The following is a 115,343-nucleotide window of genomic DNA, read 5'->3' on the forward strand; positions in this document are numbered from 1 at the left end:
GGGCGGACTCGGCGAACTGGTATTGGCTGGTGAGTGCCTGCGCCTGGCGGGTGAGCATGGCGACGGCGCTGTCTCCGGTGGAGGCGGCGGCGAGCGCGGCGGCGTGGGCGTTGCGCGCTTCATCGAGGGCGGTGGTTTGTCCGGCGATGAGGGAGGTTTGTTTCGCGACGGTGGCCTGGAAGGCGTCGACCTGGTCGCGGAGAGCGGCGTTTTCCGCAGCGACGCGGGTGAGCTGGGCGGCGGTGGCGGTGCCCTTGCCGGCGAGGCGGGCGGTTTCCGTGGCAAGGGTGCGGGCGCGATCGGTGGCGGTGGCGAGATCGCGGGCGAGGAGGTCATTGGCGGCGTGGAGACCGGCGGCGGAATCGGCGGCGCGCTGGAGGCCGGGCCGGATGGCATCGACGGCGGGAACGACGGGAGCGGCCTGCGGGAGTGGCAGCAGCGGGAGCGGCTTCACCTGCGGGGCACAGGAGAAAAGGCCGGCGCAGAGCGGGAGCAGGAGAATGGCGCGGTGCATGGCGGCACGGTGCGAGCGTGACGCCGGAAGCGCGATGGGATCGGGCGGACTAGGGGGAAGTGCAGGGTGATCAGTCAGCAGAATGGGCGCGCAGCGGCAATGTAGTCGAAAGCTCCGCTTTCGATATGGGGGGCGGCCGGGTGGTGGAGTGGGAGCCGGAGGATAAGTGACGTCCAGTCCGCGAAGAGGGAAAGCTGGAGCTTCCCCCTACATTGTAGTCGAAAGCGCCGCTTTCGATCCGAGGGGCGGCCGGATGATGAAGTGGAGCCACACGAGGAGGCCCACCGCGGACCAGAGGCAGGCGCGGGCGAGGCGGAGCCGGAAACGGAATCCAACCGGATCAGTTTCCACGGGGTTCATAGTAGATGGCAGGCGTGGGTTTCCAACCGGGGAGAATGAGGAGGCCGAGCGCGGTGGCGATGGAGGCCAGGAGCATGCGGAGGAATCCGTGATGGACTTCACCCTCCATGTGTATCCGGAGGAGTGCGTGGAAAAACGAGCCGCACGCGGCCAGCGCGATGAGCCGGACGATCCAGCGCAGGAGGGCATGGCGGACCATCACGCCCGCGAACCAGGGGACGACGAGCGTGATGACGGCGGAGGCTAGGAAGACCGGGTTGTCTCCAGGCTCGGAGCAATGGTCGGTGATCCTGAACCCCGCGATTTCCCCGTACACCACCAGCATCCTCCTCCAGCAGATGTCCCACACGATCCACAGCGGCGGATGGCCGCCCCGGACAAACTGCGTGCCGACGACCAGGAACAGGCCGAACCACAGCAGGGTGCGTGCGGTGAAAAGCCGGACGCGGAAAAGCAGCGGATCAGTGGCTACCGGGTTCATCGTAGTTGGCGGCTGGTGTTTCCTTATCCGCGCCAGGCAGGATGCAGGGCGCGGCGGCTTTCCATCCGGACAGCAGGCAGAGGCCGGCGGCATTGGTGAGAGCAGCGAGTACGAACAGCACACCGCCGGAGTAGATTCCCTCCACATCGTCATACCGACCGATGGACGGCCACGGAACGGCCAGGAAGACGACAAGCGCCGCGACCGCCAGCGCCCGGCAGATCCACCGCAGCGGGGCGTTTCCGGCGAGCACCCGCGCGAACCACGGGCAGACGGCGGAGAGAAAGAGGATCGTCCCGAGGGAGGCGAGGAACGCGGTGTAGAGGTTCGGCCCCAGGATGTATCCGCCCGGATGATGGCCGAGGCGGAAGCCGACCATGGTTTCACGAGGAATGTCGAAAAACATCCACCGCACGGAATATCCGTGCGTCCAATCCAAAGGCAATGCCGCGAGGAGGAGGGCCGGTGCGAGCCAGAGGAGGATGCGGGCGAGGCGGCGGCGGCGCGGGGATTCCGGCATGATGTGGAGGATCACGGGTGGCCGGGGTATTGGCAAGGATGCCATGAGCTACATTCTTCCCCACACCGGGAGTCATCATTTGGCAGCCAGCTTCAGGCGGAGCTTGGTCCATTCATCGTCCGAGCAACCGGCCTCGGTGGCGGCGGAGGCGAACTTGGTTTCCACTTCCTGTGAGGACATCTTCATGTCGGCAAGCGTGCTTCGGTAGCCTTCAAAGGCGTCGATGGATACCTGATCGACACGTCCATGCAAATGAATCGATTTCAGCGATATTACCAGGCACCGGTGAAAAAATGCTCCAGCCTCCGCAGGACGGCCCGTGGCCCGCAAAAACTGTGCAAAGTTGGCAAGCCCACTGGTCAAATCCGCTTGATTCGGAAAGGACGCCTTCTCTTGCACCGCCACGGCACGCCGGTAAAAAATTTCTGCTTCTTCCAGACGATTAGTGGCCTGCAACACACAGGCGAGGTTATAATATGAAATCGCCACGTACGAGTGATTCAGCCCCAAGGATTTCTCATAGATTGCGGCTGCACGCCTCAAAAGAGGCTCGGCATCACCCCAGCGGCTCAACTTCATCAAAAGCCTGGCGAGATTATTGGCAGATGTGGCAATTTTCGTGTAACCGGAGCCCGGGGATCCCTCATTGATCGCCAGCGCCCGCCGATACAGCGGTTCCGCTTCCGCGAGTCGGTCGGCACCGACCAGGAAGTGCGCAAGCCTATCGAGAGAAACCGTGATGGCAGGATCCCCCGTCCCCCAGACTTTCTCACGAATCGCCAGCGAGCGACGGAAAAGAGGTTCGGCTTCTTTCGACCGGCCCGTAACTTCAAAGAGCTGGCCGATATTGTCGAGCACGGCAGCTACTTTCGAATGATCCGGGCCAAGGGATTCTTCCAGAATCGCCAACTGGCGGCGATAAAGGCCCTCGGCCTCTTCCAAACTGCCCTTGTCGACCAAAACATTCCCCAGATTGCCCGAAGTGGTTGCGACATCCGGGTGATCCGGGCCGCAAACACGCTCGCGAATATCCAGAGCACGGCGCAAAAGGGACTCCGCGTCCGCAAGGCGGTCCGTGGAGTGGCAAAGTTGGCCGAGATTGTCCAGGACCATCCCCACCGACGGGTGGTTGGAACCGTGAGCTTTCTCCAAAATCACCAAAGCCCGCCGGAAAAGGGGTTCCGCTTCCGTGAAGCGGTTCGCCTCGTTGAGAAGTCCGGCGAGAGAATTAAGAACCAAGCCGACATTAGGGTGATCCGGCCCCAGCGTTTTTTCGTTGATCGAAAGCGCGCGTTTCAACAGGGGCTCCGCCGCGGCGAAGCGGTTTGTGGTCATCAGGAGAACAGCCAGATTGCCGAGCGAGGTAGCAATGCAGGGATGATCGGCAGGCAGGCACTTCTCATGAATCGCCAACGCACGGCGGAGAAGGCCTTCGGCTTCTCCATAGCGGTCTGTGGACTGGCAGAACAAAGCGAGATTGTTTAGTGAAGCAGCTAGGGCGGGATGATCGGATCCGAGAGATTTTTCAGAGATTGCAACCGCGTTGCGAAACAGCGACTCCGCTTCGGAGCGTCGGTTGGTCTCCTGGAGCAGACGAGCCAGATTGTTGGTGGACGTGACATACTGCCATGAATCCAGATCGTGGAATCTCTCATGAATTTGGAGGGAGCCTCGGAGAGCCGCCTCCGCCTCGACCAGGCGGTTTTCATCCCGCAGAAAATGCGAGTAATTGTTGAGGCAGTTTACAAGATCCGACATCTCCACTCCTGGTGACTTCGACCAGATCTCCAACCCCTGGCGAAAAATAGGCTCCGCCTCCTTGGGCCGGTTCGTCGCAATCAGTATCCCTGCCAGATTGCAAAGACTTCTTGCCACGGCATCCGACCGGCCACCCTCCCGCCTTTCCGCCGATGCCAGCAATGACCGGAACAACAACTCGGCCTCCTCATTCCGGGCCAATGTAAACAACGCGCAAGCCAGACGGTTGTTCACCTCGGTCCACATCTCCGCATCCACATCCTCCGAAACCCATGCCGCCGCACGGCGACAGGACGCCAAAGAGGCTTCAAAATCCGGCTTCAACATGAGGGCATCACTCTGCTTCAGAAGAGAATCCACCATACACTGGCGCTCTCTCTTCCGTTCGTCCGCCACCCGCTCATGCCATGCTTCCGCCGCAGCATACTGGGCGTCCAGATGTTTCATGCGGACTTCACCGGAGTCCGTATCCTCCTCCATCAGCGCCGCTGCCTCGCCGAACCTCCCCTTCGCCATGAGAACATAATACTTTTGTTTCGCCTCCGCTCCGGGGTTCTCCTCCACCTGCCGAACGTAAAGATCCAGTTTTCTCCGCAATTCTCCAACGGATACTTTCATCTCCACCGCTACCTGCTGCCATGCTAGATCCATTCGTTGTCCTGGCGTCAGCTCCTCTTTCTCCCTCCTATCAGCAGCGGCCAATTTGATAGCCCGGTCAACAGCAGCTTCCATGACAGCAGCGTTCTCCTTCGCTTCCACGCGGTTCAATTCTTTCGCCTCCAGGTGATTCCGCTGCTGCTGATGCAAGAATGTCGCACCTCCAGCCACCACTAGCGCCACCAATAAACATACCGCGATCAAACCATGACGCCGCGTGCGGACCACCTCGCGGCGCACCTGGTGCTCCTCGATCCGGAGGGAGATGAGGACTTCGCGCAGGGCCATGACGCGGGTGCGCAGTTGATGGAGGTCCGCCGGGCGCTCGTGGAAGCCGGGCGCCTCCTGCAGCCGCCGGCGGTGGGCGATCTGCCACTCCCGCTTTTCCCCGTCCTCGAGCGGAAGGTCCTCATCGTAGGGAAAGTCTTCCGGACAGATGAAGGTATAGACGCGGAAGGACCCGATCCCGCGTTCATCCTGGAGGCGGCGGCCGATGTCATGCTCGATCTGGGTGTAGCTGCGCCGCGGCATGCCGGCAGGCAGCGTGGCGGGGTCCGGCTCGCCGCTGTAGCGCATGCCGGCGATGTGGATGAGCGCCTGGCATTCGGAGATACGTCGTTCCAACATTCCCGTCACGGTGCCCGCATCCGGAGGAAAATTCGTCGTTTCCTCCACCGGATGGCAGCCGATGGCGAGCAGCGCGTCCCTCACCACAAGCCTCGCTCCGCGGAGATCTCCATTGGTGGCGGAAATGAATATCTTCGGGATGGGGGGCATGTTTCATTCCATAGGGGAATCGCGGGATCGGCGCAAGATTCCATATATCATGATGGCGTGGGAGTCGGAGGACAGGTGATTCCAATGTAGTCGAAAGCTCCGCTTTCGATATGGGGGGCGGGTGGATGATGGATGGAGGTCGGAAGGCGGGTGATGTCCGATACCAAAGAGGGAAAGCTGGAGCTTCCCCCTACATCGGGAAAGCGGAGCGGCAATGTAGTCGAAAGCTCCGCTTTCGATCCCGGGGGCGGCCGGGTGGCGGACGTGGACGGGACCTTTCTACTGGATACGCAGTAGTTTGATGCCGGACCGCGGGCGGGATCATTTGCGGGCGCGGTCCGCGGCCTCGAAATAGGACGGACGGACGGACAACTGCTGGCGGAAGAGCCATGGCAGGAGATCGGGGTGGAAGAAGCTCCATTGCCAGGCGGCATGACCGGCCCTTTTGTCGGCGACCGTCAGCCGGATATCGGAGCCCCAGCGGGCCATCGCGTCCGGCAGGGTTTTCGCGTTGTCGAGGATGGGCTGGCTCTCGCCATCATTGATGAAGAACCAGACCGGAGAGGGTTTCCTGCGGCGCTCCGCGATCATGTACGGCGATCCGTGGGTATTGCTGATGGCGACTCCGGCCGCGAAGACATCCGGATAAAGCGTGACGGCATCGATCACGCCGCCAGCCCCCGAACTGAGTCCGACGATGTAGATCCGCGAGAGATCGACGGGGAACTTCACGCGCAACTGGTCGATCAAGGCCACGAGCATGCGCAGTTGGAAGCGCGGCTGCTCCACCACCGGTCCGCCCCAGCTCTCGCCCCTGGCATGCTGGGGTGCCAGCACATAGGCGGGGCAGGCGCGCTGGATGGCGGGCTGCGCGAAGACGAGGAACTCATCGTGCTTGAACTGGGCCGTATTGTCGGCTCCGGCTTCACCCAGTCCGTGGAGAAAGACCACCAGCGGGCACCGGACATTGCCCGTGACGGTGGGTGCGAAAAGCCGCCAGCGCATTTCATTCCCATCCGCCTGCAGGGTACCGGCCCAGGCAAACGCATCCATGCCCACGGTGAACCCGGCCTGCTTTTCATCGCGCTGGCTGAAGGAGCCCGCCTTTGAGACCTTCGCCCTCGTGCTCCCCATGGGCAGGGTCGGTGCCTTCCGCGCGGCATCCGGGAGATACCCCAGCCCATCCAGGGTGGAATTCATTTCCACGGGCGCGGCACCGGCCCGGGAGAGGGCAAGCAGGAGGATGCAGGAGAGGAGCGTTTTCATGATGGGCATGGAGAGGTGGAGATGCGGAGGGAGGATTGATGGAGGAGGGCCAGCGCGGTACACAGCAGCAGCCCGAAGGACAGCCGGTAGCAGGACTCGGTATGATAGGAGGCGGTGGCATCCACCCCTCCATAGCTGGAGAAGAAAAAGAGGCAGGGCAGCAGGAGGAAGACAGCCAGCCCCAGGGTGGAAAGCGCCGCCTTTCCCGCCATCCCCCGCCCTGCCGCCAGCAGGCACAGCAGCACGGCCACGGCGAACCCTCCGGGATAGGCGGCGGGAATGAACAGCGCCGCCATTTTCCGCAAGGCCGCCCGATAGATGACCGCGCTGCCGGAGGCATCGAAAGCCGGTCCGCCTGCAAAGGAGAAATCCCAGCCGTGCAGTCCGCCGAGCCGGGCGATGAGCACCCAGGTGAAGGCACCGGCGGCACAGAGCGCGGTCTTGCGTGAGATGCGCCGCTCCGCGATCGAGAAGGCACCCGCAAGGTAGAATGCGAGCAGGGCTCCCTCCCGCTTGCACAGCGCGATCAGGATCGCATGGACGAGCACCTCCGGCCATGACGCGCGGCTCCACCGCACCGCCAGATGAAGGCACAGCGTCCACAGCAGCAGATCCGGCAGGCCATGGCGCACGCACTCCAGCACGATGGGCGAAGTGAAAAGCACGCAGGCGAGACCGATGGGAAACGCGGTGCCGCGCCAGACCCCGCCGAAGAGCCTGGCACCGAGGATCACCGCCAGCGGCCACACCGCCAGACAGGCGAACCGGCAGACCCGCCAATCGAACTCCTGCTGGACCCGCGCGAGCGCCCCGCACAGGAGCGGATAGAGCGGAGGATAATCGCCTGAGAACAGCCACGCCTGCCGCGAATAGATCCAGTCGAAGGAGGACGCCGGTCCGGCGGTGGAGAAAATCCGCGCCGAGGCCGCCCACAATCCGAAGCCCGCATTGCCCAGGTCACCATCCGTCCAACAGATGACCAGCAGCACGGCAAAGCACGCGGAGGGCAGCAGCAGCGCGAAGTTTCCCACGCCCACCCCGCGCCACGCAACCAGCGCGCCGCCGAGCGCCAGCAGGCACGCGGCGATGGCGAGCCGCCACGGAGGATGGACCACTGCCGGAGCCATCGGCGCTTCTCCGGTTCCTCCCGCCAGCGCTATGCCGGGCGCGGCCCAGAGTTCAAAAGCCTGTCCACCGCTGCCACGCGTGGCGAGGCACTGCCATCCCGCCAGCCTCGCCCCGGCCTCGTCCCGCCACAGGGACACCTCCGGAGCGCGGATGATGAAGATGCCATTCCGCCATGCGTCCTCCCCATGCGGAGCGAGCAGCGCCCGCGGATAGCCCCATGGGGCGACGGTGCGTGCCGCGGACATCGCATTGTACGGACGCTCCGGGACACAGTCCCACAGGGCGGCGGAGGCATCCGCAGGCAGCAGCCGCAACAGCTCCGCGGCGCCCTCCATCTTCCGCTGGTGAAAACGGAGTGGATCGGCGTGCAGCGAGAAGTCATGCCATCCGCTGCTGGCGCGGAACAGTGAAACGAAACTCCATGCCACGGCCAGCAGGCACAGGACCGGTCCGATCCACGCGAGGGCTCGCTGCGAGGCTGGCACGGTGGTTAGCTACCGTGGTGGTTTCCCGGCGGCGTCCTTGAGGTAGGCATCATAGACTTCCTTGAGGCTGACCTTCATCGTTTCGACGAGTTTTTTCACCGGCTCCGGCGGGATCTGGTTTTGAATCACGAGCGTCAGCTTTCCGCCCGGATCGCCGCGGCTGATCTGCAGGGCGAACTTCGGCTTGGCGGGAGGAGCGGAGTCCACCGCCGCCAGATCATAAAGAGTGACCTCCTTCTTTTTCAGATCCACCACGGTGACGAGCATGCCTGTCCGCGCATCCTTCTCGCGGTAGAAGATGGCGGTATTGTTGTCCAGCCAGCCGGCGGTGTGGAAGCCGGGCCCGCCCAGAGGATCCTTGCGCGTCGCTCCGGTCATGTCACGGCGGGCTTCCAGCACCCATTCGTCGAACTTCGCCTTCTCCTCATCGGTGGTGGCGTACTTCTCCTTCATCTCATCCAGCTCCAGCTCGTCCTTCTCATCCACGTCCTTCTTCAGGTCCGACTTCAGCTTTCCCTCCAGAGTGGCATGAATCCGCTCATCCACGATCCATTGTGCCAAGGGCTGCCCGCTTTCACGGGAGATCGCCAGGCCGAAGAGCGGCGCTTCATCGGGATTCGCGATCTTTTTGGCGACATCGAAAAAGCACATGTCGCCACGCGCGTACACCTTGCCATCCGGAGAAATCTGCTGCGGGAGACAGACGTAACCCAGGGCATCCTTCAGCTTTTTGGAAAGCTCCAGCCTGTCCCCCTGGGCGAGGACGGCGGGCATCGAACAGTAAACGGCAAGGGGGACGATCAGGGCGATCTTCATAAGGAAATTCCTGGTAAAGGCTCAGGGAGGAACGGCGATGAATCCGTAGGGAATGGTATGTTCCACGTTGCTACCGTCAGGCTCCAGAGCTTGGACGCGCATGATCCAGCATGCCCCCGCCGCGTTATATCCGGACGGCCAGCTCTTGTCAAAAATAGCATCATGAACCAGATCCGCATGCGCCTCATAGGCGACACCCTCCACGCCCATCCCCGCATGATAGCCGGCGCGCCGGGACATGTAGATGAAGGGCTTGGCAGTGAGGGCCGTGAAGCCGGCGTTTCCGGGAGTACCCGCGGTCTTGCACTCGGTGTATTCGGTGATGCCGCTCCACGTGGCGTTCGCGAAATAGCCGTCGTTGACCTGACTGAGCGTCTTGTTGGTCTCCGTGACGTAATATATCTTCCAGCCGCGCTTGATCCGCAGCCAGTTCATGTGGCCCACCACGTCCCCCTCGGTTGACTGGCTCTTGTAGGGGGAAAAACCGATGGGAGATGAGTTGATCCAGAACTTGTGAGCGTGCCGCAAGGCGTGCAGGGTGAATCCCACGCAGGAGATCCACGCGTTCGGCGGCGGATTCTGCGGGAAATACAGGACATCCTCATTCCCCGCCTGTCCGGAGTCGGAGCCCACGTCATAGTCGTGCTGGCCTTCCTCGAAGATTTTCTTCGTCACGGTGTTGATCGCCTCGCTGAGGGTATCGATGCGGTTGACCGGAATGTTGATCGTGGAGGTGAGCACCTCCTCATTGCCCTGGGGCGTGGCGCTCTTATACTCGAATTTGACGGTGATCGCGTTCGGGTTCGTCTTCGCGGCGATGGTGGTCGCGTCGAACTTGAGCGTGCTGTTGTCGAAGACCTTGCCAAAGGCCGGGGATGGCTGCGGGATCTTCTGGTTCTGCGCGTTCTTCACGGACACTTCCAGGATCTTCACCGTGGCCGGCGGAGTCACCTTCAGGCGCGCCGTCATCTCCTTGCCCTTCTGGACGTGGATGACCTTCTTATACGAGAGGTCCGACTCCGCGACCGTGACCGCCTCCAGCGTCCAGACCATCTTGTTGTTCGGCGCGCCTCCGTTCGGGCCGCCCAGATCGATGGTCTGCTGGTTGGTCGTGAATCCGATCTTCTTCTTGAGCGGATGCTTGTCGCCTTCCGGAGCCTCCGCGGCCATCGCGGACAGTGGAATCCATCCAGCCATCACAAACATGACGATCGTGACAAGCGACCTGCGCCGGGGGAACATGTCATTCATACGCGGCGAGCGATACATCTCACCCAAAAACCCGTCAACACATATTCATTCACAACATCCTCACAAAATAAACATATGACACCCGACAGTGACGCAACTAGCGTGACACACTCTCCGGACGACGGAAGGACGGGTGATCCCAATGTAGTCGAAAGCTCCGCTTTCGAGCTGGGGGCGGCTGGGATGACAGGATGAAAGCCGAAAGGACGAGTGATATCCGATCCCGAAAGAGGGAAAGCTGGAGCTTCCCCCTACATTATCTCCACGCGCTGCGGAGTTCGTGGACTTGGAGGGCATGGAAGATTGCGTCACCGCCATCGGATTCCACGGAGATCTCCGAGGGCTGCGGATCACTCCCGATGTTCACGGGCACGGGCATGTAGCACTGGCCGTCGCTGGCGAAGATTTCGATGCCCGTGCGATCGCAATAGATCGTGAGGCGCTGCCTGCCAGCGATCAACGGCGCGTTCGCACGCTGGCCGTGGACGATGAACTGCCGCGCCTTCACATCGTAGGTGATGGTGGACCCGCCGATGCGGAGGATGACGTTCCCCGCGGTGGTCGGCTCGAATTCCACACGGACTTCATGCAGACCGCCCGCCTCCACCCTGGTGACGAGGGGGACCCGGGGCCGCGCCCCGTAGGGCTGGTCCGGGCGGATCACGTCCCTCCTTTCGCCGCGCAGCTTCTCCAGTTCCTTCACCGGCGTGAAGGTGAGGCGCGGGCCATCGGCGGTGGTGACAAGACCGAGCTCCAGCGGCAGGCTCATGGATTGGTTGAACGGCATGCCCTTCGTCTCCGTCTGCCACCAGCCGATGAAGATGCGGCGGCCGTCCGGGACATCGCTGAAGGATTGCGCGGCGTAGAAGCCCTTGCCGCGATGGCCGGGGAGCTTCGGCGTTTCCGGCGTGAAGGTCTTCCCATCGAAGCCGCCGATCTGATACTCGCTGCTGGCGGCGGTGAGGATCCATTTCTTTTTCGCGGGATCGCCATCCACGGGCAGCTCGAAGAGATCCGGGCACTCGAAGAAGCCGTCCGTCTTGCTCGCATAGGTCCACGTCTTGAGATCCGGAGAGGTGTAGAAGTGGATCGTGTGGACGCCCTTCAGCTCCACATACACGGCCATCACCCATTGCTTCGTGGGCTCATGCCAGATGACCTTCGGATCGCGGTTGCCGTGGGTGACTTGCCTGAGGATGGGATTCTCCGCATACTTGGTGAAGGTGCGGCCGTCCGTGCTCCAGGCCATGCACTGGGTGTATTCATCGCCCGCGGCGGTGTAGAAGAGGATGAGCGGCGGCTTTCCATCCCTGCCGAGGCCGCTGGTGTTCTTCCAATCGACCACGGCGCTGCCGCTGTACATCATGCCGGACTCATCGGGGAAAAGCGCGTCGCCGAGTTCCCGCCAATGCACGAGGTCCGTGCTGACGGCGTGGCCCCAGTGCATGTTCCCCCAGGTGATGCCATAGGGATTGTGCTGGTAGAAGAGGTGGTATTCGCCGTTGTGGAAGACGCAGCCGTTCGGATCGTTCAGCCAGCCGCGGGCGGAGGAGAAATGATACTGCGCGCGTAGTGGTTCATCGTAGCCGCCGCGGCCCGTCCCGCTCCCGGCGTTCGCCCTGGCAGGATCGAAAATGGGGGTGCGCATCATGAAACTCGGCTTCATGCGGTCCAGGTGGATGCTGAGGGCCGCGCCCACCTTCTTGAAGGGAGCGATGTTCATGACCGCGTCCCAATCGGCCTTGGCGAGATCATCGGCCAGCTCGACCTCATTGCGCATGAGGACGCTGTCCCCGTCCATGAGAGTGAGGACGCGCTTGGGCGCGCCATTGCGGATGGGGATGAAAATCCCACTGCCGCGGGGATCGAGGGATTGGGCGATGTCGTGGACGAGGCAGGTGGGCTGCCTGGGCGGATCATTGAGGCCGGGCACGGGTGCCAGCGTGATGCCGGAAGGGTCCTTGTCCGTTGCCACGATGTGATCGACATTGAGGTGGCCCCAGCCGCCCTTCGCCTGATCGATGATGCGGACGGTGGCGGTCCTGCCCTCGAGATCCCCGATGCTCCAGTAGCCCTGTTCCAATGCCTCGGTGCCGCCGGGCTTGTCCTGCGAACCGAAGGCGCGGCGGACGACCTGACCATCGATGACGAGCTGGAGCTCGAGCTTGCCCGGCCTCCTGCCGCCGCCGATGAGGAAGGAGATGTAGGTGCGCGAGAGGGTGAAGGCCGGCGAGGCGAGCGTGCCGGTGGAGTCGTCGCCTCCGTGGAAGGAATTCGCGAGCCTCTTTCCCTGGAAGCCGGTGATGGGCATCTGGGTGGCGAGATTTCCGCGCGCGGGCTCATCGCCGAAGGCATCGCCGGTGGAGGTCCAGAGATCATACGACTCGCCCTCGAAATCTCCGACGACGAGATCGCGCTCGCCGTTCCAGATTTCCGCACGAACGGGCAGACTGGATAGACCGATGAGGATCGTGGAAAGAATGGCTCGGTGCATGGGTGCGATGCAATGCGATGATCGAGCCTGTATTACGTGGAAGAGGTCTGTTGGATTTCAGTTTCCGTAGGCAGAGACGCACCACCGGGGCGTCCGGGCGGTTCAGGTGGATTCGCGGAGGATACGTTCCAAGCGTTCCCGGTTGGCGGGAGGAGTGCGCACGGATCTGACAAACGCCCGCACACCCTCGCGCTCATCGGGATCGAGCTTGCTGAGGCATCCGGCGAGGTAGGTGTCCTGTTCCGTCTCGTCCATGTCGGTGATCTCCCGGAACGCCAGAGGACTCTTCGGGAGTATCAGCCAACCGGGCTCCCTCCTCACGAGGTGATTCCAGCATCTCGCCCTTATCGAAGCCATCGCCCACACCTTGATGTCATCCTCCCTGAGAGCGGCCAGCTCTTCGTCATCCGGCTCATGCTCCACCCATTTTTCCGGCAGGTGGAAGTCATTCGATGCAGTGAGCACCGGCAGATCCACGTGGGAATTGCCCTGCTTGATGAGCCTCTGCAGTTCTGTGCCCGCAAAGGGCATCAAGCATACATCCGTGCTGAAGATCTTCCAAACGTCCCGGTCCTTCGGGAACTCACGCGGCCTCGGCATGCTGCCCTGCACCAGAATCAAACCGACCTGCTCGCCGCCCTCATGAGAGAGCGCATGATACCATCCATACATATCGAATATTCCCTTCTATCTTTTTCAGGCAACCGGCCACACGAATTCAACGGGCATCCATCCCGCCTCCATAGACAGACCTCATTTAATACCGCCCGATCGCCTGGTGCGTCCGCGGCTCTGCCAACAGTCACTCCGGAAATTCATCTTCCCGGATGTCGGGAACCTAAAAAGCAGAGGTGAAAACGCAAGGCTCAAATCGTCGCGCGCGGCAATCCGGAGGTGATCCATATGCATGATGGCGCACAAGCCCCCTCCCCTCACCCGGCGGAGGGCGAGGTGACGAGGAGGCGGAAGAGGCGCTTTTCCCTGCCAGCCATGGCCACCTTCAGCGTGACGGTCTGGTCTCCGGTGGCCGGATCGGTGGTGGTGGTGACGAGGTCCGGCGCGAGCACGCTCCAGGAGTCCGCCTGCGTGCCGCCGAGCACCTGGAGATTCGCGGTGATGTCCGTGGCGATGCCACTGCGCCGGTAGGTGAGCGTGAAGTACGAGACTCCTCCTACTTTCTCCACGCGCGGCACCGGCAGCGCGGCGCGGTCCGCGGCGGTCATGGGCGCGGCGGGCGAGATGTTCAGGAAGAATTTCACCAGATTCGGCACGCCATCATTGAAAGGCGTCGCATTCGGGCCGCTGAAGGCCGGGTTGGCGTTCTGCTGGGGCGTGAGGTGGTAACTACGCCACGCGGCGTAGCTGGCGGGGCGGAAGAGCGCGGTGAAGACGCTGTCATCCGCGGGCACGGCCACGGTGCGGCTGCGGGTGGTGGTGCCATCGCTCCAGCGGATGAATTCCCAGCCGCTGGCGGGCGTGGCGGTGATGGGACGCGGCGAGCCGATGGTGAAGGTGCCGCCGCCGGAGACGCTGCCGCCCGCGGGCGGGTCCGCGGCGACATTGAGCGAGTCCGTGAGATCATAGACATAGGCCGCGCCCTTGAAGTCCGCGATGGTGCGGTCCTGGTAGGCCCCGGCAATGAACAGATCCCCTTCCAGCGCGATGGAGTTCGTGAAGCTGTCCTGCTCCTGGGGCGTGGGGTTCTTCAGCAGGCGGATGGGCGTGGCCGGAGTGGCGGATGCGAGCGAGTAGAGGTAGCCGCGGCCGGCACCGGAGGCCTCAGCGGAATTCTGCGGCGCACCCACCGCCAGCAGTTCGCCGGAAAGGGCGAGCCGCCCGCCGAAACTGGTGCCGGGTCCCGGATTCGGGATCGTGAGCACGGGCGTGCCGGGAGTGGCCCCGGCAAGGTCGAACACATAGACCCGGCCGGTGATTCCACCGGCGGAATAGTTGGACGCGCCGACAGCGAGGCGCGTGCCCTTCAGCGCGAGCCCGCCTCCGAAGAGGCTGTTCGACGTGGGAAAGGGATTCGCATAGGTGGCGGTGGCATACGCGCGCTCCGCCTCGGGCGCGCCCATGTTGTAGCGATGAATGACGCCCGTCCCGCTCCCCAGCGAGCTGATCGCCACGGTATCCCCGTCCATGGCCAGCACCTGTCCGAAGAAGTCCCCGCTCGAGGGCGTGGGATTGACCAGCGTGGCCCACGGCGTGGTGCCGGACCAGGAGAGGTCGTAAACTACGGCACCTCCCGTATTTCCATTCGGGTAGTGGACTCCGGCGATCAGGCGGTTCCCGCCCGAGGGCATGGCGAGGGTGGCGCCGAAGCTGGACATGGCGGAGGGCTGCGGATTCTGGATCACGGCCAGCGGGCTGGTCTTGTTACCGGCGGTATTGTAAATGTACACCCTGCCGACGGAGTAGCCCGCCTCCACGTATTGGCCATAGACGGCGATGCGGTTCCCGGCCATGGCCACGGCATCGCCGAAGGAGGTGGTCTTGGCCAGATCCCCCGGAGGCACCGTGATGGTCCATGCGGCGGTGGTGCCGGTGCGGCTGTAGACGCGCACGGAGCCCTTGTTCGCCCCGGCGGTGGGATCGCCGGGAGAGCCGATGGCGATGACATCGCCCGCGGTGGCCACGGACTTCCCGAAGCGGTCGCCGGAGGTGGGTGACACGGCCTTGAAGGTGCGGCTCACCGCCGTGCCGCCCACGGCGAAGGTGTAGGCGATCCCCGCGTCCGTGACCTCCGTGTCATCCCACGGCACGCCGGACATGACGGTGCCGCCATACACGGCCACGCTGGTGCCCAGCTTTCCGCCCTGCGGATTCACGGCGGGATTGGCAAACGCGGCCAGATAGGGTGTGCCGCTTGCCAGATTGTAGGTGTAGACGACCCCGCTGTTCGAGTTCGCGGTCCCCGTATGATACTCGGCGGGCGCGCCCACGGCGAGGTAGTTCCCATAAATCGCCACGGTGGCGCCGAAGTCACCGGCATACGCGGCGGCGGGTGCCCTCGGGTCCGTGAGCACCACCGGCACGGTCGGGCTGCTGCCGGCGAGATTGTAGGCATACACCGCTCCGGTACTATTCCCACCGTAGATGGAGCCGATGACGACCCGGTTCCCGGAGATGCCGGTGGAGTAGCCGAAGAGGTCGTTCGCGACCACCGCGGGGGCGGGATTCGCATTGCTGAGCGTGAGCATGGGCTGGCCGGGCGTGGCGGAGTCCAGGTTGAAAACGAAGGCCTGGCCCACGTTCGCATTGGTGCCGACGGCCACGTAGGGCGCGCCGACGACGATCTTCCGCCCGTCGATGGCCACGGAGAAACCGAACTTCTCGCCGCTCTTCGGCGTGGACTTGGTGAAGGTGTGCAGGAGCACGGGCGCCGCCGCATCCGTGATGTCATAGACCAGCACGGACCCGGCGTTCGACACGCCGCCCACGCGGCTCTGCGGCAGGCCCACCACCAGGATGTTCCCGCTGATGGCGATGCTGTCTCCGAAATTCTGCGCCGCCGTGGGAGCAGGCGGGCTGATCACGAGGCGCGGCGCGGCGGGTGCGGTGACATCATAGATGTAGACCTTTCCCGCGCCGCTCTGGTTGTCCACCGTTTTTCCCGGAGCACCCACGGCCACCAGGTTCCCGCTGGCGGCGAGACGCGCGCCGAAGCGGTCGTTGATGGCCACGTCCGGGCGCTGGAGATGATAGAGGAAGTTCGCATTGGAGTCATAGACCTTCACGGACCCGGCATTGCCGCCGCCCACGGCATCCGCCGGGCAGCCGGTGAGGCGGTAGGCGCCGCTGGTCCCGGCGATGGCGACGGCGCTGCCTTGGAGAATGCCCGCCTGCTTCCCGGTGGGCGGCGGATAGATGGTGTGGTCCGGCACGGCCAGCTCCTGGGCGTGCGCGGCGGGGAGCAGCGGAAGGGCGAACGGGGAAAGCAGAACCGCGGCAAGGCGGAGGGCGGAAAGCCCGCGCTGTGATGCGGGCACGGAGGTACGCGATGGGTTCGTAAACATGGGGCGGAGAGGTGGGGGTGCTTCATCAGGAGATCCGGGGGGGGGATCCCTGACAAACGGCTCCGGAATGCCAGCGGACTCCAGCGGAGCCCTCTTCCAACTGTTGGACTCTTCGGCGTGCCCTCCGGACTTTTCCACCTCTATTTCCGGAAAGTTATGTGACAAATCCGGCATTACGTAACTCCCGTATTTCCGATGAGAAGCGGTCTGGGAAATCACTCATGCCGCCATTTTGGCGAGCATGCGCCGCGGTAGAAACTCGAATCCCTTTGCCCTGTCGCTGCGCTTGACGATAGGCAACCGGGCAACCTCGCCTTCCAACGCACCGGCATAGCCACCGTCGGCCCGGATCTTCTTCAACCAACCGTAACGTGCCGCCAGCGGTTCCACCGCCAGCAGATTGCCCATCGGGTCTACCAGGACGTGTCTCTTCCGGCCTGTCATTTTCTTACCCGCATCATCGCCACGTAGTCCGGATTGGCTGGCTGTGCGAACACTCTGGCTGTCGAGGATCCCAGCAGCCGGGGCTTTTTGCCATGTTTGAGGCGGACGCGGTCGCGAAGTGCATCATGAATGCGCTCCCGGTGACCTTGTTTGGCCCACAGCCTGAAATAGTGGTGCAAGTCTTCCAGTGAGGGAGATCAGCGCCAGGCTCCACCGGTGCGAAGGATGTGGAAGATGCCGTTGAGCAGATCGCGACGGGAGTACTCACGCGGCCTGCCACACAGCCCCATCGGAGCATCCGGGAAGCATCGGGCGGATGGTCCGTCAGTGAAGCTGCTCGGATACGCTGGCATCGGAAGGTTCTCCGAAACCCACGCTGCCCAGTACCACCCGATTCCTCAACCTCGGTTATTTTTCAGACCGCCTCTTAGAATTCCAAATATTGGATGAGATTGTTTCTACCGGTTTCGTTTATTTGAATCCACCCGGTCCTTACTTCTTTTTCGGTTCCATCGGAAGGAAGATTGACTCGAATACGGAACCTGAGTCCTTCGGCATCAATGGCTGCCATCGATTCATCACTTTTAAGGGCCGGCTTAAGTCGTGATATTAAATCAATAAGAGACACTTTAATGTCTGGTGGTTTTACTGCCTGCGCAGTTGAATCAAGTCCAAAAGGGAGCATGCTGATTCTCGATTCATCCCTATTATAAAAAACACCAGCATAAGCATCATCAACAAGCGTCAGGTATTTGCCGTCTCCTCCGACCATTTCGATTCCTATGAACTCTCCACACGTATCAGATTTAAGCATTTTCTGATAGAAATACAAATCCTTGTCATTCAAGGGAACCAGGCAGTTTTTGTTTGCCGGCCTAATACTTATCGACATGTCCTCGTTGCTGAAATCAATGGAAATTTCCGACTCTGGATTTTCTCCAATGTAGAAATTCTTCTTTTTTTCATGAACCGCGACCTCAACCGGAATTTTTTGGTCCGGGGATTTTGCGGATGGCCTTGCTTTGCTTTGCTGCGTTGCGCGGGCTTTCTCCCCTGTTGTTAATTGATGTTCTGGATTGGATTGGTAGTGATTGCGGAAAAAGATCACTGCCAAAACACCCAATAACATAATTGCCCCCAAGATGACACAAATGACCTTAGTTGTTTTCATCGAATGTGAAAAGATGGGCGTAAATTGCCGGCACGTTCGATCCGATGTATCGGCTCGAGCCCTTCCTTGAATCTTGAGAATCTCCTATCTTGATATCCAAAACCGACTCCTCGTTGTCGCTTTTAAAGGAGAATTCAACTTTTGATTCTCCAAAATTTCCCATTCGGGAATAGATTTCCGCCGCGCCATATGCCATCAGGCGTTGATAGGCAGCTCCACCTATGGAATCTCTGACTTTTTTAATAAATTCATCCTTCAATATTCTTCCGTCGCTGTTTAGTGGGGGAATCATGAATTTTGATCCATTGGAACCTTCGATTTCGACCAATCGTTCCAATTGAAGATGTTTCATCTTCGCTTCATATTCCTGCATGATGCCATCCACTTTCTCTTTTTCGAATGAAGTCAAGCCAACGGCATTCGAGAATTTAATTCCAAGACCACCCTCGTTTTTATCAATGACATCGAGATCAAGGCTTTTGCCCGGATCATTTGTGATGGAATTGAATTTATCCGGCACCACTTCCGCTATCGCCGGGGGAATGTCAGGCTGGATTGCTCTTTGTGAACGATGAATCTCGCTATTTCGATTTGTCACCTGGGGTTGTTTTGCTTCATTTTGAGAACCGCGCACACCAAGCCCCAACACAAACCCCAAGACGGGCCCAACTCCGTATTTCAAGAATGCCAATATATGTTTTTTATATTTTGCCATAGTTGGATGATACGGAAGCAGGGCCATGTTCGTATTTTTACACTCCTGATCCACAGGTTGTAACACAATCGGAAAACGATTCTTTCACTTCTCCCAATACTCTTTCACAGCGCCATAATTTGTGCCTCCTACAGGGATCGGGCCGACAGGGCCAGTGGTGACGTCGTTATCCTTATGGGTGATTTCCTTTACTTTTCCGGCATTGTAGGAGGATACCTTTGCGGAGTGAGTAACGGTTCCCCATGTAACGATTTTTGCCTGATCGTTTTGATCGGTTGTTTTTTTGTATCCCTCTCCCTTGATGATGGTCTCAATGCTTTGGACGGCCCAACCTGCGCTACCATCGTTAATCCAACCGTTGACTCCCAGTGTGTATCCGTGACAATTCTGCGCGTAATACGCTGCGACACTGGCCTTCTCAGCCGCTGTCATTGCGGTCGTCGGGGCAACGGGAGTAATGACAGGCGTAGTCCAGACGATGGCTGGTGTGCTACCATCGGCGCATGTTGCGTCGTGGCCGGTAAATGAAATCTTATAATGATATGTGGTTCCGCCAACAGTTTTGGCATAAGAGCCTGTGGTGGGGACCTGTGGCGTCGTTCCCAGTGACGCGGGATTCACGGTCATGAGGCCATATGCATCCACTTCCGACAATGGATCTCCATTTACGTATGCATAGGAATTTTCCCCATCTGGAAAACCCAATGGATCTCTGGACGTCCATCTCAATGTTGTTGCCGAGTAATTTCGATGAAGAAATACATAACTTCCCAATTCCTTGACGAAGGGTTTTCCTGTAAATCTTCCATTTTCCAAACCCTCTCCGAAGGCGGTGCTTGAAAATACACTTTCACCACTAATCAAAGTATTTCCGAGGTAATCAGAGACAACGATTTGATCGATCCCCGCTAGAATAGGAACCCCGCCCGAACTTTGCCGTTCATTTGCAAACGTTGAGTTGCCTTCAGCGGCAAGAACATCTCCATCCCAAGCATAAGAAGACATTTCTCCTCCCAGGCACTTTCCTACCAGCCGACCTTCCGCGTTGTAGAAAAACCCAGCTTCTCCCTGATTGGAAATTGTCGCAATCACCTTGTCTGCGTAACCATACTCCGTTTGCCTGATCTTATTGCCGGAAGCGTCGGTGACTGCGAGCATGCGACCGGCGTTGTCATAGAGAATCCGTTCTTGATTCTTGGACACAAGTTGGTTGGACGCATCGTAGCAAAATTGAGTGGTTTGGTTGCCAATCGATTTTTCGATCACGTTGCCTGCGGCGTCATACTTGTATTTTTCAACCGATGCGGCGGATGCAAGACCGGGTAGGCCGATAGCGCAAACCATGGTCGGCACGATTTTTTTTCTGTTTCCAGGCTTCATTTTTTATTTTGGGTTCGTCCGCAAAATCACGGATGAGTCTTTGGGGTGTTCATTGCATGTATGAAATTCATCCTCCAGCAGGAATTGAGGATGTGCCGAGGTTGTTGAGGGGCGTTTCCCTCCGCATTCCCGGCCTTCCGGTGCGGCATGGGTTTGAAGTTGAGGGACTTTGTATTCGCTGACGGGATCTTCAGCGCGGAACCCATGCTCGAGATAAATCGGAAAGGCAAATTCGGGCGAGCCGACGAGTGTCCCGGGTTCGAATCGCTGGCGGTGGCCTCCATTCGCATCAAGCGAGCCGGATGACAGGACTGTTTCTTCCCATAGCGGTCCGGCAGGGGCGAGGGGGGAAACCAGCAGAGCTGCAATCAGAACAAGACGACAGGATGAGAAGGGCCTCCGTGCCGAGCGGCATTGCAAAATGCAACTGGCGATTATGGAGATCAAGCTCATTCAGCAAAATGATTCGGAACATTTTGCATCCTCAAAATAGTGAATCCTTTGGCAAGGATATTCGTCATCTTCGTGAGTGCCAAAGGCACGTTGCTCCATGTCACTTCTTTTGATCTTTGATGGCCGATTTTGAGATCTCTCTTGGGATGTCTAGCCGGGCCCCTTCGATTGCCGATCCAAATCTTGGAGGTCGCATTTCTCTTCGGTTCAAGAAGAGGCCCCGGGAGTCGGCCGCACATCGGCCATTTGGGGTGATGGACGGTTTCGTTATAAAATCGCCTTGCTCTGCCGGGAGCGATGGGTCCCTGAAGATGAGGCAAGCGGGGTCACGCGCTCCCATTGATGCTTGCCGCATGGCGGTGGCATCCTTGCTGGGTTTCTTGGTATTCCTGCTATATTCCGGGAGTCCGGCGATGAACTCCAGGGGTTGCCGCACCATCTGCGGCTCTCCCACTCCCGCCGACCCGATCGAGACGGCCAGCGGAATGCCTTGTGCATCCGTGGCCATCTGGATTTTCGTGCCCTTCCCCTTGCGGGTCAGCCCGACGGTCTGACCTCCGCCTTTGGCAGCGGCGAAGGTGGCGTCGATGAACCCCTTGTCGAGGTCGAGACAGCCCAGTTCGAACATCCGGTTGAGCAAACCGTCGAACAACCGGCGGAAACAATGCTACTTCTTCCGCCGCTTCTGGTAGGCGGCGACGTTCGGGAGGCGGGTGCCGGGGGAGAAGGTGACGCCGCACTTGGTGGCGAAGGAGAGGCATTTGTCCCGCACCCACTTCGCCATCTCGACCTGATGGTCCGGGTGGACGGGGAGCGGACAGCCGCCGAGCGATTCCTTCACGCGCTCGGCGACGAGCTTCGGGCCGCGGTCGATGCTGGCGCGGACGCACCAGACGCCATTGACTTCCTGAAGGTGGTGCAGGTCCGGGTCCGGCGCGATGATGCGGCCGGCGACACGGATGCGGAGGTAGAGGGGGTGGAGCGGGAGGTAGAGCTGGGATTTCATGATGGCGAATGATGGATAGATGGGAGAAGAGTGGAGGTGCGTGCGCGGGAGTTCGTAGTTCCTCCTTCAGGAGGGCGTCTCGCGCGTCGCAGCTCCACCCCGCCCTCCTGAAGGAGGAACTACGCACGAAGACGGATACTAAGATCGTAGTAGCAGCGTGTGGTGGGCGAGGCGGCGGGTGATGGCCTGGGCCTGGGGCATGTCACCCTCGTTCTGGCGGTGGATCTTGGCGCGGAGGGCGGGGAGATCGGTCTGGCAGGTCCAGAAGGTGGGGAGGCCGGCGGAGACGCGGGACTCGAGGAGGCCGAAGAGGGCGGAGGACCAGCTTTCGGTCATCTTTCCCTGGCTGATGTCATCGAGGATGAGGATGGGCACGCTGCCACCGTGTTCCCAGCGGCGGCGGGCACCGGGGCGATCGCGGTCCGCGGTGACGGATTCGAGGTGGGCATCGCGGGCCCCGGTGCCGCTCCACCAGAGGAAGGGCATGCGCAGGGCGCGCAGGAGGCAGGCGATGGCGCAGCTTTTGCCGAGGCCGCTGCGGCCGATGAGGCCGATGCCGCCGGGATGCGCGCCGGTGGGGGTCCAGTGAAGGGCGGCGGCGTAGGCGGCGGGGACGCGCTCCGGGAAGGCGGTGCGGTAGCCGGCGGGCATGCGGGTGTGGAGGAGCGTGGTCCAGGCGGCGGCGGCTTGCCCGATGGCGAGGGCTTCATTGAGCCGCGCGGCGCAGGGATCGCAGGCGGGGGTGATGTTTTGCAGGAAGGGGCTGGCGGGAAGATCCAGCGCGGTGTGGCAGTGGGGGCAGAAGTGACCAGTGGAAGAAGGGGCGGATGGGTGTGGATGATGTACTGGATTCATGGTAGATGATGGCAACGATTGGGTGTTGATGCGGAAAGTGAGGATTCTTCTCTGATCACTGCTCACTGATGACCCGGCACTTTCTCCCATTCCATGGGTTCGAGGATGGTGGCGGGTGCGGGGTGGCGGATGCGGGGATCTCCCCTGCCCTGTGGCTTTGGCGGGGATTGTTGTTCGCGCTGGTTCCAGACGGAGAGGTAGCGGCGGAAGGCGGCGCGCCAGTCGCGGATGGGGTGGCCGTGCTTCGAGGTCCAGCCGGTGGCCAGCATGGTATCGTGGAAGGCGGTGGCGGCTTCCGGTGGGAAGGCCATGGGCAGGCTGCGGCCGTAGCGGAGGATGTCCGCGGGAGCGGGCGGTGATGGTTCCGGACTACGGGAGGTCCCGTAGGTGACGGGATCGCCCTGGGGCGGTTCGTCGCTGCCGCCGCTGCCGCAGTCTTCTTCTCTTCTCTTCTCTTCTCTGGTGACGGTTTTAGTGACGCATTTTCCGTCACATCGGCGTCACTATTGTACCGGACAGCGCGCAGCTTGGTCATGCGGCGGTTGGTTTCCGCACGGGCCTTGGCGGTGGTGCCGTTGTGGCGGCGGAAGTTGGGGAAAGTGAGGCCGTGTTCCTCATCGTGGTGCAGCCAGCCGACGGCGATCATGGCGCGGGTGAAGCCGGGGCAGTGCGTGAGGCGGTCGAGGAAGGCGGGGGTGATGTCGACGGCGTGGCCGTCGATGCAGTTGGCGTCCGCCCAGGCCCAGATGCGCAGGAGCTTGCCGGTGACGGCGTCCTGGTCGATGCCGAGGAGGGCGGCGATTTTCACGACCTCGGGTTTGTCCGGGGTGGTGGTTTCGATTTTCATCCAGTCTCCTGCCATGGGATTTCGGGGGTGTGGATTGCGGAATCTGAAATTCGGAATTTGAGATCTCAGATTTGAGATTTGGAACTTGAGCCGTGGCCCGCGTTCACGCGGCTACGGTGGATGCCGTAGTTTCGGCGAGGTCGCGCTCGATGGATTCGCGGTAGAGGTCGCGGGCGGTGTCGCCGCAGGCGATCTGGTGGAGCTCCAGGAAGCCCTCGGCGCGGTCGTAGGCGGCGTCGTAGTCGCCGTTTGCGATGGAGTCGCGGAGCTCCGAAATGACATCGAGGGCGGAGGAGAGTTCCGGCAGGATGCGGCGGAGCTCGGCGGCACGGGCGCGGGCGAGCAGCGCGTGCTGGGGCCGCCCGGCGGTGGCGAGATCCGTGGCGAGCGTTTCCAGGCTGCGGAGCTGCTCGCGGAGGGAGCGGAGGGTGAGCGTGGTCATGGGCGTGCGGGATTCGAGGCAGGGGCGGATGGTTCCACGGCGGGCGTGGCAGCCGCCCCGTCCGCGGGGCGCGGGGCGGCGAGGTAGCCGGCGAGGGCCTCGCGGACGATGGAGGAGACGGAGCGGCCGCCCTGGGCACGGGCAAGCTCGCGGAGGGCCTGCTCCATGCCGGTGGGGACGGTCATGGTGACGGTTTTCATTGGGGAGGAAGTGGGAAGTGATCGGTGATCGGTGATCAGAGGAGAGAAGAGGGGTTGGTGGCGGAGAGGTGCGGCTTCATTTCAAGCCGGGGTCCGCTTTCGAACGCGAATGTCAAGGGTGGTTTCCGCGCCGGGTGTCTGACACCTTTCTTCGCACGGGTGTCAGACACCGTCAACAAACAAATTGCTTATTCCGTGTGCGGGTGTATGACACCTGCATGCCCGGCCAACGCAGGAAAGGAATCGAACGGATCTCAGTGACCCTGGACGAGGAGTTGCTGGCCCAGGTGGAGGCCCGCGCGGTGGCGGAGGGCCGGGACCGGCTGGCGCTCTTCAGGGAAGCGCTGGCGGAGTATCTGGCGAAGCAGAAGCCGGCGCAGAAACCGAAGGCCGCGGCACCGAAACCGGCTGCAAAGCCCGCCGGGAAAGCCGCCGCGAAATCGAAGGAATCTCCGGCCCCGGCCCCCAGGTCAGGGAAGCGTGGAGGGAAGTAAGGGCGGTGCCATCCGGCAGGCCGCGGAGATTGGTCGAAAGCTCTGCTTTCGATACGCGGGGCGGTTGGATGGAGGGAGCGGGAGCCGGAGGACAAACGACGTCCGATCCCGAAGAGGGAAAGCTGGAGCTTCCCCCTACATTGGGGAAGCGAAGCAATGTAGTCGAAAGCTCTGCTTTCGATACGGGGGAGGGTTGGATGGAAGAAGCGGGAGCCGGAGGACAAACGACGTCCGACCCGGAAGAGGGAAAGCTGGAGCTTCCCCCCACATTGGGGAAGCGAAGCAATGTAGTCGAAAGCTCTGCTTTCGATACAGGGGGCGGTTCGATGGAAGAAGCGGGAGCCGGAGGACAAACGACGTCCGATCCCGAAGAGGGAAAGCTGGAGCTTCCCCCTACATGGGGAAGCGGAGTTGCGGAGGAGAAACGGGGCGCTGCGGGGACAAGTTCGGCTGGTGAGGACATGTGTTTATCTGAACATCCCGGCCGGGGCCGCGCCATCCTTTTCGGGTAGTACGAACGTGAATAATCCTCGTACTACTGAAGGTGATACGGGCGGAAATCCGCAGCGGCGCGGGAAGGCCGTCCAACAGGATTTTTCGTGAAAAACGTCTGTTCGCGGGCAGGCGCGCGGGATGCCGGCACGCCGGGCTTTGGCGATCGTGGATCACGGGCTTGGTTTGCCCTTTACGCGGCTGCGGCCCGGATGGGATGAATGGATCATGAATGACGGAGATGTGGCGGGGCATATCAAGGCCTTCGAGAAAAAGCGGCCGGTGATGGCAGCCTTCTGCGACTCGCTCAGGGGATTGATCCGCCAGTTGCTGGAGACCTCCGGCGTGGAGTTCGTGACCATCGAGGGACGGGTGAAGACGGTGGAGAGCTTCACGGAAAAAATCCAGCGACAGGGCAAGGACTACCACGATCCCCTCTCCGATCTCACGGACCTGGTGGGCCTTCGCATCATCACGTATCAGCTCTCCGCCATCGACCGGATCTCGGAGATCATCCGGGAAAACTTCCTGATCGACGAGGCGAACTCGGTGGACAAGGGAAAGCTGCTGGACACGGACCAGTTCGGCTATCAATCGGTGCATTTCATCGCGGAGCTGAACACGGACCGGAAATCGCTGCCGGAGTACCGCGCCTTCGGCGGCATCAAGTGCGAGATCCAGGTCCGGACCGCGCTGCAACACGCGTGGGCCGCCATCAACCACAAGCTGCTCTACAAGGCGGAGATCGAGGTGCCGAAGGATCTGCGCCGCCACTTCAATCGAATCAGCGCGCTGCTGGAGACCGCGGACGCGGACTTCGAGGTGCTGACGGAGAAGATCGTGGAGAAGACGCGGGAGTACAGGGAGAAGGTGAAGGCCAGCGACTACGATCTGCCGCTGGATCGTGATTCACTCGCGATCTATTTGAACAAGGATCCGAAGGCGGCTTCCATCTTGCAGAAAGTGGAAGTGTCGAAGCTATCGTTCCTTTCCAAGACTGTTTTCGGAATTCAGCTGGGTTGGATGTCGGCGGAATATGACCTTCTGCTGAAATGCTTCACAGCGCTCGGAGATTCCACCATCCGGGAGGTGGACCATCGGTTCGAAAAGACCGCCGCGATCGCAGACAAGGCACTACCGTCTTTGGCGAAGCGTATCAATGATCCCAATTCCATAACCCGCCTGCATTTCGCCACCACAACCCATGCCTTGTTCATCCTCATAGTCCTGACCTTGACTAGGGACGAAATATCGCGGTTGACTCAGGTCTTTGCTGGCAGTTGGCGGATGAGTCAGGCGGTCGCAGCGGTCTATGAAGAACTCCATCCCGGCGGCTCCTCGAAAGCCTGAGAGGGTGGACGGAAACGGCCGCCCGGAGACGCGGAAGGCGTAGTAGCACGAGGCTCCCGCCTCGCGTGCTTCCGGCGAAGCTTTTCAGACCAAGGGATGGCATCGCCTGCACAGCCGTCTTCACAGCACGCCGGGGAGAGTTGGAAGGCGAATGGCGTCCGATACCGAAGAGGGAAAGCTGGAGCTTCCCCCTACATGGGCGGATGATCCGGCTGGTCATCGGCGGGGAGGAGGCTAGAAGGCGCTGCCGCCATGCTCCGACCGATCCTGCTTTCCTCCCTGGCCAGCATTTCCACCCTCACGGCCGTCCATGCCTCCCCTCCCCGCTGGGAGGTGCCGGTGAGCGACTCGGGATATTCGACGTGGGGATTCACGCAGTTCCGCGGGCGGATGGGGGCAGCTGGGATGTTCACGCTGGATACGGGGAATGGGCCGGAGATTCATGTCTCCGCCACGCTGGAGACGAATGGCACGGCCCCGGATGCAGCGAACCTGGGGCAGTTCTGGTATGTGATGGGTTGGGACCCGGAGACGCACCAGTTGGAGACGCGCCATGTGACCACGCCGTCCGCCGCGGAGGGAGGAGCGGTGCCGCCGTATGCAGCGGGTCCGTATGAACATTTCACCGGCTTTCAGGCGGCGCAGGTCGCGGGGGATGAGACTCCGGAGGTCCTGACGTGCTCGCTGCATGGCACGGTGACGGTTTATGATGCGAGGACGCGCGTGATTGTGAGGACATACGCGCTTCACCCGCAGGGGCCGGTCGCCTGCTTCCGTGCGGTGGATCTCACGGGCGATGGCGTGCCGGAGTTCATTACCTCCAGCACGGGCCTGCTGACGGTGCATGATGTGGCGGGGACGCTGCTGTGGAGCACGGCGGATGTTTCCGGCGGCACCTTCGTGGTGGGCCAGGTGGATGATGATGCGGCACCGGAGATCATCATGCCCTCCGGGCAGGTGGTGGATACGGTGACGCACCAGACGACGGCGGTGGTGCAGCCGGGCCACTGGGATCTGGTCGCGGTGGTGGATCTGAATGGCGATGGGATCGATGAACTGGTGGGGCCGGTGCATGGCACGACGGCACTGGAGGCGCTGGACGCGCGCCATCCCTCCTCCCCGCTGTGGAGCCAAAACATGCCGGGCGGCACGATGACGAAGCTGCTGGTGGAAAACATCGATGACGATCCGGCCCGGGAACTGGTGGTCACGAGCAGCACCGGGCCGGGGCTGTCCGTCTATCGCGTGGATGCCACGGGGTGCGAGGTGAAGTGGCGGTATCCATTGACCACGGGTGCCGACATTTCCGGTCTGGCGGTGGTGCCGACGGACGCGGGCGATGGCAGCAGGGCGCTGCTGTGGAGTTCGCTGCATCCCACGGCGGAGTCGGGGACTTCCAAGAGCTTCATGTGCGTGCGGACGGACACGCTGGAGGAGATCGGCACGGGCAGCGCGGGGAATTTCCAATTGGACGGGCCGTTCCTGCCGCCGGTGATCGGGGATGTGACGGGCGACGGCTTTGCGGATATCGTGACGGCGTCCACGCTGGGCAAGGCTGGAAAGCAGGGCGGCTCGATCGTGGTGATTGATGGACTCACGCGCCATCCGATCGCGGTGAGCGAGCAGATCTGGACGCGCATCGAGGACGTAAAGCTGCGGGATGTGGACGGTGATGGCAGGCTGGAGATCATCGTCACAAGCTCGGACACAGAGGTGATTTCGGCCATCCGGGTTTACAAGTTCAACGCTTCCGACAAGAGCTTCACCTTTGTCTATGGGAGCGAATCGCCTGTGGATGGGAACCTCTACACCCGCACGGAAATGGCGGACGTGGATGGAGACGGCGTGGAGGAGTTCATCTCCGTGAACCGCAGCCTGGAGGGCGATTTCCCGGTTGATCCCCATTACCCGAAGCCGAGCGGCCAGCCGGAAGGCTGCTACCTGACGATCACGAAGGCACCGGGCAAATTGAAGTGGCGGAGCGCCAAGCTGGCGACGGCCAAGAGCGGCTTCACCTGCCTGGCGGTGGCGGATGTGGATGGGGATGGGAATCTGGAAGCGGTCTTCGGCGGCGGGGAGACGGGGCTTTTCGTGGTGGATCTGAGGACGCAGGTGGTGGAGCTGGCCGATCCGTCCGTGGCGGCGCGCGCGGTGGTAGCGGATGCGGCGCACCGTGGATTCCTGGTGGGCACGGCGGCGGGAAAGGTGGCGCGCTATACGTCATCCGCCCCGGACACTTACGTGGCGGGTACGATGTTCACCGTATCCGACCAGCCGGTGACGGGGCTGGTGGTGGATTCTCCGGGCGGGATGTGGATCACATCCGGAGGACGCTTCCAGTACTGGGCGGATAGTAGTTCGCCCGCATGGTCCGCGGAGACGCGCCTGTCCCATGTGGATGGTCCGCCGGCGCTGGTGTGGAATGGCAGGAGCCTGGAGGCGTATCTGGGCTACGGGTATGGCATCTCCGCCTTCGAGGTGGACGCGGACGCGACCGACATCCGGCCGCACGTGGCGATCTCCCTGGCGGGGGCCTTGGCGGAGGGCGGCGCGGAGGGCGCGGTGCTGAAGGTGGAGCTGGATTTTCCGACCGCGGAGCCACTGGCGGTGCCCTTCCATCTGAACGGCACGGCCGGGTATTCCGATGTGTTTCTCGCGGGAGTGGCGGCTCCGGTGACAGGGCCGCGGTCCCTGGTGATTCCCGCCGGGCAGTTGTCCGCGTATGCCACCGTGCTGGCGCAGGAGGATGCGCTGGGCGAGGGCACGGAGACCTTTGGCGTGATGCTGGAGGGTTCCGACATCTATGGAGTCGTGCCGCCGGGCAAGGCGTCCCTGCCGATCGCGGACAATGATCCGGTGGTGACGATCTCCCCCCTTCTGCCCACGGTGCTGGAGACCTGGGCCCGGGATGCCGCTCCGGCGGGCTGGGTGCTGACGCGCACGGGCGATCTGACAAAGCCGCAGAAGGTGATGGTGGAGATCGGCGGCACGGCCACGAGTGGCAAGGACTATCGGAAGCTGGCGACCCTTCACACGATCCCGGCGCGCAAGAGCAGCCTGACGATTCCTTTCAATCCGCTCGGCGATGCGATCGTGGAACTGCCGGAGACGGTGACGATGACGGTGCTGCCCGGCGTGGGCTTCGGCGTGCCGCCGGCGCAGGGCATCGGAACGATCCAACTACTGGATGTCTCGTCGTTCGTCTCGCTGGATGCGCCGCGCACGGTGCCCTCCGGCGTGGAGGTGACCTTCCGCCGCTACAGCGGGGTGATCAAGCCGCTGACGGTGGCTTTCATCGAAACGAAGGTGACGAACGGCCGCCCGGTGCAATCGCGCCGCCGCGTGACCTTCCGCGAGGACAGGGACACGGTGGTGTACAGCGTGCGCGCGGGGACGAAGCCGTTCAGCGGCGGGATCACACTGGTGCCGGACGCGTCCTATACCAGCGGCGGGACGACGAGCGTGGTGTTTGAGGTGGGGAGGTGAGGTGTACGGGTGGTGTCCGATCCCGAAGAGGGCAATGTGGTCGAAAGCTCTGCTTTCGATTTGGGGGGCGGGTGGGATGGTGGAGCGATGGTCGGAGGACGGGTGATGTCCGATACCGAAGAGGAAAGCTGGAGCTTCCCCTACATTGGCGGAGCTGCAATGTGGTCGAAAGCTCTGCTTTCGATTGGGGGGCGGATGGGATGGTGGGGAGAGTTGGAAGGCGGGTGGTGTCCGATACCGGAAGAGGGAAAGCTGGAGCTTCCCCCTACATTCAGAGCGGGCGGAAGCGGTAGCCGACGCCGCGGACGGTTTCGATGAGAGGGCGGGCGGGGTCGGTCTCGATGCGCTTGCGGAGCTTGGCGATGTGCTGGTCGAGCGTGCGGGACTCGGGGAAGTAGTCGAGGCCCCAGCATTTGTTGAGGAGGGTGTCGCGGTCGACGACCTGCCCGGCGTGCTCGTGGAGCACGGCGAGGATGGAGGCCTCGCGCGGGGAGAGATCCATGGAGACGCCGCCACGCTCGCCGCGGAGCTCGGCGGGCCAGACGGTGAGGTCGTCCATGGTGAAGCTGGCGGAGCGGCCGGCGACGGCCTGCCCGCGCCGGAGGACGGCGCGGATGCGGGCGATGAGCTCGTGCTTGCCGAAGGGCTTGCGCACGAAGTCATCCGCACCGAGCTGGAGGCCGACGACGACATCGATCTCCTCGCTCTTCGCGGAGAGGAAGAGGATGGGCACCTTCGGGTCGATGGCGCGGACGCGGCGGCAGACTTCATAGCCGTCCAGCTTTGGCATCATGATGTCCAGGCAGAGGAGGTCGGGGCGGTGGCGTTCCCAGAGGGCGTAGGCTTCCTCGCCATCGGCGGCGATGAGGATGTCGAAGCCCTCGGTGACGACGCAGAGGCGGAGGGTGTCGAGCATGACGGGATCGTCATCGGCGAGGAGGATTTTCATGCGGGCGGTGCGATGGAGGACGCGGAGGCTGGAGACGGAGCGGGCGGCGCGGGGACGCGGAGTTCGAAACAGGAGCCGCGGCCGGTGGCGGTGGGCAGGAGGGCGAGGGTGCCGCCGAGACGGGTGGCGAGGTCACGGGCGATGGCGAGGCCGAGGCCGGTGCCGGTGGCGCCTTCATGGATGTGGGAGTGGATGCGCTCGAAGGGATGGAAGATGCGCTCCGCAGCCTCGCGCGGGATGCCGGGCCCTTCATCGGTGACGCGGATGGAAAGCTCTCCTCCGGCGTGGGTGGTGGCGATGGAGACGGTGCCGTGCGGCGCGTATTTCTCCACATTGGAGAGGAGATTGCCGAGGATCTGGGCGAGGGCGTCCGGATCGCAGAGGCAGGGCGCGGCGGTGTTTTCATCCGTGCGCGCGATGGTGAGTCCGCCGCGCTGGAAGCCGGGGAGGAATTGCTCGATGACGGCGGTGACGATGTCCGCGGGGACGCAGGCGGTGGTGGTGATGCGGGCCTCGGTCCTGCCATCCTCGGCGCGGGAGAAGGTGAGGACGTTCTCGATGAGGCGGCCGAGACGGCGGGCCTCGAGGCGGACGAGATCGAGGCGGCGGGTGGATTCCTGCGGGTCGTCCTCGGCGAGTTCCGTGGCGAGGTCGATGTTGAGGAGGATGTTGGTGAGCGGGGTGCGCAGTTCGTGCGAGACGCGGTTGACGAAGGAGACGCGCGCGGCGGCGATGGCGTGGGCGCGGCGCTGGGCGAGGAAGACGATGAAGCCGAGCACGCCGATGACGATGGCGAGGGTGGCGGTGACGGCGAGGGCGGCGGGATGATAGCGGACGAGGGTCCTGCGGAGATCCCAGGAGGCGAGATCGTAGGAGCCGAAGCGGCTGCGCAGGGGCATGAGCAGATCGGGCGGGTCCGCGGCGGCCGCCTCCCCCGCCCCGGCGAGCACGCGGCCCTCCGCGCGGAGCTGGTCCGGGCCGCCGGTGACGCGCACGGGCGCGAAGGATTTCTCCGCCCACGCGCGCAGCCAGCCGGTGATGGAGTCCGCGACGAGGGAACGCGAGACGGCGATGACGGCGACCTCGCTGGACGAGCGCCGGACGTGGAAGAGGAGCGGCTTTCCCGGTTCATCGACCCAGCCGCTGTCCCGGTTGAAGAGGCGGGATTCATCCAGGAGGACGAGGGAGCCGGAGGTGAGGCCGGGGGCGGTGGCAAAGGCGGGCAGCGGCACCGGCCCGTCCGGAGAGGCATTGACGGGAATGTGGGTGTCCTGGACGCCGCTGGTGGTGGGATGGAGCAGGGAGATCTGGAGGATGCCGGTGATCTCATCCGCCATGCGCCCGGCCCGCTGCGGGTCCGGGACGACCTCGCGGCCGAGGCGGACGAGGTGGTCCTGATAGAGATCCTCCAGCCGCTGGAGCTGGCCCTGGGCGGTGGTGGCGAATGCCCGCAGCGGCGTGCGGTCCCGCTCGGTGCGGACCTGCCGCTCCTGGCGGGCGAGCAGGAGGCCGCCCGCGAGGACCACGGCCGCGATTCCCCAGAGCAGCAGCAGCGTCTTGGCGGGGCTGGGGGCGCGCATCTGGGGAGGCGGAGCGGTGGAGCGAGCCGGAGGTGGTTTAGCGGGAGATGAGCACGGCGCCGCTCTCGACGGTGTATCTGGTGCCCGTGGTGCGGCCGAGGTGCGTGAGGACATCGGCGGCGGAGAGGTTCCTGAGCACGAGGCTCTTGACCGTGAGCTGGGGTTGCTCATCGGACGCACCGGAGCTGAAGGGATCGCTGTTCATGTTTCCGATCACGAAGTTCACGCCCTTCTTGGCCGGGTCCTTTTCCGTGCCATCCAGCTCGGCGCACTTCAGGCGGAGGAACTCCACGGCCTCTTCCAGCGAGGTGTCCTGGAAATTGATGGCGGGGATGATGATGCTGCGGAGCTTCTTTTCGATGGGGCCGCCATCGACGGGCTTGCCCTGGTAGCGGGCGAGGTTCTCGGTGCATTTGGCGAGGGTGAGCCTCGCCTTCTCGACGGCCCGGTACTGGAGCTCGATGGCACTCTCGGTTTCATTCCGGGCGAAGAGGATGCGCGCCTGGGCATCGAGCTGCTCGGCGGAGGGGTCCGCAGTGGCGGAGCGGACCTCCGAGGGGGAGGAGCCCCTGGTGAAGGGATCGGACAGTTCGATCTCGACGGGAGCGCGCGGGGCGGGAGGAGAGGTAGGAACGGGAATAACCGTTGGCGCCGGCGGCTCCGGTGTTGGCACCGGTAGCGATACCACCGGCTCCGGTGTCGTCGGCACCGGTTCCGGCTGCTGGGCCCGGGTGGTGGCGCTGGTGCCGAGCGTGAGGGAGAAGAGGGCCAGGAGGGCCGGAAGCTGGATGGAGGTAACTGTTTTCATGACGGACTCAGCCTGACACGGCCTCCGCCCGGATGGGTGAACGCCACGCAACAGCTTCGTAAAAATCCTGTAAAAAGGGAAGGCCGTGGTTTTTTGAGGCGGATGGCCCTGAGCCTCACACACATCCTTTTGAGCGCCCGGGCGGTTTGCTTTCCTTGCCCCGGCAGGGGCATGGGATGTCAGGTCGAATCGACATTCATTTTGCTTTGGATGGGAAGCATCCAAAGGGCGCTCTGGATTTGGAGTGCGGCGAGGCATCGCCGCTTTGAGCGGAGGCGGGATATCGCCGGAAAGGTCCCCCGGGTCCAAGGATCGGCTCCAGCGTTCCAGAATCACCTCCCCATTGGTTCAAGCATTTTCCACGCGGCTGTGCCGCAGTATCCGTCGATTTCTCTCCTGTGCCGAAAGCGGCGATGCCTCGCCGCACTCCACATCAGAGGCCATCGGCATCCCGCTTCATCCGATTGCGATCAGGAGCGTTTTGCAATCCGCTGTTGATGAGAAGAGTTGGTACTTCCTCCACCGGTCATTCATCTCCATATCCGGCGCGCGCACCCCGCGATCACCCGCCCATGTTCCGCCCGTTCCTTTTCCTCCTCGCCGCGACCGCCACGACGGCGCTCCACGCCGCGCCGGTTTTCCAGAAGCTCCGTGAATTCACCGCCCGCCCGTCCGCGCCGGACGGTGCGCTGGTGCTGGCGGCGGATGGGAATTTCTACGGCATCTCTCGTAGCGGCGGGGACCACGGCTACGGCACGGTCTTCCGCATGACTCCGGCCGGGGTGATGAGCGTGGTGGGGAGCTGCGGGGACATCCGGGAGGAGATCTCGCCGATGAACCCGGACGCCCGTGCCTTCCTCGCGCCGGATGGCACGATCTACGGGACCTCCTACTACACGATGGGCAGCAGCGATGGCGTGCTCTTCCGCTACAGCCTCCAGGACGGCTTCTCCCCCGCCACCGCCGTTTTCCACCGCAGTGCGTCCGCCCCGGGTGCCCCGAATGGCAGGCTGGTGGCGGATGCTTCCGGAAACCTCTATGGAAAGGCGTACTCGGGTGGCAATGGCAGCACAGTCAGCTTGCCCGGCTTCGGCGGGATCTACCGCATCGCTCCCGGCGGTGCGCCGGAGATGATCCATTCCTTCGATGCGGAGCAGTACGGCCAGTATCAGACCGGACTGGTGGCGGGACCGGATGGCGCTTTCTACGGCTTCTGCCTGACCGCCGGTTCGCCGGCCCGGCACACGTTCTTCCGGATCACCACGGACGGGACCTTCACCCCCCTCGCCTATCTGGAGGCGGCGCTGTCCGGCGGACCGGTGCCGACGGTGACGCCCACGCTGGGCCCGGACGGTGCCTTCTACGCCATCAGCGGCCCGGATAACTACGATGGGGCGCTGATCCGCCTGACGACGGGCGGCGAGGTGAGCGTGATCGCCGCCTTCGCGGGCACGGGCCAGGGCGCGCGCTCCGAGCTGCTGCTGGCACCGGACGGGAACTTCTACGGCACGACTGCTGGCACCGGCTACCCCGGCAGCGCGGGCACGGTCTTCCGCTTCTCCCCCACCGGCACCTACACGCTGCTCCACACCTTCCAGCCGGACGATGGCCGGGGCTACCAGCCCAGCAACGGGCTGGCCCTGGGACCGGATGGCCAGCTCTATGGCACCACCTGGGCGACGATGGAGGACCCCTACGCCACGCATGAAACCTTCATGCCGCTGGCCTACAAGATCTCGACGGCGGGCACGTTCACTGTGCTGCGCTCCTTCGGAGCAGACTTCCCCGGGCGGGCGGCCAATCCGCTGCTGATGGAGAAGGACGGCCGCTTTGTCACCGCGGTGGATGCCGGTGGCACGGGCGGGACCGGCGGCGTGCTGCGCCTCCAGCCGGACGGCGGCGCGTCGTTCATCGCCAGCTACGATGCGCGTAGTGGCAGCCAGAGCGCGGGCAATGTCACGCTGGGCCGGGATGGGAACTACTATGGGACTACGAGCTACCGGGGAGGACAGGTTCCCTTCGTCCCGGGCACGTTTCCCTCGGGCACGTTCTACCGGGTGACTCCGGATGGCACGCTCACGGCGCTGGCGGCTTTTTCCCAGAAGAGCTATTACGGGGCCTTCGCCCCGGTGCAGGGCGCGGATGGGAATTTCTATGCGGCCGGATACGGCTACAACTCCCAGCCCTACGGAGACAATCCCGTCATTCTCAAGCTGAGTCCGCGCGGGGGGATCTCGTTGGTTCCCAACTCATGGCTCCAGGAAACCTACAACACCCACCTCACGCCGCTGCGGGACGGCTCGCTGCTGGTGGGCGGCTACGGCTGGCTCAGCTGGTATACGGAGGATCCGGGCAGCATCATGCGGGTGGGCCGCAACGGTGCCACGACCACCTTCGCGACCTTCCCCTACAGCCTCACCGGGCCCTCGATGAGACGCATCAACGAGTTCACGCCCGGTCCGCGCGGCAGCTACTACACCTACGCGCGCAATGTCTCCGGAAACAGCAGTCTCTACCGGCTGGAGGCAAAGGGCGCGCTGGTGCCGATCCTCGATCCCTTCCCGGACGACTACGCCCCGGCGGGCAGCCCGCTGATGGCGGCGGATGGGAATTTCTACGGGGTGGGCACGCGCGCTTCCGACTATTCCTGCGTGCTCTTCCGGATCACGCCGGACGGCGGTTGGAGCGTGCTGGATGAGTTCACGGACGCGGACCGGACGTTTTCCAGCGGTCTGCTGCAGGGCACGGACGGCCATCTCTACGGGCTGCGCACGGTGACGGACGGGCTGCCGGGTTCCACGGGGGATTTCTTCCGCTATCGCCTGGGTGCGTCCGCCACGATCGGTGACGCCACCGGCATCGTGTGGAACGGAGCCACGCTGCATGGCACGGTCGATCCCGCGGGCACGGATACGACCGTGGGCTTCCAGTTGAGTCTCGATCCTGAGTTCCGTCGTCCGGTGACGGTGAAGGCCGGCGTGGTGACGGCGGGCCAGGGGGAAAGCGCGATCGCCGCCACGGCCACGCGCTTGCTGCCGGGACGCACGTACTGGGTGCGCGTGGTGACGGTGAATGCGGAGAATCCGGTGCCGCAGGTGAGCGAGGCACGCACGTTCACAACGCCGCCGCGGCCATCGCTGAGGGAGATTTTCGGGAGGTGAGGTGATGGGGCGAATGTAGTCGAAAGCTCTGCTTTCGATTTGGGAGGAGGTGGAGTGGTGGGTGGAGCCGGAGGACGGGTGACCCCAATGTAGTCGAAAGCTCCGCTTTCGATATGGGGGCGGGTGGAGTGGTGGGCGAAGCCGGAGGGCGGGTGGCGTCCATCCCCGGAAGAGGGAAAGCTGGAGCTTCCCCCTACATTGGAATGCGGAGCGCAATGTAGTCGAAAGCTCTGCTTTCGATTGGGGGGAGGTTGAGTGGTGGATGGAAGTTGGAAGGCGGGTGGCGTCCATCCCCGGAAGAGGGAAAGCAGAGCTTCCCCCTACATTGTACTTGCGGACATTCCACCGGGACGGGCATCTAACAGCATGCTGCGCTTCCGTCCCCTGGACCCGGAAAGGAACGTGGAAAGGACCCACGGGGCGCTGCCGCACTGGAGCCAGGAAGGTGCGGTCCACTTCGTCACCTTCCGCTTGCACGACTCGATTCCCGCCGCGGCTCTGGAACGCTGGCACCGCGAACGCGCGGAATGGCTCGCGGTGCGCGGCGAGGCTCCGGATCGCGATGGCTGGTTCGAGCGCCTTTCCCCGGATCACCGGCGCGAATATTCACGCCGCTTCGGGCGGGCCGTGGAGGATGAGATGGACCGCGGCATGGGGTCCTGCGTGCTCCGCCAGCCGGAGCATGCGAGGATCGTGGCCGATGCGCTGGAGCATTTCCATGGGGAGCGGTACGTCCTCGGCGACTATGTGATCATGCCGAACCATGTGCATCTGCTCGTGATGCCCGGAGCGGAGCAACGGATCGGCGCGATTCTCCAGTCGTGGAAGAGTTTCACGGCCCGTGCGATCAATGAGCGAGCCGGCAGACGCGGCGCGCTGTGGCAGCGGGAGAGCTTCGATCACATCGTGCGGAACCGCCGGCAGTTGGATCGGTTGGCCGGTTACATTGCGGAGAATCCCATCAAGGCGAAGCTGCCGGCAGGAGAGTACCTGCACCGGCCCGTGGAGTGGGAGCCGATGTAGTGTGGCAATGTAGTCGAAAGCTCCGCTTTCGATCGAGGAGGCGGCTCGATGATGGGGGATCGTCAGAGGACAAGCGATGTCCATCCTCGGAAGAGGGAAAGCTGGAGCTTCCCCCTACATTAGAACACCATGAGCTTCGGCAGCTTCGGGGCTTCGACGAAGGCGTCGATCGTCATGGACGCGGGGGAGGCGGTGCCGCGCGGGGTGGCATTGGCGGCGCGCCAGGCGGTGTCGATCGTCGCGGTCTTGGTGCCGGCCTTGTAGAGGTGGCTGAACTCGGCGAAGGTGATGGTGCCGCTGGTGTCCGCGTCCAACTGACCGGCGACGCCGCGGCGCTGGACACGCATGGTACCAGCCTGATCGTAGGTGGTGAAGCTGGGCAGCGTCTGCGCCCACAGCCAGTCCCAGAAGTCCATGCCATCCCCACCCTGCGCGCGGGTCCAGTAGGCATCGATGGTTTTGGCGGCGGTGCCGGGCTTCCACATGAAGGCGATCTCGGCGCGGCTGACGATGTTGTCGTAGCTGGTGTCCACTTCCATGAAGACGGCGGTGCGGTTCACGGCGGTGGAGATGGTGCGGGAGGCGGTGCGGTTGGTGGCTCCGGCGGTGAACTCGGCGAGGGTGAGGAAGCCATCGCGGTTGGAGTCGATCACGTCGAAGATGGTCTCCTTCTTCGGCAGCTTGGCGTAGATGCCCAGCCACTCGGCGCGGGCGAGCTTGTCATCGCGGTTGCTGTCGAGCGCGGCGAAGAGGAAGGCCTCGGGGCTGTCGCTGGGATCGATGCCGGTCTCCGGCCAGTAGCTGAGCACGATGTCATTGCCATCCCCGCCCTGGTAGCTGAGGAGGAAGCGGTAGTTGTTGCCACCGTAGGCGATGGTGACGAGCGAGCCTTCCGGCAGGCCGTTGAAGGTGCCTTCCACGGCGGCGCTGCCGGGATTGCTGACGAGGACATACTCGGTGCCGCGGTGCGGCGGCGCGGTGAGGGTGGTGCCGGAAAGGGTGATGCCGGTGGCGATGAAGCCGTCCCACTCGACCGGCGCGGGATTGGCGGGATCGATGACGGGGCTGAGCATGTCCCCGCCCCAGGCGCGGAGGTGGAGGGTGAAGGGATTCTCGTCCGCGTCATCACTGGCGATGGTGATGGTGGCGGTGGAGCCGCCCAAGGCGACGGGAGAGAAGCGAACTACGAGAGTAGTCGTACTTCCAAAGGCGACGCTGGCGGCGGGCTGCTGGACGATGGTGAAGGGGCTGTCCTGCTCCGTGATGGAGGCGGAGAGGCCGGACAGCGTGCTGGTGGCGACGCTGGTGCGGACGGTGATCTCGAAATCACGGGTCTGGCCCACGGCGGTGTTCGCGAGGACGAGAGCCGCGCCGTCCGAGGCGAGATTGGTTTGTCCGCCGGCATCCACGGCGATGTCCGGCGGTGCTGCCAGCGTGGTGAAGGACTGGATGTCGCCCCTCACCTTCGTCACGCCGTCCGCCAGGGTGGTGAGGGCGCGGTAGTAGTAGGTGGTGAGCGGCGCGAGCGGGCTGGCCACGCCCATGAAGCCATTTCCGGAGCCGCCGGGGATGTTCGCGGCGAGGGCGGTGGAGGTGGCGAGGGTGGAGTCCGTGCCGTATTCGAAGGACACGACGGCGCTTTGCTCGATGGGGGTGGCGGTGCCGTGAAGCAGCGCGGAATTGAAGGAAACGGGATCGGCGATGCCGGTGAGGACATCCGGATAGACGCGGAGGCGGAAGATCTGGCCGCCGCCGCCGGACTGCCCGTCCGCGGAGAGTCCGCCGCTGCTGGTGGTGCCGTAGAGGTAGCCGCCGGGTGCGGAGATGAGGCGGCTCCACGGGTAGCTGCCATTGGTGCCATCAAAGCTCACCACGGTGGTGAGCACGCCCTCCGGGGTGATGCGGTAGAGGGTGCCGAGATCGTAGGTGCCGCCCTTTTCCGTGGTGCCGTAGAAATTGCCATCCGCTCCAAAGGCGAGGCCCGCCTGCGGGGTGCTGCCATTCGCGCCGGTGAAGCTGGCGAGGGTGGTGAGCGCGCCGGCGGGAGTCATCTTGAAGACGGTGCCCTTGTCCGCGGTGCCGCCGGTACGGGTGACACCGTAGAAGGTGCCGGTGAGGATATTGCCCTGGAGCAGGAGCTCGCCCACGGGGGTGCCGCCATTGGTGCCATCGAAGTTCACCAGCGTTTCGAGCGTGCCGCTGGTGCCGTTGATCTTGAAGATGGTGCCCTTCCCGCCGGTGCCGCCCGCGGAATTGGAGGCGTAGAAGGTGGTGCCACCCACGGAGGTGGGTCCGCCGAGCGGGGTGTTTCCAGTGGAACTGCTGAAATTCGCGAGCGTGGTGATGGTGCCGCCGGACGACCGGTAGAAGGTGCCGAGGCCGCCGCTGCCACCCATGGAAGTCATGCCGTAAGAGGTGCTGCTGAGAGCAACGACGGGGCCGACGGTCTGCGCGCCGATGGCGAAGGTGGCGCCGACATTGAGCGCGCCGTCGAGGGTGACCGCATTGGTGGCGGGGTTGATCTTGACCACGGAGCCATTGGACCCCGCGGAGAACGGCCCGTAGGTGGTGGTGCTGAAAAGGAAGGGGATGATGGGGGAGGAGCTTGCGGTGAGCGCGGCCTTCGGGAAGGCACCGAAGGAGGGGGTGCCGGGGTAGTAGCCGCAGCTCGCCACCGTGCTGAGGACGCCCTGGGGAGTCATGCGGAAGAACGCGCCGTAGCCATAGCCACCGCCCTCCGAGGCAGAGCCGTAGAAGTTCCCGTCCGAGGCGAGGACGAGGCCCGCCATGGGGGTCTTCCCGGCGAAGTCGGTGAAGGTGGCGAGCGTCGTGAGATTCCCCGCCAGATCCATGCGGAAAAAGACGCCGTTGGTCGAATAGTTGTCACCCGGGGGGTGTCCGCCATTACTAGTGATGCCGTAGAAGAGGCCGTCCGATGCGAGAACCACGCCGCCCATGGGATTTCCGCCATTGCCGGGGCCGGCGGTGCCGAAGGTGGCCATGCGGGTGATGCCACCGGCCGGAGCCACGCGGAAGATGGTGCCGCCATTGATAAGACCCCCGCTGCCATCCCGGTAGGAGGTGCCGTAGTAGTTTCCGTCTTCTCCCAGGGTGAGCTCACAGGCCGGGCCGCGGCCGTTGCTCCCATCGAAGCTGCCCAGCACCGTGATCGCACCGGCCGGGGTGAGACGGTAAACGCAGCCGATGCCGGATTGGCCGCCCTCCCAGGTGGTGCCGAGGAAATTGCCCGCGCCATCCGGGATCAGTCCGCTCTTCGGCTTCATGCCGTTCCCGACATTGAATTTGACCAGCAGGTTCAGCGTGCCGGTGGTGGTGACGGTGTAGATGGAGCCGTAGTCGTCCATGAACGCGTCCGAGCCCGTGCAGACGCCGTAGAGGAGGCCGTTCGCATCCGCCACCATCCTGCCGGTGGGGTTGGTGCTGCCCTTCGTGCTATCGAAGGAGGCGATGGTGGTGAGCGTGCCGCCGGGCGTCAGTTGGAAAATGGTGCCCCGGTTCGCAGTGCCGCCGGTGGAGGTATTGCCGTAGAAATTCCCGTCCGAGGCGAGGGTGACTCCGCCATTCGGCGCGCTGCCATTCACGCCGCCGGAGAAGCTGGCGAGGGTGGTGAGCACGCCCGCGGTGCTGACGCGGAAGACGGTCCCCTTCCCGTTCGCGCCGCCGGACTCGGTGGTGCCGTAGAGCTCGCCATTCGTGCCGAGGGTCAGTTCGCCCTTTGGCGCGGCGCCATTGGTGCCGTTGAAATTGACGAGCACGGTGAGGGTGCCGGTCTTCGTCAGCTTGTAGAAGGTGCCGAGATCGTACGCGCCTCCGAGCGGGCTGGTGCCGTAGAACTCGCCGCCGATCTCCACGAGCTTCATGCGCACGTCCTTCGGGCTCAGCGGCAGCGCCTGCACGCGCTCCAGCACGGGAGGAGTGGTGGCGGCCATCGCCGCACCGGAAACCGCCCATGCGAGGGAGGAGACAAACGCGGCACGGCAGATGCGGCGGAAGATCGGGGACTTCATATGATCGGAATCAAGGGGAGAAATGACGCGCTTACATCCGTGGATGAATCGCCCCGGTCAAGCGGAATGGGCGGATAAGGAAAGACATGCAGGGCCATCGTGCGGAATGCATGAACTGTGTGTGAAGATGGGGTGAATCCGGGAGAGGAGACGGAGGTCTGGCGAACGAACCTGCCAGCCCCGGACCCACCGGCGAATGAACGCCACACGGAGTCTCCAGCCATCACGACACCCACGCCGACCCGAAAGATAAATCATTCATCAACAGCATTTAATGAAACAAAAATGACATGATCATTTTGTTCATTTTTCATATCCGCAGGACCGAAAAGCTGTAGGGAATATCTCCGTGAAAACAATCCTGATCCTCATCATCGGCGTGGTTTCCCTATCCCTTGACGCGCCTCCGGCCAAGGCCGCCATCGTCACCACCGGGGATTGGGAGCATGGTGTGGCGGAAGGTGACACGCCCCTGCCGGAACTGACCTTCACCGCCGACATCAGCTTCCAGATCCAGCAGGCCAGCGAGATCCGCTTCCTGGTTTTTGACGATTGGCTGCCGGGTGATCCGGGAGGAACGGCCACGACACAGTTGTTTCCTCCCGATGGAATTTATTATCAAATCAACGGGGGCACCATCCAGTTGTCCAATGTTGTCGGTTTCTTCTACAGTTGGGGGCCATCCGGAGACATGATGCCGAGGGACGGAGGTTTCGCATTCATTGAAGCGATCCCCATTTCCGAGGGAGACGTATTCACCATCGTGGCCCATACCTACAGGCTCGGCTCCCTGATCTCTTTCGGATCGGGCGACCTATCCCTCACCCCGACCCTGTTCGAAGGACCGGCCTTTGTCAGCAACAGCCAGGGAACCAGTCTCGGCAGGATCGCCAATGTTCCCGAGCCCTCGGTTCCCATCCTGGGAATGGTCGCCGGGCTGGCCCTGCTACGCCGCCGCGTCCGGCGCGGAGCAAACGGACATCCAGCAGGAGGTGGATGAATCCGGACCAGCGCGGAAGCACGGCGCACAGGATGCAAATTGACAAAAACCGCTGCAATGTCGTTCCATCGAATTTCTAACAATTTTCATACCAATTCCCCCCATCCGATGAGATCACGCCACCTGCCCTTGATTTTGGGATTTGTCTCTTGCGCCATGCTGAGCGAGCCGGCCGCCGCGGACGCCTACTTCTATCACCCCGGCATGAAGATCGAGCTGGGCAAGAGCTTTGACAAGGCGCGGCCATTCGAGGACATCACCAGCAACGGCTTCTTCGAGTTCAAGGAAACGCCGAAGGGTTCGCCCGCGGGAACCATCCGCTTCAGCTTCCAGTTCGCGGATGACTACAGCCAGTTCTACTCCTCATCCCGGCAGAATTACAGCGCCTCCGCAAAGTGGAAGCTGTTCAAGGGAAAGGCATCGGCCGGCATCTCGAAGAGCGGCGGATTCTCCAAGCGTAACGTGGTGTGCGTGATCAGCGCGGAGAAAACCTACGTAACGGAGTCCGTGGGCGGAGACTTGAAATTGTCCGCACAAGGGCTGGAGTATCTCCAGCAGGCTGTGACCGCGGACAATGCGGAGGCCTTCTACGAGACGGCAGGCACGGAGGTGGTGACAGGCCTCACACGCTCGGCGAAAGTGATCGTGGTGATCAATTTCCAGACCTCCAGCGAATCCCAGGCATCCTCGCTGAAAACCGCGCTGGAGGCGAGCTACGGGCCGGTGTCCGGCGCGGCGGACTTTGCCAAAAGCATGGCGAGCCAGAAGATCCGCTACAGCTATGACATCCAGACCTACGAGGATGGCATCCAAGGCAACAAGTCGATCACGGCGAAGCTGGGGACGGTCGATCCGGCGGACTTCTATGCGATCCGCGCGGTCGTGTCCACCGCGTTCTCCGAGACCGTGCCCGCGGATTGCCCGATCAGTGAGTTCCAGACCCAGCGGATCGTGACCCTGCCGCAGATCGCGTTCAGCAAGGTGGCGAAGTATCTGAAGCAGCAGCGGGCACTGGAGGAGGAACGGGATATCCACCTGGAGCGCTACTATCAGGCATGGCTGGCGTGGAACCAGCGGATGGATGAGGTTTCCCGGTTCGAGAAGATCCCGGAATCGTGGTTCTCGGACAACGGGGCGTTTTTCCTGAAGACGAAGCGGAAGGAATCCCAGGAAAAGATGGATGAAGCCCGCTCAAGGGCGAGAAGGACGGAGCTGGCCTCGCTGGATGAACTCGCCGCCATGAGGACGGACGATCTGGAGCTGCCGCCACTGGACCTCATGTCCTATGTGAAAAAGCCAGCGGCGCGGCTGAGGGCCTACAAGGAGAGCGCGCTGGGGGAAAGCACGGCGGGAGCCGCCAACTACGAGCACACCCATTTCCACAAGGAATACTATCCGGAGGTGCAGTTCCCCACGGCGGTGGTGCTCCAGCAGGTGAACCGCATCATTCTCAAGAACAACGATAAGCGTGTGATCGAACTCAGCGCGGCCGAAGTGCTGGAGGGGCTGGGCGATGAATGCTCCTTTTCCTTCCAGGAGATCCTGGGACGCAGCGGGCTGGAGGATTTCGTTTCCTTCAAAAGCAGGTTTGGCGGCGGCGCCCACCTGCAGGACATGGTGGACCGCTACAACATCAGGAACGTGTATTCGTGGGGAGGCCACAAGGCAGCCCACGCTCCAAACATGACGGCCACGCGCAATGGAGTGAACGCGGCCTTCGCCGCCGAGGAGAGAAATCGGAACTACTCGCTGGAGATCCACTTCAACAACAGCACCATGCAAGCGCTGAAGATCGGCAACTACTACACGCGGCCGTGACAGGTGGCGGGAACACCGCGCCCGATAGCAGTTGGATAGGAAAGCAGCACCATGGGCCCCGCCCATTGGGAAGGCCCTCCTCGTCTCAAGGCTCAACTCTCTGATGAAGGCGGAGGCTTGGAGGCATTCTACTCCTTTGCTTTCTTCTCCTGCGCCCAGAGCTTGTCGCCTTCCTCCCAGCCCTTGTCACGGGCGGCTTCGATTTCCCCGCCGGGGATTCCGGCCATGGATGCATCCAGGCAGAGACTGGCGAGATCGCTGCCAGCGGGACCTGGCATGTCCCTGGCCTCACGCAGTGTTTCCAATCGTGCCTTGACCGCAGCGGCGCGGATCTTCTCCAACGTTTCCTGCCTTGCGGGCAGCTTGATACCGCTGGCGGAATCGACCTTGCCATCTTGATCAGGAGCGGGCGCAGGGCGGAGGAAATGCCAGGCGAGTCCCGCCGTGGCGAGGACTCCTGCGAGGATGAGGACGGGGAGAAGCTTCATGATATCACGGATGGATGAGGCTCCACAGGATGGGATACCACGATGGTGAAAGTCGAGCGCTTGTGACGAGCGGAGCAGACCGAGGGGGATGGGACGGAACCGCGAGGGCCGGTGGCTACCACAGCCGGATCTCGCGGACAGTGAAGGGTGCGGCATCATTCGCGCGCTGGAAGGTCTCCGGCGGCCAATGGTCCCACTTCAGAGTGAGGCCGGTGCCGCACTCCTCATACATGCCGCCATCGTGGCCGGCGCGGAGGAAGCGTCCATCGCGCAGGAGGTGGATGAATCCGGACCAGTGCGGATGGACGGCGTGCAGGACGCGGGTGGTTTCCGGGAGGGCGGAAACGGCGGCGGGAATGTCCAGCGGCGCGTTTGGATCGCGGGCGCTTTGCTCATAGTCGGAGCGCCTACGATTCATATAGTAGCAATCGCGGACTTCCTCCGGGTGCCACTGGTGGAGAATGGCATCGGTGGCCTCGCGGCGGACGGGGGCGAGGCTGGAGACGCGCTGGTGGAAGAGATTGTCCTCCCCTCCCCAACTGTGAAACTCCGGCACGCCGCCCGCCGCACGGAAAAGACCGCGCGTGACGAAGGCGATGCCGTAGCCGTCCACGCCAGCGGCGGCCATCGAGCCATCCGCGGCAAGATGCCGGATGACCGGGAACGAGGCGGCGCCCTTCGCAAGCGCGCGCAAGCCTTCCTCGATCGCGGCGGGCGTGACGAGCAGGTCGGCATCGCAGAGGAAGAGTGACTCGCTGCTGGCGTGGGAGGCCGCGAGATTGAGGCCGCGCCCACGGGAGAACGGACCATCGGCGTGGATGAGCCGGATGTGCAGTCCCCTGCCCGCTTCGCCGATCCATTGCCCGAGCGGGTGATCGTCCGAGCCGAAGTCCGCGACGACGAGCTCGATGGGGCCGAGCGTTTCCGCCACCCGCGCGAGCGAGGCGACGCAGCGCGGGAAGAGATCGAGCGAGCCGCCAGCGTGCGGGACTCGCGAGCGGTTCTTCACGCTCACGCACACGGACAGCAGCGGCTCTCCGGGACGCGGGGTGAGCGGCGCGCGCTCCTCCGCGATGTGTGCGGCGATGATGCGGTCATAGGGCAACGACCACTCCGCGGTGATGGCTTTCATGCCCGGCTGCACCGTCTCCGCGACATGGGCGGCGCATTCGTCCCAGCCGCGGCCGTAGCCGTAGCCGGAGACGTGATAGGTGCGGACGTGGTTCATGCGGTAGATGTAGAAGGCCTCATCGCGATCGAGGGCGGCGCTGTCCCACAGGCCGAGGCGTTTCACGCAGTGGTCGAATCCCTGGTCCTCTCCGGCATCGATCAAGGGATAGCCGCCGCAGGCATCGAAAAGGGTGCGGCTGTAGCCGGCCATGGCGTGGGCCATCGCGCCTTGGTGGAATTCCGCGCCGTGGCCGGTCCACCACCACAGGTCGGTGGGCTTGAAGTAATGGCGGTTCCGCATGCGCGCGATGGTCACGGAGATCCGGTGCGGGAGGCAGATGTCATCATCGTCCCACGGCAGGAAGACATCGCCGGTGGCGAGCGCGGCGAGCTGGTTGCGCTTCCCGCCGAGCGAGCCGCAGCGTTCTGTCAGATTCACGAGGGTGACGCCGGGCCATTCACCGGAGAGCGGCATCTCCGGGTGATCGTTCAGGACGATGAGCTCCTTTTCACCGGGATAATCCTGGCGCAGGAAGGACCCGATGGCCTCGCCGATCAGATGCGGGCGGCCGTAGGTGGGGCAGAGGCAGGAGACCTTCGGCGGGCGTCCGTCCCAGTGGCGGAAGTCGTAGGCGGGCGTGCTCATCATTCCGGAAGTTCCGCGAGTTCCTCGAAGACCGCCTGCCAGCTCGCCTTGGATGCCTCCAGGCCGCCGAGCTCCAGCCCGCGCAGGCGCGCCGCCTCCGCCATCTCCGCGCGCAGCCGCGGCTCATACGCCATACGGCTCGCGTAGTAGATGAAGTCACGCTCATGGTCGCACAGCCAGCCGGTCTTCCCGTGCTCCACGATCTGCTGCCAGCCGCCGCGGTTGTCCACGATCAGCACGCTGCCGCTGGCCATGGCCTCGAAGCCGATGCGCGGCCAGTTTTCCGTGGTGTCCGTGGGCTGGAGGATGATGCCGCAGTGCTTGTAGAAGTCCTGCTGCGGGACCACGTGGTGATCGTGCGCGGTGCGGATCCAGTCGTACGGCTTGCCGATTTTTTCCTCGCTGCGGCGGTCGAAGCCGAGGAACAGGCCGCGCTTCGGCACGGGGGAGACGAAGGTTTCGTAGATGTGCAGCGTGTTGGCCGCGAACTTGTCCGCATCCTGCCGCGAGATCCGGCCGCAGCCGAAGGTGCCGCTGTCACGCTCCGCGATGAAGGGAAAGCGCGATTGGTCGAAGTAGGCCTTGAAGGTGCGGAAGCGGATGTCCGGATCACTATTGAGCGCGCGCAGCTCCGGCATGTGCTTCTGCCGCACGGCCTCGTTCTGATAGAGGAACATCGCGATCCGGCCGTCCGCCATCGCCTCCTTCTCCTTGTCGAAGAGCCACGTCATGCAGTTGGCGAAGACGGTGCGGCGCGTGTGCCTGCGGATCTCCGGCAGGGCCTCCAGGAATTCCCCGCTGCAGAAGTTCAGCAGCGGATCGCCGGGCCGCAGCGCGGTGAAATCGTTCGGCCCGTGAATGACCACGCCCTTTTCCCGCATCTCGGGCAGCAGCGGCTCATGCGCGGGGTGCCACATGGGGATGAGGTGGACCTCCAGCCCCATCTCCAGCCAGATGAGGATCTGGTGGTGGAGCTCGGTACTAGCCCCGCCGTAGAGACCCGGGAAGCCGTGGACGAAGACGCGTGAGATTGGTTTGTTGCTCATGGTTTGGATTGCAGCGCCTTCCTGCCTCCGCCTTCCACCCGCGGCGAGCGGCCCGGGCGGACTAGCGGCGCGCGCCGCAGGCATAGTAGCGCGAAGGTCCTCCTTCGCGTGTTTCTGGCGGGGCTTCGCGGGCAAGGGTTGCATCACCCGCAAAGCCATCTTCCCCGCACGCAAGGCGGGAGCCTCGCGCTACTAGTCCGCCCGATGCGGATGACGCCGCCCGTCATCGGGTGTCGGCTATCCCCCGTCGCAAGCGACAACAAACCAAACAACACACAAACCACACCACCACTATGCCTCCAAGCAGCTCCTCCAGCTCATCCTCCAGCAGCGCCCCCGCCTTCATCCAGTTCCTCGATGCCCTCGTCGAACTGAACAACCCCCACGCCGATGACTATGGCGTGCTTGAGGTGGACTACCAAAACACCTTCACCACGCCAATCGTCTCCGTGGAGCAGACCACGAGCCTGCCGATCACCATCGTCTCCACGACCCCGACCTCGATCACCATCAAGGCGAACCCATCGTTGGTGACGGCGGCTGGTCAGGCGGATGCGACAGCCTCGTTCCAGTTCAAGGACGCCTTTAACAACCCGGTCGGTACCGCCAGCCTCGGTGTCGGCTTCAAGAAGACGTTCAAGTCCGGCCTGGCCGAAGACATCGGCGGCTTCAATTTCTCCGGGCTGATCACCCCGGCGGTCTCCGCGGCCTACACCTCTCCGGTGATCGACGGCAATTTCGACAATCCGAACGCCTCGGTTGCAGTGGGACTCACCATCGGCGCGATCGCAGAGCGGGACGGTCTCAACGTCCAGTTCCAGACCGGCCTCACTGCCACGATTCCCGACATCAACATGAATCCCTCGATCAAGTTCGACGCGGTCGCCAAGATCACGCTTGTGGACTCCACGATCGTGCCGGACATGTTCACGATGCTCGGCCTGCAAGCCAAGCAAACCTGGGGCCCCGGCTCCTTTGACGATGGCACGACCACGTTCAATCTGAACTTCGGACTGCTGAATGAGAATCCAACTGGAAAAGCCGTCGATTTCCAAGCTAACGGCTTGCAGTTCTACCTCGAAAGCGTATTGGGATCGAGCTCCTCGCACTCCAACAGCAATGATGTGGGTGTGACGTATCGGGCGACATTCGATTGAGGCACATACATTCCGTCATGCATCTTTTCATCCGATCCATACTGGCCGTATGGCTTGGCGTTGTTGGAATCAGCTTCGCCGAGTCCAATTTCACGGAAAGCCGGTTTCTCTATGAGAACCGGATTCCCGATGGACCGGCGGTGTTGTTCGGTGAAATCAGCATCGACGGAAAAGCCCATCCGCTCATGGTCGATGTTGGAGCGGAAGCGGTTTTGATAGCGGACTCTTCCATCGCAGCCCAATACGGCGCGCCGATGGAAGAGACCCGCATCAAGTATAGCAACTTCAAGGGGTGGAAGTATTCCATCCCTGCGGCCACCGTGGGCGGTTTGAAATTCCCTGCCTCGGTATTTCCGGCGTATGATCTCACTTCCATCAGAAACTCGCTGGGCACCGGTCCCTTTTGTATCCTGGGATGGGAGGCATTGAAGGGAAAGAGTCTCGAGCTCGATCACGATGCGGGACGTTTCCGTATCTTCGAAGGCCCGGGCGATCCTCCCGCCGGGTGGATCACGCTGCCGATGACTTTCGAGCATAATTTGCCGAATATCCATGCCACGCTCGCTGGAAAGGAAGAGTCCTGGCAAATCGATACCGGCTTCAATGACACCATCATGGTTTCGCAGGCAAATTTCGAGCGGCTCGTTGCGGACGGGTTCATTCGGGAGAGAAATCCGGGGGCGGTCACGAGAATCGGGGAAACGCGTACGATGCGAACCGGTTACTTCAATAAAGGGAAACTCCTGGGAGTGGATCTGGCTGGCTTGAGTGTCACCACCGAACCACGGGACTATGACGTTCTTGGCATGACGTTTTTCCGGAAAATGAACCTGCTCATTTCCATCGAGCCCTCGCGCTTCAGCTACACTCTTCGGAAAAACCCCGTGCCGCCGATCTCCGAGACGATCATGATGGGGATCATCTTCACCTATGACAAAGGCCAGGGCGTGATCGAACGCATCCGGCCTGGATCGAATGCGGAGAAGCTGGGATTGAAGCCCGGAGACCGGGTGGAGCGGATCGACGAATTGGGAGACGTGCCGCTGGATGCCTTCAAGATGTTCGATCTGTGCCGGAAATATGCGGAGAAGCCGGTGACCCTCCGCATCAAGCGCGATGGCCAACCGCTCACGGTCCCGCTGCCGCTGACCGCACTGGTGGATTCATGGAACCGGTCGCCGGTTCCAGCGAAGTGAAGTGAGTATGATCGGCCAATCGACATCCAAACGAAAAGCACTTCGTCTGCGCTTGCCGTTGCTTGGCTTGATCGCGCAAACGGCCTTCGCTGCGGACAAAACCACGGAAAGCCGGGTGCTCTATGAGAACCGGATTCCCGATGGCCCGGCGATTCTAGTGGGTGAAATCGGGGTGGCGGGAAAGAACTATCCGCTGATCATCGACACCGGCGCGGAGGCTACCCTGCTGGCCGATCTGGCGGCAGCGAAGCCATTCAAGGAAGCCCCCGGGGAAGCGCAGGTCAAACGAACCGAATTCAAGGGACGGAATTACTTCATCCCGGAGGCGACGGTAGGCAAACTCAAGATTCCAGCGGCCGTCACTCCCGCCTATGATTTCAGCAACCTGAGAGGCCCGATGGGCGTGGACTTCTTCGGATACCTGGGGTGGAAGGCCCTTCAAGGGCGCACCCTGCAACTCGATCACGATGCAGGAAAATTGCGCATCCTGAATGGAGCGGTGCCTCTCCCCGGCGCGCAAGCCACACTTCCGGTAACGATCGAACACAATACGCCAAGCTTCCGCGCTCCGCTGAACGGCAAGGATCATGCGTGGCTCATTGATACCGGCTTCAACGACACTTTCATCATTTCCTCATCGCACTTTGGTGATCTCGTGGAGGCAGGTTTCGTCCGCAGGACATCAGGAGGAAGGGTGGCGAGGATTGAAGGAGAATATCAGACAGAGACCGGCTACTTTCTCAAAGGTTCACTGCTGGGCGTCGATCTCACCGGCCTCAGCGTCACGACCGATCCCCACGGTTACGACGTGGTCGGCATGCTGTTTCTCAAAAAACTCAACGTCGCGCTATCGCTGGAACCTTCACGCTTCAGTTACTCCATCCGGAAAAATCCCCCACACCCGATCTCCGAACAGCTCATGCTCGGGATCATCTTCATCTACGATCATGGCCAAGGCGTGGTTGCCCGCATCAAGCCCGAATCCAATGCGGAGAAGGCGGGATTCAAACCCGGAGACCGCGTCGAAAAGATTGACGAACTGGGCGACGGTCCGTTGGACTGCTTCAAGCTATACGATCTGTGCCTAAAGCATGCTGGCAAACCGGTGACCCTCCGCGTCAGGCGCGATGGCCAGCCGCTCACGATCCAGCTTCCTCTCACTGCCGCGGTGGACGCCTGGAACTTCGACGCACCCCAATCCAAGTGATGATCACCGGCCACGCGGCGTTCTTCCGGAGAGCTCATGACTTGTGCCTGCCGTTGCTGGGCTTGATCGCGCAAGCGGGTTTCGCCGCGCTGCTTGCAGTTTGGGGCCATGGTGCGTTCATCGCACAAGCGGCAACGGACGCGACAGCGACAGCGGAGAAGGACAAACAGGAGCTATACCGAAGCTCCCTCTCTCCCGATCCCTGTCATTTCTTCGTGAAGGCGAAGCTGCGGGACGAAGATGTGGCACTCATTGTGGATACCGGTGCCCGGCGGGCTCTGACCTTCGAGGAAAGTGTAGCCAAGACGTTGGGGCCGGCTCTCAATCCCGTTCAGGTTAATCGCGAGGTCCAGGGGGCCGTTTACAAGATACCGGAGGTCAGGATCGGCCATCTGGTCCTCCCTGAAAGCGAGAGATCGGCGATCGATCTCAGTAGCATGCGGTTTGTCACGGGCATGCCGGTGCTGGGAGTTGTCGGCTGGGAAAGCCTCAAGGGCAGGACGCTCGTCATCGACAATGATGCGCATTCGTTGGAGATCCGCGAGGGCAAGGCGGGACTTTCACATCCGCAACTGTCCCTCCCGGTGGAGGTGGAGGAACCACTGGGCCTCCCCCAAGTCCGGGCAAAGGTGGGCGATAGTGAGATTCCATTCGTGATCGATACCGGCGACAACGGATGCGTGGGCCTGTCGAAGGCGGAGTTCGAACGACTGGAGGCGGAAGGCTATATTCAGACCTTCAACGAGGGGGAGAAACAGGTATCGGTGGGCGGCATCCGATCCGCGAAGAGCGGCATGTTCACCCGGGGGACGATCTGGGGCGTGGATCTCAAGGGACTGCCGGTGGCATCCAATGCCAGTGATGTCTGCGCCGTGGGATTGGTTTTTCTGCTCAAGTTGAACTATTCCATCTCGAACAGCCCTTCGGTATTTTCATGCAGCGTGAGAGCCAATCCCGAGCCACCCGTCCAATTGCCGAGGATGGCCGGAGCGTTCATCGTCTATCGCGATGGCCATGCCGTGATTGCGAAGATCAAAAAAGGCGGTCCGGCGGACAATGCAGGACTGGCGGAGCGGGATGAGATCAAGTCCATCGATGAATTCGGGGACAAGCCTCTCAACCTCTCCAATCTTTATGAAGTATGCCGGAAGCAAGCCGGGAAATCGCTGACGCTCCACCTTTCAAACCAGGGCTCTCCGAAAGTTGTGCGGTTGGAACTGCCCGCAGCACCTTCGGCCTGGGAAGGAAAAGCGCCGGAATAGCGGCGTGATCGGCATCGCCGGAAAGACCTATCCGCCAAGCGGTTTTGATAGCGTACTCTTCCATCGCAGCCCAATACGGCGCGCCGGAGGGAGAGACCCGCATCAATTACAGCGACGTCGAGGGGCTGAGGTAAGCCATTCCCGCGGGATCCATCCGGAGATTTCTCAGGCTGCGCCTGTTGCCACCGATTCCGCTTCACCTCACACGAGCGGCCTTCGTTTCGGCCAATCCTTCAAAGAGCCGTGTTCTCCATGAGAACAAGATCCCGGAATAACGAATCGCATTCCCCACCGAAACGGGGATCATCGGAGTTCATGATGCGTTTCCACCTGCGGTTGCTGCCAGCGGTTTGCGTTGGAGTTGTTTGGACGGCGTCGTGGTTGCCGGCACTCCATGCGAAGGCGTCCGATCGCGCGGAAGAGGAAGCGGCGGATGAGAGAATCCTTTGCGAGGGACTCGTTCCTCCGGGACCGGTCAAGCCGCTGGTGCAGGCGGAGATCGCCGGGAAGGATCACCTGTTCATCTTCGATACGGGCAGCAGATATCCGCTGTTGATCGACAGGGAGATCGGGCCGGCGCTTGGTGAGATGATCCGGGAAGCAGGGAGCAAGGAGCACGCGCAGGGCAGCTATGCCTTGCCGGAGGTCAGGCTCGGCGAACTGTCACTGCCGCCTGCTGAACGCCCGGGCGTGGAGATCGGGATGATGAAAGGAACATTCGGAATCCAACTGGATGGAATCATCGGCTGGCCGGTCTTGGCCGGAAACACCTTGTATCTGGATCATGACCACAACCGGTTCGGGATCATCCGGGGGGATTGGCGGCTCTCTCCGGATGCCACCAGCATTCCGATCCTGGAGGAAGACAACCGGCCCTATTTGAAATTGGAGATGGGAGGTTCGGTCGTGAAATTCCTCGTCGATACCGGAGCCGATTCCGTCGTGAGCTTCAACGACGGGGAATACGACCGGCTGGTGGAGGAAGGCTTCATCCAAGCCATCGGAAACAACCAGAAGACCTTGAACAGCGACGGGGTGCATCCGGTCCGGAATGGAGTTTTCCTGAAGGGCACCCTGCTGGGAATCGACCTGAAGGGACTCCGCGTCACCACGAATCCCAGGGTCGAAAACATTCTCGGGGAGTTGCTCTTGATGAAGCTGAACGTGGCGATGTCCCGCAGCGCGCTGAGATTCGCCTACGAGGCCCGGAAGAATCCGGAGGCGCCGGTTTCAACCGATCTGATGCTGGGAATCATCTTCGCCTATCAAGGCGGGCATCCCACCGTTTTGAGATTGAAAGGCGGAGGCACCGGAGAGGCGGCGGGCCTGGAGATCGGGGATGTGGTTTCTTCGATCGCGGAAATGGGAGAGCGTCCGATCCATGCGATCACACTGAACGAGCTGTGCCGGGAGAAGGCGGGTCAGACAATCCATCTCAAGATCACCAGGAACGGAGCGCCCTTGGAGAAGGAGATGAAATTGCCCGCGGCGATTTCCGCGTGGAATTGAAGATCGCGGCCACCGCTGAACAGGAGGTGATGTGGTCGAAAGCTCTGCTTTCGATTGGGGGGCGGCTCGATGGTGAGGGAGGGCCGGAGGACGGCTGGAGTCCATCCACGAAGAGGGAAAGCGGAGCTTCCCCCTACATCGCTTACTTCGCGCGCGGGGATGCGCTGCCCTCGTCTTCGTCCGGTGGGACGATGTGGTCGAAAGCTCTGCTTTCGATTGGGGGGCGGCTTGATGGTAAGGGAGGGCCGGAGGACGGGTGGCGTCCATCCCCGAAGAGGGAAAGCGGAGCTTCCCCCTACATCGCTTACTTCGCGCGCTTGGCGGGCGGGAATGCGCTGCCATCGTCTTCGTCCGGTGGGACGATGTGGTCGAAAGCTCTGCTTTCGATTGGGGGGCGGCTTGATGGTGAGGGAGGGCCGGAGGACGGCTGGAGTCCATCCCCGAAGAGGGAAAGCGGAGCTTCCCCCTACATCGCTTACTTCGCGCGCTTGGCGGGCGGGGATGCGCTGCCCTCGTCTTCGTCCTCATCCTCGGCGACAGAGGTCGGGGCGGCGGGGCGATGGGTGGGCGCGGGGCCGTAGAGGCACTCGGTGGAGGCCACGGGGGCGTCCTCCTCGTCCTCCATGAAGAGTTCCTCGGGGACGGCGCGGATCTGCGGGGCGTAGGTCCAGGTGGCGTCCGGATTGATCTTCAGCACGGCATCGAAGACCTCATAGGCCTCGCCGCTGCCGCCGAAGGTGACGCTCCCCTGCCCCATGCGGCGGAAGGTGGTGAGCACGCGGGCGAGCTCGTCCTTCTTCAGCGTGGTGCCGGGGCGGTCGAAGATGATGAAGTCCGGGTTCGCGGCGATGGCGCGGACGCAGGAGATGAGCTGCTGCTCCTCCAGGGAGAGGACCTCGCCCCACTCGCGGACGACATCGAGCCCGCCGACGCGGGTGATGGTGCCGCTGAGGCCGAGCTGGCGGATGGCCTGGCTGGTGCGGAGGTCATTGATGCGGAAGTCTCCACCCTCCACGTGCAGGATCTGGCGCAGCGTGCCGGTGGGCAGATAGGGGCGCTCCGGCAGGAGCATCAGGTGGTTCTCCTCCGGCATGACCACGGCGCCCTCGCCGCGCTCCCAATCTCCGGCGAGGAGGTGGAAGAGCGCATGGCGGGCGGGGCCGTTGGTGCCATTCACGAGCATGTTCGCACGCTCCGGAACGATGAGCTCCAGCCCGCGCACGAGCGGCAGGCCGGTGTCCGGCGCGAGGAGATCGAGCGCCTCGAAGCGGAGGCGGCGCGGCTCGCGGCGGATCTCGATGGCGGCGTTCTTCGGACGCTCCGCGGCATTCTCAATGGAGGTGGCTAGCTCGCTGAGGCGGGTGATGACGGCGGCGAAGGTGGAGATGGATTGGAACTGGGTGACGATGAGCGAGAAGGCGCCGAGCAGCGTGGTGAAGGCCATGGCGGACTGGGTGATGACGCCGAACTCGACCTTTCCGGCGAAGAACAGCGGCGCGACGATGAGCGCGGGCAGGATCTGGATGCCGTAGTTGTAGCCGGTGGTGAAGAAGGAGAGGTTCCGGTTCACCGCGATGATGCGGCGCGCGTTCGCGGCCCAGTCGCCGATGCGCTGGGAGAGGCGGTTTTCAAAGAGCGGCTCGTTGTGGGTGATGGCCACCTCATCCGCATGCTCGCGGAGGTGGACGAGCTCGGAGCGGAAGTTCGCCTCCTTGTCGGACTGGCGGAAGTTCAGCCCGATCAGCGGCCGGCCGAGACGGATGGCCATGAAGGTGCCCACGCTTGCATAAAGCACGGCGACGAAGAACAGCAGCGCGCTGATGGACCACAGCACGCTGGAGAAGGCGATGACGGTGAAGGTGCCATTCAGGATCAGCAGCACGAAGCTGAGCGAGGTGGTGGTGAAGGACTTCACGTCCTCCGCGATGCGCTGGTCCGGATTCGCGACCTTTTCCATGCCGTGGCTGCGCAGCGAGTGCTTCAGGTAGGCGCGGGTGAGCGTGCGGGTGAGGGACTCGCGCCAGAGCAGGCCGAGGCGTTCCTCGCAGAAGCGGAACCACACGGCGGCCACGGTGGTGACGGCGAAGACGAGGACGTAGAGGATGGCCTGCTGGGTGAACTCCGCGGCCTGCCGCTGCTCGATGGCGGACATGAAATTCCGGCCCACGTAGCTGTTCAGCACGTTCAGGCCGCCGATGACGACCATGAGGGTGAGCAGGAGGATGAACAGGCGCTGGCCCTTCCCCCCGGTATCGGAGGCCCGGAAGGCGCGCACCACCTGCATGAAGCGCTTCCGGGTGAGTCGATCGATTCTGACCTTTTCCAGACCCATGGTAGTATCTGTTATGGACCGGTGAAATCCCTCTGCCAAGCCATTTGGAGCGGATGTCGTTAATTTTTCCTTACGTCCTTTCAGACGAGGTTCTTTCAGTTGGAGGACGGGGGTTTTTACGGGGGCGGCAGGTGGCTCCACTGACAGAAGACACCCGTCCTGCCTAACATACCATACACGCGATGAGGGGTGGGTGAATATCCGTACGCGCCCGCCACCTCGGGAACCGGAGAGCCTGCGGATTTGCCGGTGTCCGGTTTTCAGGTGATATTGGGGAAGCCTGCGCTCATTCGTGATCGGAGCTGGAAGACGCGCGCAGGGTGGAGAGCAGGGCCATCGCCTCCCCTTTTCATGGTTCCTCGAAAGGAGCCGATCCCGGTCATGGATGACCGGGTCGGCATCCGAATCACTCTTCCTCTTCCTTCAGTCCTGCCGAGGCCTTCTCCGTCACAGCCGAGAGTGAAGGAAGGCGGGCTTCAAGAGCTCGGATTTTCAAGACGAGGCCCGGATCACATTCGGAGAGATGACGGAATTCCTGAAGATGAAAAGCATGCTGCTGCACTGTCTCGGCATCGGTTTCCTGTTCCCATTCTGCAATCTGCTGCGAGTAGTCGGCGAAGATTTTTTCCCGCAACCCGGCGTTTACCTCGTCGATCAATCGATTCAACTCCGCTTGACCGAACAAACGTCCTCTCAATTCAGATGAAGCACGGAGGAGATCGATCCTATCCAAAGAGGCATCGGACTCCTTCCCGATCCCAATGACTGTTTTCTCCCACCTCCTGATATTGTCCCCGGTCTCGGCCAGAAGCTTCTTGCGAGCGAATGGTGACAACATCCGCTCGTCCGGCCTGGCCAGAATAAAGCGCGCGATCTTGCGAACCGGCGAATCGGGAGACGCCTCCACCCTCGCCCGCAGCGCGGCAAGTCTCGGAGAGACGTCCCGGATGCGCTGGACCGCCCCGGCAGCATCGAGTTCCCGATGGCCTACAACACGGGCGAGTTCGGGCAACCAACCCGGCATGGAACCGGTCGGAGCCGGGGTGTCGTAGGCGATATACTCCCCGATGCGAAGCCGCTGGCCATCGGCTTCGAATGCCATCATCGCCGCAGGGGCAACCGCGGAACAGCGGGCTTCAATCAGGGGGCGACCGCTCGCCACCTCGAAGACACCGATTCTGCCTCCATTGTCCATCGCATCGGTCGAGAATGAAACGGCAAGACGGCGGCCATCGGGAGAAAAGGCAAGTTGGAGGGGTTTTCGTGCCCCATCCAACGGCGGTCCCATAGGAGCCAAATCCCGGGTGCTGTAGGTGCGGATCCGTCCTCCGACATTGAACCCGGAGGCTACCGCAAACCCGCTCGAATCCGGGGTGAATGTAATATCCTTGAAGGGTAGTTCCGTGGAAATCCGACCTACCGTTTTTTTGGAAAGAAGATTCCATAGGACCGCCTCTTCCGATCCTCGTTCATCACGGTACATGCCAACAATCAGCCAGCGACGATCCGTCGAGCGAACCGCGTGGTATTGGAAAATGCCATCTGAAGTGATCGGGATCATGGTCCGGACCTGATCCCGGGCAGCCGGAAAGTTGATCAACTGGTCCAACAAGTCCTGTGGAAGCGCGGCACAGTCCAGCGGCACGTCTGCTGGAAATTTAATTGAGGAATCCGGCTTTTCCGCTTCATCGCCGGGCTCTCCGAACGATAGCGAACCATCATTTGAATCCGAGGCAGCAGGGGAACCGGAGGATCCATCGGGGTCGTGGAGCATTTCCGAGGATGCTTCCGTGGAAGCGGCCCACCACACATGTGCCATGCCGTCGTCGCCGAGAGTCATCAACAGAGCACCATCGGCACTCCTGCTCGCCCCTGTAACAAGCCCCTTGTGTTCCATCCGTTGGGAGGTCGCCCGAGTGCCCTTGTAAACTTCAGCCGCCGTTTCCCAAGTCCTGGCATAACCAAAGCCTGCTCCGCGGTGATTCGCCACGGACATGAACCGGCCATACCCCCATTGCACGATCCTCTCCACCGGCATCTCGTGGGCAGCCTTCAATCGATCAAGAACCTGATAACGATCCGGATCGTTATCGTCCAAATCGTCCAACCAAAGCCGGACTTCCCCATTGTCATCCGCCGTCAGGATCGATGTTTGCCTATGGCCACTCTCGATGATCGCGGCATCACGGACCCAAGCTTCACAAGACAACGGCCGCGAGGCCAGACTGTCCGCCTGTTGTTCGGCGACAAGCGCCATGCCCGTATGGGTGTCCCAAAGGCGCACATAGCCGATCGCATCGACTCCCGCTTCTTTGACCGAAGCATCCGCATAGCTGCCACAGGCCACCATGAGACGATCACCCCGTTCATCGAATGCGATGGTGGAAATCACGGGACCAAAAGTACGGCCCACCTCCCAGAGAGGGAACCGCGGCTGGTTGGCTTTCGCATCCCACAGTTGGATCGTATCCTCGAAGCCGAGTGCCAGCACAGGCTTCGTGGGATGCCACACGACCAGACTCGCAGCCTGCCCGGCGCGGAGCTTGCTTCCGGAAGCGGCTCCCGTGCGTGCATCCCAAAGCCGGGCATAGCCGGGAACAGGTGGAGCGTTTCCGGTATCCTCGTCATCCGGCTTGGGAGGCTGCCTTGTTCCGGCACAAGCAGTCGCAAGCAGATCACCCGCAGGACTGAAGGACACATCGGTGACGAGCTCGTCGTGCGTCAGATCAGGGCCGAGCTGCTTGCCACTGAGGCTGTCCCACAACTTCACCGCTTTTGCCCCGGCTGTGGCGATACGGATTCCATCCGGGCTGAAGGCCGCCTTCAGCAAGGGTCCGCCATGGGAAAAGGTGTGATGCAAGCTGCCATCCACAGCGTTCCAGACTTTCACGCTCCCACCCTTGCCCGCGGTGAAGATCCAGCGGCCATCCGGGCTGAACGCTCCTGCCACCAGCGGCTCCCCGTGATCGAGCGCGAACTTTTCCGCCGGCCAGTTCCGGTACAGCAGCAGGCTCAGGAGACGGCTGGCCGCCATTTCATTGGTGGGATCGCTCTCGATCGCCCGGGCGAGAAAAGCCAGTGCCTCCTCATCCCGATCATTCCGCGAAGCCAGGGCGGCCTGTTGGCAATCCGTCTCGCTGAGCGTGCGCTGGGCACGGTTGCGTTCAAGGATCGCGGTTTTCCTCTGTTGCTCGGCCCGCCATCCCATCAGGACCGCAACCACAAGCAGCATGGCGAGGACAACAGCCACAGCGGAAACCACTCGTTGGCGTATCGTGTTCTGCTTCGTAAATTCAAATGAACCCAACAACGCTCCGAGAACCTCGTCGGACGGTCCTTGGCTCAACTGGGGCTCCTTTTCGGGAATCCAAATCACATCGGCTTTTCCCCTCAGGCGCTTCGCGAGTTCTCCATCCAACGGTGCATCATCCAGAGCGCGGCCGATGCTGATCGGGATGATCCGGGGATCCTTCCAGACTTCCACATAATGATCGAACTCCCGCGGCATGTAGATGCTGTGCCGGAGCGCGCCCGGTGACACGATCATGACCAGCGCGCTGCTGCGGTGCAGCGCGCTCCGCAGGGAGGCCTGAAGAGCCTCGCCCGGCGGCATCTCCTTCGAATCGAGAAAACAGCGGTATCCCAAACCATGGAGCGCCTTTTCCAGCGCCGCGGCATATGTCATCCCGTCGCTCCGGGAATAGGAAATGAACACATCGAATCTGAAGATCCGGTTGGTGATGTTGCGGACGATTTTCATCAGCTCGGGGGGAGAGGCTTGCACAGGACCATTGCCACAGGTTTGCGGGGATCTCCGTCTTCCGAGGAGGTGCATCGCGAATCCCATGGTTGCCCAGGATCGGTGGATCATGACTGGAAGAGCGCGTCTTGGCGAGCATGACATCGCACCCCGGCCGGATTTCCTGATGCATCGTTAGATATCATTCACCATCAAGGCGATGATCTTCCAGAGGCGGCATGCGTCTGCCAACACTACCGCAGATCATCGCCTCCCCGGCCGGACCAGGCATACGGGGAACGCATCCATGGCACGGGGCGTCCAATGACATGTTTGTCACAATACCGGAAATTCTTTGTCACATATTCTTCACAGGGCGGTTCGTTGACAAAACCAGCCGTCTCCAACGATATGCCACGGATTCGTCGCCTTTCTCCGCCTTTGGCTTCGTTTCCTTTGTTTTCCGTTTCCTTTTCCACCATGAAACCCCGTTTCTTCCGCTCCGTCCTGCCCCTGGCCCTTGTCATCTCCATGCCACCGCTGGCAAAGGGGGGAATCACGGATACCGACCTGAGCATCGGCAGTTCCAATACCGTCACGGCTTCGTCGGGTGCCGGAGCCTTCGGCCAGGGAAACACCGTCAGTGACAAGTCCGTCGCCATCGGATACAACTCCGAGGCGAGCGGAAAATCGATCGCGGTGGGATCCGGCAGCCATGCCACCGACCGGTCCGCCGCCTTCGGAAACGGCACTTATGCGGACGAAGGCTCCCTCGCGACCGGTTTTTCGGTGCAGGCTTACAAGTCCTCTCTCGCGGCGGGCAGCAACGTGTTCCTGTCTTCGGACACCCGCCAGACCTTCGCCTCCGGCGATACGATCTCCGTCTATCACGCCGCCACGTCCGGAGTGATCGGCACCTACAACGGCATCAACCTGGCTCCCTATGATGAAAACGCGGAGGTTTCCGCCGGCAGCGAATCGGATTCGTTCATCGCGGGCTACTCGAACCTGATCCTGCGCGGCGTGTCCCGCAGCGGCCGCGCGAATGTCCTTCTCGGCCAATACAACATCATCGACACGACGGCGGCGGGTTTCTCCCAGTACGAGGCCTCCGTGCTGCTGGGCAGCAACAACACCAGCTCCCAGACAGAGTCCTGGGCGCTGGGCAAGGGCAACATCGCCCAGACGCGCACCGTGACGCTCGGCACCTACAATGCCACCGTTTCGGATGCCTCGCTCATCATCGGCAACGGCACTTCCGACAGCGTGCGTTCCAACGCGCTGGTGGTGCTGAAGAACGGCAACGTCGTGATCCCCGGCGGCTCGCTGACCATCGGCTCGGAGACGGCGATGACGCCGACCTCCGTGGGCAGCTATCTCACCACCAACAAGTATCTGACCCGCCAATACGGCACCGGTAGTACTTTGAGCGGCGGCGGTCTGCTGGCGATCGGAGACGGAGCCTATGCCACCGGCTCCCGTTCCATCGCTCTCGGGAGCAGTTCATCCTCCACCGGCACAGGCTCCGTCGCCCTGGGGGACAATGCCCAGGCACTCGCCATGTCTTCCGCAGCCCTTGGTGTCGGCAGCATCGCCGAACAAGCCGGAAGCCTGGCGCTCGGCAACAGTGCCAACGCGTTGGGAACATACTCGGTCGCCCTGAACGCCATCGCCGGGGGGAACTACTCCTTCGCCGCGACCAATGGCATCCCGGAAGGCGTGGGCGCGACCGCGATCGGCGCCGGCTATGCGGTGGGGGATGGCTCGATCGCGATCGGCGGATGGGACATGAGCGTCCCCGGCTACCCCCAGGGCAGCACCTCCCTGGGTGTGCATTCCACGGCCATCGGCGGCCTCCTCGCCACGGCGGAGGGAGACTACACCTTCGCCAGCGGTTACATGACCAACGCCACCGCGGCCTATTCCACGGTGCTGGGCAGTTCCAACCGCTCCGCCAGCGGCCTCTATCTCGCGCCCGTGGATCTCACCACCTGGAGGGACAACGAGGTCCTCTTCGAGCTGGGCAACGGCGAGCCGGACCACAGCCCCGCGCAGTATTCCAATGCCATCACCACGCTGAAGAACGGCCGCACCACACTGACGAACAAATACTGGGTCAGCACCACTCCCACGGTCGTCCCCTCCTCCACCGACGCCACCTCCGGCACCGCGCTGGCCGTGGAAGGCCACACCGATCTGAAGGGCAATGCCCAAGTGGCAGGCAAGACGACGCTCAACGGCGAAACCACTGTAAACGGCAAAACCGTCCTGAACGGCGAGGTCATCATGGCCAATGCCCAGGGCGACATCTCCATGGGCATCTACGAGTGACCCCGTAGCCAACAAGGCGGTGTTGCTCCTCCGACTTTGCCATGGGACCGGAAAAGCAAATCTCCCGCAAGGCACCGGCAGGTGGGAGTCATTTGCGATGATATGGCCGAAATTGCTACCAGAGATCCACAGATGATAGTCCATGGAAGACCGCCTTCACATATTTTTCACAGACCGGATCATTGACATTGGTCACTGGTTCCGGCGGGATCCGGGCACCAATATCCTTTGGTTTTTTCCGATCAATTCGCCCTCATCCCCTATTTCCAGATGAAAACCCGGCTCTTTTCTTTCCTTCCCCTTGTTTTCACTGCCGCCCTCTCCACGCTGGCGACCGGCACGAATATCAATGTCACCGATGGTCTGAACACCGGTGCCAACAACGTGGTGGATACCACGGAGAAGTCCATTGCGATCGGCAACTACAACACGGCTTCCGGAAGCAGCATCGCAGGCGGGATCAAGTGGATGAGCGATACCACCACCACTCCGAACTGCGTCGCCTCCGGAAACAGCATCGCGATGGGGATCTACAATACCGCTTCCGGAAGCAGCATCGCCATTGGCGCGCCGGATTCGGGAGATGCGGCCATGAATCCGAACAATGTCGCCTCCGTCTCCAGCATCGCCGTGGGCACGCATGTCTCCGCGACCAATTACAGCGCGGCGATCGGCGAATACCAGGCGAACCTCGGATGGGCCAGCGGAACCTTCGGCAGCAACCAGACAATCGACCCCGACAGTTACGCCGCATTCGCCTTGGGCTACGAAAACCACATCCTAAGCTCGCTGGGTCTGGTGACGGGCCAGAACAATACCATGGAGTATGAGAGCGGCTCCTTCATCGCGGGACAGAACAATGCCATCTACACCGAGTCCGGCCATACCTACTCCGGCTCCGGCAACCTCCTGCTGGGCCAGTCCAACACGCTGACAAAAACCGCCAATGGTCCGAACGGGACGATCCTGATCGGCACCTACAACGAGACCTCGGATTCCGGGGCCATCGCCATCGGCCGCGGCAATCTCGCACAGGCGGAGACGATCACGCTCGGCCATTTCAACGCCACCGTCTCCGGTGCCACCCTCATCGTCGGCAATGGCACGAGCACCAGCTCCGGAGACCGCTCGAACGCGCTGGTGGTGCTCAACAACGGCAACGTGGTGATTTCGGGTTCACTCACGGTGGGCGGGTACTCCGCCGTCACTACGAACTACCTCTCCACGAACAAATATCTCAAGCAGGCCTGGGGTTCCGGAGCCACCACGAACGGCACGGGTCTGCTTGCGATCGGGGATTGGGCTTCCAGTGAGGGTTCCAGCAGCATCGCGATCGGACATGGCACGGGAGCGACAAGCGGCGGAATAGCCATTGGAGATGCCGCCGGAGCCAGCGCCGTAGGCTCGATGGCTATCCAGGCATCCAACGCCTTCGGCGACTATTCCTTCGCGGCAGGCGGCTCGAACTCCACGGGTGATTACTCGTCCGCGTTATCCGGTGGCTATGCACCTGGAACTGCCGCATTCGCGGTGGCCGGAGGACAGGCTTACGGTGAAGCTTCCACCGCCTTGTCCGCAGGGACCGCCAATGGCGATGGAGCAATCGCCATCGGCGGCGTCGATGTGTTGAGCTATATCGCAAACACCGCGGAAGGTGATGGCTCTGTGGCAATCGGCGGATACCAGAACATCGCCAATGGCAAATACTCCTTTGCCTCCGGCTACAAACTCACCACGGAAGCACTGGCACAGACAGCGCTCGGTTCGCGAAACCTCTCCGCCGGCGGCCTGCTGACCGCCGCAAACCACACCTCGTGGGTGAATACCGAGGCGCTCTTCGAATTGGGCAATGGCAACCCCGGTGCCTCCCCCGCCGAGTATTCCAACGCCATCACCACGCTGAAGAACGGCCGCACCACGCTGACGAACAAGTTCTGGTCCTCTTCCGCGCCACTGGACACGCCGTCCGATGCCACCGCGTCCTCCCATGGCGATGCCCTCGTCGTGGAAGGCCACACCCGCCTGAAGGGCAGGGTCCTCCTCGATGAAGCGCAGGGGGACATCTCCATGGGCATCTACGAGTGATCCCGTACTTCCGCCAGATTCCCGTTTTCCATCTCCCTTCATCCTCATGACCGGCCACCTCTCCGCGCGCACGCGCCTGCTGCTCCCCGCCCTGCTGGCGGCCAGCATCACCACTCCAGCCCCTGCCGTCGCCCCCACCTGGTGGTCGAACGGCACCCCGCCGGTGATCGATCCCGCCGCCACTCCGGAGAACCACGGCGTGGCGAACATCGGCCAGGCCAAGTGGGTGGCGAAGAACGCGCTGGAGACGCTGCGGAGCGTGGTGCCGGACGTGGCGGAGCAGGTGGAGGCGGATCTGGTCGGCTCCGGGAAGCCGCTGGCCTCCTGGGATGCTCCCGTCACCCAGGCGGAAAAGGACGCGCAGCGCGCGCCGCTGCTGATCGGCCAGCTCAAGGCGATCGCCGCGCCCTTCTACGCACGGATCCACGCGGTGGCCCCCGATTGGCTCGCCACGGAGCGCGATTACTACGAAATGCCCTCCACGGGCACGTTCTATCCGTGGACCGCGACGACAGCCGATGACCAGAACAAGGCCGTGGCCACCATCGGCCAGCTCAAGGCGGTGTTCTCGCTCGACTTCACGGTGGATCGTGAAACCGGAGCGGATGCCGATGGCCTGCCGGACCTGTGGGAGTACCGGTGGTTCCAGCAACTCCATGCCGCCGGCACCGGCGACAACGACGGGGACGGCATCAGCAACGCGGACGAGATCACGAACGGCACGGACCCGAACAAGGCGGACAGCGATGGCGACGGTCTGCCGGACGATGTCGATCCCCATCCGCTTTCTCCGGAGGGAAGCGACTTCACCGCACCGGCGCTGATGGTGACCAGCCCGCTGCAATAGGCCCGGCAGACGGTCCCCTCCTCCTTCCCCGTTTCCTTTCCCATGCATCCGTTCGCTTTCCAGAAGTGGCGCATCCTTGCGGCCGCCTCCCTGCTGCTGGCAGCCGGCGCCGCCGCCCACGCCGCACCCGCGCCAACTACTACGATTCCAGTAACCAAGGACGACCCGCGCAAGGCGTGGTGGCGTGACGCGAAGTTCGGCATGTTCGTCCACTGGGGCGTCTATGCCGTCCCCGCGGGCGTGCATGATGGCAGGCCCGTGCGCCACCTGGGCGAATGGATCATGTGCCACGGCCGCATCTCCCGGGAAGACTACCGCAAGTATGCGGAACGCCTCGCGCCGGACGGCTACCAGCCGGGGACCTGGGTCGATCTGGCCGAGCAGGCGGGCATGAAGTACATCGTCGTCACCGCGAAGCACCACGACGGCTTCGCGCTCTTCGACTCGAAGGTGTCCGATTGGGACGCGGTGGACGCCACGCCGCGGAAGCAGGACCTGCTGATGCCGCTGGTGGAGGAATGCCGGAAACGGAACATGCCGCTGGGCTACCACTACTCGCAGGCGCAGGATTGGTACCATCCCGGCGGCGGCACCTACGGCCAGCCGTGGGATGAAAGCCAGAAGGGCTCCTTCGACGACTACCTCGCGAAGATCGCCGTGCCGCAGATCAAGGAACTCTCCGAGCGCTACGGGCCGATCGCCTGCATTTTCTTCGACACGCCCGTGGGCATGAATGCCTCCCGCGCCGCCGCCGTGCGCGCCGCGGTGCCGCCCTCCACGCTCATCAACGACCGCCTCAGCCCGGGCACGCCCGCGGATTTCCGCAGCTATGAGAACGCCCTGCCGCGCGAGCTGATCCCCGCCGGAGACTGGGAACTCTGCCTCTCCTGCAATGACACGTGGGGCTACAAGAGCAACGACCAGCATTGGAAATCCGGCGCCTCCCTCATCCGCCTGCTCAGCGAGACCTCCTCGCGCGGCGGCAACATGCTGCTCAACGTGGGACCGGAAGCGGACGGCCGCATCCCGGATGCCGCCGCCAGCACCCTGCGCGAGATCGGCGGCTGGCTGCGCGTGAATGGCGAGGCCATCTACGGCACCACGCGCTCGCCCTTCCTGCCGATCCCGTGGAATGGCGGCTGCACGCAAAAGACCCTGCCCTCCGGAGACACCGCCATCTACGCCCATCTGTATGAGCAGCCGAAGGACGGCAAGGTCCTGCTGCCCGGCCTCACCAATGCGATCGTCTCCGCGGAGCTGCTGGCGGGCGGGCGCAAGGTGCCCTTCACCCGCTCCGGGAATTCATGGAGCCTCGATCTTCCTTCCGATGCCACCGCCTCGCCGGTGCGGATCGTGAAGGTGGTGGTCAAGGGCGCGCCGGTGATCGAGGAACGCGCGCTTGAGCCGGATGCGGACGGACGCATGACCCTCGGCGTTTCCATCGCCCGCCTGCAGGGCACGAAGATCCGCCTGGAGCGCCAGCCCTCCACCATCGAGCAGAACATCGGCTTCTGGACGGAGGTGGCGGACACCGCCGAGTGGAACATCCAGCCTGCCGCCACCGCGGACTACGGCACCACCTGGGACATCGCCTGCGCCGCGGACTCCTCCGGCTCCATCCTCGCCATCGTCCAGGGGGACAAGGAACTCGGCCGCTTCGAGATCCCCTCCACCGGCTCCTGGAACGAGTTCCAAACCGTGGCCGGCCCCACGCTCAAGCTCACCGCCGGAGCCTCGAAGCTGCGCCTCGTCCCTGTCTCCAAGCCCGGCCTGGGCGTGGTGAACCTGCGTTCGCTCACGCTCGCGAAAACCCGCTGACCTCCTTCCCCACCCCTTTCCTCCGACCCTCTTCCTCTCCTTCCCATCATGAAGCGTTTTCCCGTTCACCCGCTGCTCGCGCTCCTGGGCATGCTCACCGCGACCCTCGCTCCCGTGCTGGGAGCAGACTGCAACTGTGCGAAGCCGAAGGTCCGGCTCTCAGCCAACCATATCCTGTACACCGAGGACCCGGTGACCCATGAAAAGGTGGATGAAGTCAAACTCAAGTTCCAAGGCCCCGGTGACGCCACGGCCGCGGAAATCAAAAGTCCGACCGAGAAGGAACTGAAGCGGGATACCGTTTACGCGCTCTCCATCGAGGTGGCTTCGCCATCATCGATCATGTGCGATCCCAACGTACACCTGAACTTCCCCCACTGCACCATCGAGTATTCGATGGACGAGGGAGCCACCTGGCTGTGGGGAACGACCGCACGGATTGTCGTGGGGGAAATCCCGGGCGGCGGCGGATACACCTACACGCCGTCACGGGTGCTCATCCGGGTCGCGGGGCCGAAATCCGACAAGGCGGCCGGCACTTCCGGCACGGGCAGCCAGGCCACCATCTCGGCGAGCGCGGCGGAGTTCTCTCCCCCGGAAGGCCCGGCCGGCATCACCCAAAAGGCTCCCGGCATGGGCTATGAGATCCCGCTGGGGTCCGCCCTGGTGGGTGGAGGCTACCGGTCCGCAGGCTACCTGGCGAAGTATGGCACGGTGTCCTCGTCATTCGCCTCTCCGGCGGGAATAGAAGTGGACGCGCTCACGGAAGTCACTTCCGGGATCTCACCGCTCGTCAGCCAATACTCGCAATTGAACGGGGCCAGTGAGGTGGAGGAATCCCACATCATCGCTCCGGAAGGTGTCTTCCGCGTGAGAGGCTGGGATTCAGGCAGCTCCGCTGCGACCGATCTGGAGGGAGCGGCCGCCACCTTGGTGGAGGTCTACACACCGGCCCAATACAACGCTTCCTCCCATGCCTTCAGCGGGACTCCCCACAGCTACTACCGGATCGAGGTGGCCACGGGGAACGGGCTCGCCGCCGGAGTGAAGATGACCGAGTCCAATCACGGGGTGGTTCACACCTCCAGCTTCCAAGCCAGCACCGATGGTCTGCAACTCCGCACCCGCAAGGACGCCATCGTCACGGAAACCATCACGGTGCCCCCGGCTTCCTCGGAAACCTCCTGGCAGCAGCACATCCTCGAAAAACGGGATGGAGTCACGATATCCGACACCACCAACACCTACGAGCTCCTGGCATGGGGTTACGAAATCACCGAAAGCACCGTCGATCCCGACTCCGGCGAATCAGGAGACGAGCTGACCACCTATACGACCTTCTATTCGGACGGCAGGCTCCAGACGGTTTCAAACCCGGACGGCTCATGGGTCTATCACGAGTATTCGACGATCGATCCAACGGTCAAGACGACCTACTCGCCATGGCTGTCCGAATCCACCATGACCGTCACCGGAGGTGTGGTGTCGATGAGCGGCCCGGTGGTCGCCACGACTTCATCCGGTTCGGTGACGGACACCCGCCTGACGACCGTGTATGCCGGCGGCGCGGGGACTCCCATCGCGTATGAGACTTCGTCCGGGTCCGGTTATACCTCCGGAGGAAAGTCCTACTACTACTCAGCCTCCGGCCAGGTGCGATCCCTGGATGGCTCGGGCGGCATTCCGCTGGCCCTCTCAAATCCGGGAGTCATCGCCTCCTACAGCATCACCCACGGCGAGGATGCGGACCCGGTGTGGCTCAGCAGCCGCACGGCCATGTCCTGGGATGCTTCCGGCAAGGGCAGCCTGTGGGAATACGAAAAGGGTGACTGGGACTCCTCCAGCGGGTTTTCCGCGGATCCGGATGGCGCGTTCCTGCGCACGTCGGTCTCCAGTGGATACGTCGGCGGAGATCCGTCCGTTCCCCACGGCCCGTCCTCCTTCACGCATGTCCCCTCCCACAGCACGAAGCAGGTGACCATCGACGGTCCGAACGGCGTGGTCCGGGAGGAGCAGCAGATCTGCAATGGCTCCGGAGTCTATGAGGTCGCCCTGGCGAAGGATTACGAGTACGAGACGGCATTCCCCTATCGTCCCACGGGATGCAAAACCAATGGCGTCTATGTTTCGAAGACCGAGTACGTCAGCCCGCTGGTCATCCGCCAGTGGAATGAAGAAGGCGCGATGACTGAAACCGAGACCGATGCCTCCGGAGAGGTCATCCGCACCACCACATCCGGCAACAGCACCGTCCCTGCGGTGACCACCACTTACCGCCGTTCCGGTGCCACCACCACGACCTTCGTCAACGGCGCGCGGGTTTCGGTGGAGACTCTTGATGCGGCCGGACGGACAATTCTCTCTCAGGATGCCACGGGAGCGAAGGTCGAGACCAGCTATGCGGATGGCGGCAGAACCGTGACCCGCAAGGCCCCCGGCAACGTGAGCGTCACGGAAAGCCTCCACTACGATGGGAAGCTCGCATCGAAGGAGGGCAATGGCACCGTGCCGGAGTTTCATGACTATTCCGTGGATGCCACGGGACGCCTGACCCACACCACCATCCTCGGCACGGAAACCGGCCTGCGCCGCGTTTCGGTGGTCACCAATCTGGATGGCTCCACCTCGGAGCAGATCTCGCCGGATCCCGCGGGAGGAGATCCCATCACCGTGACCTATGAATACGCGGACGGCATCCCCGTATGGCTCCGGATGACCTCCACCGCCGCCAATACTCCGGACCAGGTGCGAAGCTCCCCGCTGGTCTCCGCGGAGGCGCTGATGGGCCACTACTCTCTCTCCGGCGTGGAAACCGATGACAACGGACCATCGGTTTCCAGCGGGGACAGGCTGACGGAAACATCATCCAGCTTCGTCAAGGAAAGCGGCGTGTGGTTCCTGGAGACGGTGAAGAAGGCATTCCACACCGATGATTCCACGGACGCCTACGTGGTGACCTCCCGGAACGCGGTGACGCCCTCGTCCGTTTCATCCAGCCATGGCTCCGGCCTGCAGTGGGTATCCACGAAGACGGACGGAACCACCACGACCACCCTCCACAAGGACGTGTATTTCGACACGGCGACCACCGTGGTTTCCTCCGATGACTCCGCGACTTCAATTTCCCCGGATCAGGTTTCCATCAGCCAGTATGGCAAGACCATCTCGAACTCGGTCTACGGGTCAGCCAATCCCGAGACCATGGCATACGATGCGGCGGGCCGGTTGATCCGCCAGACATCCGCCCTGGGGGCGATCACCACCAACTTCTACAATTCCGCGGGCCAATTGGAGAGCACCACCGATCACGAGAACAAGACCACCCGCTACGCCTACTATGCGCCGAACGTGGCCTCCGCAGGCCAGTTGAAGGAAACGACCAACGCCGCCTCCGAGACCGAGCAGGTCTCCTACAATGCCATGGGGCTGCTCACGGAGGTGAAGGGAAGCGGCACGAACCGCATCACCTACACGTACAACACGCTGGGTGAACGAACCGGCATGCGGACCTACCGGACCTCATCGCCAAGCGATCCCGGCGACCTGACGGAATGGGAATACGATGCAGCCACCGGAGTCCTCAAGAGCAAGACGGACGCCGGGAGCCATGAGGTGGCGTACGTCTACGACTCCGCGGGCCGCATCCAGACGCGGACATGGGCGCGGGGCGGAGACACCGGCTACAGCTACAATGGATTCGGCGATCTGACCGATATCGTCTATGACGATCCGATGACTCCGGATGTGGCCATCTCGCGGGATCGCCTGGGACGCCCGGCCATGATCACGGATGGCAGCGGCACCCGCACCTCGTCCTACCATTCCACCACCGGCGGGCTGGATCTCCTCACCTACGATTCATCCAGTCCCCTCGCATCTTTGGAAATAGACTACACCTGGGACTCCTCCCTGCGGGGCAACGGCCATGCGGTATCCGGCGGAGGACCGTCCGTCACCAGGACCTTCGACACCGCCGGACGCACGCTGGCGGTCACCGGCGGCGGCAGCACGCATACCTCGGCCTACCTCCCGGGCACCGCGATCCTCTCCACACGGGCGACCGCCTACTCCTCCACCACCGTGCTGAATCGCACGGACTATCATGACAGGCTCGGACGCGTGACCGGCACCCAGGTGACCAATGGCGCCAGCGCCACGGTCAGCCGCCATGGCTATGCCTATGATGCCGCGGACCGGCGCACCCGGAACCGCCGGGAGAACAACCAGTTCTGGGACTACAGCTATGACAGCCGCGGACAGGTGACCGCCGCCACGAAGAAGTTCCCCAACTCCGATGCCATCCCGGGGCACGCGTATTCCTATGCCTATGACAGCATCGGCAACCGAACCTCGGCGGTGATGGGCGGCGGTACCGCCGTAGCCTACGAGGCGAACGCGCTCAACCAGTATGCGGAGATCGAAACCCCCGGCACCCGCTGGATTCTCGGCGAGGCTCCCGTGGCCGACGCCGTCACTGTCAATGGAGCCACCGCAGCCCGGGCCGGCGGCCTGGGATTCTTCTCCAAGCAACTGACGGATACCAATACCACGCCGCTCTGGAGCAATGACACGATCGTGAGCAACGGCGTGACCGTCACGGGCCACACCTGGACTCCCGCAGCCACCTTCACCCCGTCCTATGATGCCGATGGCAATCTGACCAATGACGGCCGCTGGAACCTCACCTGGGACAAGGAAAACCGGCTCGCGCGCATGGAGACCACGTCCGCAGCCGCCACTGCGGGAGTCCCCCGCACGCGGCTGGATTTCACCTACGACTCCCAGGGGCGCCGGGTCGCCAAGTCCGTGGAGTCTTCCACCGATGGCACCACCTGGACCTTCGTGAGCAGCCGCCGGTTCTTGTACGACGGGTGGAATCTCATCGCCGAATACACCGCTCCCTCCGCCAGCTCCGGGACATTGACCCTGGACGCATCCTACACCTGGGGTGACGACCTCTCCTCCTCCCCGCAGGGAGCGGGCGGCGTGGGCGGGCTGCTGGCCGTCCAGCTCTATGGAGGCACCACCGCCACCTACTATCCCGCCTACAGCGGGAGCGGGGACGTGAATGCGTGGGTGGACACCAGCGGCAGCGTGGTGGACCGGCGAGACTACTCCCCCTTCGGGCAATTGGTGACCCACTACAAGCTCACCGGAGGAAGCACCCCGGCGGACCGCCTGAACTTCGGCTTCAGCACGAAATACACGGACTCCGAGACCGGCCTTCTCTACTATGGATACCGTTATTACGATGCCCGCAACGGTTCATGGCTGTCGCAGGACCCGTCCGGAGAACTGGGTGGGGCGAACCTCTACAACTTCTCCGCCAACCGGGGCATCAATGCCATCGACGTCCTGGGCCTCTACATCCACGAGGCGGGCGTGATCGGACCGGCGGAAGCGGTCCGGGGTATCTCGGGTGCTGAAAAACCTGCCGAGTCGGATTTCATCAAAGCCCAGGCGGTCCTCATGACTTTGCCGATAACTCCAACCGACGCGCAAAGCGTCGGCCTGGCACTCCGGTTAATGACCCGGGCCGGTGCCCTGCATACCGTGTCGAAGTTCTATGACCACAACGTGGTGGATGGAACAATGACCGCCGGTCCGGGGAACCGCTGGGTGTTTACTTGCAAATATGGTTGGATTGACATGGCTCACTACTACAATACCGCCAAAATCGCCTATGTTACGAATCGTGCGGTTTCATACGTGGCTTCCCTGGCCAATGAAGTGGCCCAACTGAGCGTGAAGCTTGAAAGACTGTCAGGCGTCCCCATTCTTTGGTATGGAACCTTCCTCAATACCTCTGAGAGCGCCTATACCGCTGAAGATTTGAACAGCAACTACCAGGGTGCCAATTATGGTGGAAACAAGTCTTGGATGGATCTTGCCCAAACCTCCACCTCGACCTCCCTCTCATCGTCGGGCTCGACGTTGGGCAGGGATTTCAGGACGTTCATGAGAAGCGCGGGCGCAGTCGAGACCCGTCGCGATCCCGTGGTTTTGACCATACTCAAAACGGATGCAAGCGGCTGGCATTCCGGTTCGTTCTATAATTTGCCAATGACCTTCACCCGAGGCGACTCCCTGAGACTGCAACGAGGCCGCATTTCTTACCTCTGCCTCTGCGACGGCCTTGTTCCCAGATCCGCAAAATGGACGTACAAATGAACAACAATGACGACAATACCGCGATCCTTTTGACGTCGATCATCGTGGCGGCATCTTCGCTGGCCCTCCCCTTCATTTTGCCAATCGTATTTTCGTTGGTGGGCCAGTTGATCCTCAGGGACGAAGGCTTGGCGATGATCGGAGCCCTATTGGGCTTCTCTTTGGGGATAGCTGGAACCGTCATGTCCATCCAGTGGTCGATGCGGTATTATCGCAAAAATTCGAACAAAGATCGCTGAGCATCCAATGACTTCACCGGGAAGTGAGGTCCACCGCAGCAGGGAAAGAGAAAGGAATTGCCAATGATCAAGGATCCACAAGCCCTGTTCGCGACGATCGTCTGGACCACCGCGGCGGCATGTCTGCCGGTGGTCCTGCCTCTGGCCCAGTGGATCCTGGGGATGAAAGTCCTGGGGGATGTGGCCAACTTCTTCCTGACGCTCACCCACCTCGCCGTGGGCATCGCGGTGTTCTGCCTGGTCCTCTGGTTTTCGATCACCTACTATGACTGGCGTACCAGACCTCCGGAGCGGCAGGACCCTGCGATGTTCAAAAATCCGAAGGCCCTGACCGCGGCGATTCTTTGGACGATTCCCGCCGCATACATGCCTTGCGCCCTGACCATCGCCCTTTCCCATCTGGGAGGGTTTCTCCGCGAAGGGATGCTTGGCATGCTCCTGGGCGGCGTGGGCTTTTTCCTGGGCATCGCGGGGTTTCTGGCGGTCCTCGGTTATTCGATGTTCTACTACCGCAGGCGTACTCAGCCGATGGCGGCGGGGGGGATCTGATGATGATGCGGCCAAGGGGCCGGAAGAGCGGCCGGGCCTTGTGTTTCGTATTTCGGTGTTCCACTGCCACGGGCACACCTGATAGAAGGGGGATGCGGCATCCGGTCTTTCCGACGCCGGACATCAGAGAACCCCATCCGACCATGAAAGTGAAAACGTGCTTTGCAGCCTCCCTCTGCCTGTTGTGCGCGGGAGTCCGTTCCCAGGCTTCCCAGGATCAGCTCGTGCAGGCATTGAGCGCCGATTGGACCTTTGAGGACGATATCAAGGCATCCGTCAAATTGGATGAGGCGGGCGTGGCCTTCAAATCGATCCGCATCCAGATCAAGGACAAGAGCATCGAAATCCCTCCGGCCGAGTTCAAGGACCTGCGTTACCCCGATGTTTCCCGAATCACCTTGATCAAACTCACATCACTCACGGACGGTCCGATGAAATGGGCTGTGAAGATCCACTATTTCTACGACACCTATACGTGGGGAGAGGCTTGGTCGGAGGTCACCTTCCATCTTTCGGACACCGAATATCTCTCCCGGGAAACCAAGATCCCGACGGGAAAGGACACTTGGAAATACGTATCCAAGGAGAAGGGCAAACCTGAAGCTTCCAGCGGAACCGGAGGCAAGGTGGAAGGGATCAAGTAGGCTGCGGGTTCGGCCTCGTCAGCCGTCGCCAACAGGAGCTGGCGGCGGCAGGTCGAAAGCGGAGCTTTGACTACATTGTAGGGGGAAGCTCCGCTTTCCCTCTGTGGCGGTGGACGTCACTTGTCCTCCAAGCTCCCTCGCTTTCATTCCGGCCGCGTTCAGATCGAAAGCGGAGCTTTCGACTACGTTGGGGTCACTCGTCCTTCAGGCTCCCTCCCCTTCGTTCCAGCCGCGTTCAGATCGAAAGCGGAGCTTTCGACTACATTGGCGTCACCCGTCCTTCAGGCTCCCTCCCTTTCATTCCGGCTACGCTCAGATCGAAAGCGGAGCTTTCGACTACATTGGGGTCACTCGTCCTTCAGGCTCCCTCCCTTTCATTCCGGCCGCGTTCAGATCGAAAGCGGAGCTTTCGACTACGTTGGGGTCACTCGTCCTTCAGGCTCCCTCCCCTTCGTTCCAGCCGCGTTCAGATCGAAAGCGGAGCTTTCGACTACATTGGGGTCACTCGTCCTTCAGGCTCCCTCCCTTTCATTCCGGCCGCGCTCAGATCGAAAGCGGAGCTTTCAACTACATTGCCTCACTGGCCCTCGGCGACCGATGGCTGGGGCGGGATGACGCGGGGGCGCGGCGGGCGGACGCTTTCCATGCGGCCGTCCAGGGCATTGTCGAGGCCGCGGCGGAGGGCTTTGACGCGGATGCGCCAAGCTTCCGGGACGGCGGAGACATCGCAGTCGGCGGGGAGATTGCCGTTGAAGACGAGTTCGCCGGTGGCGTCGATGATCCGGAGTTCGTAGCCCTTGCCATCCGCGATGCGCTTGAGGGAGGCGCGGCCGTCATCGAGGGCAAGGCTGGCGGTGCGGCTCTCGCGGTTGATGATGCGGGTGACGAGGCCGTCATCCTCGCGCATGAGGACGTTTTCGACGGGGCCGATGGGCAGCGGGCGGTTGAGCGGGTAGGAGCCGATGATGACGGGAAGCTCAAGGGCGCGGCCGCTGCGGAAGAGGGCGAGATTGACGGTGTCTCCGGGGTGCTTCTGGCGGAGGAGGACGGCGAGCTGGCTTTCGTTGACGAGGAACTGGTCGCCGAATTTCCAGATGACATCGAGCGGCTGGAGTCCGGCGAGGGCGGCGGGGCCCTTGGCCTCGACGGCTTGGATGGTGAAGCCCATGCCGAGGGGGAGGTCCGGGAGGTGGGAGCGGGTGGTTTCGTCCGGCTTGGCAAGACTGAAGCCGAGCCAGGCGGGCCCCTGGACGGTGTCTCCGGGCTTGCCGAGCCCGAGGCGGGCGGTGTCCGGGGTGGGCGCGCCGGTGTCCTCGCCGGAGCCGGCGGGACGCGGAGTCTCGATCCCGGTACCCGGGAAGGGGGCGGTGGAAACCGCCGGTGCCTTTTCATCCGCCTGGGCGCGCTCCGGCGGCTCGGCGGCACGGGTGCCACTGAGGAGGAGGGCGATGGGAAGGATGAAACGGACGAGCTTCATGAGGCGGACGGAGCCGGACGGCGGCGGGAGAGGAATTTGAGATTTGAAATTTGAGATCCCGGAAGGAGGCCGGAGGCTCAGAAGGAGCTGACGGGCATGAGGAGGGTTTCATCGCGCGGCTCGGAGACGCGGACGGTGTAGCCGGTTTCCCGGTCCTTGAAGGTGTTTTCACCGATGGTGTGGACGCGGACGGCCTGGCGGATGGAGCCATCGGGATTGGCGATCCAGCCTTCATCGGACATGGACTCGATGCGATCCGCCTCGGAGAGAAGCTGGAAGCCGGCATCGGCATCCGGCGCGGCGGCGAAGTGCGGGGCGGTGGTCCGGGCGGGGCCGCCGGTATGGAGGAAGGCGGGAATGGCGAGGATGCCGGCGATGGCGGCCGCGGCGGAGAGGCCGATGACGGGGCGGCGGTACCAGGGGACGACCTTGGCGGCGGGCAGATCCGCGGCGAGGGCATCGAGCATGTCCTCGATGGAGCGCTGGCCGGACACGCTCATGGCGGTCGGCATCAGGCGGGCCAGGGCGGCTTCGATGGGATCAGGCGTTTGCATGGCGTTCGTCCTTGAGACGGCGGAGTTCGTGCGCGAGCTGGTCGAGGGCGTAGCGGTAGCGGGAGGCGGCGGTGTTCGGCGAGATGGCGAGGGTCTCGGAGATCTCGGCGAAGGTGAGGCCGCCCCAGGTCTTCATGACGACGACCTCGCGGAGCTTCGGGCTGAGACGCTGGACGGCGTCCCGGAGAAAGACGGCTTCCTCGTCCTCTTCCAGCGCCGGATCGAGCCAGACGTCCTGGAAGTCATTGAGGTAGATGACGGATTCCTCGCGGTTGCGGCGGCGGGTTTCCGAGCGGTGGTGGTTGAGTCCGCAGAAGCGGATGGTGGAGAAGGCGAGCGGGAGGTCCGGCGGGGTGGCGCCTTTGTCCGCCTGGTAGTTCCAGAGACGGAGGATGGCTTCCTGGACGAGGTCCTCGGCGTCCTGGCGGCACTGGCTCCAGCCGCGGGCAAACAGGAGGAGACGTGGCCCGTTCTCGACGAGCCATTGTTTCCATTCCTTAGCCAGAGCGTGCGCCATTCATGGGAAAAATGCCGTGAGGGGGCCGGTTTGTCTGCAAAATGTTCGGGATTTTTCCAGGGAGGAGCCGGGGAAAAGCGGGCCATTCCAAAGGGGGGAACCACGAAAGGCACGAAGGGACACGGAATCGGGGGAGGCCGGCCCTGTTCCGGGAGAGGAGGAAAATATTCCGTTCGGTTCCGGACGCGGGTGGCGATACCTTGGAAAATGGACTCGGAGAAGGTCACACGGTTGCTCTCGGAATATACCCGCCACGGATCGGAGGGGGCGTTCCGGGAATTGGTGGAGGGCTACGCCGGCATGGTGCTGGGCGTGGCGCGCCAGCGGCTGGGCAGCCATGGCCAGTGGGCGGAGGATGTGGCGCAATCGACCTTCATCGCCCTCGCCCGGCAGGCCTCGACCATTCCGGATGGCAGCCACCTCGGCGCGTGGCTGCACCGCGTTTCCTCCCGCACGGCGGTGGACTATCTGCGCCGGGAGACGCGGCGGCAGCGCCGGGAGGAGAAAGCTTTCATGAATGATGATTCACTCACTTCCCACTCCGGCTCCCGCGTGACGGGGGCTCTGGATGCCGCGCTGGACTCGCTGAAGCCGGACGAGCGGCGGGTGATCTCGCTGCGCTTTCTGGAGGGGCTGGATTTCCGCGCGGTCGGAAACGCGATGGCCCTTTCGGAGGATGCCTGCCGGATGCGGCTGAAGCGCGCGCTGGAGCGCCTCCGCGGCAAGTTGGCCGCCGCTGGTGTGACCTGCTCGACCGCCGCGCTCTCGGAGGCGCTGGCCGCCACCCCGGTGACCGGCGTGGTCACCCCGGCGCTGGTGAGCCAATGGAGCGCCGCCGCCCTCGCGGGGAAGATCGCCACCGCCTCCACCACTCCTCTTTGGATTTATGTTATGACGACCAAGACCAAACTCATCGCCACCGCGGCAGTTGCCGCGATTCTCATCCCGACCGCGCTCGTGCTCATCTCGCGGCACGACTCCCCCACCCCTGGCAGCAGCAGCGCCGCCGCAAGTTCCGGCGGTAGCGGCACGACTCCGGGCTTCGGCAGCACGGCGGCATCCGGGTCCGGGGACCGCCGCTCCCGTTCGGAAAAGGCCGCCGATTTCAAGGCGCTGCTCGGAGAGGCCATCGCCACCTGCAACCGGAACCCGAACAAGGATCCCGAAACGGAAAAGGACATCGTCAATTCGCTGATGGTCAAGTTCGCCCAGTTGCCACCCGAGATGATTCCTGCCGCCCTGGCGGAGATCGAGGGACAGAAGGACAAGCGGACCCACGCGCTGATCGGTGCCGCGCTGGTGGGCATCTGGGCGCGGATGGACGGACCCGCGGCCATGGCCTATGCGAAGGAGAAGCTGGCGGATCTCGATCGCGTCCTGCCCCTTTCCACGCCGATGGGAGAGTGGGGCAAGCGACAGCCGGACGCCGCCGTCGCCTGGCTCACGGACAAGGAAAACAACTCCGTCCTCGATCACACCTATCCCGGAAACAAGAATGCCAGCTACTATGTGGCGCAGCCATTGTTGTCCCATCTATTGGACGCGAAACGATTCGACCTGATCGGCAGTCTGGTGGACAAAGACCAATTCAAGGGACAAGTGCCCTTCCTGCTTCTCGAAAAGCTCAGGCACACGGACGACCCGCAGGCGATCTATGATGGCTTGGCGGAGTTGCCCAAGGAGCAACGAATCGAGATCTCCAAAGGTCTGGGGAGGGTCTTGGCGGAAGAGCGGCAGGTGGACAGCAAGGGTGTCGCCTCCTGGATCGAGTCCATTCAGGACCCGGCGGAACGGGCAGGAGCCGCGCTCAGCATGGCGGAAAGGCTGATCGGAAGCAGCGTGTTCGATTCGGTGAACCGCAAGGAGGACTCCTCCCTACCAGTGAATGACAGCAAGTGGACCAATCCCGCCGACATCGCCAACTGGACTCTGAAAAATACTCCGGAAGACCAGCGGGGGGCTGTCACGGGATCGCTGGTCGCCCAATGGGTGCACTACGCCACCCCGGAGAATCCGGCAGCTCTCCAGGCGGCCGGAGAGTGGCTCGGAGCACAACCCCAGGGTGCGGGCACGGACCCTGCCCGGGATGCCTATGCGCGCAAGCTGGCGGAGACCGACCCCGCGGGCGCACGGCAATGGGCCGATACGATTCAGGACCCCGCGCTGAAGGCGGATGCCATTGCGGAGATCGACCGCCTCGCCCAAGGAGGTCCCAGCCCCGCAGACATCGCCCGCAGCCAGGGCATCGAGGAGTATTGGAAACAATACCCGCAAGATGCGGAATGGCTGGCTTCCTCCATCAAGAACGAAAAACTGCGCAAGGAGACCATGGACAAGATCAACGCCCTCAAGGCAGCGAAGAAGTGATTGCGGGAAGAAACGTTCCGCCTTCGATACGACCCTCCGGACTCCGGAGATTCCTGGTCACAAACACCGCCGCTCCCCGGATGCGGAACACGGAACAGTCGGTCTCCCATGAACGTCCATATGCCCTCATGTCCTGATGCAAAACCGTCCTCCTTCCCGCCAGACCCCACCGACCGCCAAGAAAGCCTGGGCCCCCAGGGAGTACAGGCGGGCATGCGGTTGATCCACCGCGTCTGGGCATGTGTGGGCGATCTGCGGGAACGGGTGGCGCACATGGAGGCCATGCTGCCGCCATCTGCTTCCGTGGATTCCGGTGGCGGTGAGGGGATCGAGAGATAGACGGGCCGTCCGGCAGCCACCGGAAACCGTACCCCTGGGGATAGCGGATAAAAAGATTGATCCCGGTAAAAGGTTGCGGCTGCCGGGCGCGTTACTTCGCTTGCCTGCATGAATTCCCCTTCCCGCCCGACCTCTCCTTCCCGCCTCGCGCTCGCGCTGCTGCTGGCCGTTTGTCCGGTGCTGTCCGCTCAGACGGTTTCCACCACCACGCCTCCGGCGGGGACGGCACCCGTGCGGGAGCTGTATCTCCCGGCGAAGATCGGCCACGTGCCGGAGGGCAATGACTGGCAGAATCCGGAGAGCGTGTTCTGCTTCAAGCGCAGCAAGTCCACGGAGTATTTCGCCATGTTCTGGGCGAAGGAATACGGGGACGACCCGATGGCGAACCCGGACTCGCGGCAGCGCTTCAACGTGGACGAGGTGCTGAAGGAGGCGGACCGCTACTACGACTACTACGTGAAGACGCTGAAGTGGTTCAACCCGGCGACGGCGGCGGCGGCGAAGTACAAGATGCTCATCTTCGTGATCCCGGATGACAAGAGCGGCACGGCGTGGGGCGGCGAGACGGAGGGGAAGATCGGCACGTTCTGGACTCCGGCCACGCGCATCAACAAGGGCCCGTATGGCGTGGTGGCGCACGAGCTGGGGCATTCGTTCCAGTCCGTGATCCGTGCGGATGGAGCGCAGCGGTTCACCACCGGGGAGATGAGCGAGATGACGTCCCAGTACATGCTGTGGCAGGTGCTGCCGGAATGGCAGACCTTCGAGAACTACCACCTGAAGGCGTTCATGAAGGACACGCATCTGGCCTTCATGCATCCGGACAACCAGTATCACACGTGCTATCCGCTGGAGTACTGGTCGTTCCGGCACGGTCCGGAGTTCATCGGCAGGATGTGGCGGGAGGTGCTGAAGGGCGAGGACCCGGTGATGACCTACAAGCGGCTCACGGGGATCGACCAGGAGCGCTTCAACAACGAGATGTACGATGCGTGCCGTAGATTCGTGACGTGGGACCTGCCGCGGATCGAAAAGGTGGCGGCGCGCTACGCGGACCAGCACGTGACCTCGCTCAAGCCGGTGGCGGACGGAGCCTATCAGATCGCCGCGGAGAAGGTGCCGCAGAACTACGGCTACAATGCGATCGGACTGAAGGTGCCCGCGGGAGAAGCGAAAGTGGCGGTGGACTTCAAGGGCCTTGCCGGAGCGGAGGGTTTCAGCCAGGAGCACGTGGACAAGGCCGGGTGGCGCTATGGCTTCCTGGCGCACAAGGAGGATGGGACGCGCGTTTACAGCGGGATCTTCTCGAAGGCGGAAGGCGGCGCCACCTTCACGGTGCCCGCGGGGACGAGGAACCTGTGGCTGGTGGTGATGGGCGCGCCCACGGAACACTGGACGCATCCGCGCGCGCCACGCGGGAAGGAAGGCGTGCCCTACGAGCAGTGGCCGTACCAGTTCCGCCTCACCGGCACGGCCCCGGTGGACGGGATCGTGCATTGAGAGCCATGTAGCCGGAGTCGTGAGACTTCGGGCTGGGAAGAGCCGCGGAGTTCCCCGCAGGTGCGGTCCGTCAGCGGCCAATCCAAGGCAATGTCACGGGGTTGGGGTGGAATCACCCTGCCCGAAGTCTTACGACTCCGGCTACCCCGCTGCGGGCGTCTTTCAGAAAAATCGGTTTTCAGCGTGCAATTCCGCCACAAGGGCGGACGGATGTTTAAGGATGGGATGGAACGGGAAAACTCCGCCAGATGAGATGGCGGGAGACAAATCCCGGAGTCCACGAACTTGTTGTTACAGACCGTCATGAAACCGACATCGAAATTTTTGCTTTGGTCCCTGATGCTGGCGTCCACCGTGGCCCGACCGCTGGCCGCACAGGAAACGAACCTCACGCCCGCCGCGCAGCCGCGCCAGTCCACCCATGGCACACGCGGCCAGGATGGCGCGGACGGCCGGAACGGGAAAAACGGACAGGATGGCGCCCGCGGCCAGGACGGTCAGTCCGGGAAATCCTCCGCCACGGCTCCGATCGAGCGCCAGGCGCTGCTGGCACAGATCAGTGCGGCGCATCATGCGATCGGCGAGGCCGCGCAAGCAGCGGACGACGAAACCGGCGCGGACGCGGAGCCCTTCCGCAAGACGATGGAGAAATACGCCGCCTGGCTGGGCACGCTGCAGGGTGAGTTCACGGCGCTGGGCGCGGTGCCTGCGAACCAGGGAGCGGAAACGAAGGACGTGGCGGAAACCTTGAACAACACCGCATGGGAGCTGCTGACGGAATCCAACGAACCGGCGGGTAACGCGGCGGTGGCGCTGAAGGTGACGGACGCCATGATCGCGCTGGCAAAGGCCGGTGGCGGCACGATCCCGGCACACATGCTGGACACCCGGGCACGGGCGCTTTTCCTGACCGGCGCGCGGGATGCGGCGGTGCAGCAGCAGCAGGAGGCGGTCACGGCCGCGGACAACGATGAAAAGGCGCTGCTGAAGGAGACACTCGCCGCCTACCGCCGGGGCGAACTGCCCAAGGCGCATAGAGGCCATACGGTGGTGGAAGAAGCGGCTTCCCGGGAGGAGGCGATCGCGGACGCCTTGAAAGTCGCGAGGGCTCACGCTGCCGCAGAGGCGAACTCAAGCACCGAAGCCGCGAGGGCTGAAGCTACCGCAGCAAAGGAAAAGGCGATCGCACAGGCAAACTTACTCATGGAAGCCGCAAGGGCTGAAGTCATTGCAGCGAGGGAAAACGCGGTCGCACAGGCAAGAACAAGCGAAGCGGCCAAATCCAATGCCGTGATGTCCGACGCCGCAGCCGTGAAGGCACGAGCGGAGGCTCTTAAATCGGAAAGTCTGATCGCGATGCCGCGCCGCGCCGCGCTTGGCATTCCGATCACGGGTGAAAGCAAGTTCAACACGGCGGCAGCGGCGTACTCGGTCAATGAGATCGCGTGGGAGCTGTTGACGCATCCGGACACGAACAAGCGGAAGCCGGATCTGGCGCTATCCCTCTCGGAAGTGGCGGAGAAACTGGTGGCCGAAGGGCAGCAGCCCGAACGAAAGGATGCCGCGCTGATGGACACGCGGGCGCGGGCCTTGTTCCAGCTGGGTCGCAAGGACGAAGCCATCGGCTTGCAAAAGAAGGCGATCGAGGCATCGGGCGGAGAAGACGGCCTGAAGGAGGAACTCACGGCCACGCTGGCAGCCTATGAGAAGGGCGAGTCCCCGGCAGCACGCGAGGAGGACCAGAGCCCGGCTCCGGCGGAGGCGAAGGCGACCCAGCTCAACAGCGTGGCCTGGGCACTGGTGGGCCAGTCCTGGAAACCGGAAGAGACGCTGAAGATCGCGGACGCGGCACTGGTGCTGGCGGGTGACAAGCACGTGCGGAAGCACGCGCTGGACACGCGGGCGCGCGCCGCTTTCCAAGCCGGCCGCAAGGACGATGCGATCGCCACCGAGAAGCAGGCGATCGCGGCCTGCGGTGAGGCGGATGCGGCCTTGAAGAAAAACTTCGAGGCCGCGCTGGCATCGTTCGAGAAGGGTGAGGTGCCGCGCACCGCCATCGCCGGTGGCACGGTGGCCCAGGCGGCTCCCGCCGCACCCGCGGCGGAAACACCCAGGGCGTATTCGGACGAGGAGGCGACGGAGGCCAACGAGAAGGCGTGGAATCTCATGACGGACGCCGCGCCGACCAAGGAGCAGGCCACCCAGGCGCTGGCACTCATCGGGCCCGCGGTGAACGGTGTGGCAAAGGACTACGAGATGCGGCCCGCCATGCTGGATACCAAAGGCCGCGCCTTGTTCATCCTGGGGAAGAAGGCGGAGGCGATCGCCGCGGAGAAGGAAGCCCTGGCCACCTGCGGGGATGACCACCCCGAGAAGGAAACCTTCGAGAACACGCTGGCGTCCTACGAAAAAGGCACGCTGCCACCGGCGGAATGATTTCCAGGTAGGAAGGTAGAGACCATGGGAGGACCGGTGATCCGCCGGTCCTCCCATTTGCCGTAAGTGACAGGATGTGGTATCCGGATGGCTTGCCATATAGTCGCAGCGATCCGCCTTTCGTTTTCCGATACGTTCTTTCCCATGAGTGATCCGTTTTCGATGCCCTCCTCGGGTGACTTCCATACCACGCGCTGGTCGGTGGTGATGGGCGCGTGTGCGGCGGCACCGGAGGAGCGGCGCGTGCAGTTCGGCGCGTTTTACCGGCAGTATTGGCCGCCGCTCTACAGCTATGCGCGCCGCCGCGGCCATAATCCGCACGACGCCCAGGATGTGACTCAGGATTTTTTCGCACGGCTGCTGGAGGGCGATTGGCTGTCCACGGCGGACCCGGCGCGAGGCCGGCTGCGGACGCTGCTGCTGGTGATGATGAAGCGCTTCCTGGCGAACCAATGGGACCGCGCGCATGCGGCGAAGCGCGGCGGCGGCCTGTCCCCCGTGAGCCTGCATGGCGAGGAGGCGGAGCAGATCTACCTGAGCGCGCCGGGTGCGGCGGTGCTGCCGGATGAATCGCTCTATGACCGGAGCTGGGCGCTCACGCTGATGACGGCGGCGCTGGCGCGGCTGAAGATCGAGCACCAGCAGCACGGGAAGATGGCGGAGTATGAACTGCTGAAGGACTGCCTGACCGCGGAGCGCGGAGAGATCGACTACGTGGCGGTGGCCACACATCTGCGGCTGCTACCGGCGACGGCGCGGAGCGTGGTCCACCGGTTCCGGAAGCGCTTCCGCGAGATCTTCCGCGAGGAGGTGGCGGCCACCGTGGCCTCACCCGCGGATGAGGAGGATGAAATGCGGGCCCTGCTCGCCAGCCTCGGGAGGATGGGGTGAGATCGGACGTGGGACAGGAGGATGGCGGATTCCGAGGAGGGCACCGGAACGGCCTTCTTGTGCCCCGGCAGGGGCAAAGAGTTCCTCCAACCGAGCATCCGCCGGAACCGCAGTCTGCTTTTTCCCGATTGCGAAATTTCCTGTCCTGAAATGCGACCCTTGAAGCGTTATCTTAAGAAGCATCGGCATGCCATGAGCTGACCACGCTGATCCAAAACCCATGATCGCCGCCGCCGACTCCCCCGTGACGACCTGCCCGCGCTGCGGCTCCCCGCTGGCGGGAGGCAGCGTGCAGGGGCTGTGCGCGCTCTGCCTGGGGGGCCTGCCGCTGGAGACGGACACACTGATGGGTGTGACGGGAAAACTGGAAACGCTGCCGCCACCGACGATCGGGGAACTGGCGGAGTTTTTCCCGCAGTTGGAGATGCTCGGCTATCTGGGACGCGGCGGCATGGGCGTGGTGTATCAGGCGCGGCAGCGGTCGCTGGACCGGCTGGTGGCGCTGAAGCTGCTGGCCCCGGAGCGGGCGGGCGATCCGGCGTTCGCGCGCAGGTTCGCCCGCGAGGCGCGGTCGCTGGCGGCGCTGAACCACCCGCACATCGTGGCGGTGTATGATTCGGGCGAGGCGGGCGGCTACTTCTATCTGCTGATGGAGTATGTGGACGGGCAGAACCTGCGCGAGACGCTGCGGAAGCGGCGGATGGGTCCGGCCGAGGCGCTGGACCTGATCGGCCCGGTGTGCGATGCGCTGGAGCGCGCGCACCGCCGCGGGATCATCCACCGGGACATCAAGCCGGAGAACCTGCTCATTGATCGCACCGGTGTGGTGAAGATCGCCGATTTCGGGATTTCCCGGATGCTGGGCGAGACGGTGGAGGAGCACGCGGCGGGAGGTGCCGCCCCCCTTCATGCGCCGACACTGGCGGTAGGCACGCCGGCGTATGCGGCCCCGGAGCAACTGGCGGCCGCACCGCTGGACCCGCGCGCGGACCTGTACTCGCTGGGCGTGGTGCTGTGCGAGATGCTGACATGCATGCGGCCGGACCAGGTGCCGCTGGACAAGATGCGGCGGCAGATGCCTGCGAAGGTTTACGAATTGATCGCCCGGAGTGTGAAGGTCGCGCCGGACGCGCGGTTCGCCACCGCGGCGGAACTGCGGCGGAGCGTGAACCAGGCGCGGGAGGCGCTGGAGCGTGAGCCGCGGCGGAAGAAACTGTGGGTGGCGGGCATCGCGGTGGTGGCGGCGATGGCCGCCCTGGCGGGGATCGCGGCGAAGGCAGGGAGCGGGAAGAATGGTCCGGCGCCAGCGCCAAAGCCAGTGCCAGCACAGGCACCGATGACTCTGCTGGTGATGCCCGCGGCGGAGCCCACCGGGGAAAAGGAACCGGAGTCGCGGGAGGCCGCCTTGCAGGCCTTCGATGAGAATTTCACCGCGCTGCTGGAAACACGGCGCGCACTGGCCATCGAGCCACCGGCGGATGCGGCGGAGCTTTCCGCGCTGAAGCAAAAGGCACGCTGGCTGGAAACGCGGGGCCATGAACTGCGGGCATGGCTGGAGAAGCATCCGCAGGAGCAGAAGCCGTAAGGAGAGCCAGCCATCCGGTTCACAGGGAATACCCGGTCGAATCGAGCCCTAGGCAATGCGGAGCAGGACGGCGGGAGCCAACATGCCCAATGTCCCCACATCAAAGGCAATCCCCCCCCGGATCCAGGAGCCTTCGCGTGGCTCCAATCGCAAGCGCACGGGACTCCCAACTCCGGACCCAAAGTTCACGTGAACGGGCTCATCACCCAAATTGACCAGAATGACCGCCGAGGCCACGGAACCATCCACACCGATTCCCGAGAATTCCTGTCCGGCCGCGCTTACCAACACGTCGCAACGCGGGGTATCTCCCAGCGGCACCTTCTTGAAGCGGAGAAAGCCGGCCAGTGCGGCGACGAAGGATTCATAGGCAGCCGAAGGTTTTTCGAGCCCTGCATGCGTGGTGAGAAGATCATCCGCCACGGCCCACCATGAATCCTGCAAGTGCTCCGGGATCGCCAGCAAACCGATGTCAGGCTCCACCTCTTCGGCATCGATCACCAGAGACACCGAGTCCGCCCCATCGATGGACCGCCAGGCACCAGCTTCTCCACCCTCACGGATTTCCAACCGATCCCGGGAGAGTCCGGTGAGGGTGAAGGCCGGCAGCACGGAGACCTGGATCGGACACGTCATCGACATCTTCGCAGCGGGGTAAGAGTCCGGGTTGCGGCCTCAAGCTTGTCGAGCACCGTATCCATCACCGCTTGCTTGGAGAGGCGGCAGAACATGGTCTCTGTGGAATCCAGCGAACCGTTCTCAAACAACTTGTTCACCGGCCCATCCCCACGGCACCAGCGGAAATACGCGCAACTCTCCCGGCAGCGCCGCACGCCCGACGCGATGTCACGCGCCACCTGTTGGAACGCTCCATTCGAATGCATGGAATCAAACGAATCGTGCATCACATTTCCGAACGAAAAGCCGGAGTAGTGCTCATGCTCCAATCCCAGAAATTCGGGAGAGAACGTGCTGAAATTCCCCAGATGATCCACGCTGATGATGGCCATGGGCGTGGTCTGCTGTGCCACCGGCAGTTCACCAGTCAGGCCGGACCGCACCGCTGCGATCGCCCCGTCGAATTCACGCACGGCATAGGCCTCCCCGCTGCCGTTCACCAGGTCGAAAAAACGGCTCAGGAAGGCGCGGTACAACCTGTCCGCCTCCCCACCCTCCAGGGAAGATACCCGGTGCGGTCCCTCGATCTCCTCCACGTTGAAACCGATCTGCCGGATGCCCTCGCGACGGTAGAAATCGAAGATCTCATCGGGGTAGTCGAGCGATTGGCGGGTCAGCACGGTGATCACGTGGAAAGGAATGCCATGCTCCAGCAGCAGCCGGATGCCGCGCATGACCTGCACATGGGTGCCGCGGCCCGAACGGGTCTTGCGATGCCGGTCATGCAGGAAATCCGGCCCGTCCACACTCACCCCCACGCGGAATCCCTCGCTCCGGAGGAACCCGCACCACTCCGGTGTCAGCAGCGTCGCATTCGTTTGGACGGAATGGCCCACCTCGACCTGCCGGTGATTCTCCGCGCGCAGGATTTCCAAGGCCTCCCGGTAGTAGGCCACCGGCAGCGCCAGCGGCTCTCCCGCGTGCCACACCACCGTGAACCCTCCTGCCGCTCCGGCGGAGGATTCGAGCGCCCGTGCGAACACCTTGGCCAGCACCTCGCGGCTCATCCGCACCTTCGACTGGCGGTTCGGCAGATAGCAATAGTCGCAATCCAGATTGCAGAAAGGCGAGGGCTGGATCACCAGAAGCTCCAGCTTCGTCTCATCCCCGCATATGCCATCCGCCGTCATTGCGCGCTACCGGCTGATCCCCATTGCTAGCGAACAGGAATATTCGGCCAGTTCGGCCAATTCGGCCAGTTGTTGAAGTTCGCCCAATTCGGCCAGTTCGGGAAGTTCCCCCAGAACTGCATCAAGCGGATATCTTCCAATGACGGAGCGCCGAAAATCAACGCATCCAACTCGGGTAACTGGCTCAACGCCTCCACCCTCTGGGCAGGCTCAGCGATCTCGATCGGAACAAGCTCTTCGAGCCCGGCTTTGGAACCCGGAGCAGTTGCCAACAGGACGGTCGCAACGATCACCATGCCCACCCCTTCAGTGGCCCTACGCATCAACATCTCGGCGAGAACATTTCTTGATTTGATTTCTCTTTGCATGCCTTAACCAATTCAAAATCACAATGCCATAAATATCACCGCATCCAAGGATTAAAATCATCTTCTCAGGGAACGCTTGGGACCACCTTTATCCGGATTGGGGACATCCTTGGATTTGGACCATCTGTCATACTCTCCTTCGGGAGAAAAATCCGCCAACGCCGGCAGCAATGCTTTTGCTTTTTCATACGCCTCAATCGCTTCAGCCTTTTTTGATTCGCCCTGCTTGGCAAGATCATTGCCCACTTCTATCAAATCCATCGCATCCTTCCGAGCTTTCGCCTTCGCGCCCTTGCTAGCAAACTCTTGATACTGCTTCTCAGGGTCCAAATCAACAATCTTGCCCAATGCAGAAAATAGAACCTTGGCTTCCTTATACGCCTTGATTGCCTCCTCGCGATCGTCCATTGCAGCGGCTGTGTTACCCTCTTGAACCTTTGCATTGGCACTCATAACAGCCTGCCTATCCAGCTCATTCTTCCGCATTTGGACTTTGCTATAGAAGATCCATGCCGCCATAATAACCAGAACCGCGGCAGCAATCAAAACCACAGTCGTCAGCTTTCTAGATGCCTTCAGTTTATCGTCGGCAGTTGCCTGGTCCTGCAGTCTTCTACGCTCTGCGAGATCCAGCTCTTTTTCCTGGCGTCTTCTGAAAACATCGTCCCGCCTGCGATCGCACCAATCACGGAGAGCTAGCCCCATCACATCATGCACGAATTCGTAAAGGGGCTTCGAGGGTGGGCCGACTTTCCGCAGTAAACTCATTTTCCGCCCCTGGGGATCATCGGATTCAAGCGCCAAGGCTTCCAGCAGACTCACAATCCTGCCTTCGTCTTGAATACCAGCATCCATGGCCAGGCGGCGGGGATCCCCTGCCTTCTTCTGGCCGCCGAAGCGGATGAGGAAGCGAAGAACCTCCGCGGCATCATCCTGCTGTTCCGGCGTCAATCTTGCCATGATCCCATCGAAATAGGTCCTTACCAGATAGCGGGCCTCCGATTCGTCCTCCGCCTTCTCGGCCGTCAAAGTTTCGAAAGTTGCCAGCTTCAGGAAAGATCCGCCGTCTTTCCCAATATCCTGCTCCCAAAGCCGGGTGAGGATGATCTGCAGGAACAGGGCCTTGTAGCGGAGGGTATCCTCCTGCGGGACCAACAGACGGGGAGAAAGATAAACATCTTCGAATCCGATCCGGTCCTCACGGATTTGCGCGAGTAGCTTGTCCTTGAGAGCGGGCTCTATGTCAACGCTCCGATACCCCGATTGGGCATGGATTTCCAACGGGCGGGTCATCGCCTCCTCCGCTCCGTCATGTGTCAGGTGCTCCAGGCGGTACATGTTCCCGAGCAGATACGGGATGCGCGGTCGCAGCCGGTCCAGCTTGCCCAGGCCATCGTCCCGCAGGGACAAGATGAAGCTCGCGGGGACATCCTGGCGGTTGACCAACCGGGCGAAGGCGGCATCGAACGCAGCACCGGGCGAACCTTCGGGATGGTAGTAGAGATACTCTTCGAACTGATCGAAGATGAAGAACATCTGACCGGAAAACACCGCGCAGCACTCCATGATGAAGCGATCCAGCGGAAGATCCTGTTCGCCGTAGAATGCCTCCTCCGCCATCGGAGTGTCATCGTCCGGCCCCAGGGCACCACGGAGCGCCTCCTCCAGTTCCGCGAAAGTGATCTCCGCTGGCAGGGCAGCATCGGGAACCGACTCTACCTGGCTTTTGCGCAGGCGGTTGATGACTTCCAGCAAGGCCTCGAGGATCTTGTGACGCAGGTACTTCGCGAAGTCCGGGGATTGCCAGTCACGGAACAGCAGGACCGCCACCCGGTGCTCCGGCTTCTGAAGTTCGGGTATCACCCCGGCCCGGATCAGCGAGGTCTTGCCGCAGCCGCTCTCGCCATAGAGCACGGTGAGCTTCGAGCCATAGAGCTTGGAGATGACTATCTGAATCTCCGAGCCACGCCCGGCGAAGTAGTCATTGTCCCCGCTGGAAAAAGGGTGAACCCCGCGATAGGGATTGGCTCCAAGCGAACCGCCTGTTTGTGGTGGTTGGCCGGTGGTCATGACCGCTGGACTGGGGTGGAAACCTGGAGCTTCAGCGCATTCTTGAGATCCCGGACAAAGGTGTTGAGATCCATGTCACATACCTCCACGCGACGGATCTCCCATATCTTCTTGTCCACTCTCGTGGGCCCTTTTTGAATAGCCCAATGATCTTTGGCTGCCGATCTCGGTTCCTTCCCCTCTGAAGAGTCGTCCGGTGATTCCGCTGCGGAATCGGCGCAATCCGCCCGAGCCTGGATCCCCAGTGTCTTGCCCACACTGCCTCCACCTCTCCCCGCCTGTTTGCCCGCAGCAGCCCTTGGCTGGCCCCTGATGTTTTCGAGAATTACCCGGAAATTCCAGTCTTCGAGGCTATAGCCCATGAAGAGAAACTTCATATGCGGGTTGCAAGCCGAGATGAAGTCGGGAAGCACCCGCATCCCCCCGTTCAAACTCAAACGCGCGAGAAACCGCACATAGTCCTCTTCGGTAATCACGAATTCCCTGCTCTCCACCGAGCCGTGCATCTTGTAGATGACGGGCAATCCCACCTTCGCGACAATACTATTCAAAACGTTGGTCCCAACCTCCTCCGATTTCTGGCTCGCGATGGGACCATCTCCACCCGCCTTTGAGAATATCTCGTACTTGATGGAACCCACTTTCTCCGCGTTCCCGGTGATTTGGACGACCCTGACGAACGAGCGCCCCTTCTCGATATACGCATCCTCAATCAGCGTATCGTAATTGGTCGTCACGACGAGAGGAAACAGGTCTGCATTCTCGGCGAGAAAGTGATGGATGTCCCCGGGACGGCCGCAATTCCGGAATTTCGTTTCCAAAATGTGCCTGAGCGATCCTTCCGCCTGATCGTCACAGTCAGAACTGAAACAGTCATAGGTCAGTTCATAATAGGAAGCCACACGGGAAAGATTCTGACTATCAGAGAGATACCACGCCGGCAACCCTCCGTTCATGGCGATTTCATGAGCCAGTTCGGAAGCACTCGGTGCGAAGGCCGATCCGTTCTGAATATCCACCCTCGAGGGACGGGCTGACAAGCTGGCCCCTGCTCCCAAAAATGGAACTATCTCCTTCCCCCTAACGAACCTGCACAAGGATCCGTAATTGGGCCGCTCGGTATTCGAGGTGGGACATTGGGAAATCTGGGAGTCGGTGATCTCATCAACGTCCGCCCTCTTGCTCTCTTCGGACAGCTTGGACAAAGCATCTTCGAAATCATTGGTTTCGTACTGCCAAGCCTCCAGACCCCGACACCATCTGACACGCCACTTCATCATATAGTTTTGGATAGATTGACATTTTACACCACAACTCTCCCGCCATTGCCCCCCGGAGCGCCATATCCCTTTGGCAATGGCACTATTTCGGCAATTTCACCGGGGGGCGACTTGTCGACACTTCCGATATCACTGAATGGAACCGACCTCGCTTCCATAATCATCCATAGTGACACCATAAAATAACTATTCAGTCAATCTCAAACGTGACTCCCCCTCGCAACCATAGACTTTCGGTCATGATCTAACGAAAATCACCATGTCCGAACAATGACCTGCTCTTCTCCTGAAAAGCGGACGGCGATGGCCACCCTGGCGAAGACCGGGAGGAACGGCTCAACGCCGGTACCCGCGCCAGAACCAGCACAGGCACCGATGGCGCACGCTGGCGGTCGAACCACCGGCGGATGCGGCGGAGCTTTCCGCGCTGAAGCAAAAGGCACGGTGGCTGGAAACGCGGGACCGTGAACTGCGGGCATGGCTGGAGAAGCATCCGCAGGAGCAGAAGCCGTAAGGAGAGCCAGCCATCCGGTTCATACGTTTTCTGTCGGATTCCCCTCCGGAGCGGCCATATTGGAATGAAGGGTGTTCCGGTATATGTTCCACGATTCGGCTCCAGCATCCACCGGCGGGCTCACGCACCGTCCGGAAGCCGCCTTGCGCGATCTCTTCACCGCGCACGCCGGTCACGTCTATGCGACGGCGGTGCGCTGTTGCAGAGGCCGCATGGATCTGGCGGAGGAGGTCACCCAGGCGGTCTTTTGCGAATGGATGCGCAGCTCGGCAACCTTCCCGGCCGATGTCGTGCCCGGAGGCTGGTTGCACCGCTGCACGGTTTACAAGTCCTCCGAGATCCTGCGGAGCGAGGCGCGGCGGAAGCAATACGAGCGAAGGGCCGCCACCCAGCAATCGCTGCTCGCCACCGGAGCGGATGACCCGCACTGGCGGGAACTGGCTCCGATGATCGATGAAATCCTGGAGCATCTGCCCACGGCGGACCGGAACGCGCTGATCCTCCGCTTCTATGAACGCTGCGATTTCCGGGAAGTGGGAAGGAGGCTCGGCCTGTCCGCTGACACGGCGCAGAAGCGGGTATCGAGAGCACTGCAGCGGTTGAAAGCGGAGTTCGCACGCCGTGGCATTCACAGCACCGGCGGCACCCTCGGCTCCTATCTCGCCACGGGCATCATCTTCGCACCGCCGCCCGGATTCCTCTCCAGCCTCACCCTGCCCTCCCTCTCCCCCTCCACCGCGACCCTGAAAACCCTCACTGCAATCATGAGCACAAACACGAAACTCGGTATCCTCGGCGCGGGTCTGTGCGCCACGCTGGCGATCACGGCACTGATACAGCACCACACCCTCGCGGATCAGAAGCAGTCGATCCGCGATCTGCAGGGGCGGCTGGCCGCGGCAGGCGTACCCTCCTCCGGCCCGATGGTGAGATCCTCTTCCGAACGCAGGGCGCGGACGACTTCCTCAGGCAAGGATTCCGCCATGCGCCCGGAAGATCTCTTCGCCAAGGCGCTGGCTGAAACCGACCCGCTAAAGCGGATGAGCGAGTGGACCGGACTGCTCCAGTCGATGCGGAAGGACGAAGCGGTGGCGGTGGCGGAAATGTTCAAGAACCACATGGAGGACTTCGACCACGAGCGGTTTCTATTCCTGCGATCCTGGGGGGCGCTGGATGGCAGGGCAGCAGCCGATTTCCTGAAAAAGACGGGGGTTTATTCCGAGGATTTCACCGCGGTCATGGCTGAATGGGCCCATCAGGATCCCGCTGCCGCAGTCGCCTGGCTCGAGGCGAATCCCATGGAAAAAAGCAGCGCTCTGGTGGGCATCACCGAAGGATGGGCACGGAAGGATCTGGCCTCCGCCTCAAGGTGGGTGGAGAGTCAACCCGGCTCCCAGTCACGGTTGGATATGCTGAACGTGTTGTTCAAGCAGCAGGTCGAGCAAGGAGGCCTGGAGGGAGCCAAGACATGGTTCGCCAACATCGGCAGCGACCCACACAATGATAACTACCGCCAGCGCGGCTATGAGCTGCTCTGCGTGGAAATCAGCAAGGGCGATCCGGACGCAGCCCTGCAATGGCTGGAACAAAACGCCACCGCCGCCTATGCCCGCAAAAGTGAGGCTGTGGACGGAGTCTTGAGGCAAATCGCGAACAGAGACGGGGAGAAAGCCGTGCAGTGGATCCTCGATCATCCGGAGGTTTACGGCTGGAGGGGCCGCAGCCACACACTCGCCGAGGCAGTGGAAACATGGGCCAAGCGCGAAACCGATGGTCCTGCGGATTTGCTCAAGGGTCTGGCGGGAACCGAGAACTACGATCCATCGGTCGCGGCCTTCGCTTCAAGCACCAGGGCCCGGGGGCTCTACGAAACCAGCTTGGAATGGACGCAAACCATCGGTGACCCGGAAACACGTGAAAGGATCTACTCTGAAACCGCCAATCGATGGTTGAGTGCGGATCGCGAAAACGCCGGCAGCTATCTGCGGAATCAAGGCTACACGGCGGAAGAGATCACCAAACTCGCCGCCCCGCGCAGCTTCACCCTTAGCGGCGGCATGCGGCTCGGCTTCAGCGAAGCCGACTCAAGCGTCGTATCGGAACCGACCAAACAGGAGTAGTAAAACAAACTCCAGCCGCCGTCTTCATGAAGCATCGCCATCGCGGCCCTTGGCAAAGGCGGGAATGAGATCCCATGAGTCTCCGGCGGATCGATTTACGATATTCCCAGCAAACAAAAAGGCAGGGACGCACCGCCGGGGCGTCCGGGCGGTGGAGATATGTACAAAGCCTAGATTGGAGAGAGGTATTATTTGGGTTCAATGCAATCCATTAAAGAACTATACTGATTTTCGGTTTTTAGGGAATGCTTCGGAGGGAAGCCGGATTGAGTGATTACAGCATGATCACACTACTTTGAGATCGACTTTGTCGAAACCACACCATCGGAGGTGGCTGATATGATTTGCATTCCATTTTCTGATGGGATGCTTAATATTGCGGCAGGAGCGTTCTGTTTGTGCAAGGAATTTGGATTATAGGTTGCAACAACAAGAGATCCGTCATCCGTTCGATAAAATAACCCCTCTTCCTTCGAGACCCCAGAGCTAGTGAGTTTAAATAAATTTTCTGGATGGGAATTATATTTTTCCTTATAGTGATTCAACTGGGATACAATATACCTCAAATAGTCTTCCCGTTTAATTTTGTCCAATGGATTACCGCCGTTTTGAGATTCCCTCCATGCTTGCCTTCTTTTAGCATAATCGCGGATTGTGGCAATTTGCTCCTTCCGCTGACCATCCTTAGCCTCTGTGAAAGAAAAAAGCAGTCGATGTTGTTTTTGAGGATCTTTTAGAATATCCTCAATTCTTTGCCAATTTTGTTGTTCCGAGGCATTATCTGATTGTTTTTTACTGGAAGCAAATTCGATAGCCTTTTCACTCCCCAAAATTTCACCTAAAACATAAGACATTACTTCTAGATCATTGTCGGGAATTTGAATTTGGAAAAAATCCGTATGCTCTAAAATCCCAACAGTCGTCGCACCCCCCTGTATTAGCAGTTTTGCGACAGGATAATCTTCTCGATGAAGACCTTTCAACGATGTGTCCGAAGGGTCGTCATATTCGGGAAATGGGATGAAAGTCAACTTATCGAAAAGTAAGTCGCCATATTTTGAAATTAGTGCAACACCACCATCGGCGATTTTTTTTACCGCGCTTTCTTGGGTGTATTGCCCGTCAAAGGGGTATTCCTGCGCTGCGCTATCACCCTGGTTGTGAACAGCGGTGCGTTTCACCACGACTCCTTCCAACGGCTGCTTTTCAACCGGGATGACGACATGGCCCTCGATGGGGACTGATTCCTGGGCAAAAAGCGGGGCCGCCAGACATAGCAACCCGGAAAGCACGACAAAGAAAATCTTTGGATTCATGGGGAGCGGTTGCATACGACCCGTGACGAAAAACCGACTGAGCCTCAAGAGGATTCGCTATTTTCACCGGTTTTTCACATTTCGGATCATCTCAATGCAACGCAGAGGCAAGTTTTCTCCGTTTGGGAATCTGTGCATCAAATTGTCCCACCCTTCAGACGATGCTCAGGCTCCGCCCTTCTTCGAGGACTTCGACATGAGAGCCTTCAGTTCCTCCAGGTGCTTTTCATACACACCGCGCGGGGTGGTGCGATGGCGGACGGCGATGGACGCGGCCTTGCCGACGATCTCGCCCATCATGCCAGTGGTGCGCATGACGCGCACGGGACCGAGCGCCTCGTGGTCGACGCTGATGTCGCGGCCCGCCATGAAGAGATTGCCGATGTTGCGGCTGTAGAGGCAGCGGTAGGGCGCCCAGTAGGGGCCCTTGTAGCTGTACTGCTTGCCCTCGGTGGCCTTGGAGATGAACTCATCGCCATCGTGACCCTTGGCGAAGGCGGGATCGGGCGCGTGGAGGTCGATGTGCCAGGAGCACGGGAAGCAGCCGTCCGGGAAGACGGTGCCCTTGCGGAAATCGTCCGCTTTCAACACGACATCACCCATCAGGCGGCGCGACTCGCGCTTGCCCGCGATGAAGGCGGCCCAGCCGAGGCGGTGGTTCGGGTAGAGACCGTCGACGTTCTTCAAGGTGTCCCACGCGCCGTACATGGCGCGGAAATTGAGATCGCGGATGTATTCGATCTCGGTGACCTGGTCGCGGTCGAAGCCGCTTTCCCAGAACCATTCGCCGAGGTTCCGGATCGGGGTGCTGCCCCATTGGCCCTTCTGGCCCTTGCGGCCGGGGAAGGGCTTGTTGCTGAGGTCGATCGCCCACGGGCAGCGCGGGAAGGGCATGGGAACGGTGCCTTCGTTCACGGCGAGGGAGAGCGCGTCCTTGTCCTTGCACTCGCACTTCAGCACCTCGGCGGGATTTCCGGTATCGAGCACGTTCCAGAGATTGCTCGCGCCCATCTTGCCGTCCTTCCCGGCCTCGAAATCGGCGCCGGCCATGAAGCCCACGGTGCCATCGCCGGTGCAGTCCGCGAAGAAACGGCCGGAGATGCGGAGGCGCTTCGCGGTGCGGACGTTGCGGGAAACTACGGCGGAGATCGTACTTGAGCCGCCCTTCTCCACGCCGATGACGCGCTGCTCCATGAACAGGGTGATGTTCTTCTCGGCCTTCACCACGTCCATCTTGCGCTGGTCGGCGTAGATCGCACCACCGCGGGCATTGCCATCGCCGGTGGTTTTCTGCGGCACGAGTTCATCCACGATCTCGCCGACGAAGGGGTAGGGCTTCTGGCGGGTGTGGCCTTCCGGCCAGACGCGGACCTCGGACGAGCCATTGCCGCCGAGCACGGGGCGGTCCTGGATGAGCGCGACCTTCAGGCCATTGCGCGCGGCGGAAACGGCGGCGGCGGTCCCGGCAATGCCGCCACCGGTGATGACGAGATCGTAGCTGCCGCCATCCTCCGGTTGCGCGGAGAGGCCGAGCCAGCGGAAGCGCGCGGCCTCCAGCGTCTTGCCACCATCGGGAGGCGTGAAGGTGGGATCGTTCGAGAAGATCACCGCATCGCAGCGGCCCTCGAAGCCGGTGAGGTCATGCAGCGCGAGGGTGGCGGAGGCACCGACGGTGACCTTTCCCCCGCTCTGCCAATGCCACTCCGCACCCTGGGTGCCGAAGGTGGTGGCGAGCGGCTTGCCATCGACGATGAGCTGGAATTTTCCGGGCGCGCCCGGGGCCTTCCACGGTGCGACCCAATCGCGGGTGCGGACCCAGACGCGGTATTCGCCGGGCGCGGGAAACGCAACCTGCGTGACCGCGTCCTTCACCGGCACGCCGAGGCCGTGGGCGAGCAGGTAGGGCGAGCCCATCTGCTCCATCGACTGCTGGTCGAGATCCCAGCCGCCGAGGTCCGAGAAGGCCTCCGCCTCGATGAAGACCGGGCCGGTGGCGGCGGTGGCGGCGGAAACGAAGGCGGTGGAGAGGAACAGGGTGCGAGCAATGGAGTGCATGAGGCGGGATTGGCTTCTACGGACACTACGTGTTTCCAAATCCTGTTTCTTCACAGGTTTTACTTGTCTTTTCCGGACAAAAACTTGTCCGGATGACCACGTGGCGTAGCCTGCGGGCATGGCGCTGGCTTCCTACGAACGGCTGATGACGACCTCCCCCCACCTGCTGTGGGCGACGGAGCGGAGCTGGGATGCGGCGGAGGCACGGGAGCGGGAGCACCGTTACGAGGGCGGGGAAAACACCTGCTGGTTCGTGCAGGAAGGCCGGGCACGGGTGACGATGGAGGATGGTACGATGAGTGACGTACTAGAAGGACAGTGGCTCTTCCTGAGGCCGGGGCTGCGGCACCAGGAGTTCGGCGGGCCGTTCCGGTTTCTCTCGATCGGGCTGCGCTGGCGTTGGCCGAACGGGCTGCACCTTTTCGAGAAAGGACTGCCACGCGTGGCGGCGGAGAACGAGGTGCCGGAATTGCAGCCAGCGGCGCGGGATGTGATCGCGCGCACGGCGGCGCTGGTGCCGCGGCATCACCACTATCTCACGCTGGGGGAGACGAGTCTGGCGGCGTTCGGGCGGCTGGCGGCGCTGGCGGGGGATTGGGCCGCAGCATTCGCGGTAGCCATGGAGCGGCTGGAGATCGGCGCGGAGTTGCTGGAGGACTTTGATCCGCGGCTCGAGGCCATGCACCGGATGCTGGGCACTCTACCGCTGGACAAGGAACTGCCCGCGGCTGTGATCGAGGCGGCCACGGGATTGTCCGAGCGGCAGTTGAACCGCCTCTCACGCGCCGCCGGAGGACGCACGCTGCGGGAGGCCTTTGAAAACCGCCGCTACGAATACGCGCGGGAGGCGCTGCTGGAACCGGGCGGACGGGTGAAGACGGTGGCCAGCGCGCTGGGGTTCACGGATCTGGCGTTGTTCAATAGATGGTTCCGGAGACGGTCCGGGAGAAATCCGCGGGAGGTGCGGGGAAAGATGCAGTCGTGAGGAGAGGAACCACGAAAGGCACGAAAGAACACGAAAAGAGGAGGCCCACGGATTGCACGGGTTCGGGTCTTCTCTTCGTAGCCGGAGTGGTGACACTTCGGGCTGGGAGGATTTCCAATGTCGTGACGGGAATATTTTCCCACCGATGCCCATCCATGGCGGAGTGGTCCTGCAACTTTCTTCGCGGGCTCACCCAGCCCGAAGTGTCACCACTCCGGCTACAAAGAGAGAGGATCTATTTCCTCTCGTTCCAGTAGATGACGAGATTCTTTGTCGCGCGGCCGGAGGCGATGAGGTCGGGCTTCCCATCGCCGTTGAGATCGGCGGCTTTGAGGTCCTCGCAGGCCATGCCGTTGTCATCAATCACGGCGTGGCGGGTCCAGGTGCTGCCATCTTCCGCCGCGGGGATATAGAGCCGCAGGCCGACCTTCTTGTCCGCTCCGGCGGGTTCGCGCCAACCGGCCACGACCTGATCGTAGCCGGTGCCGAGGAAATCGGCGGCGGCCAGCGCGTGACCCTGGTTGAGGGTGTCATCGAGCAGCACACGCTTCTGCGACCAGAGACCGGTGGTGGATTCCGGATTCACCGCGACCTGGTTGCCGTGCATCGGCTCGATGGTGGCGATGAAGCGCTTGCCATCCGGCAGCTTGCCAAGGCGAACCTCGCCGGCGGGTTTTTCCGTGAGACGCCCGGCCTGCCATGGGGTGTCCCCTGCCCCATCGCTTTTCCGCAGGAGGTGGACGCCTTCCTTGCATGCGACCAGCAGCGAATCGCCCGCGGTGCCAGGCCAGGCAACCGGAGTGAAATTGTGCGCCATGTGGAACTGGTCATTGAGCAGGAAGGTGGACCATGGCTCCGCGGCTTCCTTGCCGGGACGATAGCCGAGGAAGCGGATGCCATCGCCCGCGCCATTGACATTGCCACAGCCATGCAGTGGCAGCACGGCGAGGAAGGGATGACTTTCCGGGTCCCGCACCCATTGCATGCGGTGGACGGTGGGTTCGCGGTGTTGCTCGTGCGCGGTCCATGGCGCGGTGCGGTCTTCGCCGGGGATGAGAGTGAACACCGCGCCGCTGTTGCGGGTATCCCCGGGATTCCACTCGCCACCAATGGCCACCTCCGCGCCGCCCTTGGAGCCGATGTTCGCGGCGGCGATGCAGACGTGATCCTGCTTCGTCAGCGGACCGGTGAAGCGGTGCTTCTTCCAATCCGGTGCCTGGTACCAGACCGTTTCCTTGGAATCGACCAGCGCGATGTCCAGCTTGCCATCGCCATCAATGTCCGCGATCGCGAGGCCGTAGCCGATGCCGAGCCGGTCATCAATGGTCTGCGCGCGGAACACCGCAGGTTGCGCCTCCGGCAGAGCGTGGAGCGACCCGGCGGCGGCCAGAAGGCAGGCGTAAAGGGCGGAGGTGCGGAAACGCGGCATCCGGAGGCTACGCGGGCTGCCGCGTGATCTGTCGGAAAAGCGGTGATGGTTTTCGAGAGGTAGGTAGCGCGAAGTTTGGCTTCACGGGAGGATCTCCGGCCGGGAGACAAACTCCCGAAGGATTGCCACAACGGCGGACGTTTGCTTATGGTTTGAAAAGCGTGGCCGGATTTTCACCTCTCCGAATGGAGCGACAAGACGATCCGGCCGCAGCTTTGTTCCTGCAAACATTTACCGACCATTCCATGAAAACCAAACTTCTGTCTTTGTTCGTGGCCGCCGCGGCCCTCGGCTCCAACGCCCTGGCGCTCACCAGCGGCGATCCCGTGGAAATCGATGCCGTGAACCGCGGCCGCAAGGTGCAGGGCGACGTGCCGAAGGCATGGGAACCCGGCAAGGTCTATGTGCTCGAATGCTGGGCCACCTGGTGCGGCCCGTGCGTGGCGGCGATCCCCCACGTGGACGGCCTGTATGACAAGTACAAGGACAAGGGCCTGCGCGTGATCGGCATGAACGTGTGGGAGGACGACAAGGGCACGGTGGAGAAGTTCGTGAAGGGCAAGGGCGAGGGCATGTCCTACCCGGTGGTCTTCACCGGTGACAAGGGCTCGGCTTTTTCCAAGAAATGGCTGATCCCTGCGAAGGCCACCGGCATCCCGTTCGCCTTCGTGGTGAAGGACGGCAAGCTGCTCTTCACCACCCACCCGGCCAACCTGAACGATCAGATGATCGAAGGCCTGCTCGCCGGCGGCGCGAAGCAGGATGAGATCGTGAAGAGCATGTCCGCGAAGAAGGAGTAGCCTCCAATGGCCCGGCGGAACGCTGCGTGGCGTTCCGCCGTTTCCCATCCCCTCGCCCGAACTTTCTCAGAGCGCCAGCGAGGCCTCGATGGGGGTGATTTCGAAATCAAGCCACGGGGCGAGCGGGAGGTTCCGGCAGAGGGCGAGGACGGATTCCGCATCGCGCTCACGGAACAGGAGGAAGCCGCGCCAGTCGGATGGTGCGGTGTCCTTCGGCGGGAACTGGGCGGAGATGAGTTTCCCCTCGCTCAGCAGGCTGTGCAGAGCACTGGTTTCGGCGGGGATTTTTCCTGCAGGGGCGTCGTCCGGGGTGGAGGCATGGCGGACCGTGACCATGAAGCGCGGTACGGTATCGAGCGCCGTTTCCGGATCGAAGTCCGCGCTCCGCGGGAACCGGAGGACCGGCCCGGTGAAGATCGTTTCCAGGCGGGAACCGAGATCGGAGAGCCAGCGGCGGCGGATATCATCGGTGACGTGCGCGGCCTCCCAGGCGACGAAAGGCGGCAGCGGCGAGAAGCCATTGAACCAGAAAACACCGCGATGGACGGGCGCAAGTACGGTGTCCAACGTAGGATGCAGCCCGCCATGGCCGTATTGGGCGGCGGCACCACCGGTGGTGAGCAGGACCATGGCGCGCTTTCCCGCGCCGATGCCGTTTTCGTACCACCGCCCGCGGCTGTAGATGCGCTGAAAGGCGAAGACGCGGTCCACCCAGCCCTTGAGAATGGCTGGCATGCCGAACCACCACAGCGGGAAACTGAAGATGAGAAGATCCGCCTGCTCCAGCTTGCGGATCTCCGCTTCGATTTCCGGAGTAAAGCCGTCGTGGGTGCTGGCATGAGCTTCCTCCCGCTGCTGTTTGAGATGGGCGGGATCTGCCACGGTGGTGAAATTCCGCCGGTCCGAGACGGGCTGGAAGTTCATGGCGTGCAGGTCGGTGAAGGTGACCTGGTGCCCCTGCGCGGCGAGAACGCGAGCGGCCTCCGCGGCCATGGCGGAGGAAAAACCGCCCGGTTCGTGATGGGCGTGGACGATGAGGACATTTGACATGCGGAGTAGGCTACCCCATGGGGACAATCCGTAAACTACCCACCCTTTTATCCCATAGTTACCAAAAGGTCCTAATTGGGCGGAATGAGGTGTTTCCAGCGTGGAAGAAAGTTTCCTCCTCTTCAAAGCGGAGCCGAATGACAATCCCATGAAATCATGAAACACGACCAATGCCCGGTGATGCGTACGCTGGAGGTGATGGGCGGCAAGTGGAAGCCGATCATCCTCCACTATCTGGACGAGGGCCCGCGCCGCACCGGTGAACTCGGGCGGCTGATCCCGCAGGCGAGCGGGAAGATGCTCACCCAGCAGCTCCGGGAGCTGGAGCGGGACGGCATCGTGCGGCGGAAGATCTACCGCGAAGTGCCGCCGAAGGTGGAATACTCGCTGACCCCGCGCGGCGAATCCCTTCGCCCCATCATCCGCGCGATGTGCGAGTGGGCGAAGGTGAATCCGCGGGAAGGCAGGAGGCGGGATCGAGCTGGCTCGGATGGATAGGAGCAGGATGAGCTTCCGAAGAAAATCAGGGTATCACCGGCCGGACCATCCGACAACCAACATGCAAATCATATGCAAATACGCCATGGACAACCTGATAAATCTGAAATCACACCTAACATTCAAATAAGTGTTTTTTCTCGACAAAAATATCATTCAGAACTCTCTTCACACGATAAATCCATTTCTAACGATAATTATTTACCATCCCCGGAAATCCATCCCACCATTTCATTCGGTCCCGAATTATAGATAATTTGATTATATTTATTTATGTCCAACCTAAGCGATGCCATCTGGAATCTGAATGCAGAGGCCGAATACGGTCCTTCGGATCTGGAACTGGCGGATCAGGGGCAAACCGTATTCCGCAGGTTCGGAGAAAAACTCCTGCAGACCATCCGGCAAAACCAACCGTCCGTTCACAAAGGGTATCTGGCGGTCGCAGGTCTGGCCCGGGCGGCGTTCAAGATTGCCGCCACCTTCCCACCGGACTCCCCGGTTTTCGGGATCGAGATCGAACGTTCGTTGACGGACAATCTGTTTGGCAATCAGGAGACCTTCCGGCACATGGATTCACAGGACGCGGGATTGCTGCCCGGGAAGCTGGAGCCGGGCCAGTCCCGTATCGTGATCAAGTTGCTCGGAAACGGAGAGTACTTCGGTCTGTTCTGTGCGGATGTGGATTCCGCAGGAGCCAATCAGTTGGTGGGTGAACTGCGTTCCGCGTGGCAGGCCATCTGCCGCTGCCTTTCCGAGGCCGTGTTTTCGATGCGCTTGGAAGCACTCGCCGCACCCTTCAACTTTGGTGAAATCGCCGGCGATGGAAACGTCTCCGAAAAGGATCTCCATGAGCAGATCTGCCGTCAGGCGGCACTCGGCTTCGCCGCCGATGGGGCTGTGCTGCGCCTCTACAACGAAGCAGAAAGCACTCTGGAGGTACGTGGAAGCTGGGGGGAAATCCGTCATGCGCCCGGGGAGCGCGGTGGTCCCGCCGAACGCATCTGCCAACGTGTTTTCGAAGACGATGGGAACTATGGCACGGCAAGGGCTCTCCGATCCGGAAAAGGATTCGGCATCGAAATCACCGCGGACGATGAGGAAACCCTCCGCCGTGTCGGCATCGGCTCCTACATGGTGATGAGTCTGCAATCCGATATCGTATCCACCAGTTTTGCGGGCAAACTCGGCACCCTTTCCATCTTTCACTACCGCGAACATGAGTTCTCCCTCCGGGACATCCGGTTGTTCCATTCATTCACGGAGCGGGTCGGAGACGATCTGGCACTGATCGCTCTGATGAGAAAGCAGGAGGAGATCAATGAGTTCGTGATGACCCAATCCAATGCCTCGACCCGTGCGGAGATCATCTCCCTTTTCGCCCACGATCTGGGCCACAAGGCGATTCATGCCACGGAAAAAACCCGCGACTTGATCGACAACGCCAAAAAGGCGATCCGCCAAAAGCTCTCGTTTGAGAAAATCCAGACTTCGGCGGAGGAGGCGGAGGAAGCCTGCCTGCGGATGGAGACCGAGCTGGGACAACTCAAGAATCTCACCAAACATTTCGATCCGGGAGACGAGGAGGATTTCTCCGTGCATGATTTGTTCACCAACATCCACCGCGATTTCAGAGCCGCCCTGGACCGCAACGGCATGAGCATGGAAATCCAGGTCAGCGGCAATACCACGCTGCGCGGTGCCCGGCGGGTCTTGCAACAGGTCGTTTTCAATCTGGTGATCAACGCCATCGATGCACAGAAATCGACCGGCAGGAGCCGGAAGAACATCATCCACGTGCGTTGCACGGAAAACACCACGGGATCGCGCCGACAAATCAAAATCCTCTTTTGGGATGACGGACCCGGCATCAGCTGGGCGCACTTCCCCAATCCGAACGATATCTTTCTTCTCGGAAAAACCTCCAAAAAGGACGGGCAGGGTACCGGCACGGGACTGCCCATGTCCCGCCGTCTGATCGACAGTCATTTCCGTGGCAGCCTCGAGTTGAAGGATCGGAGCAAAGCCTTGTTTGAATTGACCCTCGAAGCGACAGCCTGAGTTCGCCAATATTCTCCAAATCGAAAAATATGAACGAGACCTATTCCCCCGTGGCACTGATCGTGGACGATGACGAAGCTGTTGTGGCCCGTTTGTCGAGGAACTTTCTTCGCGAAACTTCCATGGGTGTGCTTGTGGCGCAGACTCTCTCCGAGGCTGCGGATCTCATCGAAAACGATGATGTCCGCATCGACGCCCTCGTGATGGACTTGAACTTCCGGGAAGGAACGCGGGATGACAGCCGCGATCTGCGCGATGGCCTGGATTTCATCCAGTTTGCCCAAAAGGCACGGCAGGAGGTTCCCACCGCTGTTGTCTCGGTGGAGGGAGATGATGCGGATCGGAAAACCCAGGCGCAGAGGATGAAAATCCGCGTCAACAGTTGGCATCCGAAGCTTGGCCAGCAGCCGGGGCCTTTGAGCCCGTGGGCCACCGTGGAGCGAGCCTGCCTGACCAAGACCTTGAAAACGGATCGCGATTTTCGCTCCCGACTGAAGCAATTGGGAATCGAGGTGCAGGATCTGCTTACGGACGAAGCCATTGCGGAAAAGGTGCGCAAGGTGGTGCGCTTCCCGCGTCTGACCTATCTGACAAATCTGGGATCCGATTTCGAGGCGATCAGACCGATTGAAGTGATCTGTTCACAGGTGGGGAAAGGACGCTACTCCGCCAGCGCCATTCAGATCGGCATGCTTACCTCCGGCGAGGGGGAGAATCTGGATGAGGCGGTCGAAGATCTGGCCGGCATCCTGGTGGAAGAGGCGAAGCTCTATCTGTCCGGAGACTATGAACCGATGGGCTATGCCGCGAAAGTGCGGGACAATCTCCTGTCCTTCCTCAAGCCGGTGTCCGCGTAACATCCTCCCGATCGAACAATATTTCCGGATATGGCTATCAAGCTGAAGGATCTCGACCGCTTTCTGGTAAGCGGCAAAATGGGCTTTGATCGGCGTGAGGAGTCCAGACACACGGGGTATGTGGTCCGCATGGGGAATGCCAGGCTCGGCCTTCCCACCCTGCTGAGGGTCTCCCATGGAGGGGGGGATGCCGCCCTCAACAACATCAAAGGCGTGGCCCAGGCTCTGGGGCTGAATGTCAAGGAGCTGCAAACCGCGGAGAAATGCCATATCTCACGCGAATGCATCCTTCTCATGCTGTCCGTCCACATGCTGGACTTCGCCGTCAACCGTCGCGCCATGTTGCGGGACAAGGATGAGGGCGAGGCGGGCATCCGGGCCATGGTGGAGTCCGTGAAAATCATTCTGGCTCAAACCCCCACCTTGTCGAAAAAAGCTTGGACCGGGGAGGAATTGAAAGCCTTCGGGCGGGTGCGCCATCTTCTGCAGCAATGGGAGAAGGAACCCCTCACGGCGGAGGCAGCCAAAGCCATCATTTCCCACACCAGCAGGGGATAAGCCATGAGCGTCCTCCCCAAGCATCTGGCCGACTTCATCAAGTACAGGCGTTGCATTGCCTTCGTCGGCGCGGGGTTTTCCCGAATCTGCGGCATGCCGGACTGGACCGGTCTGATGCGCAACATGCTGGAATATTGCCACGAATTGAACGGTGACACGCCCGAGCTTCAATCCAGCAAAAGGAATTTGGATGCTGGCAATTTGACAGAAGCTGCCAATGACTTGCGGGATATGTTGCATCCTGCGGAATACTTTGAATTCCGCAAAAAACAGTTCGCGTGGCAAAAATACTCAGCGGCTCCAAAGGAGATATACGAACGCATGAGACTACGGCTTCAGAATCTGGAAGCCGCACCATGGTCCGGAATCATCACGACCAATTTCGACAGCTTGATCTACAATGTCTGTGGAAACAATGGCTGGCTCATCCACTACGGAGACGACAGCTCCTTGGGTCATGTGCTCAGCAGCAAGGAACGTTTCCTTGTCTACCTTCACACCGTTGCAGGAAACAAGAGCAAGGTGGTTCTTTCCTCGGAGGACTATTTCAAAGCCTACCTCAACAATTCCGAGATCAAGACGGTGATTCCCTTTCTGAAAGCGGCCATGTTGAGCCATCATTTCGTATTCATCGGCTGCTCGATGGAACCCCGGTTGCTTGATCTCCGCAAGGAACTATATCAGGCATTCGATGGAGAAATTCCCGTTTCCTATGCGTTGCTGCCCAATACGCAGCAGAACCGCGACCGGGAGGGATACCTTGGAACATTCGCCATCAGGCCGGTGTTTTACGACGTGGAGACCGTCTCCGATCCGCCTCATATGGCCGTGGATCAATTTCTGGAAGAGACCGCGGCGTTGAAGGTGTGAGGCTCCGCTTTGTCCGGCATGTGGTGGCCCACACGCTTTTCGGGGAAAGCCCAATATCCCGGTCAATGTCCCTCCAGCGCATTGATTTTCCCTAGCGCGGGGCGGGATTCCGCTGTTAGCCTCTCCGGGTGGCAGGATACGAGGAAAACCCAGTGATCGTGGATGATTTCGCAGCGCCGGATTCGTGGATGGCGGTGGCCTCCGGTCTGGCGACATTGAAGATCGATGCGAAGAAGCCGGCGAAGGCGAATGACAATGCCAAGCCTGCCAATGGCGGCGGGCAGGCGTTGCGGATGGATTTCGATTTCAAGGGCGGCGGCGGCTTCGTGGTGGCGCGGAAGGTGATCCCGATGAAGCTGACGCAGACGTGGGAGTTCCGCTTCCGGTTGCGCGGGCAGGTACCGCCGAACCGCTTCGAGTTCAAGATCGTGGACCCCTCCGGCGCGAACGTGTGGCGCTGGACGGAAGAGCCGCTGGAGGTGAATGGCAAGTGGCGGGAGATTGTGATCCCGGCGAGCCGGATGCCCTTCGCGTGGGGACCGGCGGGCGGCGGCGTGCCGACGGACGTGGGCGCGATCGAGTTCGTGATTTCCGCGGGCAGCGGTGGTGCCGGGCAGCTGCTGGTGGACCGCTTCGAGTGGGTGGACACGGGCGCGCTGGTGCCGGTGTCCTGCCAGGCCTCGTCCGGTGATCCGAACGCGCTGCGCGATCCCTCCAGCGCGAATCCATGGCATGCGGCGGAGGACGATGCCGCGCCGTGGGTGGAGCTGGATTTCGGACGCGCGCGCGAACTCGGCGGGATGATCCTGCACTGGGTGCCGGGGCATGCGCGGGATGTGGCGGTGGAAAGTTTTCACGGTGACTCGTGGCGGCCGGTGCTGGAGTTGAATGGCGTGCATGGGAGGTTGACTCCCGTTCCTCTGCCCTCTCCGGAGACGCGGCGCATCCGCTTGAAGCTGGGTGCGGGCGCGGCGTTGTCATGGATCGAGTGGAAGGGCGCGGAGTTCTCGCGGTCCGATGATGAATTCCTGCATGCGGTGGCGGCGGAGTCGCGGCGTGGCACGTTTCCGAAATACTGGTCGCGCGAGCAAACGCTGCTCACGCCGGTAGGATCGCCGCTCGGTGGACCGCGCTCGATGATGAACGAGGAGGGCCTCGTGGAGACGGATGCGGCGGGGCCGTCGCTGGAGCCATTCCTTCACGATGGCGAGCGGCTGTGGACCTGGGCGGACGTGCGGCCGGTGCCCTCGCTCGATCACGGCTGGATGCCGCTACCGAAGGTGCGCTGGGAATGCGGGGATCTTTCGTTGGAAACCTTCGCCGCACCGTGCGACTTCGGTCCGGTGCGCGGGACGGTGGTGGATTACGCGGTGGCGAATACCGGGAAAACATCGCGCACGGTGAAGCTGCATGTGGCGGTGCGTCCGTTCCAAGCGACGCCGCCTTGGCAGCACTATCAGAAGCTGGGCGGCAAGAGCGCGATCAGCGCGATCGAGATCCACGGCCGCGTGTGCCGGCTGAATGGCGAGCGGCAGATCCTTGCGATGGATGAGCCGAGCGCGGCGGGTTGCCAGCCATTCGTGGCGGGGCGTTTGGTTTCACGGTTGGGCGATCACGGCACGCCGGAGGCACAGCGCACGACCGATCCGCTGGGTTGGGCGGAGGCGGTGTTTACGTTCGAGATCGAGCTGGCTCCCGGTGAGAAGGCCACGCGGCGGATGGGCATTCCGTTTTCGCCGCTGGCGGAGATCGAAAAAGCCGGGTGCAAGGAAGCGTGCGCGCGCAAGACGTGGAAGCAGGAGCTGGGCGGCGTGGAATTCGACGTGCCGCCGGAGTGGCAGGACGCGGTGGACGCGTGGCGCACGGCGGCGGCGCACATTCTGGTGAACCGCCAGGGTGCCGCGATCCATCCGGGCCCGCGCCGCTACAACCGCGCGTGGATCCGCGATGGGGTGGTGATGGGTGGCGCGCTGGCACGCGCGGGCGCACCGCAGGCGTATTTCGATTTCATGCGCTGGTATGCGCCGTTTTTGCGCGAGGATGGCTTCGTGCCGTGCTGCGTGGATGACCAGGGCGCGGACTGGTTGATCGAGTATGACAGCCAGGGCCAATGGCTGCATGGCATCGCCGAGTGCCACCGCTTCGGATCGGGCCATGCGTTTTCCGAGGCGCTGTGGCCGACGGTGAAGAAGTGCGTTTCGCTCACGCGGGCGCTGCGCGAGCGTCGCCCCGGCGAGGGCTACCGCGATCCGCAGAAGCGTCCGTTCCGCGGGCTGCTGCCGGAGTCGGCGAGCCACGAGGGTTATCTGGCGCATCCGGTGCATTCGTACTGGGATGACTTCTGGGCGATCCGCGGGCTGCTGGACATCGCGCGGCTGGCGGAGCGCATGGGCCGGCCGGAGCGGGAGGTGAAATCCTTCCGCGCGCTGGGCGAGGCGATGGTGGAAGCGGTGACGAAGTCGCTGCGGGCGACGATGGAACTACGGGACATCTCGTACGTACCCGGATCGGTGGAGTGGGCGGACTTCGATCCGGCGGCGACGGCGGTGGCGGTGACGCTGCTCGACGGGCTGGGCGTGCTGCCGTGCGACGGGCTGGAGAAAACCTTCGACAAGTATCTGGAAGGCTTCCGCGCGAAGGTGCGGAACGAGGTGCCGTGGACAAATTATTCCGCGTATGAAATGCGCATCGTCCCGGCGCTGGTGCGGCTGGGGCGTCGTGAGGACGCGCACGAACTGCTGGAGTTCCTGCTGGCGGACCGCCGCCCGAAGGAGTGGAACCAGTGGCCGGAGATCACGTGGAAGGACCCGAAGAGCCCCGGGCATTTCGGCGATCTGCCGCACTCGTGGATCGGCGCGGAGTACGTGCTGGGGTTCGCCTCGCTGTTCGCCTACGAGCGCGCGAGCGATGACACGCTGGTGCTGGCGGCGGGCCTGCCGCTTTCGTGGTTCGACCACGGGCGGAACAACGGCGTGGAGAACCTCGCGACCTACTATGGACGCCTGACTTACTCGCTGCGCCACAGCGGCGGGGACTGGAAGCTGGACATCGCGCCGCTGGCGATTCCGCCCTCGGGTGGCATCGAGGTGAGATTGCCGGTGGCATCCCATCTCAAACGGATCGCGGTGAACGGGGAGATGATGTGGGTGCCGAAGGATGGGGTGGTGAGAGTGAGGTAATTTCCCATTGTAGTCGGAAGCTCCGCTTTCGAATGGTCTCCGCCAGCTCCGGTTGGCGGCGGCCAGTGGGGCCAAACGATCCCCGATCCCGCAGAGGGAAAGCTGGAGCTTCCCCCTACATTCAATTACGCCATTCATCGTAAAAACGATCATGCACCTCATCCACACCTTGAGCGAGCGGATGAAGATTCATCTCGGCATGCCGGTCTCGGAATTCCGCTCCTTGTTGGAGCAGGAGAGCTTCAAGGATGGAGTTGTGGAGAATTGGAATGAGTGCTCGCTGGCGATGGAGGCGCGGACGGTCCATGACCTCGATTGCGCTGTGAGCGTGACCTTCCGCGACGGCATACTGGCGAAGATCGAATACGGGCTGATGGACTATTACGGCAGCAAGGTGGTTTCACCCGGACCCGCGACCGAAGAAAATTAGAAACTTCCCCGCCCCACCGGCGTTTATACGGCATGAAAGCGACCATGCGGACGACCTGCTGGCTGGCGCTGGGACTGTTGGGGATTTTCCTTGGCAGACTCGCGTTGCAGGACGGACGGGGTTCGCAGGCATTGGCTTTTTTCCAACAGGTGGCTGCGGTGGCGCAGACGATGGAAAACCGTGCGCATCGTCCTGCGGCGGATGTTTCCGCTGCGGACCTCATGATGGCGGAATCTTCAACAGAGGCCGTGTCGCCGCAGGCGCTGGCCCAGCAGCAACGCCGGGTGAAGGACCGCATGGCGGAGCTGACGGAGAGCCTGGATCTGGATGTGGAACAGGTGGCGAAGCTGCGGCCGATCGTGGAGCACGCCGAGGCAAGCATGACCCGGGCGATGGAGCGGTTTTTCGACAAGGAACCGCGAACGGCATCCGCCTCTCCCCCGCCCTCTCCGGGTGAGGTGATGCGTGAAAGCCATGAGCTGGCGGACAGCCAGATCACCGCGTTGCTGCGCCCGGATCAGGAGGAGAAATTCCAAACATGGTTGCAGGAGCGGAAGGAGCGCATCCGCCATGTGGCGAACCGCCGGAACATGCGTCCACCCGGCAACGGGATGCAGCAGCCGGTACAGGATGCGTGATTGGGCCATCCGGGCAGAGGCTGTGATGAACCGGGCCGCCACCTCCGCATGATGTGGTTCACCCCACCCTCATGAATGAGGAACTACGTACGAAGAAAACACCCCAACCGCCTTTCAGCGAATGGGGTGTGGTTGCCGGCAGATGGGCGGAATCACAGCGGGGTGACGCCGAAGCCGGAGACGCGCTCCTTGCCATCGCGTTCGTTCACGGTGATGCGCAGGATCTTGTCCGGCGAAACGGCGGTGACGACGGTGTGGGTGGCATCGTGCTCGATGACCTTCCAGCCGCCGAAGGCCTCGACCTTCCCGCCCGCGGTCTGGAAGGCGGAGGAGAACTGGGTGATGAAGCCCTCGCGGAAACGACGCTGGTCTTCCTCCGAGGCCATCACGACATAGGCCGCGCCGACATCGGTGCCGAAGGACTTGAGGGTCTTCCAATCAATGTCCGCGCTGACGGCCTGGTCGCCCCTGGCGAGGCTTTCGAAGGTCTTGCGGGCGAAGGCGGCGTCACCGGCGGTTTCGACCTTCATCTTCACCTCCTGGCAGGAGCAGACGAGGGCGGTGGCAGCGGCGAGTGGCAGGGCGAGGAAGTTGGTTTTCATGGGAGGCAGGGGTTGTTCAGGTGGGCGGCTGCCGGAGAGGCTCCGGAGGGTTCCGGAGCTGGTCCGTGGCGGCCGACATCTAACAATTACACCCCTTCCGGAGACGCGCAAACGCAGGCAGGACAAGGGATTGCGGTGATCGGGCGGAGAGCATGCGGAATGCACAGGGATGGCGCGAGGCTCACTGCGGGATGCAATGTGCATGGAGTGGGGCAGCGGCATGTGGAGGGGGAAATCCGGCAGGCGGAGGGGATGGACGAGGCGCGTTTTTCCGCGTGGAATGGGGCTTTGCGAGCGATCGGTGATTCCCGGGTGGTCACGGCGGGCGGAAGAAGGCGCTGGGACGGAATTTTTTTTTCGTTTCACCATTTCCGCCCCTAGGATTCCCCGCGAATCTGTCTTTTTCTGGAAAAATCTTTTTTGCGTGAATATCGGGCAAATTCCCACAAGACTCCGCCGCACGTGTTCCGGGCTTTTCGGGGTGCATCCCGTCAGCCTTCAATCTTTTCCAACCGCCGCACCACCTGCCGCCACCCTCATTTTCCCATCCCATGAAGCACAATTCCCACATCCAGAATCCGGACGTCATCCTCATCGGCAGCGGCGTGATGTCATCGAATCTGGGCGCGATGTTGAAGCGCCTGGAGCCCTCGCTTTCGATCCAGGTGTATGAGGTGACGGACGAGCTGGCGCAGGAGAGCTCCCATGGCTGGAACAACGCGGGCACGGGCCACGCGGGGATCTGCGAGCTGAGCTACACGCCGAAGGCGGAGGCGGACGGAACGGTGAACGCGGCGAACCCGATCAAGATTTTCGAGCAGTTCGACCACTCGAAGCAGTTCTGGGCGTACGCGGTGGAGGAAGGGATGATTTCCAATCCGAAGGAGTTCATCAATCCGGTGCCGCACATCAGCTTTGTCCACGGGCAGGCGCAGGTGGATTTCCTGAAGGCGCGGCATGCGGCGATGAGCGCGCATCATTTCTTCGCGGAAATGGAGTACTCGACGGACCGCGACACGATCGCCTCATGGGCACCGCTGTTGCTGGCGGGACGTGGTGAGGTGCCGATCGCGGCGACGAAGATGGACGGCGGCACGGACGTGAACTTCGGCGAGGTTTCGCGGAAGCTGCTGGGCTGGCTGGCACAGCAGCCGGGCTGCGGCGTGGCGAGCCGCCACCGCGTGACGAACCTGACGAAGAAGGACGGCCGCTGGGAGGTGGTGGTGAAGAATCTGGAAACGGGCGAAAGCTTTGAGAACACGGCGAAGTTCGTGTTCGTGGGTGCGGGTGGTGGCAGCCTGCCGCTGTTGCAGAAGTCCGGCATCCCGGAGGCAAAGGGCCTCGGTGGCTTCCCCATCGGCGGCCAGTGGCTGGTGTGCGACAATCCGGAGATCGTGGCGAAGCACCAGGCGAAGGTCTACGGGCAGGCGCTCGATGCCGCGCCGACGATGGCCGTGCCGCATCTCGACACGCGCATCCTGGACGGGAAAAAGACGCTGCTCTTCGGCCCCTTCGCGGCGTGGACGACGAAGTTCCTGAACAAGGAGGGCAGCTTCCTCGACCTGCCGCTTTCGGTGAAGCCGGACAATCTCGCGACGCTGGTGAAGATCGGCATCAGCAATCTGGATCTCGTGAAGTATCTGGTGCAGCAGGGCACGCAGAGCATGCAGGATCGCATGGAGGTGCTGCATGTGTTTTATCCCGCGGCGAAGGCGAATGATTGGAAACTGATCGATGCGGGCATCCGCGTGCAGGCGATCAAGAAGACGGACGGCGAGGCCGGCATCGTCCACTACGGCACGGAGGTCATCACGAACGAGGACCGTTCGATTTCCGCGCTGCTGGGTGCGTCGCCGGGGGCTTCGGTGTCCGTGAACATCGTTCTGCAGGTGGTGAAGACGTGCTTCGCGAAGCTGTTGGAGACTCCCGAGGGCAGGGCCCGCATGACCGCGATGATCCCGACGTGGGACGAGGACATCAAGCTGCCGGAAAAGGCGGACCGTTTCCGCAGCGTGAGCCGCCATGCGGACGAGGTGTTGGGATTGGTGTGAGTCATGTAGGGGGAAGCTCCGCTTTCCCTCTTTTGGGATCGGACCCGCCTCGTACCGTCAGCCTGTTTTTCCATCCGGGCTCTCCCGGATCGAAAGCGGAGCTTTCGACTACATTGACCCGCCTGCGGAAGCTGCTATCGGGTATGGGAATGAATCCCGACGTCGATTTTTTCTTCACCAAGGCCGAGAAGTGGCGCGAGGAGCTGGAGTACCTGCGCACGGTGGCTCTCTCCGCCGGATTGACGGAGGAGCTGAAATGGGGCGTGCCATGCTACACGCGGGACAAGGCGAACGTGGTGCTCATCCATGCCTTCAAGGACTATTGCGCGCTGCTCTTTTTCAAGGGCGCGCTGATGAAGGACCCGAAGGGCATCCTCATCCGGCAGACGGAGAACGTGCAATCGGCTCGGCAGGTGCGGTTCACTTCCGTGAGGGAAATCCTCAAGCTGGAGCCCACCTTGAAGGCGTATCTGCGCGAGGCGGTGGAGGTGGAGAAGGCCGGGCTGAAGGTGGCATACAAGAAGGCGTCCGAGTTCGCGGTGGCGGAAGAATTCCAGAGCCGCCTGGACGCGAGCGCGAAACTGAAGAAAGCCTTCGAGGCGCTCACACCGGGACGCCAGCGCGCGTATCTGCTGCACTTCTCCTCCGCGAAGCAATCGAAGACCCGTGCCGCGCGGGTGGAGAAATGCGAGCCGCGCATTCTCGAAGGCAAGGGGCTGGATGACGATTGAGCACAAGGAAAGATGGGCACGCCGCGATACACCTCCATCGAGGACTACCTCTCCGCACAGGACGCGGTGAAGGCGCGTACGCTGCACGCGGTGATCGATCTGATCCTCACCACCTTCCCCGGGCTGGAGGCGAAGATTTCCTGGAACGTGCCGACGATCCACCGGCAGGGCAAATACGTGGCGGGTATCGCGGCATACAAGAAGCACCTGACCTTCGCGCCATGGAGCGCGGAGATCATCGGGGACTTCAAGGACCGTTTGAAGGGTTACGTCACCTTCAAGAACTGCTTCCAGATTCCGGTGGATTGGGAGGTGGATGAAACGCTTGTGACGGACATGGTCCGCGCCCGGCTGGCGGAGCTGGATGAGGGCGGCTGACTCCACGGCACCGGAGGCTGGAACTACGATGAACGTAGTGGAAACTACCGCCCCCGGAAAAACAACGCGGCACCGCGCCGGGAGGCGCGATGCCGCTGGAGGATGAAACGGATCGGAACCGGCTTCAGTTGATCGTGAAGCTGTCCTGATCGGAGTGGATCATGTTGCCGTGGATGTCATACACCACCGCCACCACCGTGTAGCTGCCGGCGGAGAGGGAGGTGAGATTGACATTCCAGTCCGCGGGAACGGCCGGGGTGCGGGTGGTATGGAGCGCGCCGTTCACCCACAGCTCGAACTTGGTGGCCGCGCCGTCCTGGTAGGAAATGTTGCGCGTGAGCGCCACGGTGGCCGCTCCCGGCGCG

General features: G+C 62.3%; 86 protein-coding genes and 2 pseudogenes (2 of these 88 cut by a window edge). 41 read left to right on the forward strand and 47 right to left on the reverse strand.

The window, feature by feature from the left end; translation table 11 throughout:
• The 20 genes from KBB96_RS09270 to KBB96_RS09365 all read right to left on the reverse strand — a co-directional run.
• On the reverse strand, nt 1-514 hold the 5' portion of the coding sequence (locus KBB96_RS09270; protein ID WP_211634412.1) for a hypothetical protein. The gene continues 179 nt to the left of window position 1, outside the view; only the first 514 of its 693 coding nucleotides appear in the window; the start codon lies at nt 512-514; its stop codon lies beyond the left edge, outside the window.
• A gap of 340 nt (nt 515-854) precedes the next feature.
• Complete coding sequence (locus KBB96_RS09275; RefSeq protein ID WP_211634413.1) at nt 855-1,355, reverse strand: hypothetical protein; 501 nt, start codon at nt 1,353-1,355, stop codon at nt 855-857.
• Complete coding sequence (locus KBB96_RS09280; RefSeq protein WP_211634414.1) at nt 1,336-1,890, reverse strand: hypothetical protein; 555 nt, start codon at nt 1,888-1,890, stop codon at nt 1,336-1,338. Before KBB96_RS09280 ends, KBB96_RS09275 begins: the two co-directional genes overlap by 20 nt.
• 60 nt (nt 1,891-1,950) lie before the next feature.
• Complete coding sequence (locus KBB96_RS09285; RefSeq protein ID WP_211634415.1) at nt 1,951-5,067, reverse strand: tetratricopeptide repeat protein; 3,117 nt, start codon at nt 5,065-5,067, stop codon at nt 1,951-1,953.
• 321 nt (nt 5,068-5,388) lie between these two features.
• Complete coding sequence (locus KBB96_RS09290; protein ID WP_211634416.1) at nt 5,389-6,333, reverse strand: carboxylesterase family protein; 945 nt, start codon at nt 6,331-6,333, stop codon at nt 5,389-5,391.
• A complete protein-coding gene (locus KBB96_RS09295; RefSeq protein ID WP_211634417.1) occupies nt 6,330-7,946 on the reverse strand; it encodes a hypothetical protein in 1,617 nt (538 codons plus the stop codon). Before KBB96_RS09295 ends, KBB96_RS09290 begins: the two co-directional genes overlap by 4 nt.
• 9 nt (nt 7,947-7,955) lie before the next feature.
• Nucleotides 7,956-8,762 (reverse strand): hypothetical protein, encoded by an 807-nt coding sequence (locus KBB96_RS09300; protein ID WP_211634418.1) that lies wholly within the window; start codon nt 8,760-8,762, stop codon nt 7,956-7,958.
• A gap of 21 nt (nt 8,763-8,783) precedes the next feature.
• Nucleotides 8,784-10,013 carry a hypothetical protein gene (locus tag KBB96_RS09305; RefSeq protein ID WP_211634419.1) on the reverse strand — a complete coding sequence of 410 codons (1,230 nt, stop codon included), beginning with the start codon at nt 10,011-10,013 and terminating at the stop codon, nt 8,784-8,786.
• A 256-nt stretch (nt 10,014-10,269) separates the two neighbouring features.
• Nucleotides 10,270-12,507, reverse strand: a complete 2,238-nt coding sequence (locus KBB96_RS09310) for a glycoside hydrolase family 32 protein (protein WP_211634420.1) — start codon at nt 12,505-12,507, stop codon at nt 10,270-10,272.
• A gap of 102 nt (nt 12,508-12,609) precedes the next feature.
• A complete protein-coding gene (locus tag KBB96_RS09315) occupies nt 12,610-13,179 on the reverse strand; it encodes a hypothetical protein (protein WP_211634421.1) in 570 nt (189 codons plus the stop codon).
• A gap of 260 nt (nt 13,180-13,439) precedes the next feature.
• The gene (locus tag KBB96_RS09320) at nt 13,440-16,499 is read right to left on the reverse strand and encodes an InlB B-repeat-containing protein (protein ID WP_211634422.1); all 3,060 of its coding nucleotides are present in this window, start codon (nt 16,497-16,499) and stop codon (nt 13,440-13,442) included.
• A 246-nt stretch (nt 16,500-16,745) separates the two neighbouring features.
• The gene (locus tag KBB96_RS21260) at nt 16,746-17,039 is read right to left on the reverse strand and encodes a hypothetical protein (protein ID WP_345779489.1); all 294 of its coding nucleotides are present in this window, start codon (nt 17,037-17,039) and stop codon (nt 16,746-16,748) included.
• Nucleotides 17,040-17,397: 358 nt separating this feature from the next.
• A complete protein-coding gene (locus KBB96_RS09330) occupies nt 17,398-18,141 on the reverse strand; it encodes a hypothetical protein (RefSeq protein ID WP_211634424.1) in 744 nt (247 codons plus the stop codon).
• Nucleotides 18,128-18,883 carry a hypothetical protein gene (locus KBB96_RS09335; RefSeq protein WP_211634425.1) on the reverse strand — a complete coding sequence of 252 codons (756 nt, stop codon included), beginning with the start codon at nt 18,881-18,883 and terminating at the stop codon, nt 18,128-18,130. Before KBB96_RS09335 ends, KBB96_RS09330 begins: the two co-directional genes overlap by 14 nt.
• A 57-nt stretch (nt 18,884-18,940) precedes the next feature.
• Nucleotides 18,941-20,236: an RHS repeat-associated core domain-containing protein gene (locus KBB96_RS09340; protein ID WP_211634426.1), complete on the reverse strand. Its 1,296-nt coding sequence runs from the start codon at nt 20,234-20,236 to the stop codon at nt 18,941-18,943.
• Between the two features lie 3 nt (nt 20,237-20,239).
• Nucleotides 20,240-20,689 carry a hypothetical protein gene (locus KBB96_RS09345; RefSeq protein WP_211634427.1) on the reverse strand — a complete coding sequence of 150 codons (450 nt, stop codon included), beginning with the start codon at nt 20,687-20,689 and terminating at the stop codon, nt 20,240-20,242.
• Nucleotides 20,690-20,789: 100 nt separating this feature from the next.
• Nucleotides 20,790-21,341 carry a hypothetical protein gene (locus tag KBB96_RS09350; protein WP_211634428.1) on the reverse strand — a complete coding sequence of 184 codons (552 nt, stop codon included), beginning with the start codon at nt 21,339-21,341 and terminating at the stop codon, nt 20,790-20,792.
• Between the two features lie 15 nt (nt 21,342-21,356).
• Nucleotides 21,357-21,695: a hypothetical protein gene (locus KBB96_RS09355; RefSeq protein ID WP_211634429.1), complete on the reverse strand. Its 339-nt coding sequence runs from the start codon at nt 21,693-21,695 to the stop codon at nt 21,357-21,359.
• Between the two features lie 138 nt (nt 21,696-21,833).
• A complete protein-coding gene (locus KBB96_RS09360; RefSeq protein ID WP_211634430.1) occupies nt 21,834-22,550 on the reverse strand; it encodes a hypothetical protein in 717 nt (238 codons plus the stop codon).
• Nucleotides 22,551-22,612: 62 nt separating this feature from the next.
• Nucleotides 22,613-22,861, reverse strand: coding sequence for a hypothetical protein (locus KBB96_RS09365; protein ID WP_211634431.1), 249 nt, complete (start codon nt 22,859-22,861; stop codon nt 22,613-22,615).
• Between the two features lie 296 nt (nt 22,862-23,157).
• On the opposite strand from KBB96_RS09365, the gene KBB96_RS09370 reads away from it, so the two are divergent.
• The gene (locus KBB96_RS09370) at nt 23,158-23,472 is read left to right on the forward strand and encodes a hypothetical protein (protein WP_211634432.1); all 315 of its coding nucleotides are present in this window, start codon (nt 23,158-23,160) and stop codon (nt 23,470-23,472) included.
• A 28-nt stretch (nt 23,473-23,500) separates the two neighbouring features.
• Here KBB96_RS09370 and KBB96_RS09375 read toward each other — a convergent pair whose 3' ends face one another.
• Both KBB96_RS09375 and KBB96_RS09380 read right to left on the reverse strand, forming a co-directional pair.
• Nucleotides 23,501-23,839 carry a hypothetical protein gene (locus KBB96_RS09375; RefSeq protein WP_211634433.1) on the reverse strand — a complete coding sequence of 113 codons (339 nt, stop codon included), beginning with the start codon at nt 23,837-23,839 and terminating at the stop codon, nt 23,501-23,503.
• Nucleotides 23,836-24,039 (reverse strand): ribbon-helix-helix protein, CopG family, encoded by a 204-nt coding sequence (locus KBB96_RS09380; RefSeq protein WP_211634434.1) that lies wholly within the window; start codon nt 24,037-24,039, stop codon nt 23,836-23,838. Before KBB96_RS09380 ends, KBB96_RS09375 begins: the two co-directional genes overlap by 4 nt.
• Before the next feature lie 218 nt (nt 24,040-24,257).
• On the opposite strand from KBB96_RS09380, the gene KBB96_RS09385 reads away from it, so the two are divergent.
• From KBB96_RS09385 to KBB96_RS09395, 3 genes are all read left to right on the forward strand, one after another.
• A complete protein-coding gene (locus tag KBB96_RS09385) occupies nt 24,258-24,533 on the forward strand; it encodes a CopG family ribbon-helix-helix protein (RefSeq protein ID WP_211634435.1) in 276 nt (91 codons plus the stop codon).
• 720 nt (nt 24,534-25,253) lie between these two features.
• The gene (locus KBB96_RS09390) at nt 25,254-26,375 is read left to right on the forward strand and encodes a GTP pyrophosphokinase (protein WP_211634436.1); all 1,122 of its coding nucleotides are present in this window, start codon (nt 25,254-25,256) and stop codon (nt 26,373-26,375) included.
• A 252-nt stretch (nt 26,376-26,627) separates the two neighbouring features.
• Nucleotides 26,628-29,861 (forward strand): FG-GAP repeat domain-containing protein, encoded by a 3,234-nt coding sequence (locus KBB96_RS09395; protein WP_211634437.1) that lies wholly within the window; start codon nt 26,628-26,630, stop codon nt 29,859-29,861.
• A gap of 271 nt (nt 29,862-30,132) precedes the next feature.
• Here the strand turns inward: KBB96_RS09395 and KBB96_RS09400 are convergent, their stop codons facing one another.
• From KBB96_RS09400 to KBB96_RS09410, 3 genes are read right to left on the reverse strand one after another with little or no spacing between them, the layout of a single operon-like run.
• Entirely contained in the window at nt 30,133-30,810 is a 678-nt protein-coding gene (locus KBB96_RS09400) for a response regulator transcription factor (protein WP_211634438.1), read from the reverse strand.
• The gene (locus KBB96_RS09405; RefSeq protein WP_211634439.1) at nt 30,807-32,390 is read right to left on the reverse strand and encodes a sensor histidine kinase; all 1,584 of its coding nucleotides are present in this window, start codon (nt 32,388-32,390) and stop codon (nt 30,807-30,809) included. Before KBB96_RS09405 ends, KBB96_RS09400 begins: the two co-directional genes overlap by 4 nt.
• A gap of 37 nt (nt 32,391-32,427) precedes the next feature.
• Nucleotides 32,428-33,198, reverse strand: coding sequence for a hypothetical protein (locus KBB96_RS09410; protein ID WP_211634440.1), 771 nt, complete (start codon nt 33,196-33,198; stop codon nt 32,428-32,430).
• A gap of 572 nt (nt 33,199-33,770) precedes the next feature.
• On the opposite strand from KBB96_RS09410, the gene KBB96_RS09415 reads away from it, so the two are divergent.
• Nucleotides 33,771-36,359, forward strand: a complete 2,589-nt coding sequence (locus KBB96_RS09415; protein WP_211634441.1) for a choice-of-anchor tandem repeat GloVer-containing protein — start codon at nt 33,771-33,773, stop codon at nt 36,357-36,359.
• A 366-nt stretch (nt 36,360-36,725) separates the two neighbouring features.
• Complete coding sequence (locus tag KBB96_RS09420) at nt 36,726-37,382, forward strand: transposase (protein WP_211634442.1); 657 nt, start codon at nt 36,726-36,728, stop codon at nt 37,380-37,382.
• Between the two features lie 119 nt (nt 37,383-37,501).
• On the opposite strand, the gene KBB96_RS09425 is transcribed toward KBB96_RS09420, so the two are convergent.
• Nucleotides 37,502-41,410, reverse strand: a complete 3,909-nt coding sequence (locus KBB96_RS09425) for a choice-of-anchor tandem repeat GloVer-containing protein (RefSeq protein ID WP_211634443.1) — start codon at nt 41,408-41,410, stop codon at nt 37,502-37,504.
• 349 nt (nt 41,411-41,759) lie between these two features.
• Between KBB96_RS09425 and KBB96_RS09430 the strand changes: the two genes are divergently transcribed.
• Entirely contained in the window at nt 41,760-42,410 is a 651-nt protein-coding gene (locus tag KBB96_RS09430) for a hypothetical protein (RefSeq protein ID WP_211634444.1), read from the forward strand.
• Nucleotides 42,411-42,566: 156 nt separating this feature from the next.
• Nucleotides 42,567-44,228: a hypothetical protein gene (locus KBB96_RS09435; protein WP_211634445.1), complete on the forward strand. Its 1,662-nt coding sequence runs from the start codon at nt 42,567-42,569 to the stop codon at nt 44,226-44,228.
• 128 nt (nt 44,229-44,356) lie between these two features.
• On the opposite strand, the gene KBB96_RS09440 is transcribed toward KBB96_RS09435, so the two are convergent.
• The 3 genes from KBB96_RS09440 to KBB96_RS09450 all read right to left on the reverse strand — a co-directional run bounded on the left by KBB96_RS09440 (nt 44,357) and on the right by KBB96_RS09450 (nt 47,578).
• A complete protein-coding gene (locus KBB96_RS09440) occupies nt 44,357-44,716 on the reverse strand; it encodes a hypothetical protein (RefSeq protein WP_211634446.1) in 360 nt (119 codons plus the stop codon).
• Between the two features lie 115 nt (nt 44,717-44,831).
• The gene (locus KBB96_RS09445; protein WP_211634447.1) at nt 44,832-46,535 is read right to left on the reverse strand and encodes a glycosyltransferase; all 1,704 of its coding nucleotides are present in this window, start codon (nt 46,533-46,535) and stop codon (nt 44,832-44,834) included.
• Nucleotides 46,532-47,578, reverse strand: coding sequence for a glycosyltransferase (locus KBB96_RS09450; protein ID WP_211634448.1), 1,047 nt, complete (start codon nt 47,576-47,578; stop codon nt 46,532-46,534). The genes KBB96_RS09445 and KBB96_RS09450 overlap by 4 nt, the downstream gene beginning before the upstream one ends.
• 293 nt (nt 47,579-47,871) lie before the next feature.
• Between KBB96_RS09450 and KBB96_RS09455 the strand changes: the two genes are divergently transcribed.
• The 5 genes from KBB96_RS09455 to KBB96_RS09475 all read left to right on the forward strand — a co-directional run bounded on the left by KBB96_RS09455 (nt 47,872) and on the right by KBB96_RS09475 (nt 53,909).
• The gene (locus tag KBB96_RS09455) at nt 47,872-48,735 is read left to right on the forward strand and encodes an Ig-like domain-containing protein (RefSeq protein ID WP_211634449.1); all 864 of its coding nucleotides are present in this window, start codon (nt 47,872-47,874) and stop codon (nt 48,733-48,735) included.
• 17 nt (nt 48,736-48,752) lie between these two features.
• Complete coding sequence (locus KBB96_RS09460) at nt 48,753-49,931, forward strand: S41 family peptidase (protein ID WP_211634450.1); 1,179 nt, start codon at nt 48,753-48,755, stop codon at nt 49,929-49,931.
• A gap of 52 nt (nt 49,932-49,983) precedes the next feature.
• A complete protein-coding gene (locus KBB96_RS09465; RefSeq protein ID WP_211634451.1) occupies nt 49,984-51,138 on the forward strand; it encodes a PDZ domain-containing protein in 1,155 nt (384 codons plus the stop codon).
• Nucleotides 51,138-52,400 carry a hypothetical protein gene (locus KBB96_RS09470; RefSeq protein ID WP_211634452.1) on the forward strand — a complete coding sequence of 421 codons (1,263 nt, stop codon included), beginning with the start codon at nt 51,138-51,140 and terminating at the stop codon, nt 52,398-52,400. The genes KBB96_RS09465 and KBB96_RS09470 overlap by 1 nt, the downstream gene beginning before the upstream one ends.
• Before the next feature lie 315 nt (nt 52,401-52,715).
• Nucleotides 52,716-53,909 (forward strand): aspartyl protease family protein, encoded by a 1,194-nt coding sequence (locus KBB96_RS09475; protein ID WP_211634453.1) that lies wholly within the window; start codon nt 52,716-52,718, stop codon nt 53,907-53,909.
• 475 nt (nt 53,910-54,384) lie between these two features.
• Here KBB96_RS09475 and KBB96_RS09480 read toward each other — a convergent pair whose 3' ends face one another.
• The 3 genes and pseudogenes from KBB96_RS09480 to KBB96_RS21315 form a co-directional block, all read right to left on the reverse strand.
• The gene (locus KBB96_RS09480) at nt 54,385-56,241 is read right to left on the reverse strand and encodes an ABC transporter ATP-binding protein/permease (RefSeq protein ID WP_211634454.1); all 1,857 of its coding nucleotides are present in this window, start codon (nt 56,239-56,241) and stop codon (nt 54,385-54,387) included.
• Nucleotides 56,242-56,647: 406 nt separating this feature from the next.
• Nucleotides 56,648-58,732, reverse strand: coding sequence for a WD40 repeat domain-containing protein (locus KBB96_RS20980; RefSeq protein ID WP_226373727.1), 2,085 nt, complete (start codon nt 58,730-58,732; stop codon nt 56,648-56,650).
• A gap of 390 nt (nt 58,733-59,122) precedes the next feature.
• Nucleotides 59,123-59,275, reverse strand: a pseudogene (locus KBB96_RS21315) (hypothetical protein); the annotation flags it as partial.
• On the opposite strand from KBB96_RS21315, the gene KBB96_RS20990 reads away from it, so the two are divergent.
• Nucleotides 59,204-59,542 (forward strand): hypothetical protein, encoded by a 339-nt coding sequence (locus tag KBB96_RS20990; protein WP_226373728.1) that lies wholly within the window; start codon nt 59,204-59,206, stop codon nt 59,540-59,542. The pseudogene KBB96_RS21315 and the gene KBB96_RS20990 overlap by 72 nt on opposite strands.
• Nucleotides 59,543-59,680: 138 nt before the next feature.
• Here the strand turns inward: KBB96_RS20990 and KBB96_RS21320 are convergent.
• Nucleotides 59,681-60,145: pseudogene (locus KBB96_RS21320) on the reverse strand (toll/interleukin-1 receptor domain-containing protein); the annotation flags it as partial.
• A 315-nt stretch (nt 60,146-60,460) separates the two neighbouring features.
• Here KBB96_RS21320 and KBB96_RS09490 point away from each other — a divergent pair.
• From KBB96_RS09490 to KBB96_RS09525, 8 genes are all read left to right on the forward strand, one after another.
• Nucleotides 60,461-62,311: a hypothetical protein gene (locus KBB96_RS09490; protein ID WP_211634456.1), complete on the forward strand. Its 1,851-nt coding sequence runs from the start codon at nt 60,461-60,463 to the stop codon at nt 62,309-62,311.
• A gap of 270 nt (nt 62,312-62,581) precedes the next feature.
• Nucleotides 62,582-64,396, forward strand: coding sequence for a hypothetical protein (locus KBB96_RS09495; protein WP_211634457.1), 1,815 nt, complete (start codon nt 62,582-62,584; stop codon nt 64,394-64,396).
• Between the two features lie 46 nt (nt 64,397-64,442).
• A complete protein-coding gene (locus KBB96_RS09500) occupies nt 64,443-65,243 on the forward strand; it encodes a hypothetical protein (RefSeq protein WP_211634458.1) in 801 nt (266 codons plus the stop codon).
• Between the two features lie 42 nt (nt 65,244-65,285).
• Nucleotides 65,286-67,061 (forward strand): alpha-L-fucosidase, encoded by a 1,776-nt coding sequence (locus KBB96_RS09505; RefSeq protein WP_211634459.1) that lies wholly within the window; start codon nt 65,286-65,288, stop codon nt 67,059-67,061.
• A gap of 48 nt (nt 67,062-67,109) precedes the next feature.
• Entirely contained in the window at nt 67,110-73,232 is a 6,123-nt protein-coding gene (locus KBB96_RS09510; RefSeq protein ID WP_211634460.1) for an RHS repeat domain-containing protein, read from the forward strand.
• The gene (locus KBB96_RS09515) at nt 73,229-73,471 is read left to right on the forward strand and encodes a hypothetical protein (protein WP_211634461.1); all 243 of its coding nucleotides are present in this window, start codon (nt 73,229-73,231) and stop codon (nt 73,469-73,471) included. Before KBB96_RS09510 ends, KBB96_RS09515 begins: the two co-directional genes overlap by 4 nt.
• Nucleotides 73,472-73,534: 63 nt before the next feature.
• On the forward strand, nt 73,535-74,020 hold the full coding sequence (locus KBB96_RS09520) for a hypothetical protein (RefSeq protein ID WP_211634462.1): 486 nt from the start codon (nt 73,535-73,537) through the stop codon (nt 74,018-74,020).
• A 143-nt stretch (nt 74,021-74,163) separates the two neighbouring features.
• Nucleotides 74,164-74,664: a hypothetical protein gene (locus tag KBB96_RS09525; protein ID WP_211634463.1), complete on the forward strand. Its 501-nt coding sequence runs from the start codon at nt 74,164-74,166 to the stop codon at nt 74,662-74,664.
• Between the two features lie 577 nt (nt 74,665-75,241).
• Here the strand turns inward: KBB96_RS09525 and KBB96_RS09530 are convergent.
• The 3 genes from KBB96_RS09530 to KBB96_RS09540 all read right to left on the reverse strand — a co-directional run bounded on the left by KBB96_RS09530 (nt 75,242) and on the right by KBB96_RS09540 (nt 77,212).
• Nucleotides 75,242-76,141, reverse strand: a complete 900-nt coding sequence (locus tag KBB96_RS09530; protein ID WP_211634464.1) for a PDZ domain-containing protein — start codon at nt 76,139-76,141, stop codon at nt 75,242-75,244.
• 77 nt (nt 76,142-76,218) lie between these two features.
• Nucleotides 76,219-76,695, reverse strand: a complete 477-nt coding sequence (locus KBB96_RS09535; RefSeq protein ID WP_211634465.1) for a hypothetical protein — start codon at nt 76,693-76,695, stop codon at nt 76,219-76,221.
• Nucleotides 76,682-77,212, reverse strand: coding sequence for an RNA polymerase sigma factor (locus tag KBB96_RS09540; RefSeq protein ID WP_211634466.1), 531 nt, complete (start codon nt 77,210-77,212; stop codon nt 76,682-76,684). Before KBB96_RS09540 ends, KBB96_RS09535 begins: the two co-directional genes overlap by 14 nt.
• Nucleotides 77,213-77,419: 207 nt before the next feature.
• Between KBB96_RS09540 and KBB96_RS09545 the strand changes: the two genes are divergently transcribed.
• The 5 genes from KBB96_RS09545 (at nt 77,420) to KBB96_RS09565 (ending at nt 86,330) form a co-directional block, all read left to right on the forward strand.
• Nucleotides 77,420-79,579 carry an RNA polymerase sigma factor gene (locus tag KBB96_RS09545; protein ID WP_211634467.1) on the forward strand — a complete coding sequence of 720 codons (2,160 nt, stop codon included), beginning with the start codon at nt 77,420-77,422 and terminating at the stop codon, nt 79,577-79,579.
• A 447-nt stretch (nt 79,580-80,026) separates the two neighbouring features.
• Nucleotides 80,027-81,418 (forward strand): DUF6055 domain-containing protein, encoded by a 1,392-nt coding sequence (locus tag KBB96_RS09550; RefSeq protein WP_211634468.1) that lies wholly within the window; start codon nt 80,027-80,029, stop codon nt 81,416-81,418.
• Nucleotides 81,419-81,721: 303 nt separating this feature from the next.
• Nucleotides 81,722-83,854 carry a hypothetical protein gene (locus KBB96_RS09555; RefSeq protein ID WP_211634469.1) on the forward strand — a complete coding sequence of 711 codons (2,133 nt, stop codon included), beginning with the start codon at nt 81,722-81,724 and terminating at the stop codon, nt 83,852-83,854.
• A gap of 144 nt (nt 83,855-83,998) precedes the next feature.
• A complete protein-coding gene (locus tag KBB96_RS09560) occupies nt 83,999-84,745 on the forward strand; it encodes an RNA polymerase sigma factor (RefSeq protein WP_211634470.1) in 747 nt (248 codons plus the stop codon).
• Between the two features lie 220 nt (nt 84,746-84,965).
• Nucleotides 84,966-86,330, forward strand: a complete 1,365-nt coding sequence (locus KBB96_RS09565; protein WP_211634471.1) for a serine/threonine-protein kinase — start codon at nt 84,966-84,968, stop codon at nt 86,328-86,330.
• Nucleotides 86,331-86,378: 48 nt separating this feature from the next.
• On the opposite strand, the gene KBB96_RS09570 is transcribed toward KBB96_RS09565, so the two are convergent.
• From KBB96_RS09570 to KBB96_RS09590, 5 genes are read right to left on the reverse strand one after another with little or no spacing between them, the layout of a single operon-like run.
• On the reverse strand, nt 86,379-86,972 hold the full coding sequence (locus tag KBB96_RS09570) for a hypothetical protein (RefSeq protein ID WP_211634472.1): 594 nt from the start codon (nt 86,970-86,972) through the stop codon (nt 86,379-86,381).
• Nucleotides 86,963-88,138 carry a cyclophane-forming radical SAM/SPASM peptide maturase GrrM/OscB gene (gene grrM, locus KBB96_RS09575; RefSeq protein WP_211634473.1) on the reverse strand — a complete coding sequence of 392 codons (1,176 nt, stop codon included), beginning with the start codon at nt 88,136-88,138 and terminating at the stop codon, nt 86,963-86,965. Before grrM ends, KBB96_RS09570 begins: the two co-directional genes overlap by 10 nt.
• Nucleotides 88,139-88,164: 26 nt before the next feature.
• Nucleotides 88,165-88,506: a hypothetical protein gene (locus KBB96_RS09580; protein ID WP_211634474.1), complete on the reverse strand. Its 342-nt coding sequence runs from the start codon at nt 88,504-88,506 to the stop codon at nt 88,165-88,167.
• A gap of 57 nt (nt 88,507-88,563) precedes the next feature.
• A complete protein-coding gene (locus tag KBB96_RS09585; protein WP_211634475.1) occupies nt 88,564-90,576 on the reverse strand; it encodes an nSTAND1 domain-containing NTPase in 2,013 nt (670 codons plus the stop codon).
• Entirely contained in the window at nt 90,573-91,595 is a 1,023-nt protein-coding gene (locus KBB96_RS09590) for an SIR2 family NAD-dependent protein deacylase (RefSeq protein WP_211634476.1), read from the reverse strand. Before KBB96_RS09590 ends, KBB96_RS09585 begins: the two co-directional genes overlap by 4 nt.
• A gap of 858 nt (nt 91,596-92,453) precedes the next feature.
• On the opposite strand from KBB96_RS09590, the gene KBB96_RS09595 reads away from it, so the two are divergent.
• On the forward strand, nt 92,454-94,490 hold the full coding sequence (locus KBB96_RS09595; RefSeq protein WP_211634477.1) for an RNA polymerase sigma factor: 2,037 nt from the start codon (nt 92,454-92,456) through the stop codon (nt 94,488-94,490).
• A 290-nt stretch (nt 94,491-94,780) separates the two neighbouring features.
• On the opposite strand, the gene KBB96_RS09600 is transcribed toward KBB96_RS09595, so the two are convergent.
• Nucleotides 94,781-95,806 carry a hypothetical protein gene (locus KBB96_RS09600; protein ID WP_211634478.1) on the reverse strand — a complete coding sequence of 342 codons (1,026 nt, stop codon included), beginning with the start codon at nt 95,804-95,806 and terminating at the stop codon, nt 94,781-94,783.
• Between the two features lie 165 nt (nt 95,807-95,971).
• A complete protein-coding gene (locus tag KBB96_RS09605) occupies nt 95,972-97,861 on the reverse strand; it encodes an FAD-dependent oxidoreductase (protein ID WP_211634479.1) in 1,890 nt (629 codons plus the stop codon).
• A 118-nt stretch (nt 97,862-97,979) separates the two neighbouring features.
• Between KBB96_RS09605 and KBB96_RS09610 the strand changes: the two genes are divergently transcribed.
• Complete coding sequence (locus tag KBB96_RS09610; protein ID WP_211634480.1) at nt 97,980-98,846, forward strand: AraC family transcriptional regulator; 867 nt, start codon at nt 97,980-97,982, stop codon at nt 98,844-98,846.
• 235 nt (nt 98,847-99,081) lie between these two features.
• Here the strand turns inward: KBB96_RS09610 and KBB96_RS09615 are convergent, their stop codons facing one another.
• Entirely contained in the window at nt 99,082-100,275 is a 1,194-nt protein-coding gene (locus KBB96_RS09615; protein WP_211634481.1) for an FG-GAP repeat protein, read from the reverse strand.
• 245 nt (nt 100,276-100,520) lie between these two features.
• Between KBB96_RS09615 and KBB96_RS09620 the strand changes: the two genes are divergently transcribed.
• Nucleotides 100,521-101,075, forward strand: coding sequence for a redoxin family protein (locus KBB96_RS09620; RefSeq protein WP_211634482.1), 555 nt, complete (start codon nt 100,521-100,523; stop codon nt 101,073-101,075).
• Between the two features lie 66 nt (nt 101,076-101,141).
• On the opposite strand, the gene KBB96_RS09625 is transcribed toward KBB96_RS09620, so the two are convergent.
• The gene (locus tag KBB96_RS09625) at nt 101,142-102,125 is read right to left on the reverse strand and encodes an NAD(P)H-dependent oxidoreductase (protein ID WP_211634483.1); all 984 of its coding nucleotides are present in this window, start codon (nt 102,123-102,125) and stop codon (nt 101,142-101,144) included.
• A 156-nt stretch (nt 102,126-102,281) separates the two neighbouring features.
• Here KBB96_RS09625 and KBB96_RS09630 point away from each other — a divergent pair, with 156 nt between their 5' ends.
• The 8 genes from KBB96_RS09630 (at nt 102,282) to KBB96_RS09665 (ending at nt 111,216) form a co-directional block, all read left to right on the forward strand.
• The gene (locus KBB96_RS09630; RefSeq protein WP_211634484.1) at nt 102,282-102,623 is read left to right on the forward strand and encodes a winged helix-turn-helix transcriptional regulator; all 342 of its coding nucleotides are present in this window, start codon (nt 102,282-102,284) and stop codon (nt 102,621-102,623) included.
• Nucleotides 102,624-102,896: 273 nt separating this feature from the next.
• On the forward strand, nt 102,897-104,684 hold the full coding sequence (locus KBB96_RS09635; protein WP_211634485.1) for a sensor histidine kinase: 1,788 nt from the start codon (nt 102,897-102,899) through the stop codon (nt 104,682-104,684).
• Between the two features lie 29 nt (nt 104,685-104,713).
• Complete coding sequence (locus tag KBB96_RS09640; protein ID WP_211634486.1) at nt 104,714-105,541, forward strand: response regulator; 828 nt, start codon at nt 104,714-104,716, stop codon at nt 105,539-105,541.
• A gap of 30 nt (nt 105,542-105,571) precedes the next feature.
• The gene (locus KBB96_RS09645; RefSeq protein ID WP_211634487.1) at nt 105,572-106,099 is read left to right on the forward strand and encodes a hypothetical protein; all 528 of its coding nucleotides are present in this window, start codon (nt 105,572-105,574) and stop codon (nt 106,097-106,099) included.
• A gap of 93 nt (nt 106,100-106,192) precedes the next feature.
• Complete coding sequence (locus KBB96_RS09650; RefSeq protein WP_211634488.1) at nt 106,193-106,969, forward strand: SIR2 family NAD-dependent protein deacylase; 777 nt, start codon at nt 106,193-106,195, stop codon at nt 106,967-106,969.
• Nucleotides 106,970-107,127: 158 nt separating this feature from the next.
• Entirely contained in the window at nt 107,128-110,148 is a 3,021-nt protein-coding gene (locus KBB96_RS09655) for a discoidin domain-containing protein (RefSeq protein WP_211634489.1), read from the forward strand.
• A 151-nt stretch (nt 110,149-110,299) separates the two neighbouring features.
• Entirely contained in the window at nt 110,300-110,578 is a 279-nt protein-coding gene (locus KBB96_RS09660; protein WP_211634490.1) for a hypothetical protein, read from the forward strand.
• Between the two features lie 32 nt (nt 110,579-110,610).
• Nucleotides 110,611-111,216: a hypothetical protein gene (locus KBB96_RS09665; protein WP_211634491.1), complete on the forward strand. Its 606-nt coding sequence runs from the start codon at nt 110,611-110,613 to the stop codon at nt 111,214-111,216.
• 152 nt (nt 111,217-111,368) lie between these two features.
• Here KBB96_RS09665 and KBB96_RS09670 read toward each other — a convergent pair whose 3' ends face one another.
• Complete coding sequence (locus KBB96_RS09670; protein ID WP_211634492.1) at nt 111,369-111,818, reverse strand: hypothetical protein; 450 nt, start codon at nt 111,816-111,818, stop codon at nt 111,369-111,371.
• 551 nt (nt 111,819-112,369) lie between these two features.
• Between KBB96_RS09670 and mqo the strand changes: the two genes are divergently transcribed.
• From mqo to KBB96_RS09685, 3 genes are all read left to right on the forward strand, one after another.
• Entirely contained in the window at nt 112,370-113,869 is a 1,500-nt protein-coding gene (gene mqo, locus KBB96_RS09675) for a malate dehydrogenase (quinone) (RefSeq protein ID WP_211634493.1), read from the forward strand.
• 149 nt (nt 113,870-114,018) lie between these two features.
• Nucleotides 114,019-114,600 carry a YdeI/OmpD-associated family protein gene (locus tag KBB96_RS09680; RefSeq protein WP_211634494.1) on the forward strand — a complete coding sequence of 194 codons (582 nt, stop codon included), beginning with the start codon at nt 114,019-114,021 and terminating at the stop codon, nt 114,598-114,600.
• Between the two features lie 12 nt (nt 114,601-114,612).
• A complete protein-coding gene (locus KBB96_RS09685) occupies nt 114,613-114,978 on the forward strand; it encodes an iron chaperone (protein WP_211634495.1) in 366 nt (121 codons plus the stop codon).
• Nucleotides 114,979-115,102: 124 nt separating this feature from the next.
• Here KBB96_RS09685 and KBB96_RS09690 read toward each other — a convergent pair whose 3' ends face one another.
• Nucleotides 115,103-115,343, reverse strand: the end of a protein-coding gene (locus KBB96_RS09690; protein WP_211634496.1) for a chitobiase/beta-hexosaminidase C-terminal domain-containing protein. The gene runs 1,562 nt beyond the window's last position; the window shows 241 of its 1,803 coding nt (coding positions 1,563-1,803); its start codon lies beyond the right edge, outside the window; its stop codon occupies nt 115,103-115,105.

The sequence above is a fragment of the Luteolibacter ambystomatis genome, assembly GCF_018137965.1.
Classification (GTDB): Bacteria; Verrucomicrobiota; Verrucomicrobiia; order Verrucomicrobiales; family Akkermansiaceae; genus Luteolibacter; species Luteolibacter ambystomatis.

Bases quoted from the DNA above. Each gene is read 5' to 3' on its own strand.
- KBB96_RS09565 (WP_211634471.1), top strand. From the start codon at position 84,966: ATGATCGCCGCCGCCGACTCCCCCGTGACGACCTGCCCGCGCTGCGGC.
- KBB96_RS09670 (WP_211634492.1), bottom strand. From the start codon at position 111,818: ATGAAAACCAACTTCCTCGCCCTGCCACTCGCCGCTGCCACCGCCCTC.
- KBB96_RS09385 (WP_211634435.1), top strand. From the start codon at position 24,258: ATGCCCGGCCAACGCAGGAAAGGAATCGAACGGATCTCAGTGACCCTG.
- KBB96_RS09460 (WP_211634450.1), top strand. From the start codon at position 48,753: ATGCATCTTTTCATCCGATCCATACTGGCCGTATGGCTTGGCGTTGTT.
- KBB96_RS09360 (WP_211634430.1), bottom strand. From the start codon at position 22,550: ATGAATCCAGTACATCATCCACACCCATCCGCCCCTTCTTCCACTGGT.
- KBB96_RS09435 (WP_211634445.1), top strand. From the start codon at position 42,567: ATGCTGAGCGAGCCGGCCGCCGCGGACGCCTACTTCTATCACCCCGGC.
- KBB96_RS09455 (WP_211634449.1), top strand. From the start codon at position 47,872: ATGCCTCCAAGCAGCTCCTCCAGCTCATCCTCCAGCAGCGCCCCCGCC.
- KBB96_RS09380 (WP_211634434.1), bottom strand. From the start codon at position 24,039: ATGAAAACCGTCACCATGACCGTCCCCACCGGCATGGAGCAGGCCCTC.
- KBB96_RS09635 (WP_211634485.1), top strand. From the start codon at position 102,897: ATGTCCAACCTAAGCGATGCCATCTGGAATCTGAATGCAGAGGCCGAA.
- KBB96_RS09610 (WP_211634480.1), top strand. From the start codon at position 97,980: ATGGCGCTGGCTTCCTACGAACGGCTGATGACGACCTCCCCCCACCTG.
- KBB96_RS09540 (WP_211634466.1), bottom strand. From the start codon at position 77,212: ATGGCGCACGCTCTGGCTAAGGAATGGAAACAATGGCTCGTCGAGAAC.
- KBB96_RS09545 (WP_211634467.1), top strand. From the start codon at position 77,420: ATGGACTCGGAGAAGGTCACACGGTTGCTCTCGGAATATACCCGCCAC.
- KBB96_RS09490 (WP_211634456.1), top strand. From the start codon at position 60,461: ATGAAACCCCGTTTCTTCCGCTCCGTCCTGCCCCTGGCCCTTGTCATC.
- KBB96_RS09685 (WP_211634495.1), top strand. From the start codon at position 114,613: ATGGGCACGCCGCGATACACCTCCATCGAGGACTACCTCTCCGCACAG.
- KBB96_RS09620 (WP_211634482.1), top strand. From the start codon at position 100,521: ATGAAAACCAAACTTCTGTCTTTGTTCGTGGCCGCCGCGGCCCTCGGC.
- KBB96_RS09645 (WP_211634487.1), top strand. From the start codon at position 105,572: ATGGCTATCAAGCTGAAGGATCTCGACCGCTTTCTGGTAAGCGGCAAA.
- KBB96_RS09665 (WP_211634491.1), top strand. From the start codon at position 110,611: ATGAAAGCGACCATGCGGACGACCTGCTGGCTGGCGCTGGGACTGTTG.
- KBB96_RS09520 (WP_211634462.1), top strand. From the start codon at position 73,535: ATGATCAAGGATCCACAAGCCCTGTTCGCGACGATCGTCTGGACCACC.
- KBB96_RS09585 (WP_211634475.1), bottom strand. From the start codon at position 90,576: ATGACCACCGGCCAACCACCACAAACAGGCGGTTCGCTTGGAGCCAAT.
- KBB96_RS09440 (WP_211634446.1), bottom strand. From the start codon at position 44,716: ATGAAGCTTCTCCCCGTCCTCATCCTCGCAGGAGTCCTCGCCACGGCG.
- KBB96_RS09355 (WP_211634429.1), bottom strand. From the start codon at position 21,695: ATGAAATCCCAGCTCTACCTCCCGCTCCACCCCCTCTACCTCCGCATC.
- KBB96_RS09450 (WP_211634448.1), bottom strand. From the start codon at position 47,578: ATGAGCAACAAACCAATCTCACGCGTCTTCGTCCACGGCTTCCCGGGT.
- KBB96_RS09555 (WP_211634469.1), top strand. From the start codon at position 81,722: ATGAAACCGACATCGAAATTTTTGCTTTGGTCCCTGATGCTGGCGTCC.
- KBB96_RS09625 (WP_211634483.1), bottom strand. From the start codon at position 102,125: ATGTCAAATGTCCTCATCGTCCACGCCCATCACGAACCGGGCGGTTTT.
- KBB96_RS09285 (WP_211634415.1), bottom strand. From the start codon at position 5,067: ATGCCCCCCATCCCGAAGATATTCATTTCCGCCACCAATGGAGATCTC.
- KBB96_RS09500 (WP_211634458.1), top strand. From the start codon at position 64,443: ATGACCGGCCACCTCTCCGCGCGCACGCGCCTGCTGCTCCCCGCCCTG.
- KBB96_RS09630 (WP_211634484.1), top strand. From the start codon at position 102,282: ATGAAACACGACCAATGCCCGGTGATGCGTACGCTGGAGGTGATGGGC.
- KBB96_RS09390 (WP_211634436.1), top strand. From the start codon at position 25,254: ATGAATGACGGAGATGTGGCGGGGCATATCAAGGCCTTCGAGAAAAAG.
- KBB96_RS09650 (WP_211634488.1), top strand. From the start codon at position 106,193: ATGCCGGACTGGACCGGTCTGATGCGCAACATGCTGGAATATTGCCAC.
- KBB96_RS09290 (WP_211634416.1), bottom strand. From the start codon at position 6,333: ATGAAAACGCTCCTCTCCTGCATCCTCCTGCTTGCCCTCTCCCGGGCC.
- KBB96_RS09550 (WP_211634468.1), top strand. From the start codon at position 80,027: ATGAATTCCCCTTCCCGCCCGACCTCTCCTTCCCGCCTCGCGCTCGCG.
- KBB96_RS09335 (WP_211634425.1), bottom strand. From the start codon at position 18,883: ATGGCCCTGCTTCCGTATCATCCAACTATGGCAAAATATAAAAAACAT.
- KBB96_RS09525 (WP_211634463.1), top strand. From the start codon at position 74,164: ATGAAAGTGAAAACGTGCTTTGCAGCCTCCCTCTGCCTGTTGTGCGCG.
- KBB96_RS09400 (WP_211634438.1), bottom strand. From the start codon at position 30,810: ATGAAAATCCTCCTCGCCGATGACGATCCCGTCATGCTCGACACCCTC.
- KBB96_RS09470 (WP_211634452.1), top strand. From the start codon at position 51,138: ATGATCACCGGCCACGCGGCGTTCTTCCGGAGAGCTCATGACTTGTGC.
- KBB96_RS09495 (WP_211634457.1), top strand. From the start codon at position 62,582: ATGAAAACCCGGCTCTTTTCTTTCCTTCCCCTTGTTTTCACTGCCGCC.
- KBB96_RS09340 (WP_211634426.1), bottom strand. From the start codon at position 20,236: ATGAAGCCTGGAAACAGAAAAAAAATCGTGCCGACCATGGTTTGCGCT.
- KBB96_RS09330 (WP_211634424.1), bottom strand. From the start codon at position 18,141: ATGAAAACAACTAAGGTCATTTGTGTCATCTTGGGGGCAATTATGTTA.
- KBB96_RS09300 (WP_211634418.1), bottom strand. From the start codon at position 8,762: ATGAAGATCGCCCTGATCGTCCCCCTTGCCGTTTACTGTTCGATGCCC.
- KBB96_RS09410 (WP_211634440.1), bottom strand. From the start codon at position 33,198: ATGAAAACAGTTACCTCCATCCAGCTTCCGGCCCTCCTGGCCCTCTTC.
- mqo (WP_211634493.1), top strand. From the start codon at position 112,370: ATGAAGCACAATTCCCACATCCAGAATCCGGACGTCATCCTCATCGGC.
- KBB96_RS09600 (WP_211634478.1), bottom strand. From the start codon at position 95,806: ATGAATCCAAAGATTTTCTTTGTCGTGCTTTCCGGGTTGCTATGTCTG.
- grrM (WP_211634473.1), bottom strand. From the start codon at position 88,138: ATGACGGCGGATGGCATATGCGGGGATGAGACGAAGCTGGAGCTTCTG.
- KBB96_RS09310 (WP_211634420.1), bottom strand. From the start codon at position 12,507: ATGCACCGAGCCATTCTTTCCACGATCCTCATCGGTCTATCCAGTCTG.
- KBB96_RS09530 (WP_211634464.1), bottom strand. From the start codon at position 76,141: ATGAAGCTCGTCCGTTTCATCCTTCCCATCGCCCTCCTCCTCAGTGGC.
- KBB96_RS09305 (WP_211634419.1), bottom strand. From the start codon at position 10,013: ATGAATGACATGTTCCCCCGGCGCAGGTCGCTTGTCACGATCGTCATG.
- KBB96_RS09570 (WP_211634472.1), bottom strand. From the start codon at position 86,972: ATGTCGATGACGTGTCCGATCCAGGTCTCCGTGCTGCCGGCCTTCACC.
- KBB96_RS09615 (WP_211634481.1), bottom strand. From the start codon at position 100,275: ATGCCGCGTTTCCGCACCTCCGCCCTTTACGCCTGCCTTCTGGCCGCC.
- KBB96_RS09505 (WP_211634459.1), top strand. From the start codon at position 65,286: ATGCATCCGTTCGCTTTCCAGAAGTGGCGCATCCTTGCGGCCGCCTCC.
- KBB96_RS09420 (WP_211634442.1), top strand. From the start codon at position 36,726: ATGCTGCGCTTCCGTCCCCTGGACCCGGAAAGGAACGTGGAAAGGACC.
- KBB96_RS09395 (WP_211634437.1), top strand. From the start codon at position 26,628: ATGCTCCGACCGATCCTGCTTTCCTCCCTGGCCAGCATTTCCACCCTC.
- KBB96_RS09405 (WP_211634439.1), bottom strand. From the start codon at position 32,390: ATGCGCGCCCCCAGCCCCGCCAAGACGCTGCTGCTGCTCTGGGGAATC.
- KBB96_RS09475 (WP_211634453.1), top strand. From the start codon at position 52,716: ATGATGCGTTTCCACCTGCGGTTGCTGCCAGCGGTTTGCGTTGGAGTT.
- KBB96_RS09480 (WP_211634454.1), bottom strand. From the start codon at position 56,241: ATGGGTCTGGAAAAGGTCAGAATCGATCGACTCACCCGGAAGCGCTTC.
- KBB96_RS09345 (WP_211634427.1), bottom strand. From the start codon at position 20,689: ATGAGCTTGATCTCCATAATCGCCAGTTGCATTTTGCAATGCCGCTCG.
- KBB96_RS09445 (WP_211634447.1), bottom strand. From the start codon at position 46,535: ATGATGAGCACGCCCGCCTACGACTTCCGCCACTGGGACGGACGCCCG.
- KBB96_RS09510 (WP_211634460.1), top strand. From the start codon at position 67,110: ATGAAGCGTTTTCCCGTTCACCCGCTGCTCGCGCTCCTGGGCATGCTC.
- KBB96_RS09680 (WP_211634494.1), top strand. From the start codon at position 114,019: ATGAATCCCGACGTCGATTTTTTCTTCACCAAGGCCGAGAAGTGGCGC.
- KBB96_RS09660 (WP_211634490.1), top strand. From the start codon at position 110,300: ATGCACCTCATCCACACCTTGAGCGAGCGGATGAAGATTCATCTCGGC.
- KBB96_RS09595 (WP_211634477.1), top strand. From the start codon at position 92,454: ATGTTCCACGATTCGGCTCCAGCATCCACCGGCGGGCTCACGCACCGT.
- KBB96_RS09515 (WP_211634461.1), top strand. From the start codon at position 73,229: ATGAACAACAATGACGACAATACCGCGATCCTTTTGACGTCGATCATC.
- KBB96_RS09560 (WP_211634470.1), top strand. From the start codon at position 83,999: ATGAGTGATCCGTTTTCGATGCCCTCCTCGGGTGACTTCCATACCACG.
- KBB96_RS09535 (WP_211634465.1), bottom strand. From the start codon at position 76,695: ATGCAAACGCCTGATCCCATCGAAGCCGCCCTGGCCCGCCTGATGCCG.
- KBB96_RS09605 (WP_211634479.1), bottom strand. From the start codon at position 97,861: ATGCACTCCATTGCTCGCACCCTGTTCCTCTCCACCGCCTTCGTTTCC.
- KBB96_RS09375 (WP_211634433.1), bottom strand. From the start codon at position 23,839: ATGACCACGCTCACCCTCCGCTCCCTCCGCGAGCAGCTCCGCAGCCTG.
- KBB96_RS09415 (WP_211634441.1), top strand. From the start codon at position 33,771: ATGTTCCGCCCGTTCCTTTTCCTCCTCGCCGCGACCGCCACGACGGCG.
- KBB96_RS09275 (WP_211634413.1), bottom strand. From the start codon at position 1,355: ATGAACCCGGTAGCCACTGATCCGCTGCTTTTCCGCGTCCGGCTTTTC.
- KBB96_RS09365 (WP_211634431.1), bottom strand. From the start codon at position 22,861: ATGGCCTTCCCACCGGAAGCCGCCACCGCCTTCCACGATACCATGCTG.
- KBB96_RS09315 (WP_211634421.1), bottom strand. From the start codon at position 13,179: ATGTATGGATGGTATCATGCGCTCTCTCATGAGGGCGGCGAGCAGGTC.
- KBB96_RS09640 (WP_211634486.1), top strand. From the start codon at position 104,714: ATGAACGAGACCTATTCCCCCGTGGCACTGATCGTGGACGATGACGAA.
- KBB96_RS09580 (WP_211634474.1), bottom strand. From the start codon at position 88,506: ATGCAAAGAGAAATCAAATCAAGAAATGTTCTCGCCGAGATGTTGATG.
- KBB96_RS09425 (WP_211634443.1), bottom strand. From the start codon at position 41,410: ATGAAGTCCCCGATCTTCCGCCGCATCTGCCGTGCCGCGTTTGTCTCC.